At 40.9% G+C, this 113,147-nt stretch carries 133 protein-coding genes and 1 pseudogene; 96 read left to right on the top strand and 38 right to left on the bottom strand.

What is annotated here, in order from left to right:
- Positions 1-64 precede the first annotated feature (64 nt).
- Together FTU03_RS02300 and FTU03_RS02295 are read left to right on the top strand one after the other, a co-directional pair.
- Complete coding sequence (locus tag FTU03_RS02300; RefSeq protein WP_034702487.1) at positions 65-295, top strand: hypothetical protein; 231 nt, start codon at positions 65-67, stop codon at positions 293-295.
- A gap of 625 nt (positions 296-920) precedes the next feature.
- Positions 921-1,130, top strand: coding sequence for a hypothetical protein (locus FTU03_RS02295; protein ID WP_179992343.1), 210 nt, complete (start codon positions 921-923; stop codon positions 1,128-1,130).
- A 93-nt stretch (positions 1,131-1,223) separates the two neighbouring features.
- Here FTU03_RS02295 and FTU03_RS02290 read toward each other — a convergent pair whose 3' ends face one another.
- A complete protein-coding gene (locus FTU03_RS02290; RefSeq protein ID WP_179992344.1) occupies positions 1,224-1,565 on the bottom strand; it encodes a hypothetical protein in 342 nt (113 codons plus the stop codon).
- A gap of 581 nt (positions 1,566-2,146) precedes the next feature.
- Between FTU03_RS02290 and FTU03_RS02285 the strand changes: the two genes are divergently transcribed.
- The 4 genes from FTU03_RS02285 (at position 2,147) to FTU03_RS02270 (ending at position 3,908) form a co-directional block, all read left to right on the top strand.
- Positions 2,147-2,293 (top strand): hypothetical protein, encoded by a 147-nt coding sequence (locus FTU03_RS02285; RefSeq protein WP_179992345.1) that lies wholly within the window; start codon positions 2,147-2,149, stop codon positions 2,291-2,293.
- 556 nt (positions 2,294-2,849) lie between these two features.
- Positions 2,850-3,140, top strand: coding sequence for a type II toxin-antitoxin system HigB family toxin (locus FTU03_RS02280; RefSeq protein ID WP_034706646.1), 291 nt, complete (start codon positions 2,850-2,852; stop codon positions 3,138-3,140).
- Position 3,141: 1 nt separating this feature from the next.
- Complete coding sequence (locus FTU03_RS02275) at positions 3,142-3,543, top strand: type II toxin-antitoxin system HigA family antitoxin (RefSeq protein ID WP_004785978.1); 402 nt, start codon at positions 3,142-3,144, stop codon at positions 3,541-3,543.
- 212 nt (positions 3,544-3,755) lie between these two features.
- Positions 3,756-3,908: a hypothetical protein gene (locus FTU03_RS02270; protein WP_179992346.1), complete on the top strand. Its 153-nt coding sequence runs from the start codon at positions 3,756-3,758 to the stop codon at positions 3,906-3,908.
- A 41-nt stretch (positions 3,909-3,949) separates the two neighbouring features.
- Here FTU03_RS02270 and FTU03_RS02265 read toward each other — a convergent pair whose 3' ends face one another.
- The 4 genes from FTU03_RS02265 to FTU03_RS02250 form a co-directional block, all read right to left on the bottom strand.
- Positions 3,950-4,585, bottom strand: a complete 636-nt coding sequence (locus tag FTU03_RS02265; RefSeq protein WP_179992347.1) for an SOS response-associated peptidase — start codon at positions 4,583-4,585, stop codon at positions 3,950-3,952.
- Positions 4,586-4,943: 358 nt separating this feature from the next.
- Positions 4,944-6,173 (bottom strand): alpha/beta hydrolase family protein, encoded by a 1,230-nt coding sequence (locus FTU03_RS02260; RefSeq protein WP_373684485.1) that lies wholly within the window; start codon positions 6,171-6,173, stop codon positions 4,944-4,946.
- A gap of 182 nt (positions 6,174-6,355) precedes the next feature.
- Positions 6,356-7,498, bottom strand: coding sequence for a catalase family protein (locus FTU03_RS02255; RefSeq protein ID WP_179992349.1), 1,143 nt, complete (start codon positions 7,496-7,498; stop codon positions 6,356-6,358).
- A gap of 155 nt (positions 7,499-7,653) precedes the next feature.
- Positions 7,654-7,869 (bottom strand): hypothetical protein, encoded by a 216-nt coding sequence (locus tag FTU03_RS02250; RefSeq protein WP_064096117.1) that lies wholly within the window; start codon positions 7,867-7,869, stop codon positions 7,654-7,656.
- Positions 7,870-7,991: 122 nt separating this feature from the next.
- Here FTU03_RS02250 and FTU03_RS02245 point away from each other — a divergent pair, with 122 nt between their 5' ends.
- From FTU03_RS02245 to FTU03_RS02235, 3 genes are all read left to right on the top strand, one after another.
- Positions 7,992-8,387, top strand: a complete 396-nt coding sequence (locus FTU03_RS02245) for a transposase family protein (RefSeq protein ID WP_008306679.1) — start codon at positions 7,992-7,994, stop codon at positions 8,385-8,387.
- A complete protein-coding gene (locus FTU03_RS02240) occupies positions 8,335-8,805 on the top strand; it encodes a transposase family protein (RefSeq protein WP_179992471.1) in 471 nt (156 codons plus the stop codon). The genes FTU03_RS02245 and FTU03_RS02240 overlap by 53 nt, the downstream gene beginning before the upstream one ends.
- 136 nt (positions 8,806-8,941) lie before the next feature.
- Positions 8,942-9,082 (top strand): hypothetical protein, encoded by a 141-nt coding sequence (locus FTU03_RS02235; protein ID WP_179992472.1) that lies wholly within the window; start codon positions 8,942-8,944, stop codon positions 9,080-9,082.
- A gap of 113 nt (positions 9,083-9,195) precedes the next feature.
- Here FTU03_RS02235 and FTU03_RS02230 read toward each other — a convergent pair whose 3' ends face one another.
- Positions 9,196-10,053, bottom strand: coding sequence for an IS982 family transposase (locus tag FTU03_RS02230; protein WP_179992473.1), 858 nt, complete (start codon positions 10,051-10,053; stop codon positions 9,196-9,198).
- A 279-nt stretch (positions 10,054-10,332) separates the two neighbouring features.
- Between FTU03_RS02230 and FTU03_RS02225 the strand changes: the two genes are divergently transcribed.
- Both FTU03_RS02225 and FTU03_RS02220 read left to right on the top strand, forming a co-directional pair.
- Positions 10,333-10,674: a hypothetical protein gene (locus FTU03_RS02225; protein ID WP_034170370.1), complete on the top strand. Its 342-nt coding sequence runs from the start codon at positions 10,333-10,335 to the stop codon at positions 10,672-10,674.
- Positions 10,675-13,883: 3,209 nt separating this feature from the next.
- Positions 13,884-15,050, top strand: coding sequence for an MFS transporter (locus FTU03_RS02220; protein WP_179992474.1), 1,167 nt, complete (start codon positions 13,884-13,886; stop codon positions 15,048-15,050).
- A gap of 15 nt (positions 15,051-15,065) precedes the next feature.
- Here FTU03_RS02220 and FTU03_RS02215 read toward each other — a convergent pair whose 3' ends face one another.
- Entirely contained in the window at positions 15,066-16,556 is a 1,491-nt protein-coding gene (locus FTU03_RS02215; RefSeq protein ID WP_179992475.1) for an amidase, read from the bottom strand.
- Between the two features lie 49 nt (positions 16,557-16,605).
- Entirely contained in the window at positions 16,606-18,036 is a 1,431-nt protein-coding gene (locus FTU03_RS02210; protein ID WP_179992476.1) for a diguanylate cyclase, read from the bottom strand.
- Between the two features lie 325 nt (positions 18,037-18,361).
- Here FTU03_RS02210 and FTU03_RS02205 point away from each other — a divergent pair, with 325 nt between their 5' ends.
- Entirely contained in the window at positions 18,362-18,808 is a 447-nt protein-coding gene (locus FTU03_RS02205) for a hypothetical protein (protein WP_034171190.1), read from the top strand.
- Between the two features lie 62 nt (positions 18,809-18,870).
- Here the strand turns inward: FTU03_RS02205 and accC are convergent, their stop codons facing one another.
- Genes accC through aroQ form a run of 3 tightly spaced genes read right to left on the bottom strand, consistent with a single transcriptional unit; the run spans position 18,871 to position 21,148 of the window.
- Positions 18,871-20,241 (bottom strand): acetyl-CoA carboxylase biotin carboxylase subunit, encoded by a 1,371-nt coding sequence (gene accC / locus FTU03_RS02200; protein ID WP_175967543.1) that lies wholly within the window; start codon positions 20,239-20,241, stop codon positions 18,871-18,873.
- Positions 20,242-20,259: 18 nt separating this feature from the next.
- Positions 20,260-20,676 carry an acetyl-CoA carboxylase biotin carboxyl carrier protein gene (accB, locus tag FTU03_RS02195; RefSeq protein WP_004785952.1) on the bottom strand — a complete coding sequence of 139 codons (417 nt, stop codon included), beginning with the start codon at positions 20,674-20,676 and terminating at the stop codon, positions 20,260-20,262.
- A 16-nt stretch (positions 20,677-20,692) separates the two neighbouring features.
- Positions 20,693-21,148, bottom strand: coding sequence for a type II 3-dehydroquinate dehydratase (gene aroQ, locus FTU03_RS02190; protein WP_004785950.1), 456 nt, complete (start codon positions 21,146-21,148; stop codon positions 20,693-20,695).
- Between the two features lie 1,033 nt (positions 21,149-22,181).
- Between aroQ and ybaK the strand changes: the two genes are divergently transcribed.
- The 3 genes from ybaK to FTU03_RS02175 all read left to right on the top strand — a co-directional run bounded on the left by ybaK (position 22,182) and on the right by FTU03_RS02175 (position 24,659).
- The gene (ybaK, locus tag FTU03_RS02185) at positions 22,182-22,649 is read left to right on the top strand and encodes a Cys-tRNA(Pro) deacylase (RefSeq protein WP_159122961.1); all 468 of its coding nucleotides are present in this window, start codon (positions 22,182-22,184) and stop codon (positions 22,647-22,649) included.
- A 209-nt stretch (positions 22,650-22,858) separates the two neighbouring features.
- Entirely contained in the window at positions 22,859-24,112 is a 1,254-nt protein-coding gene (locus FTU03_RS02180) for a YncE family protein (RefSeq protein ID WP_034705621.1), read from the top strand.
- A 64-nt stretch (positions 24,113-24,176) separates the two neighbouring features.
- Positions 24,177-24,659: a hypothetical protein gene (locus tag FTU03_RS02175; protein WP_179992477.1), complete on the top strand. Its 483-nt coding sequence runs from the start codon at positions 24,177-24,179 to the stop codon at positions 24,657-24,659.
- A 109-nt stretch (positions 24,660-24,768) separates the two neighbouring features.
- Here FTU03_RS02175 and FTU03_RS02170 read toward each other — a convergent pair whose 3' ends face one another.
- From FTU03_RS02170 to tusD, 4 genes are read right to left on the bottom strand one after another with little or no spacing between them, the layout of a single operon-like run.
- A complete protein-coding gene (locus FTU03_RS02170; RefSeq protein WP_034705617.1) occupies positions 24,769-25,080 on the bottom strand; it encodes a TusE/DsrC/DsvC family sulfur relay protein in 312 nt (103 codons plus the stop codon).
- A gap of 14 nt (positions 25,081-25,094) precedes the next feature.
- Positions 25,095-25,379, bottom strand: coding sequence for a DsrH/TusB family sulfur metabolism protein (locus FTU03_RS02165; protein ID WP_125279645.1), 285 nt, complete (start codon positions 25,377-25,379; stop codon positions 25,095-25,097).
- A gap of 17 nt (positions 25,380-25,396) precedes the next feature.
- On the bottom strand, positions 25,397-25,747 hold the full coding sequence (locus tag FTU03_RS02160) for a hypothetical protein (RefSeq protein WP_005235449.1): 351 nt from the start codon (positions 25,745-25,747) through the stop codon (positions 25,397-25,399).
- Between the two features lie 44 nt (positions 25,748-25,791).
- Entirely contained in the window at positions 25,792-26,160 is a 369-nt protein-coding gene (gene tusD, locus FTU03_RS02155) for a sulfurtransferase complex subunit TusD (RefSeq protein WP_166135495.1), read from the bottom strand.
- A 280-nt stretch (positions 26,161-26,440) separates the two neighbouring features.
- Here tusD and FTU03_RS02150 point away from each other — a divergent pair, with 280 nt between their 5' ends.
- Complete coding sequence (locus FTU03_RS02150; RefSeq protein WP_179992478.1) at positions 26,441-27,460, top strand: site-specific integrase; 1,020 nt, start codon at positions 26,441-26,443, stop codon at positions 27,458-27,460.
- Here the strand turns inward: FTU03_RS02150 and FTU03_RS02145 are convergent.
- The 16 genes from FTU03_RS02145 to FTU03_RS02070 all read right to left on the bottom strand — a co-directional run bounded on the left by FTU03_RS02145 (position 27,457) and on the right by FTU03_RS02070 (position 38,700).
- A complete protein-coding gene (locus FTU03_RS02145; protein WP_034171181.1) occupies positions 27,457-27,735 on the bottom strand; it encodes a hypothetical protein in 279 nt (92 codons plus the stop codon). The genes FTU03_RS02150 and FTU03_RS02145 overlap by 4 nt on opposite strands.
- Positions 27,735-27,887: a hypothetical protein gene (locus FTU03_RS02140; RefSeq protein WP_179992479.1), complete on the bottom strand. Its 153-nt coding sequence runs from the start codon at positions 27,885-27,887 to the stop codon at positions 27,735-27,737. The genes FTU03_RS02145 and FTU03_RS02140 overlap by 1 nt, the downstream gene beginning before the upstream one ends.
- Complete coding sequence (locus tag FTU03_RS02135) at positions 27,880-28,038, bottom strand: hypothetical protein (protein WP_179992480.1); 159 nt, start codon at positions 28,036-28,038, stop codon at positions 27,880-27,882. The genes FTU03_RS02140 and FTU03_RS02135 overlap by 8 nt, the downstream gene beginning before the upstream one ends.
- On the bottom strand, positions 28,038-29,483 hold the full coding sequence (locus FTU03_RS02130; protein ID WP_179992481.1) for a DNA cytosine methyltransferase: 1,446 nt from the start codon (positions 29,481-29,483) through the stop codon (positions 28,038-28,040). Before FTU03_RS02130 ends, FTU03_RS02135 begins: the two co-directional genes overlap by 1 nt.
- Positions 29,483-29,755: a hypothetical protein gene (locus FTU03_RS02125; protein WP_179992482.1), complete on the bottom strand. Its 273-nt coding sequence runs from the start codon at positions 29,753-29,755 to the stop codon at positions 29,483-29,485. The genes FTU03_RS02130 and FTU03_RS02125 overlap by 1 nt, the downstream gene beginning before the upstream one ends.
- Positions 29,755-30,039 carry a hypothetical protein gene (locus FTU03_RS02120; protein ID WP_257225587.1) on the bottom strand — a complete coding sequence of 95 codons (285 nt, stop codon included), beginning with the start codon at positions 30,037-30,039 and terminating at the stop codon, positions 29,755-29,757. Before FTU03_RS02120 ends, FTU03_RS02125 begins: the two co-directional genes overlap by 1 nt.
- Positions 30,036-30,716, bottom strand: a complete 681-nt coding sequence (locus FTU03_RS02115; RefSeq protein ID WP_179992483.1) for a putative quorum-sensing-regulated virulence factor — start codon at positions 30,714-30,716, stop codon at positions 30,036-30,038. The genes FTU03_RS02120 and FTU03_RS02115 overlap by 4 nt, the downstream gene beginning before the upstream one ends.
- Entirely contained in the window at positions 30,713-31,834 is a 1,122-nt protein-coding gene (locus FTU03_RS02110) for an ATP-binding protein (protein WP_179992484.1), read from the bottom strand. Before FTU03_RS02110 ends, FTU03_RS02115 begins: the two co-directional genes overlap by 4 nt.
- 1 nt (position 31,835) lies before the next feature.
- Entirely contained in the window at positions 31,836-32,390 is a 555-nt protein-coding gene (locus tag FTU03_RS02105; protein WP_179992485.1) for a hypothetical protein, read from the bottom strand.
- Positions 32,387-32,560 (bottom strand): hypothetical protein, encoded by a 174-nt coding sequence (locus tag FTU03_RS02100; protein WP_179992486.1) that lies wholly within the window; start codon positions 32,558-32,560, stop codon positions 32,387-32,389. The genes FTU03_RS02105 and FTU03_RS02100 overlap by 4 nt, the downstream gene beginning before the upstream one ends.
- Entirely contained in the window at positions 32,560-33,024 is a 465-nt protein-coding gene (locus FTU03_RS02095; RefSeq protein WP_373684484.1) for a hypothetical protein, read from the bottom strand. Before FTU03_RS02095 ends, FTU03_RS02100 begins: the two co-directional genes overlap by 1 nt.
- A 187-nt stretch (positions 33,025-33,211) precedes the next feature.
- Positions 33,212-33,565, bottom strand: a complete 354-nt coding sequence (locus FTU03_RS02090; RefSeq protein WP_005104451.1) for a hypothetical protein — start codon at positions 33,563-33,565, stop codon at positions 33,212-33,214.
- A 206-nt stretch (positions 33,566-33,771) separates the two neighbouring features.
- On the bottom strand, positions 33,772-34,107 hold the full coding sequence (locus tag FTU03_RS02085) for a hypothetical protein (RefSeq protein WP_179992487.1): 336 nt from the start codon (positions 34,105-34,107) through the stop codon (positions 33,772-33,774).
- 99 nt (positions 34,108-34,206) lie between these two features.
- A complete protein-coding gene (locus FTU03_RS02080; protein WP_179992488.1) occupies positions 34,207-36,756 on the bottom strand; it encodes a S8 family peptidase in 2,550 nt (849 codons plus the stop codon).
- 31 nt (positions 36,757-36,787) lie between these two features.
- Positions 36,788-37,750 carry an AAA family ATPase gene (locus tag FTU03_RS02075; protein ID WP_179992489.1) on the bottom strand — a complete coding sequence of 321 codons (963 nt, stop codon included), beginning with the start codon at positions 37,748-37,750 and terminating at the stop codon, positions 36,788-36,790.
- 239 nt (positions 37,751-37,989) lie between these two features.
- Complete coding sequence (locus FTU03_RS02070) at positions 37,990-38,700, bottom strand: LexA family transcriptional regulator (RefSeq protein WP_179992490.1); 711 nt, start codon at positions 38,698-38,700, stop codon at positions 37,990-37,992.
- A 92-nt stretch (positions 38,701-38,792) separates the two neighbouring features.
- On the opposite strand from FTU03_RS02070, the gene FTU03_RS02065 reads away from it, so the two are divergent.
- The 31 genes from FTU03_RS02065 to FTU03_RS01920 all read left to right on the top strand — a co-directional run bounded on the left by FTU03_RS02065 (position 38,793) and on the right by FTU03_RS01920 (position 57,590).
- On the top strand, positions 38,793-38,981 hold the full coding sequence (locus FTU03_RS02065; protein WP_179992491.1) for a hypothetical protein: 189 nt from the start codon (positions 38,793-38,795) through the stop codon (positions 38,979-38,981).
- A 57-nt stretch (positions 38,982-39,038) separates the two neighbouring features.
- Entirely contained in the window at positions 39,039-39,530 is a 492-nt protein-coding gene (locus tag FTU03_RS02060) for a phage regulatory CII family protein (protein WP_179992492.1), read from the top strand.
- A gap of 49 nt (positions 39,531-39,579) precedes the next feature.
- Positions 39,580-40,344, top strand: coding sequence for a phage antirepressor KilAC domain-containing protein (locus FTU03_RS02055; protein WP_005236615.1), 765 nt, complete (start codon positions 39,580-39,582; stop codon positions 40,342-40,344).
- Complete coding sequence (locus FTU03_RS02050) at positions 40,341-40,634, top strand: hypothetical protein (RefSeq protein ID WP_218948171.1); 294 nt, start codon at positions 40,341-40,343, stop codon at positions 40,632-40,634. Before FTU03_RS02055 ends, FTU03_RS02050 begins: the two co-directional genes overlap by 4 nt.
- Positions 40,631-41,620 (top strand): YdaU family protein, encoded by a 990-nt coding sequence (locus FTU03_RS02045; protein WP_179992493.1) that lies wholly within the window; start codon positions 40,631-40,633, stop codon positions 41,618-41,620. The genes FTU03_RS02050 and FTU03_RS02045 overlap by 4 nt, the downstream gene beginning before the upstream one ends.
- Positions 41,613-42,389: a hypothetical protein gene (locus FTU03_RS02040; RefSeq protein ID WP_179992494.1), complete on the top strand. Its 777-nt coding sequence runs from the start codon at positions 41,613-41,615 to the stop codon at positions 42,387-42,389. Before FTU03_RS02045 ends, FTU03_RS02040 begins: the two co-directional genes overlap by 8 nt.
- Before the next feature lie 71 nt (positions 42,390-42,460).
- Positions 42,461-42,673: a hypothetical protein gene (locus FTU03_RS02035; RefSeq protein WP_179992495.1), complete on the top strand. Its 213-nt coding sequence runs from the start codon at positions 42,461-42,463 to the stop codon at positions 42,671-42,673.
- Positions 42,670-43,080: a DUF559 domain-containing protein gene (locus FTU03_RS02030; protein WP_179992496.1), complete on the top strand. Its 411-nt coding sequence runs from the start codon at positions 42,670-42,672 to the stop codon at positions 43,078-43,080. Before FTU03_RS02035 ends, FTU03_RS02030 begins: the two co-directional genes overlap by 4 nt.
- Entirely contained in the window at positions 43,077-43,565 is a 489-nt protein-coding gene (locus FTU03_RS02025; RefSeq protein WP_179992497.1) for an antiterminator Q family protein, read from the top strand. Before FTU03_RS02030 ends, FTU03_RS02025 begins: the two co-directional genes overlap by 4 nt.
- Before the next feature lie 158 nt (positions 43,566-43,723).
- On the top strand, positions 43,724-43,960 hold the full coding sequence (locus FTU03_RS02020; RefSeq protein ID WP_005262234.1) for a hypothetical protein: 237 nt from the start codon (positions 43,724-43,726) through the stop codon (positions 43,958-43,960).
- A gap of 230 nt (positions 43,961-44,190) precedes the next feature.
- On the top strand, positions 44,191-44,313 hold the full coding sequence (locus FTU03_RS16145; RefSeq protein ID WP_257225590.1) for a hypothetical protein: 123 nt from the start codon (positions 44,191-44,193) through the stop codon (positions 44,311-44,313).
- A gap of 79 nt (positions 44,314-44,392) precedes the next feature.
- Complete coding sequence (locus FTU03_RS02015) at positions 44,393-44,797, top strand: hypothetical protein (protein ID WP_179992498.1); 405 nt, start codon at positions 44,393-44,395, stop codon at positions 44,795-44,797.
- Positions 44,798-45,062: 265 nt separating this feature from the next.
- The gene (locus FTU03_RS02010) at positions 45,063-45,236 is read left to right on the top strand and encodes a hypothetical protein (RefSeq protein WP_179992499.1); all 174 of its coding nucleotides are present in this window, start codon (positions 45,063-45,065) and stop codon (positions 45,234-45,236) included.
- Between the two features lie 98 nt (positions 45,237-45,334).
- Positions 45,335-45,565 carry a hypothetical protein gene (locus FTU03_RS02005; protein WP_179992500.1) on the top strand — a complete coding sequence of 77 codons (231 nt, stop codon included), beginning with the start codon at positions 45,335-45,337 and terminating at the stop codon, positions 45,563-45,565.
- Between the two features lie 50 nt (positions 45,566-45,615).
- Complete coding sequence (locus FTU03_RS02000) at positions 45,616-46,056, top strand: hypothetical protein (RefSeq protein WP_179992501.1); 441 nt, start codon at positions 45,616-45,618, stop codon at positions 46,054-46,056.
- The gene (locus FTU03_RS01995; protein WP_179992502.1) at positions 46,016-46,657 is read left to right on the top strand and encodes a putative metallopeptidase; all 642 of its coding nucleotides are present in this window, start codon (positions 46,016-46,018) and stop codon (positions 46,655-46,657) included. Before FTU03_RS02000 ends, FTU03_RS01995 begins: the two co-directional genes overlap by 41 nt.
- A gap of 47 nt (positions 46,658-46,704) precedes the next feature.
- Positions 46,705-47,169, top strand: coding sequence for a DUF2280 domain-containing protein (locus tag FTU03_RS01990; RefSeq protein WP_005236588.1), 465 nt, complete (start codon positions 46,705-46,707; stop codon positions 47,167-47,169).
- Positions 47,170-48,705: a phage terminase large subunit gene (gene terL, locus FTU03_RS01985; RefSeq protein ID WP_179992503.1), complete on the top strand. Its 1,536-nt coding sequence runs from the start codon at positions 47,170-47,172 to the stop codon at positions 48,703-48,705.
- A 9-nt stretch (positions 48,706-48,714) separates the two neighbouring features.
- A complete protein-coding gene (locus tag FTU03_RS01980; RefSeq protein ID WP_179992504.1) occupies positions 48,715-50,199 on the top strand; it encodes a DUF935 family protein in 1,485 nt (494 codons plus the stop codon).
- Between the two features lie 3 nt (positions 50,200-50,202).
- Entirely contained in the window at positions 50,203-51,408 is a 1,206-nt protein-coding gene (locus FTU03_RS01975) for a phage minor head protein (RefSeq protein WP_179992505.1), read from the top strand.
- Between the two features lie 55 nt (positions 51,409-51,463).
- Positions 51,464-52,438 carry a hypothetical protein gene (locus FTU03_RS01970; RefSeq protein WP_179992506.1) on the top strand — a complete coding sequence of 325 codons (975 nt, stop codon included), beginning with the start codon at positions 51,464-51,466 and terminating at the stop codon, positions 52,436-52,438.
- A complete protein-coding gene (locus FTU03_RS01965; RefSeq protein WP_179992507.1) occupies positions 52,435-52,821 on the top strand; it encodes a hypothetical protein in 387 nt (128 codons plus the stop codon). The genes FTU03_RS01970 and FTU03_RS01965 overlap by 4 nt, the downstream gene beginning before the upstream one ends.
- 3 nt (positions 52,822-52,824) lie before the next feature.
- Positions 52,825-53,898 carry a major capsid protein gene (locus tag FTU03_RS01960; RefSeq protein ID WP_005236581.1) on the top strand — a complete coding sequence of 358 codons (1,074 nt, stop codon included), beginning with the start codon at positions 52,825-52,827 and terminating at the stop codon, positions 53,896-53,898.
- Positions 53,899-53,908: 10 nt separating this feature from the next.
- Positions 53,909-54,268 carry a hypothetical protein gene (locus FTU03_RS01955; protein WP_179992508.1) on the top strand — a complete coding sequence of 120 codons (360 nt, stop codon included), beginning with the start codon at positions 53,909-53,911 and terminating at the stop codon, positions 54,266-54,268.
- 7 nt (positions 54,269-54,275) lie between these two features.
- Positions 54,276-54,719, top strand: a complete 444-nt coding sequence (locus tag FTU03_RS01950; protein WP_179992556.1) for a gp436 family protein — start codon at positions 54,276-54,278, stop codon at positions 54,717-54,719.
- A gap of 7 nt (positions 54,720-54,726) precedes the next feature.
- A complete protein-coding gene (locus FTU03_RS01945; RefSeq protein ID WP_179992509.1) occupies positions 54,727-55,242 on the top strand; it encodes a phage virion morphogenesis protein in 516 nt (171 codons plus the stop codon).
- Complete coding sequence (locus tag FTU03_RS01940) at positions 55,217-55,639, top strand: hypothetical protein (protein ID WP_034171151.1); 423 nt, start codon at positions 55,217-55,219, stop codon at positions 55,637-55,639. The genes FTU03_RS01945 and FTU03_RS01940 overlap by 26 nt, the downstream gene beginning before the upstream one ends.
- 9 nt (positions 55,640-55,648) lie before the next feature.
- Positions 55,649-55,819 (top strand): hypothetical protein, encoded by a 171-nt coding sequence (locus FTU03_RS01935; RefSeq protein ID WP_179992510.1) that lies wholly within the window; start codon positions 55,649-55,651, stop codon positions 55,817-55,819.
- Entirely contained in the window at positions 55,819-56,571 is a 753-nt protein-coding gene (locus FTU03_RS01930; RefSeq protein ID WP_179992511.1) for a hypothetical protein, read from the top strand. Before FTU03_RS01935 ends, FTU03_RS01930 begins: the two co-directional genes overlap by 1 nt.
- Positions 56,572-56,680: 109 nt before the next feature.
- Positions 56,681-56,857 (top strand): hypothetical protein, encoded by a 177-nt coding sequence (locus FTU03_RS01925; RefSeq protein WP_179992512.1) that lies wholly within the window; start codon positions 56,681-56,683, stop codon positions 56,855-56,857.
- A gap of 394 nt (positions 56,858-57,251) precedes the next feature.
- Entirely contained in the window at positions 57,252-57,590 is a 339-nt protein-coding gene (locus FTU03_RS01920) for a hypothetical protein (protein ID WP_179992513.1), read from the top strand.
- Between the two features lie 30 nt (positions 57,591-57,620).
- Here FTU03_RS01920 and FTU03_RS01915 read toward each other — a convergent pair whose 3' ends face one another.
- On the bottom strand, positions 57,621-57,791 hold the full coding sequence (locus FTU03_RS01915) for a hypothetical protein (protein WP_179992514.1): 171 nt from the start codon (positions 57,789-57,791) through the stop codon (positions 57,621-57,623).
- Between the two features lie 499 nt (positions 57,792-58,290).
- On the opposite strand from FTU03_RS01915, the gene FTU03_RS01910 reads away from it, so the two are divergent.
- The 21 genes from FTU03_RS01910 to FTU03_RS01810 all read left to right on the top strand — a co-directional run bounded on the left by FTU03_RS01910 (position 58,291) and on the right by FTU03_RS01810 (position 78,704).
- Positions 58,291-58,851 (top strand): hypothetical protein, encoded by a 561-nt coding sequence (locus tag FTU03_RS01910; protein WP_179992515.1) that lies wholly within the window; start codon positions 58,291-58,293, stop codon positions 58,849-58,851.
- Between the two features lie 55 nt (positions 58,852-58,906).
- Positions 58,907-59,326, top strand: a complete 420-nt coding sequence (locus tag FTU03_RS01905; RefSeq protein WP_179992516.1) for a Pmp3 family protein — start codon at positions 58,907-58,909, stop codon at positions 59,324-59,326.
- Positions 59,327-59,397: 71 nt separating this feature from the next.
- Positions 59,398-62,913, top strand: coding sequence for a tape measure protein (locus FTU03_RS01900; protein ID WP_179992517.1), 3,516 nt, complete (start codon positions 59,398-59,400; stop codon positions 62,911-62,913).
- Positions 62,910-63,329: a hypothetical protein gene (locus FTU03_RS01895; RefSeq protein ID WP_179992518.1), complete on the top strand. Its 420-nt coding sequence runs from the start codon at positions 62,910-62,912 to the stop codon at positions 63,327-63,329. Before FTU03_RS01900 ends, FTU03_RS01895 begins: the two co-directional genes overlap by 4 nt.
- Positions 63,319-65,292: a hypothetical protein gene (locus FTU03_RS01890; RefSeq protein WP_179992519.1), complete on the top strand. Its 1,974-nt coding sequence runs from the start codon at positions 63,319-63,321 to the stop codon at positions 65,290-65,292. Before FTU03_RS01895 ends, FTU03_RS01890 begins: the two co-directional genes overlap by 11 nt.
- A 9-nt stretch (positions 65,293-65,301) precedes the next feature.
- Complete coding sequence (locus FTU03_RS01885) at positions 65,302-66,921, top strand: hypothetical protein (protein WP_179992520.1); 1,620 nt, start codon at positions 65,302-65,304, stop codon at positions 66,919-66,921.
- Between the two features lie 58 nt (positions 66,922-66,979).
- Positions 66,980-68,191 (top strand): hypothetical protein, encoded by a 1,212-nt coding sequence (locus FTU03_RS01880; protein WP_179992521.1) that lies wholly within the window; start codon positions 66,980-66,982, stop codon positions 68,189-68,191.
- Between the two features lie 35 nt (positions 68,192-68,226).
- The gene (locus FTU03_RS01875) at positions 68,227-68,490 is read left to right on the top strand and encodes a carboxypeptidase regulatory-like domain-containing protein (protein WP_179992522.1); all 264 of its coding nucleotides are present in this window, start codon (positions 68,227-68,229) and stop codon (positions 68,488-68,490) included.
- Entirely contained in the window at positions 68,487-68,879 is a 393-nt protein-coding gene (locus FTU03_RS01870) for a hypothetical protein (protein WP_179992523.1), read from the top strand. The genes FTU03_RS01875 and FTU03_RS01870 overlap by 4 nt, the downstream gene beginning before the upstream one ends.
- Positions 68,880-68,892: 13 nt before the next feature.
- Positions 68,893-70,911 carry a hypothetical protein gene (locus FTU03_RS01865; protein ID WP_179992524.1) on the top strand — a complete coding sequence of 673 codons (2,019 nt, stop codon included), beginning with the start codon at positions 68,893-68,895 and terminating at the stop codon, positions 70,909-70,911.
- Positions 70,904-71,137, top strand: a complete 234-nt coding sequence (locus tag FTU03_RS01860; RefSeq protein WP_179992525.1) for a hypothetical protein — start codon at positions 70,904-70,906, stop codon at positions 71,135-71,137. Before FTU03_RS01865 ends, FTU03_RS01860 begins: the two co-directional genes overlap by 8 nt.
- A gap of 61 nt (positions 71,138-71,198) precedes the next feature.
- Positions 71,199-71,768: a hypothetical protein gene (locus FTU03_RS01855; protein ID WP_179992526.1), complete on the top strand. Its 570-nt coding sequence runs from the start codon at positions 71,199-71,201 to the stop codon at positions 71,766-71,768.
- Positions 71,755-72,510, top strand: a complete 756-nt coding sequence (locus tag FTU03_RS01850; RefSeq protein ID WP_179992527.1) for a TIGR02594 family protein — start codon at positions 71,755-71,757, stop codon at positions 72,508-72,510. The genes FTU03_RS01855 and FTU03_RS01850 overlap by 14 nt, the downstream gene beginning before the upstream one ends.
- Positions 72,507-72,785 (top strand): hypothetical protein, encoded by a 279-nt coding sequence (locus FTU03_RS01845; RefSeq protein ID WP_179992528.1) that lies wholly within the window; start codon positions 72,507-72,509, stop codon positions 72,783-72,785. The genes FTU03_RS01850 and FTU03_RS01845 overlap by 4 nt, the downstream gene beginning before the upstream one ends.
- Before the next feature lie 234 nt (positions 72,786-73,019).
- A complete protein-coding gene (locus tag FTU03_RS01840; RefSeq protein WP_179992529.1) occupies positions 73,020-74,030 on the top strand; it encodes an NAD-dependent epimerase/dehydratase family protein in 1,011 nt (336 codons plus the stop codon).
- Positions 74,031-74,165: 135 nt separating this feature from the next.
- Complete coding sequence (fumC, locus tag FTU03_RS01835; RefSeq protein WP_179992530.1) at positions 74,166-75,560, top strand: class II fumarate hydratase; 1,395 nt, start codon at positions 74,166-74,168, stop codon at positions 75,558-75,560.
- Positions 75,561-75,796: 236 nt separating this feature from the next.
- Positions 75,797-75,970 carry a hypothetical protein gene (locus FTU03_RS01830; RefSeq protein WP_166135486.1) on the top strand — a complete coding sequence of 58 codons (174 nt, stop codon included), beginning with the start codon at positions 75,797-75,799 and terminating at the stop codon, positions 75,968-75,970.
- A 339-nt stretch (positions 75,971-76,309) separates the two neighbouring features.
- Entirely contained in the window at positions 76,310-76,801 is a 492-nt protein-coding gene (locus tag FTU03_RS01825; RefSeq protein WP_005235543.1) for a hypothetical protein, read from the top strand.
- 419 nt (positions 76,802-77,220) lie between these two features.
- A complete protein-coding gene (locus tag FTU03_RS01820; RefSeq protein ID WP_034706681.1) occupies positions 77,221-77,823 on the top strand; it encodes a nitroreductase family protein in 603 nt (200 codons plus the stop codon).
- A gap of 131 nt (positions 77,824-77,954) precedes the next feature.
- Positions 77,955-78,320 (top strand): hypothetical protein, encoded by a 366-nt coding sequence (locus FTU03_RS01815; RefSeq protein WP_034706678.1) that lies wholly within the window; start codon positions 77,955-77,957, stop codon positions 78,318-78,320.
- Positions 78,321-78,335: 15 nt separating this feature from the next.
- Positions 78,336-78,704, top strand: coding sequence for a hypothetical protein (locus tag FTU03_RS01810; RefSeq protein ID WP_166135483.1), 369 nt, complete (start codon positions 78,336-78,338; stop codon positions 78,702-78,704).
- 34 nt (positions 78,705-78,738) lie between these two features.
- Here FTU03_RS01810 and FTU03_RS01805 read toward each other — a convergent pair whose 3' ends face one another.
- Positions 78,739-79,020, bottom strand: a complete 282-nt coding sequence (locus tag FTU03_RS01805) for a damage-inducible protein J (protein ID WP_159123011.1) — start codon at positions 79,018-79,020, stop codon at positions 78,739-78,741.
- A 684-nt stretch (positions 79,021-79,704) separates the two neighbouring features.
- On the opposite strand from FTU03_RS01805, the gene FTU03_RS01800 reads away from it, so the two are divergent.
- From FTU03_RS01800 to FTU03_RS01705, 20 genes are all read left to right on the top strand, one after another.
- Positions 79,705-80,472, top strand: coding sequence for an alpha/beta fold hydrolase (locus tag FTU03_RS01800; RefSeq protein ID WP_179992531.1), 768 nt, complete (start codon positions 79,705-79,707; stop codon positions 80,470-80,472).
- A gap of 365 nt (positions 80,473-80,837) precedes the next feature.
- Positions 80,838-82,076, top strand: coding sequence for an urea ABC transporter substrate-binding protein (gene urtA / locus FTU03_RS01795; RefSeq protein ID WP_373684487.1), 1,239 nt, complete (start codon positions 80,838-80,840; stop codon positions 82,074-82,076).
- A gap of 94 nt (positions 82,077-82,170) precedes the next feature.
- Positions 82,171-83,808, top strand: coding sequence for an urea ABC transporter permease subunit UrtB (gene urtB, locus FTU03_RS01790; protein WP_005235555.1), 1,638 nt, complete (start codon positions 82,171-82,173; stop codon positions 83,806-83,808).
- A 4-nt stretch (positions 83,809-83,812) separates the two neighbouring features.
- Entirely contained in the window at positions 83,813-84,886 is a 1,074-nt protein-coding gene (gene urtC, locus FTU03_RS01785) for an urea ABC transporter permease subunit UrtC (RefSeq protein WP_179992533.1), read from the top strand.
- Positions 84,883-85,701, top strand: a complete 819-nt coding sequence (gene urtD, locus FTU03_RS01780) for an urea ABC transporter ATP-binding protein UrtD (RefSeq protein ID WP_179992534.1) — start codon at positions 84,883-84,885, stop codon at positions 85,699-85,701. The genes urtC and urtD overlap by 4 nt, the downstream gene beginning before the upstream one ends.
- Before the next feature lie 11 nt (positions 85,702-85,712).
- Complete coding sequence (gene urtE, locus FTU03_RS01775) at positions 85,713-86,411, top strand: urea ABC transporter ATP-binding subunit UrtE (protein ID WP_034705325.1); 699 nt, start codon at positions 85,713-85,715, stop codon at positions 86,409-86,411.
- Positions 86,412-86,648: 237 nt separating this feature from the next.
- Complete coding sequence (gene ureE / locus FTU03_RS01770; protein ID WP_179992535.1) at positions 86,649-87,131, top strand: urease accessory protein UreE; 483 nt, start codon at positions 86,649-86,651, stop codon at positions 87,129-87,131.
- Positions 87,118-87,783 carry an urease accessory protein UreF gene (locus tag FTU03_RS01765; protein ID WP_179992536.1) on the top strand — a complete coding sequence of 222 codons (666 nt, stop codon included), beginning with the start codon at positions 87,118-87,120 and terminating at the stop codon, positions 87,781-87,783. The genes ureE and FTU03_RS01765 overlap by 14 nt, the downstream gene beginning before the upstream one ends.
- An 81-nt stretch (positions 87,784-87,864) precedes the next feature.
- Complete coding sequence (ureG, locus tag FTU03_RS01760; RefSeq protein ID WP_004785864.1) at positions 87,865-88,479, top strand: urease accessory protein UreG; 615 nt, start codon at positions 87,865-87,867, stop codon at positions 88,477-88,479.
- A 13-nt stretch (positions 88,480-88,492) separates the two neighbouring features.
- Positions 88,493-89,059: a HupE/UreJ family protein gene (locus FTU03_RS01755; RefSeq protein WP_179992537.1), complete on the top strand. Its 567-nt coding sequence runs from the start codon at positions 88,493-88,495 to the stop codon at positions 89,057-89,059.
- Positions 89,060-89,098: 39 nt separating this feature from the next.
- Positions 89,099-89,974, top strand: coding sequence for an urease accessory protein UreD (locus FTU03_RS01750; RefSeq protein WP_179992538.1), 876 nt, complete (start codon positions 89,099-89,101; stop codon positions 89,972-89,974).
- 160 nt (positions 89,975-90,134) lie between these two features.
- Positions 90,135-90,437, top strand: coding sequence for an urease subunit gamma (gene ureA / locus FTU03_RS01745; protein WP_179992539.1), 303 nt, complete (start codon positions 90,135-90,137; stop codon positions 90,435-90,437).
- 9 nt (positions 90,438-90,446) lie between these two features.
- Positions 90,447-90,758 carry an urease subunit beta gene (locus FTU03_RS01740; protein WP_179992540.1) on the top strand — a complete coding sequence of 104 codons (312 nt, stop codon included), beginning with the start codon at positions 90,447-90,449 and terminating at the stop codon, positions 90,756-90,758.
- 33 nt (positions 90,759-90,791) lie between these two features.
- On the top strand, positions 90,792-92,492 hold the full coding sequence (ureC, locus tag FTU03_RS01735; RefSeq protein WP_179992541.1) for an urease subunit alpha: 1,701 nt from the start codon (positions 90,792-90,794) through the stop codon (positions 92,490-92,492).
- Between the two features lie 52 nt (positions 92,493-92,544).
- Positions 92,545-93,666, top strand: a complete 1,122-nt coding sequence (locus FTU03_RS16140) for a hypothetical protein (RefSeq protein WP_179992542.1) — start codon at positions 92,545-92,547, stop codon at positions 93,664-93,666.
- Positions 93,667-93,744: 78 nt separating this feature from the next.
- Complete coding sequence (puuE, locus tag FTU03_RS01725) at positions 93,745-94,710, top strand: allantoinase PuuE (protein ID WP_179992543.1); 966 nt, start codon at positions 93,745-93,747, stop codon at positions 94,708-94,710.
- Positions 94,711-94,851: 141 nt separating this feature from the next.
- Positions 94,852-95,355 (top strand): 2-oxo-4-hydroxy-4-carboxy-5-ureidoimidazoline decarboxylase, encoded by a 504-nt coding sequence (gene uraD, locus FTU03_RS01720; protein WP_179992544.1) that lies wholly within the window; start codon positions 94,852-94,854, stop codon positions 95,353-95,355.
- Positions 95,352-95,672: a hydroxyisourate hydrolase gene (gene uraH / locus FTU03_RS01715; protein WP_005235589.1), complete on the top strand. Its 321-nt coding sequence runs from the start codon at positions 95,352-95,354 to the stop codon at positions 95,670-95,672. The genes uraD and uraH overlap by 4 nt, the downstream gene beginning before the upstream one ends.
- Before the next feature lie 34 nt (positions 95,673-95,706).
- Complete coding sequence (locus FTU03_RS01710; protein WP_179992545.1) at positions 95,707-97,062, top strand: nucleobase:cation symporter-2 family protein; 1,356 nt, start codon at positions 95,707-95,709, stop codon at positions 97,060-97,062.
- 121 nt (positions 97,063-97,183) lie between these two features.
- A complete protein-coding gene (locus FTU03_RS01705; protein WP_179992546.1) occupies positions 97,184-97,897 on the top strand; it encodes an outer membrane protein OmpK in 714 nt (237 codons plus the stop codon).
- A 55-nt stretch (positions 97,898-97,952) separates the two neighbouring features.
- On the opposite strand, the gene FTU03_RS01700 is transcribed toward FTU03_RS01705, so the two are convergent.
- Both FTU03_RS01700 and alc read right to left on the bottom strand, forming a co-directional pair.
- Positions 97,953-98,450, bottom strand: coding sequence for an ureidoglycolate lyase (locus FTU03_RS01700; protein ID WP_175967571.1), 498 nt, complete (start codon positions 98,448-98,450; stop codon positions 97,953-97,955).
- Between the two features lie 12 nt (positions 98,451-98,462).
- Positions 98,463-99,467: an allantoicase gene (gene alc / locus FTU03_RS01695; RefSeq protein WP_179992547.1), complete on the bottom strand. Its 1,005-nt coding sequence runs from the start codon at positions 99,465-99,467 to the stop codon at positions 98,463-98,465.
- Between the two features lie 213 nt (positions 99,468-99,680).
- On the opposite strand from alc, the gene hpxO reads away from it, so the two are divergent.
- A complete protein-coding gene (gene hpxO / locus FTU03_RS01690) occupies positions 99,681-100,838 on the top strand; it encodes an FAD-dependent urate hydroxylase HpxO (protein ID WP_179992548.1) in 1,158 nt (385 codons plus the stop codon).
- An 84-nt stretch (positions 100,839-100,922) separates the two neighbouring features.
- On the opposite strand, the pseudogene FTU03_RS01685 reads toward hpxO, so the two are convergent.
- Positions 100,923-102,275, bottom strand: a pseudogene (locus tag FTU03_RS01685) (8-oxoguanine deaminase).
- 39 nt (positions 102,276-102,314) lie between these two features.
- Positions 102,315-103,256: a LysR family transcriptional regulator gene (locus FTU03_RS01680; RefSeq protein WP_179992549.1), complete on the bottom strand. Its 942-nt coding sequence runs from the start codon at positions 103,254-103,256 to the stop codon at positions 102,315-102,317.
- Positions 103,257-103,537: 281 nt separating this feature from the next.
- On the opposite strand from FTU03_RS01680, the gene FTU03_RS01675 reads away from it, so the two are divergent.
- The 7 genes from FTU03_RS01675 to FTU03_RS01645 all read left to right on the top strand — a co-directional run bounded on the left by FTU03_RS01675 (position 103,538) and on the right by FTU03_RS01645 (position 112,080).
- Positions 103,538-104,593: an aromatic ring-hydroxylating dioxygenase subunit alpha gene (locus FTU03_RS01675; protein WP_179992550.1), complete on the top strand. Its 1,056-nt coding sequence runs from the start codon at positions 103,538-103,540 to the stop codon at positions 104,591-104,593.
- 118 nt (positions 104,594-104,711) lie between these two features.
- The gene (locus tag FTU03_RS01670) at positions 104,712-105,197 is read left to right on the top strand and encodes a nucleoside deaminase (protein WP_159123033.1); all 486 of its coding nucleotides are present in this window, start codon (positions 104,712-104,714) and stop codon (positions 105,195-105,197) included.
- A gap of 690 nt (positions 105,198-105,887) precedes the next feature.
- A complete protein-coding gene (locus FTU03_RS01665; RefSeq protein ID WP_249365091.1) occupies positions 105,888-106,919 on the top strand; it encodes a BMP family ABC transporter substrate-binding protein in 1,032 nt (343 codons plus the stop codon).
- A gap of 111 nt (positions 106,920-107,030) precedes the next feature.
- Positions 107,031-108,632, top strand: coding sequence for an ABC transporter ATP-binding protein (locus tag FTU03_RS01660; protein WP_179992551.1), 1,602 nt, complete (start codon positions 107,031-107,033; stop codon positions 108,630-108,632).
- Between the two features lie 15 nt (positions 108,633-108,647).
- Positions 108,648-109,742, top strand: a complete 1,095-nt coding sequence (locus tag FTU03_RS01655) for an ABC transporter permease (protein ID WP_125278683.1) — start codon at positions 108,648-108,650, stop codon at positions 109,740-109,742.
- A gap of 24 nt (positions 109,743-109,766) precedes the next feature.
- Complete coding sequence (locus FTU03_RS01650) at positions 109,767-110,687, top strand: ABC transporter permease (RefSeq protein WP_159123035.1); 921 nt, start codon at positions 109,767-109,769, stop codon at positions 110,685-110,687.
- Positions 110,688-110,712: 25 nt separating this feature from the next.
- A complete protein-coding gene (locus FTU03_RS01645; protein WP_179992552.1) occupies positions 110,713-112,080 on the top strand; it encodes an amidohydrolase family protein in 1,368 nt (455 codons plus the stop codon).
- Between the two features lie 36 nt (positions 112,081-112,116).
- Here the strand turns inward: FTU03_RS01645 and FTU03_RS01640 are convergent, their stop codons facing one another.
- Positions 112,117-112,716: a hypothetical protein gene (locus tag FTU03_RS01640; protein WP_180057384.1), complete on the bottom strand. Its 600-nt coding sequence runs from the start codon at positions 112,714-112,716 to the stop codon at positions 112,117-112,119.
- Positions 112,717-113,147: the final 431 nt, after the last annotated feature.

Genomic DNA, 113,147 nt, shown 5'->3' with positions numbered 1-113,147 from the left:
TTTAACTTGCTCTGATCAGTGGTAAAAATAAAAATAAAGTGCGTAAGGAAAGTAGGTTGTAAGAATGAAAACCACAGTAAAGTATTCCGTATTAAAAAGTCTAGATTATCAACTGGGTACTCCTTTATTTCAGGAAGAAATTGAGGCAGATGGTCAATATTTTGATCAGATCCCAAGCATCATTCATTACCAGAATTTAAAGTTTAAAGTCAAAAGCAAAGAATTAAAGCGTTTATATCTGGCCGAAGAGCAAGAAGAAAGCCAAACCATTATTGTAAAAGTGGTCGCAATCTAAAAATAACTTATTAAAAATAAGCCTCTTAAAATAAGAGGCTTATTTATTGGATAAAGATCGTTAAAATAAAATTTGATTAGATTTAATAAAAAAATCTAATAATAATTTTAAAAATATAAAGTCAAGGTAAATTGGCAACTGAAAAGGCCTTATTTGTGATTCTATGTAATATATTCTGCTATTTAAAAATGGTTTTTTTCGTTTTTATATTTAATGATCTAATTTTTAGAAAATTAGGTTAAACATGTATAAGAAATTATAATTTTAAATAATTAATAAAATTCAATATCTTATAAATATAATCATATTTTATATAAGTAGCAAAATGTATTTCTAAATTTTATTTTAAATTTAAGTTTATATACAATTTTTTGATTAAGTTATGACTTTAATTGAAAAATAAAATTTATAAAAGATAGAAAGCTTTCAATATGTGTTCATTCTATTATTAAAAGTAATTTATGTTTCTTATAAATCCAGACTTCAATTACTTAACTTACCTTTTTTTACATTGAATTAATATGTAACAGGTAATAACTTGGCGAATTTTTAAAAATAGGTAGAGTAAATATTAAGTCGAATCCTAATCATCGGCGATTTAAAGCAAATAGTAAGGAGTTACACCATGGCTAATAATCAACAGCAAAATCAGCAAGACCAACAGAACCAACAACAACAGCAAGACCAACAACGTCAGCAAAACCAGAATCAAAATCAGCAACAGCCGAACCAGCAGCAACAACAGCCGCAGGGCCAACAGGACCAGCAACGCAATCAGCAACAACAGCAACAGCCACAACAAGATAACCAGCAGCAAAATTTGCGTAATCAATAAGATTAGTCAAAGCTGCAGCGTTCATATCTAAGCTGTGTAATCTCTACAAAAAACCGCCTTCTTTAAGGCGGTTTTTTTATTGTTCAGAATAAATCAGCATTGAATATTGGATTTTACTTTATAAAAGTCGAGCGCATTTTTCAGATCTTTCAGTAATTCCTGCTCCTCATATTCTTGTGGCATTAGTTTTATTAGGGCCGGCATATAATAAGTTTTATATTCTTTAGGATAATCCTCACATAAAATATGTGTTCTTTCCTCAAGGCTAATAGTAGAAGAATCTAATTTATCTAAATAAGCACTCAATCGGGCATCGGATTGTTCAAACTGAGCTTTCACTGCCGGATCAGGTTCAGCTGATACATCTGCCTGTTGTTTTTGGCAGCCTGTGATGGCCAATGCCAATAGGGCAATTATGAATAATGATATTTTCATGGCAACAATATATTGTTATCAGTCGTTGGAAAAATTATAAAGAGAAATGAGTGAAAGAGCACCTGCCTTTAAACTCATTGACAGCTGAGAAAATAGAAAATTAAAAGGACTTTGATAAAATAAATAAAATATCTACCAATATGTATAAGTTGCATCTCTGCTTTTATGACTCACTTGATTGAATGAAAACTGAATGAATCAAAGTTTTTTGTATTTAATTGCATCTAAGTTGATGAAAAATAGCCAATAAAATATAAAACATAACCTATATTCAACATTTGGTAAAATAGCCTCTATATTTCATATACATATTAGATGCATGACAAGTGGTACTTTATCACCACTATAACAACTCAGATAAAATAATTTAAAATCAGCAAGTTAAAAAGCCTTGTTTAATCTAGACAGTTAAACAGGGCCCATTTTTTAGATCATAAATATGTCTAAAACAGATGATTCTCCGATATTTATCCTTCACATAAGTTTTCATATACAACATAAAACCTGAAAATACGTTCAAGTGTGAAACATGAATAGATGTTATTTATATATCTCTTTTCATGAAAAGACAGGGTAGAGCTATGATGAGATGTATCTGTGCATTTGGTATGGGTGTCATGGTGGGATGTTGCTTTAAATCTTGCAAAGAAAAAATGTGCCGGATGATGAGCAAGGATCAGGGTACCAAAGACCAAGCGCCAAAACATGAAGAGAGTGTACAAATTTAGAGGCTATAGCTTGCCTGTGCGATCGCAGTACAGGTGAGTGATTCAATCGTTTCAAGGTAAATAAATCGTGGAGCTGTAAGCCATTATCTTTAAAGCAACTAAGCTCGATCCATGATCGAGCTGTTCACAGTCAGGAGAAACACATGTTCCAATTTATATGTTGTTTATTTGGTCTTCATGGTGCGACTGAAATTGATTACACAGTCGATGATTTTGAAGTCAAAAAGTGTCGTGATTGCTTGAAAGATTTAAATTAACTCTCTAGACCTTCGCGGTATAGATGGATGTTGAACCCCCGTTTGATATAGATCGACGGGGTTTTCATTTTTTATTATTGATATTTGATATTTGAAAATAGAACTAATATATCAAAGCGATATTTTTATAAGTTATTGATAGTTAATTAATAAAATTACTAAAAATAAGGGTTTATTTAATTTTAACTTGTGATTTGACCATAACAATACTCATCTCAACTAAATTCATCCTTTAAGCGTTATTGCAATATGCGATATTTAGGTTATACTCTGAATATAGCAAAATGCGATAAATAATTATGCATGTGATCACTCACGCTCGGATTCTGGAAGCAATGCAAAAGTGGCCACACGCTGAAACTGCATTGGATGGTTGGTATCGAATTATCAAGGCCAATGATCCTAAGGATTTTGCCGACATGAAGCGATTATTTCCCGCAGTCGATAAAGTCGGGAAATTTCATGTCTTTGATATTGGTGGCAACAAGATCAGGTTGATCGCAGTTGTGATGTATCAAGCAAAACGTGTCTATATTCGCCATGTCTTATCCCATCAGGAATATGACAAAGGTCATTGGAAGGAGGCTTAATATGAATGCAATGATTAAACAGGCCGTTGATCACTGGCGTTATGTTGCACCTTTGCTCAGCAAGCCAGAAACTGAAGAAGACTTTAATACGCTCACTGAAGCTTTAGATGAACTTCTGGATATTGTAGGTGATGATGAGTCGCATCCCTTAATGGGGCTGATTCTTCAACTGGGTGATTTAGTCTCAGCTTATGAACATGAGCATTTGCCGATGCCAGAAGGCGATGGTCGTACTGCACTGGCTTTCCTGATGGAACAGCATGGTCTCAGCCAATCAGATCTATCTGACATAGCTACCCAGTCGGTCATTTCTGAAATCCTGAATGGTAAACGTCAGCTCAATATCCGTCATATTAAAGCTTTGTCTGAACGTTTTAATGTTTCTGCAGATACTTTCTTTTAAGTAATAAGAAACCAAATTTTAAGATCGATGAGCTGTGTTTCCTGAAAGCAGGTTGCACAGCCAAATAGATTTAGATTCGAACCAGAAGTCTATATAAGCTCTGATTAGAAGAATGTATGTTTATTAAAATGTATGGAAAACATAAATATTATTGATGTTTAACCTTATATGTCCTAATAATTTTCTAAGCATCTAGAGGAAAGGGAATATATATGACAACTCATGCAGAACACCAAACAGAGCAAGAAGATAATCCGCAAAAAGAATCTAATGATGATAAAGGCAATCAAGCAACCTATAAGGGCGTAAAGCCTAAGAAAAAGCCTAATGCCGAGCCAGAGCATCCGCTGAGGGAGCAGAAATAAGTATTTTATATGAATAAAGCCCTAGCTTGGTTTAGGGCTTTTCAGTTGGTCCACAAACCTTGCTCTTTAGGCCTTGCTATAAATTCATCTTTCATTTCAAAGAAAAAATTATGAGCTTGTTCATGGTCGCAGTTGAGCCAGTCGTGTCGTAATTCTTCAGGAATCACAATAATCGAACGTTTTTCATCATTCGGCTTGTGAAACCGTTTCATAAATGGGTGCTGATCCGAATTTATGGTAAGCATCGAAAAGGATCTGATTTTCTCACCTTCAATCAATGCATCCTCATAAATTGCTGCAACCGTGAAAGGATGACCATCTTCACGTGAAATACCAAACCAGTGTGGTTTATCGTCTATATATTTAGGCTCAAAGAATGTATCGACTGGGACTAAAGTAAACTGGTTATTTTTCCAGGCATGTCGAAAACTTGGTTTGGATGCCACTGTTTCACTCCGGGCATTGTAGGTATGTCTGCCATATTTCAACTCTTTTGCCCAAGATGGAACTAGTCCGAAACGTGCAATATCCAGCTCAAACTTGTCCGCACCACGCATAATGATTGGGGCGGGTGCTAATGGATAAACATGTATTTTTATTCCGAGTTCCAGTTGTTCTTCATGAATATCTAGTAAGGAAAGACGTTTTTTTGAAGGGAATTCATAGTTCGAGCACATAAAGAACCTCTTTCATTCTCATTGTTGTTTGCTAAAGAATTAAGGAATCAAAATGGGGAACTCAAAAATCAAAATTATGAGTTTCAGCAAAAGCTCTAATACTTGCTTTAGCTACACGTTTGCGAAGGAATAAAATTTGGATTAATTAAAGTTAGTTGGCCTGTAGCAGGCCCGGATTAATCTCAAATAAATGAAATATTACGTTTCGATATTCGTTACTGCTTAACTGCGATAAGCGTGTTAAGGACATACTAAGGTCATAAGAGCTAAACTTTTAATGCTATGCAGTCTAGTAACAGACTGCATATTTCATAGACTTACCATGATCATAAATATCTAATCGACAAAAATATGAACATTAATTTGTCTCACAAGTACTCATAAATTTTCCTTGTTCAACTGAGTTGATAAAGTCTTCGACCATAAATTGACTTTGTCTTAAAGAGCCATGATGATCTGCACCTTCAACAGTTTTAAATGCAATCGGCTTTTGTTTGGTACACATTAGCTGATAATAGGCATGAGTACCTTGATAATCTACAATCTGGTCTTTATTACCCTGAACTATCATTACAGGGACAGTAGGTATCATATTTTCGATGGATTGTTTTTTTGAATATTCTATTAAGGGATTAAGATCTGCATCAGTTTTGAAAACTGTTTGAGGTGCTTCTTTCACATCAGCTTGTAATTCCGATAAGCCATGATTACGCGCATAATTGACAATCTGGGCCATTTCAGGACTCAATAAATTCATAATATTGAGGCTAGGATCCGCGGCTTCAGCACCTAAAAGAACGATAGGAAGAAATGCAACCACACTTTTTTCGATTTGAGGATGCGAGGCTGCGTATTGAGCAATTCCCTCATATTGATATCCTCCTGGGGCGACGACCAGTGCTCCACGTAACTTTAACTCAGGTGCATCTTTTTGCCCATGTGCAGCTACCATTAGGGCAGCAGCGCCTCCCTGACTGTGACCCATGACATACCATTTCCTGTTAAAATGATAAGGCTTTAAAAAATGAAGTGCTCTTACAGAGTCAACCACAGTATGCAGTTGGCTCTGTGCATTCATGTAGGGGTGTTTGCCGGGTGTACCTAAGCCCTGATAATCGGTGGCAACTACTGCATAGCCTTGGGCAAGCCAGGCATCAAGTGGTTTGGAAGCCAGCTCTTGATAGGCATGCACGGGTCCACCGACATAATCACCAGAAGGGGCACAGGTATCTGCCACTCCGGTGGTGCCATGTGCCCAGGCTAAAACGGGCCAGCCACCTCTAGGTGGTTTGCCTTGTGGCAATAAAACAAATCCGGAGACAACAATGGGTTCTGAATGTATACCACGGCTGCGATAGGTAATTAAAAATCGTTGGGCGGCATGGGGAAATAAATCAGTACTTTGTTCTTCGATAGCGAGTAGAGTTCCGGGGGTCTTTGCAGCAATATCACAATTATGATGATTGCATTTCTGGGAATCCTGATTCTTGCATTTCCGGGAAATAGCAGGAGAGGCGAGCAAATAAGCAGAGCCTAAGCCCGCACAGCCCACTATAATTTTCAGGAGAGGACTTTTTGTTTTCATCACAGATACCATTTCAATTTTTATAATTTCATTTATAATGTAGCAGTCTTAGCCATGTTTCTAAATTAACTATTAACAAACTTTGTAAACTAAAATTATTAAGCTAAATTAAATAAATGATACAATAATCGCTCTAATTTTAGTTTAAGTTATAATTTAATTAATAATTCATATATATTTAGTTCTCAGTGTGGTTCTAATCTTTTAGTAGCATTCATCTCATGTCTAAGCTGACTGATACGCTCATAAATCACCTTTCGCATCCGGTTTACTCCTCCCAGAGGTTTGTGTTCCGGTACTGTATGCCATGGCGTAAAGGAGAGGTTTTCACAAAATTCGTTTTGTTCAGGTGTATCAAAAACCTGTTGAAGAATATGAATAGTCGCTAGCTTGTAAAAAGGTGCCTGGTTTTCTGGGCATTCGGTCATCGAATCTTCGACCGACATGCTGTTTGATGTTCGGGGTTGTACTAAAAACTCCATGCATGCCTTACTTTTTTGCAATTGATTCCGTAGATTTTCTCTTAGAAAATTATTGTGGGGATTATAGGGTATAGGATCTGTTCCTCTTGAACATGCTTGGGCTGAATACTTTACAGCTTGACGACCACTGCCTGTTCCTAATTGATAGGGCACCATGGACCAATATCGGGTTTGCAGAGGATTAGATATTGTATTTCTCGTATTTAAGGCAATCCAGGTTCCTTTAGCCCCTAATGCAAAAGGGGTATGCAATTTTTTGAGAAAGCTTTCACTATTTATATCCTGCATAAATGCCATATAACGAGCTGGATCATTCACAAAAAAAACCGGATGATTAATCATGATGAAATCTTGAGTAGACATTTCATCATGATTTAAAAGTCTTTCTCCCGGTACTGCCAAAAGCTTTATTGCCATGCCACGGGCATCTTTTTTAATATCTGCTTGTTGAGCATTACTAGATCCATTAGAAAAAAGTATCCAGGCTTGATAGGTTTTTCCGGGAAGAAAAATACCTTGTGCCAACTCTTTGGGAAGTGCTTCAGCTATCTTGAACTCTGCGCGTACACAACCGTGTGCCTTAGGGTGTGCATCACGTAGCGCGATACCGGTCGAATACTCTTTCCGAATAGATTTCTCAATAATGTCTGCGATCTTTTTAGCTGTGATTTCTTCATCAGGATAAAGGCTTTCATTTAAACCACGATCTATATTGGAATATGTGATAGCTTTGGGAGATTCAGGGGTTATAGGCGAGGTATCAGCATATATAGTGTTAAAGATATTGATGGTCATCAGCGGGAGGTAAAGTAGGCCCAAGCCTACAGCTCTTATAAAGTCAGGCATTGAGTATCTCCTTGATATACCGCTAAAGTTAGTTTTAACTTATGATCTGAAATTCTTTGAAGGCCCTTTAGACCAATAATAATGATCATATTTGTTTGATTATCATTCTTTATTAGATACTCTATTTCAAAGTAGGTTTTTACTTTTAATTCAACTTAATAATAAAAATAGGGATCCTGACTGTTTTTTGCCACTTTATTGCAGTTCTTGCACTTGATACTTTCAATAGAGTAGCGCCCATGAGTTTGCTTGCCTTCTGCAGCAGCAATAATAGAAAATTGCTGAGTATCATTAAAGCTATAGTCATCCTGTGCTTCACAAATAGAACACTTGATAATTTTTCTATCGCAGTAGATGTATGCTTCGTTCATTATGTATCTCCTGATTCTTGGTTTTATATTTTCACTAGATATCTTTCATAAATCAAAAAACGATCTTCTTTTTGGTTAATATTTGCACTCCGGATTTCTTAGCATTCGTGCATAATCTGCGGATGAAATACATCGATTCAAACAAGCTTTCTGATCCTCAGTTCAAGCGATACACAGGCATCTCATGGTCAACTTTCTATTTGATGGTTGAGCAATTGCAGAAGCATGTCTCTGCCAAAGGCAGACCGCCCAAGTTAAGCCTGGAGGATCAGGTTCTGCTCTGTCTGAGCTATTGGCGGGAATACCGAACCTTATTTCACGTTGCGACGAGTTACGGGGTTTCAGAGCCCACAGCCTCAAGAATTGTCCGTCATGTTGAAGACTGCCTGATTCGGTCCAATCTGTTTAATTTACCCAAAGATTTACCCGAGGGCGAAGGCATCGACTGGAATGTTGTAATCGTGGATGCCACGGAAATTCCAATCCAAAGGCCTAAAAAAACAGAAGAAAAGCTATAGCGGCAAGAAAAAGACCCATACCTTTAAAGTACAGGCCATCATTCATTATCAAACTCAAAAAATCCTGAGTTTATGTACCAGTCGCGGTGCAGTGCATGATTTCGAGTTGTTCAAACGCAATTTAAACCAGATTCCTTTTGGGGCTTTTATCCTTGCAGATAAAGGCTATCAGGGGATTTATGTGTTGTATCCGAATAGCCTGTTGCCATTAAAAGCCAAAAGACACTGTAAATTGGATCCTGAATTGAAAATCTATAATCAAGAAATCAATAAAAGAAGAATCGGAATTGAGCATGTATTTGGCAGCCTGAAAACCTTCAAAATTCTTGCTGAGCGTTATCGAAATAGAGGTAAAAGGCTTGGTTTGAGATTCAATTTAATCGCTGGAATCTACAACTTGGAACTGAGCAAAAAATGATTTATGAAAGAGGTCTAATCTATACAGATATACATAATTTAACTTTTTATTTAAAAAAACACTCTAAATGGCTTTGGAAAGCTACAAATATAGATGTTAGTTATATAGGCTTGCATTTATGAGCATGAGGTGAAAGATGAAGTTGTTAACGTTAATTGGTGCAGGTGTACTTGCAGGTTATTGTTATAAGAAAATGAAATACAAAAAGGACGGTTCAAACAATCCTACTCCTCAGAATGAACAGGTAGACAGTCAAGCAGCAAACCCTGTTGAATAATGCCTTTAAAGGGCCTCACAACTAGCAAGAAAAGGTTGTGAGGTCTCCCATTCTTTCAGTAGAGTCATCTCTGACAAGTCTTATATAAACCCCAATCATGGATAAGCCTAGTTTTACATCGTTGTAAATTGAGGCTTATTGTGATGACAGATTTGATAAGCACACAAGGATGCATAAATCCCAGCCAAATAACCTGAAATGGAACGATGGCGACTGCTTACCAAGTTATATTGTTGCTTCAGTAAGCTAAAGATGGTCTCTATTTTATTGCGTTGTCTTAGCATCATTTCATCTTCTGATGATAGCTTCACTGGTCGCATATTCTTGCGATGATAGGTAATTAATTCAATATCCTGCTTTACCAATTTTTCTTTTAAAGTTTCACTGATGTAGCCACGATCACCAAAGATTTTACCGATGTAGCCTTGAGCTAGCTTCGGCAGAATTTTTATATCTGAAGTATGGCCATTTGACAGTTGGGTCTGAATAAATTGACCCTGAGCATCTACTAATACATGTAATTTACATCCATAGAACCACCCCATTGAGCTTTTAGCTCGTGTGGCAATCTTTTTTAAAGATTTATGACGTTGGATACGCTGATTCTTACATACGGGTAAAGTTGTAGAATCAACCCAGGCACAAGCTGTTTGAGCGCTAGAAGTTAGAGAAATATGCAATGCTTGAAGTGCGAGTTGATGTTGATTGATTAAATGAACCATCCGCTGATAGGATGGGAGGGCCTTGAAAAGCTTATAATAAAAGCGCTGTATCATGCCATAAAAGGCTTTGAAATGATGAAGTTGAGAGTTCTTATACCAGACCGCGATAAAAATGATTTCAGATAAACAAAGAACCCCTGATCTCTGCCTGACCTTCGGATTTTCTTGTTTTAAATATTGCCAATAGATGGCTTCATTTTTCTGAAAAAAATCGTCAATCGTACAGAATAAAGTTGTAAACTCGAACATAGGATGGCTGGTTAAATAGTTTGTGTGGTAACTCACTTATCAACTTAGCCATCTTTTTTTTCAACTGAATTTCTTATCCATGATTCGGGTTATATAATATTCAGAACTTTGATATTTTCAGAGAAACAGCAAGCTCTTTTTAGCTATTATACCTTTTCATCTGTTCTAAATTTTCCTGATTAAATTTATTGATAAAGTTGAATGGTTTACAAAACTATTCATTTTAATAATAGCCATACTTTAAAAATAATGTGATCCTCTTTCTCAGGAGGACAGCTTATGAAAAAACTAATTATCTTGCCTCTTGTAGCTTTAATACTTCTGGGGTGTAGTCAACCAAATACACAGCAAGAAGCTGACTCTAAGATCCTACAGGATGAGGATTTAAAAAAATTTAGGGAGATGGTAAGGAATGCTTTACCGAATTCAGACCTGGTTCAATTTCATCAACAAGAGGGAGAATGTGGTGAGGTTAGTTTCAGAGATAAATCTACGAATGAAATGAAGCATCGGAGGTTTATTGTAGTGAATAAAAATATTGTGCTGATTGAAAGACGGCAGGTCGATCAGGAATATTTTGACCTTTCATGGAGGAATGCATGTCGTGATTATTTCGGGTAAAGAAAGAATATTTATTAAAATTCTTATTTGAAAATAGTGACCGCTATAATTGAATATCAATAAAAACATTTGATCATTGAGCCACTTTTTAGAGTGGCTTTTTAATGTCTGGATTTCTGAATTTTGTTCGAAATATGGTTACTGAATAGATCTGTATTTCATATTCTGGCTTCGTACTAATAGATAGAATGTTGATCAATTTATATAGATAATAAATATAAAAATTATTTAAAAAAGGAACAAATATTGCTTCTTGAAAGTATAGTTTTTGCTTTAGGTTCTGGATATGTATCTCTTTAAAATATGCGGCATTATTTTCCTTGTCATCCTTGCTGTTTCTCTCATGGTTTTAGGTCTTATTTATCAGGATCCTTTATTTGCTTTGATAGGGCTCTTGTTTGCTGTTTGCGCAGTATTATTATTTTCCATGATGAAGGAAAGTCTTGCTGACTTTTAGATCACTCATTTCGTTTAAAAGCTTAAAGATTTGGACTAGAGATCAAGGTGAATAGCAGGATGATAGTCATCAATATTATGCACCGAGATGGAATCAACAATTTAGAAAAATAATTGTGTTGAAAAGTCTTTGGATTAATCAGTGTAATAAGGAAGACTTATACGGGCAACCAGTCATGTGGATTAGATTGATCAGATGATCTGATAATACACTCATTGCTGGGTGCTATTTTGCAGAAGTTCATCGAAAGATGGGCTTTTTTGTTACCTAAAATAAAGCTTTATCAAGTTCATACTAGAAATTATTGACTCCAAAGATCACAATTTAGACTTTTTATATATGGATAGATATTTAATTTCTATATATATTTATATTTGTCATGAATTGGCTATTGTTTGACCGTTGTACATTTCGTCAACAATCCTGAATCAGCGCAAAATGATAAAGGGGAAGAGCCCACAGCAATGTGGGCTTTTTTATTGCCTAAAGAAAAGTTTGGCTTAATTTCTTACTAGGTATCTGGCTTGAATAGCTTAGCTAAGTAATAGATCTGGTCAAAGAGACTGAGATTAACTAGAAATTTGAATAAGTGACTTATTTCTATTTTATCGGTCAATATGATTGTTAATCATCGACTTAATATCAAAGTGTGATTGACTGCATACAATATTTTCATTATATTTTACCATATGTTCAAAAATCTCCACGTTTTGAATTTAGAGTTCTGCCCACATCGTCCCCAATGATGTGGTTTTTTTTTGACTAGAATAGCTAAGTGATATTTTCATTAACCTATAATTAAAGAAGAGGGTAGCACCTAGTTCTGTGAAGAGGCTATTTTTACATCAATAGGTATGATAGATTAGGGTTCTGGCGGTAACTGCCTATACGGATCAGTCCAGCAAGTTCATCTTGTGACACTCCCGTCGTTTGAAGTGTTACTATGAAGAAGCTCATCGAAAGATGGGCTTTTTTGTTGGTTTATTAAACAAAAGGGTTCATACTAAGGCTCATGCTTAAATTAAGTTGAATCTTTTGAAAAACAAAAGAGTTGTAATTTTAGGCGGAGTATTTTTGGCATTTATATTCTTTCTGTGTTTCCATTTATATAATCTTTCTAGCGAACAAGAAAGAGCAAAGAGTTTAGAAAAATTGTCTGATGAGCTTAAAGCTTCTGAATAGATAAGTTTAAAAGATAAAACGAAAGCCCATCATAAGTGGGTTTTTTTTACAGGTATATACATTTTTATTTCTTAAAAATAATATTTATTTAATTAAATGAAATGTTATAAAGAATCTTCACAGTCTTTTAAATAGATTGATGCACCTTATGAATAAGTATAAAGCGATAGATCTAAGTTTTCTTAATTGGGTATATGATGAAATTTTAGCGACTTTCGAGCCCACAAAATCTAGAACAATAAATAAATCACGATTTCTATCAGAAAATCTAAAGTTAATTGCTGAACATCTCGGTGAAGATGCGTCAGTGACAACTAAGGTATCAGCAGTAAGATTTAAATATAGATCACAAACTAAAACTTTATGGGTATTTGACGTACCCGATATTAATGACAGGTTCACATTCATTAAATATTTATTCGATTTCTTTCCGAGTTTTTAAAGTCCATAGAAATAAGAGCTTTTTTGTTGCCTGATAAACTTTATACGGCGACCAGAACACAAAAATAATTAAATAGTGTAATTCCTGTCTAACAAATAACCAAATTTAACCCAAAGCCAACCAGCACCCACCATTCAGTAATGCTTCTTATACTATTGCTGCACTATATAAGTGCTACTTTAAAGGTGCTCCATGAATAATGATGAACTAGCTAAAAACTATAACGACGTGTTAAAGAAGCCTACCCGCTTAACTTCCCCAGGTTAAGCGGGTTATTTTTTGTCTGGAAAAAAGTATGCTCCGATTACTATTCTGCTTATTCTGCCTACATGGTGCGACTGAGATTAGCGACGGCAAGAAAGAATGCCGGGATTGTTTGAAAAAAGTTTAATTTAGAATGATAAATTTTTTTTATTATCAATGAGTTAAGTATTCTGTGCTATTTTATTTTTCAATAATAATAGGCTAATAATTGGTTTGAATTTTGACTTAACGGGCTGGTTATGAGCACACATACAATGTATTCACACAACTGATTACTTAATATCAGTTATCAATTCTAATGTTATTAATTTTAATAACCCATATTTTGAATTCAAAGAGGCTCGAAAGGAGATGAGCGCTAAAACTCTTGTTGAGGTGGAGCGCTACTATCAATACTCAGCTATCGACCTAACTATCACCCAAGTCAATGGATGGGTTGAGTTTAAAGCAAAGTTAAAATCATAGCCGAACGTATTACGGCAAACTAAACCTCTTACATTCTAAATGTTGAGGGGTTTTTCTTTTCTTATTGGTGAGCCCCATGATAGACAAAGTACAAGCTAAATAAGGCTCAGATTTTGTAACGTTAAGCTGTCTAAATGTCAGAACCTCAGTCATTTTAATTCTTAGAACCATCAAATGATTACGATTGATAAGCTCATGATTGAACTAAAAGAATAAATTAAGAATTTAGGTAATGTATTAAGTTAAAATCTAACTTTTCTAAAATTAGTTAAAGAGCTTTGAAGAATCTATAGATGATTAGCTTATAGATTAACTAGACTCAACCGAGACCCATTCAATGCAACTAAGTGCAACTTATATTTATTTTAAGTTATCAAAAATGAAAGAGTATCTAGTTTGATGCAATCTCTAGCTATTCATTACAGACTCAGTTTTTTCTACTTTTTTTATTATGCGATTGTGGGCGCATTCATGCCTTTCTGGAGTCTGTATCTAGAGGATCAAGGCTTTAATTATCAGGAAATTGGGATTTTATCTTCGATTGCGATTGTCACCCGATTTTTTGCGCCATTTATTTGGGGATGGATTGCAGACAAATCCGGGAAACGCATGTTGCTGGTGCGTATAGCTACTTGGATGGAAGCCTGTATCTGGTTCATGATTTTTATCATTCCCAATAGCTTCCAGTCAGTTGCTTTGCTCATGCTGATTTTCAGTTTCTTTCAAAATGCAATTTTGGCTCAGTTTGAAGGCGTGACTTTATTCTGGTTAGGTGAGAAAAGGGCAGAGCTCTATGGCAAAGTCCGTAAGTGGGGATCTATTGGATTTATTATTGGCGTATTTGGTTTAGGGGCAATTTTTGAAATTATCAGCATCAGTATGCTACCAATCTTATTGCTCTGTATTTCATTTCTGGCTTTTCTCTGGTCATTTACCATCAAAGAACCTACAGCAGCACCGACAGCTCAGAAAAAACTTGAAGCCTTATGGCCGATCTTCAAGCGTCCAGTGGTATACAGTTTTTTCCTGATTGAATTGATCATGCTGTTTTCGCATGCACCGTTTTATAGTTTTTATAGTAACTATCTCAGCCAGAATGGATTCAGTACCAGTCAGATCGGATTGCTTTGGTCGGTTGGAGTCATTGCTGAAATCATTATGTTTGCCTACGCTACATTCTTTCTGACACGCTGGTCATGGCGTCATCTGGCAATGCTATGCCTGTTAATGACTGGTTTAAGATGGTTGACTGTCGGCATATTTCCATCGTCATTTCTGGCACAGTTTTTTGCCCAGACCATTCATGCCCTGAGTTTTGGTTTATTCCATATGATTGCCATGCGGGTTATTTTTCAGAACTTCTCGGCTGGACAGCAAGGCCGTGGACAGGCACTGTATAGCACCATGTGGGGCTTAGGCGTGGCGAGTGGCAGCATTCTAGCCGGTCGTTATTGGGATCAGGTCGGTGGAACATCAATCTTTATTGCTGCTGCGCTGTCGACCTTGCTGGGCCTGTTGCTGGTATTTGGCTTACCCAGCAAAGTCGAATTGCAAAAGCAGGTTTAAGATACGATTGAATGATTAAATGCGGATTTTGGAATATTGATTAAACCAGGGCTGAGCCTGTTCTAATTGAGCGGCCAGTTGTAACAGCAAATCTTCACGGGCAAATGGTGCAATAAACTGTGAGCCCAAAGGCAGGTTATCTTCATTCCAGTATAGCGGTACAGACATTGCAGGAAGGCCGGTAATATTGGCTAACTGGGTGAATGGCACCCATTTTAGGTTTTCTTTCACAATCTGGTCGACCAGCTTACCTTGTGCCAATAAATGTGCCTTATTCATTTTTAATAAAGCTTTAAGAATCGGCTTCTGCCAGTTTGGTGTCTTGACTTCGCCATTTTTGGGTGCAACAGTGGCCGTGGCTGGTGTCAGGTAGAGATCATAATCATCAAAGAAATGATTCATCTGGGTCACATATTGTCCCCAGTTGGTCAGATTTTGGATATATTCAATTGCCGTCGTTTTGGCACCAAAAGCAGCTAGCGCCAGAGAATCCAGTTCAAAATCGCCTGATCTGGATGGATAGCCTTTCTGGATTTCGTCCAGCATATAAGAAAACTGGCTAAACCACGTCGTAATAAAATCTTTAGCCAGTTGCATGCCATCAATCTGCGGTTGATCCTCAACGACTTCATGACCTAAAGATTCCAGTAAACGGGCAGTTTGTTCTACCGCTTTAATAGCATCTTGAGAAACAGGCGTATCAATGCTGGAACGCGTATTAAATGCGATTTTTAATTTTTTTGGTGGTTGCTGAATCACTTCCAGATAATGTGTATGCGGACGTTGAATCGTAAACAGTGAACTGCGATCTTCACCATGGGTGGCATCCAGCATTGCCGCACTATCCCGAACAGTTTTGGTGAGTACATGTTGAATGGCAGCACCGTGCATTGCCTCACTCATTTGCGGTCCCCACGGCGTACGTCCACGGCTTGGTTTTAAACCAAACAGACCACAGTAGGAAGCCGGAATACGAATTGAGCCACCACCATCACCTGCACCGGCAATTGGCACAATGCCGGCTGCCACAGCAGAAGCAGAGCCGCCTGACGAGCCACCACTGTTATGTCTTAAATTCCACGGGTTTTTACAGCTTCCCCAGGCATCTGGCTCTGTAATGCCTTTAATTCCGAATTCAGGGGTGTTGGTACGGCCAAAGGTCACAATACCTACCTGTTCCCAACGATTAACAATCTCGGCATTGGTTTCAGCGATATACCCGATACGCTTTAAACCCTGACATCCATAAGACGTCGGATAACCTGCATATTCCTGAAACAGGTCTTTGACCAGAAATGGAACTCCAGCAAAGGGGCCAGACAGTTTTTGCTGGGTACGCTGCAAGGCATGCTCATGCATGGGAATAATAATGGCATTGATTTCAGGATTAATATTTGCACTGCGTTCTAAGGCAACTGATAAAAGTTCACTTGAATGCACCTGTTTATTTTTAACCAGTTCAGCCAGTCCTAATCCATCGTATTGTAAGTATTCTTCAAATTTCATCTGCATTCCCTAGCGTTGATATTGTTATAAGGTTGTAGAGGGTTTCAGTTCAGGATGCAAGCACCACCTGATTACGTCCCAAGTGTTTGGCTTGATATAAGGCCTGATCCGCGGTATTGATCAGTTGCTGTAAATCCTGAGAAAGCGGGGCATGTTGATGCGTAATCCCGAGACTCACAGTAATCGATAACGGTGATCCATCAGGTTGATACATTGGCGTTTTAGCTACCAGTTCACGAATACGCTCGGCAATAAACTGGGCCTTAGATGGTTTGGTATCCCAAAGCAAAATCACAAATTCCTCACCACCAATACGCGCAAACAGATCCTGAGAACGTAAATTGGAACGGATGATTTCAGCAAAGTGTTGCAGTACTTTATCGCCCACATGATGGCCAAAATGATCGTTTAAACGTTTGAAATGATCAATATCCAGCATAATCAGGGAAAACTGCACACTCTTGGAATGTTGCAGTAAATATTCACCTTTCTGAAAGAAAAAATGCCGGTTCATGGTACGCGTCAGACTGTCATGATTGGCCAAATACAATACCCGTTTAAACAGATCATTGCGGTTCTGACTGATGATACACAGGATCAGCGGTGATAATGCCAGCATAAATAGTCCGATCCTTAATGAGATATAAATGGTCGAGTCTGCCAACGTATCATGTGTAGTGGCATAGAACTGGGTCAGGCTGTAATACATCAAAATGATTACAAAGGCATTAATAATTGCAATCGTAAAGATGCGATAGGTCAGTGCTGCCCAGATTAAAGCTGCCAACGGATAAAGCAGGGCACCTGGACCGACAAAAATATTACTCAGGATAATACACAGGATTACCGTACCTGCTGGCAGCAGATAACTAAAAGAGTTCTGCTTCTTTCTGCGGTTTTTAAATAAATACTTGAGATCTTTGGTTCTAGGAAAGGCTAGAAAAAGCGGCAGGACAATAATGTAATTTACCATTTCGCCTGTCCACCACAGCCCGAAATCAATCCATAAATTTTCCTTGGTCATAAAGGAATGGGGAAGATTGGGTAAGGTCGCAACGGCAAACACTGCACTGGCCAGGCATCCTGCGAATGCACAGATGCCGAACATATGCACGAAAGTGAAACCAGTATTGTAGTACTTATAGTTGATCTGGAAATATCGGATAAAAAACAGCGATACAATCGTACTAATCAGGTTGGCAAGTGTTAGAAACAGGCTTTGTAATAGATTATTACCTGTTGCCAAATCGGCAAACATGAACGCACAGAAAGCACCTAGCCACCCGCCCATATTGTTTAAATGGGGGAAGCGTAAAAACATGGCCAGTAAGGCAGCATTGGCAGGCCAGAGTATGGCTAAGTAATCCTGTGTTCTGGTCATAATGCCAATCAAACAAGTCACTAAAATAATGAAAAGAATGACCAAGTAGGCATATGTTTCAGGATTCAAGTTCTGGTCTGTGATTCGAGGTATTCGCAAATCTAAGTCCTGTATCTAATTTTTATTTGTGAAATATCACTTTGTTTGGGAAATGCTTTTTACCCAAAAGTACAACTTTATTCTTGGAATAATCTGTTTTTACTTACGTTATCAATATACGTTTGTATACGAAATATATACAAAAAAATTAAAAAAGGAAATCCATGTTTTTAAACTATAATGATAAAAATTTGTTTTATTTCGGTATTTAAACTGATGCAGAGCAGAATATGATCCCGAAAAATATGATAAGTTAAAATTAATTATTAGGATTGAAACGAAGCCTGTGAATATGAAAAAAACCTGTCTTAGCCTTGTCTTGCTCATGAGCTCATCTTGGCTAATGGCAACAGAAAACAATAATCAAACTGCAAATAGTATTGCGAAACCTATCGAAGTTCCGAATACCTTTACCATTAATACCCGTCCTGAAATTGTCGGGCTATGGGGAATGGAAATTCCAGATAATAAGAAATGTGTTGAATACTATAATTTTAAAGGCAATAACAACGTAGTGATTAAAAGCGGTTCAGAATGGACCACAGGGCTGTATGACTATCAGCCTTCACAAGATCCTGCTGCACAGATTCCAGCGCTGATTATGCAGGTTAAATACGACAATAATGAAAAAGACTGTTCCGGTAATCAGGTGGATCAGTCAGGCGAGATTTCGCAGTATTTTGTGAAGTGGCAGAACTCAAATACCATTAATTTCTGTGCCAATGAAAAAGCAGAACAATGTTTTGCTGTGCTTCGACGCATTTTGCCTTGATTGAAGGCTAGATATAAAAAACCGCTGAATTCAGCGGTTTTTTTATTAGATCAATTACTGGATCAAGCTTTTTCTTTGTCTTCAGCACCTTCAAGCTGCTTCAACAAATGTTTTTCCAGATAGTGAATATCCATTGCCTGTTCACAGAAATTTTCATCCTGAAGAATCAGATCTTTGTGTAATGGAATATTGGTTTTCACACCTGTCAGAATCATTTCATCCAAGGCCTGCTTCATGCGTGCTATTGCAGTTTTACGGTCTTTACCATGGGCAATTAGCTTGGCAATCATAGAATCATAATATGGCGGGATGCTGTAACCTGGATAGATATGAGAGTCTAAACGGATACCTGCACCACCTGGCGCATAAAAAGTCTCGATTTTGCCAGGAGATGGCATAAAGTTCGATGGATCTTCAGCGTTGATACGGCATTCGATCGCATGACCTTGAACACGTACATCTTCTTGCTGGATATCCAGACCTAAACCAGCCGCAATACGTAACTGCTGTTCAATGATGTCGATACCGGTGACCATTTCAGTCACAGGGTGTTCTACCTGAACACGGGTGTTCATTTCGATAAAGAAGAATTCGCCTTCTTCAAACAGGAACTCGAATGTACCGGCACCACGATATTGCATCAATTTACAAGCATTGACACAGGCCTCAAGAATGTCAGCACGAGCCTGTTCTGGCAGGTTAGGCGCTGGCGCTTCTTCAAGTACTTTCTGGTGACGACGCTGTAAAGAACAGTCACGGTCATATAAATGGATCGCATGACCATTACCATCGCCTAGAACCTGTACTTCGACGTGACGCGGTTTTTGCAGGAAACGTTCCATATAAACCGTGTCATCGCCAAACCACATTTCAGCATCACGCTGCGCAGCTTGTACTGATTCAAGCAGGGTATCCACACGTTCTACGATACGCATACCACGACCACCACCACCGGAAGCCGCTTTCACGATGAGCGGGAAACCAATTTCTTTGGCTTCAGCAAGCGCATTGTGAATCGTCACCGCATGATCACAGCCAGGTACAGTTGGTACACCCGCTTTTTTCATGGCAATAATCGCAGAAACCTTGTTCCCCATCAGGCGAATATGTTCTGGACGTGGACCAATGAAGATAAAACCAGAGCTTTCTACGATTTCAGCAAATTCAGCATTTTCAGACAGGAAGCCATAACCAGGGTGGATGGCATCTGCGCTGGTGATTTCAGCAGCTGTAATCAGGGCTGGAATATTCAGGTAACTGTCGCTACTTGCGCCAGGACCAATACACACGGCTTCGTCACAGAAGCGTAAGTGCATCAGGTCTTTGTCAGCGTCTGAATAGACACCGACTGTTTTAATTCCTAAAGTTTTGCAAGCTCGGGCGATGCGCAAGGCGATCTCACCTCGGTTTGCAATTAAAACTTTTTGCAACATTATGAATCCCCGAAGTGATTAGGCGCGGTAACGGAAAAGTGGCTGACCAAACTGAATCACTTCACCATTTTTCACCAGAATTTCTTCAATCACGCCGCTTTGAGTTGCTTCAATCGGGTTCATGATTTTCATTGCTTCAATGATACCCAGTGTTTCGCCAGCAGAAACAGTTTGGCCAATTTTTACAAAAGGTGCTTCGCCTGGGCTTGGAGCCGCATAGAACACGCCAACCATTGGAGATTTTTCAACTGCACCACGAGGAGATTTAGCTGCAGGGACGTCAGCTGCAGGTGCAGGCATTGCAGGAACAGCTGCTGCAACTACTGGATTACGACGAGTCAGAGCAATCGACTGATCACCTTCCTTAACTTCAATCGCCTGTAAGTCAGATTCAATCATCAAATCGATGAGCTTCTTGATTTTACGGATATCCATGAGACAGTATTCCTAATTAAGATTGTTTAGAAGATTGTATTTTTTCAATGACATAGTCGAGTGCGGCAGCATAGCCTTTTGCACCTAGACCACAGATCACGCCAATAGCTTTATCGGATAGATATGAATGATGTCGGAATGCCTCACGTGCATGGACGTTAGACAGGTGGACTTCAATAAACGGGATTGCCACGCCAAGAAGTGCATCACGAACTGCAACTGAGGTATGTGTCAGGGCAGCAGGATTAATAATGATATATTGCACGCCGTCTTGTTGGGCTTGATGAATTCGGTCAACAATTGCGCCTTCCCAGTTGCTCTGGAAAGTGTCAAGTTGTAAAGTAGCTTTTTCAGCCTGAGCAGTGAGCTGCTGATTAATATCTTCTAGAGTTAAATAACCATAAACTTCGGGTTCGCGCTTTCCTAGCAAATTTAAATTCGGTCCATGAATAACCAAAATGGTCGAAGTCATCTATGGTGCTCCAGTTAAAAAGTTTCAGGATAGGTTTGCAAGATGTCTACAAACTTCGCCTATTATGGCATGAATTCCTACATTATTTTTATAATTTCTTTGAATTGACATAGAAAAGCATGTACCACGCAGTGGCCATATAATGAAAACTTTGCAAGCATTTAGCAATGTTCAAAACTACCAAATCTTCGTCTTTTACATCATTTTTATATTTTAGATGAATTGGCTGAATTGTTACATTTATGCTGTGTAAGTTAGACCTCAATGTTTATTCATAATTCTTTTAAATTGAGTGTTTATTCGGCAATGGCTGGTCAAAAATAAAAATTATTACTCGAAGTCTCTGCTCATATCAAAAATTGTGGTGATCGGTAAAAGACCGGATTTTCATTAGATTTTTGAATGAATCAAATGTTTATTCTATTCATTATTCTGTAAACTAAAATATCAAACTTGGAATAAAAATCAAAAAGTTATTTGATAAATGGTATGAAGTGAAGTTTAGTATTAAATGGGTTTTATGTCGCTAGTAAAGCAAGTCACACATTATTTTTCTGCAAAAAGAGATAGGCTCATTGCTACTGAACATTGGCTAAATGATACTGGCCGTAAAAGTAAAATTAAAAACTTATGATTCTTCATTAATCTTTTACTGGCCTCATCTAATATTGACGAATGTGCTCAATTTTCTAAAGCTTACCTTTATTTGTCATTCTTTATGTTCACTCAATAACATTGGCAAAATGGCACTTCATGTATAGGCGTTGTTATTCATCTGAATGTTGCCTATGTTTTTAAATGATGAATTTTTAAGCTTAAGAACAAGATGGTATGCGGAATTACAATGATAAATGGGATAGTTAAGTTCAGTTAAAGTGCAATATGAATAGATATTCTGGATTAAAAGCTAATGGTATCTGATTGTATTTTGAACACATATTGATTATATAAGCTATTCAGAATCACAGAATAAAACCCAAGCAGACTTGATAAGCTATAATGAAGATCCCGTCAAAATACTATCGAAGCTGTTATGACACCTGCATGCAAATTATTAAAATCTCAAAAAATTGAATATAGCATTCACGAATATGAACATGATGCCAATGCCAAAAGCTTTGGTTTGGAAGCAGCAGAAAAGTTAGGGTTGGCAGTAGAAGAAGTATTTAAAACCTTATTGGTCACAGATGAGAAGCAGTATTTTGTAGCAGTTCTTCCAGTCAACCATCAGTTAAACCTGAAAAAAGTAGCATCAGCCTTTGGTTGTAAAAAGCTACAAATGGCTGATCCCAAACAGGCAGAACGTCTAACCGGTTATCTTGTCGGTGGGATTAGTCCGGTTGGGCAGAAAAAACGCCTGAAAACTGTCATTGATGCATCTGCAGAACAGCTGAATAAAATCTATGTCAGTGGGGGTAAACGCGGTCTGGATATTGGTTTAAAACCTGCGGACCTAGCTAAGGTTCTAGATGCTCAATTCGTTGATGTATTGGATGTCTAAAGTTCAAAGCATTTTTCAATAAAACTATCTTACTTAGAAGCGTTCATATCAATGGACGCTTCAACTTTTCTGGATTCTTATCTTTCTATTCTGTCGGAAAATTCAGCATGGTTTTTTCTTCATTGTATAGTGGATGATTGAGATCCACGGCCTGACTGTGGATTGAACAAAGATAAAAACAATAAAATAGAAAATATGGAGAATACCGCATGGAAATCCAGAAAAAACGATTATCACGGTTCTGTATGAGCTTGTCCGCGATGGCCATGCTCTCAGTCTTTTCAACTGCACAGGCAGACTCATCTACCTTGCCTCAGCCACCCAATTCCCAGCAAGTTTTCTTTGTAGGTAATAACTGGGATGGAACAGTTACAGTGATTCGATCTTCAGGTGACTTTGGCAAGGTTGGTGTGATCAACATGATTCCTGATCGTAAGGAGCGCCTGAAAGAGATTCACCTCAATCCCATTAAACTGATTGCCTATACCTATATTCAAGCTACTGCGGGTGAAGGTAATGATCAGCTGGTCGACGATATGTACTCCACGCCAGATGGACAGTCAGTGGTCGCATCCCGTCCAAGTTTTGCCGATGTGGTCTCTATCAACATCAAGACAGGCAAAATTAACTGGCGTACTCCAGTTGAAGGCTTCCGCGCGGATCATATGGCAGTTTCACCAGATGGCCAGCGTGTCGCGGTTTCCGCATCTTCCGGAAATGTGGTGCATGTACTGGATATTCATACTGGTAAGGAACTTGGTCGATTTGCGACGGGTGATAAACCGCATGAAAATATCTACTTTGATAATGGCAGAAAAATTCTGAACTCGGCCATTGGTAATGTAGAAACCTCTCTTGATGCGCAGTGGCAGGATTTCACCAAGGGTAAACGCTATATCACCATTGCAGATGCCAATACCCATCAGGTGCTTAAGAAAATTGACTTTAGACCGGCATTGGATGCGTTTGGTCGAAAAGATTTATCTAATTCAGTGCGGCCGATGGTCTTTAGCAAGGATGAAAGTAAACTCTATGCTCAGGTATCATTTTTTAATGGTTTGATTGAGTATGACTTAAACCAGAATAAAGTGACCCGTATTGGGCAGTTGCCAGGTAGCGATAGCATTCCCAAAGATCGTACCAAATGGGTGAATGATTCCCGCCATCATGGTTTATCGATCAGTGCTGATGGTGAGAAGCTCTGTGTTGCGGGCACGATGGATAATTACGCCACCATTGTCGACCGTCAGAGTCTGACTGCCGGAAAATTGATTCCTGCAGGTAAGCCATACTGGGCTACCCGAAGTCCGGATGGCCGTAGCTGTATCATTTCAGAAAGTGAAACGGATGTGGTGACCGTAATTGATTTCGCGACAGGCAATAAAGTGACCAGTGTACCTGTAGGCAATCATCCACAGCGTGTCCGGATCGGTTATGCCCCAGCAGACTGGTCTACACCGTAGCAAATAATGGCTTAAAAAGAGCAATGTGTTATGAACGTTGCTCTAAGCATTGTAGGTGGCATATATGAGGAACAAAACACTTACTTTATATCTGCTGGCGGGAATGTTATTGACCGGTATTCTGGTTGGGATTGCTTATCAGGTTCATAAGGATATCTATAAGGCAGAGTTCAATATACTGAAACCTGATGATCAGATGACTTTTCCAGCAAAGTCACTGATTACTTCGAATTTAAATCCTAAAACAGCTGTACCGGCAAGAACGGCTAGACACTCGGAAGTGGATTCTGAACAGCAGGTCTTATTACAACAGAGAGACCAGCTTTATCTGGATTTTACCCAAATGATGAATGGCTTAAGTCAAGGTGAAAAGCCAGACTATCGCCAGCTAGATCATTTGCTGTTACAACAGCAGAATCTGGTGAATGCTCGGGTCGTTGCTCCGGAAGAGGCGAGAGCTCAAATAGAATTTTTGCAGAAAGTTCTGCCTGAAATCTCTCCACAGCTTGATCAAGCCTTAAATGCATTGGATCAGAAAAGTTTTTAATCTTCCGGTTTAAAGCTTTATTTAGTTGTGAATACAGATCATAGATAAGCTTAATAAGAAAAAGCCCGTAGAAACGGACTTCTTCTTCATTCATTTTTTAGATTAAAACTTATAAGCAGTTCGCCGGTTTCGGGATACCAGCCAGTCGGCTTAAATGGCGTGCCACCAGACCTGTATTAAACTTTTCCTGTAATAAGGCATTGTTAATTTCCGGGTTGACTGTCTTCATCAAAAACTTAATCAACGGACGGGTTGCAGGAGAATGCCCAAACTGCTGATAAAATTGACGGACTGCCTGTAGCACTTCAAAATGCCAAGGAGTAAGTTGAAGTTCCAGTGTATCTGCCAGTACTTGGGCAACGTCTTCATTCCAGATGGTGTAATCGACTAAATGACCATCTTGGTCCAGTTCTAGATTCATATTTGACTCATGGATTATTTCATTGAGATGCAACGACTAAATTTCAGACATAGATCTGCAAATTCGGAGTAGTCGAGTAAAGCAACATTTTCCGATAAAGGTGAGATCAGAATTTCTGCATCATTTCTTAGGATATAAACTTGCGGCAGTTGCTGTACGAAAGCATGGTCCAGATACAGCACAGATTCTCCCATCAGGACCACCTGATCATCTGAAGCATGGAGCTGTGCTAATTGATCAAGGACTGACGCCGTCGCTGCATAATCTGGCTGGATCAGGTAAAGGGTTTGATCTGACATTTATTTATCCTTTGTCCTTACCAATACAATACGTGATCAAATTTTTGAACGAATTCTGAATTGAGTTCAATCAACTCAATCTCCTGCTCGCTTTGCTTTACAAAAGGAGAGTCCTGATTTTTCTGCTCAACCAGAATTGGGGTCAGGTCATAAAATTCGAAACTATCCACCAGATTTGAAGCCAGTTTAAAGGCATGTTTAAGCTGGTCAAACTGGAGCTCAGAACGTAAAAGACTCAAGGCCGCGCCTTGGAGTAATACTTTAACTTCAGCGCCGAAGGTCGCCAGTACCATCGTGGCAGACAGGCTTTCATGCACCTGTAAGCTGTTTAGGTTGGCTTGGGTTAATATAACAAGTACAGATTTCACACAAGATTCCTTTTAAAAGCAACACATCCTGAAAAATGAAGCATCTAGAATTGAATTAGACGTTGTGAGGACTGAACAGCATCAGCAAGCTCGCCTAGACCGACCAATTCAAAACCATCAGCAAGATTATGTTGCTGAATATTGTGACGTTGAGCATTTTCCTGATCTGTAATCCCACGCGCTAAGGCTGCACTGACACAAACAGGTAAGCGGATCTTCAGATCCTGCCAGGAACGTGTGAGATGACGCTGGTCGTCGGGCACCCATTGCAATGCATTTGCGACCGACACGCCATCTTGATAGAAAAATACACGGAAAGCTTCCTGTTTATGTTGTAAAGCTTGGGCGAGTCCAAGCGCATGCCAGGCATAAATAGAAGTCGGTGCGGAGGTAACAAGAATTAAGGTGCTCATCGAAATTCACTACAGGCTTGATCAACGCGGGATGATGATCTTGGCTACAAAGAAAGTAGGTAGTATACAATGATTTTAGATGATCTTTTCTGATAAAAAGACAAAAAATAAAATATAAAAAGATTTAATTTTAATAAAAACAATAATTTAAAACAGTCTATTAATCCTATCCCGTCACTAAACCATACCCAAAACTGCACAAAATCCCTTCTATATCCTTTCATTTTTTTACTTTACCGATAAAATGCAAAGTAATCTGCACCAAATCTGCACCAATAAAATGAAAATACCCAAACCCATCCAGCGAGGGTCCAGCTGGCGCATCATTGTCACTTTCGACAAGCAAAGATATTCAGCCACCCGAGACACAGCGAAGGAATGTGAACAGTGGGCCTATAATAAATTGCTTGAACTTCGATCTGGTAAAAAGGCAATAGAACAAGGCGAAAAGCCGAATTATCCATTTAGGGAACTTTGTGCTAGATACTATCAAGAGCATGGTCGTCACATGCGATCTGCACGGACTATTAATTTTAAAATTAAAAACCTTGACCGGATTGCACCAAATTTAGCTGACAAGTCTATTTATGATTTCAAGCCTGCTGACATTGCAGAATGGCGAAATAACCGTAAAAAAGAAGTGAAGATAGCAACACTCAGGAATGAACACGCCATTTATTCAGCCGTGTTTACCTATGCCATGAAAGAACTGTTTTTGATTGATTCTAACGTCTGGCATGCGGTCACCATGCCGAGCAAGGAAAAATCCAGAAGCCAGCGTATTACAGAAGAAGATCAAGAATTGTTGCTAAAGGCGTTAAGCTGGGATGGATCTACAACACCAGAAACGTCACGTCACTATGTAGCATGGGCATTTCGATTTGCTCTGGAAACTGCTATGCGTCAGGGTGAAATACTGGCAATGCGTAGGAAGGATATTAAAGAAGGCTTTGTGCATTTACCGATGACAAAAAATGGTGAATCCAGAAACGTGCCTTTATCTGGTGAAGCCAAAAGACTGCTTTCTTTATTACCTAAAGGAACAGATAAACTTCTGCCCATTGATAAACAGATATGCTGTGCTACATGGATGAGAGCAAAGAAAAGAGCAGGGCTTTCACATATTAACTTCCATGATTCACGACATGAAGCCATTACAAGAATGGTGAAGGTGAGAAAATTACCGGTTGAAGTGCTAGCCAAAATTACTGGCCACAAAACTATCTCAATGCTGGTGAATACTTATTACAATCCAGATGCTCAGGATCTGGTAGAAATGTTTAACGACAGTGAGAGCTAATTAGCTCTCGGTCTGCCTACTTTAACTTTGGTTGTCAGCAGGTCATGGGCCAACTTTGGATTGTATAGCGCCTTGCCTTGTGTGCCTTGATTGATCGAAACTAATTTTTCTCGAATCGTGGTCACTGACAGATTGTATTTTTGAGCCAGATAAGAAGCTGAAACCAGTTCGACTTCAACCTCTTTAAGCTCCTTCACCGTTGCACCACCGATAGTCTGACCCAGCATAATTTGAGGCGGTCTTTCGGCTTCAACGGTGATGGTGTATCGAGCCATTAAGTTACCTCTTTTAAACTTTGTTGTACTGATTCCGGTAAACCAAACACATCCTTAAAAGCCTGATCAAAACCACCGTCAGCAATAAATCTATCAATAACGTTTTCTTCCTGACCTTTGGATACAGCAATGTTTTCTTGAACTTCAGTCACTGTTTTTCTCCTGCAGTTTTAAATATTCAAATTTCGCATCAGCCCAGTTTTTAGCATCGTATGGGCTTAAACCTTTTTCTTCACACCATTTGGTGCACCAGAACCACTGAGCGTCATCAAAAGGAACTGGTTTAACTATTTGTGTTGGCATTAAGCAGCTCCTTTATAAATATTTTCGTGTTTAAAGTTGGCTTCAACTAAGGCACGGGATAGTTGAGGGCATACAGAATTACCCACCATTCTTGTTTGCTCAGTTTTGGTTAACTTAATTTCTGTTCCACTTTCATTGAGGCCGCGATCAAATATGTAGCTCTTTGGAAAGCCTTGGGCTCTGAAAAGCTCAACAGGTTGAAGCATACGAAAACCAATATCAGTAATCTGATATTCCTGTTGATTGATAGTCACTAAACCAAATCGGTCCTTGGTCGGAATTGTGCGTAGAGGACCATCAATACTATTTCCATCTCTTTCACTGCCATAAAATGCAGTCAAGAATGCTCGCACCTCTGCAAATTGATTTACAGTTGTCATTGCATGCAGCGGTGAATCAATAGTCTGGCCAGTGCAATTTTTCTTCATTTTAGAAAGGTGGCTTACAACTAAAGAGTTATGATCTTTTGCAGTGATGGTATGTACTGGCTCAACCAAAGAGCTTCCAACCACACCAGTATAATTTTTGGCTAGATGTGCCGAGATTAATGCATGATGACCTCCTTTAGTTTGGGCGCAAATTGTGCGTAGAGGTTCATTAGATGGCATTGATCTTTTATTTGATGCATTTGCACATTCAGTAAGCACTGGCGCTTTATTGCCAACAATAAATGGATTCGAGTTTTTAACTACAAACTTATCTAAGCCAGCTGCTATACGATCCATAGTAGCTTTAGCTAAAGGTCGTTTTCGATTAAAAATACTAGGACATTCAATAGACCAATCAATACATTCTGCAGCGGTACGCCATGGCTTTAATATTCCTTTTTTTACTTGGATAGAATCTGGATGCCCATGAGTTGGTTCTGGCCACTGAATATTTAAACCATCTCGACGAGCAATCAAAAAGAAACGCTTACGAATGGTAGGAGATCCGTAATCACATGCACGCAACTCACGCCAATCAACTGTATAACCCTGACGCTTTAGAGCATTAACAAAGCTTTTGAAAGTACGTCCTTTATTTTTAGGACATGGACGACCATCCGGACCCAATGTTCCCCATGTTTTGAATTCTTCAACATTCTCAAGCATGATTACTCGAGGACGTGTTTTAGCTGCCCAGCGCAATGCTACCCATGCAAGACCGCGTATTTTTTTCTCAACAGGTTTGCCGCCTTTTGCTTTACTGAAATGTTTGCAGTCAGGAGACAACCACACCAATCCAACAGGCTGATTTCCTGTTGCTTCAATAGGATCAACATCCCAAACACTTTCACAAAAATGTTTTGTATCTGGGTGGTTGATGCGATGCATAGCAAGGGCTTTAGGATCGTGATTGATAGCCACATCTACCGGACGGCCAAATGCCTGTTCCAGACCCGTACTGGTTCCGCCACCACCAGCAAAATTATCAATTATCAACTCATGAGGTAATAAATCCATCACGCCACCTCACCATCTAAAAAGGTAGTTTCATCCCACCAATTAGGGTTTTCTTCCAAGTATTTAGAATGCTCATCAGCGGAAAGATCCCATTCCTCAAGAGTGACCGCTTCAGCAATGCATTCACCAACCGCTTCAAATGCTTCAATAGCCTCTTTACGCAAACGCTGAACAACTTGCTCACCCAATTCTTTTGATGGAACAGGGTATAAAATTTCTTCTGAATCGGGCTCTTCGGGAATATTGACTGCCCACAATTTGTTATCTTCCATCACGCCGCCTTCATAATCCGATTAGCCACAATCTTTGCTAAGTTTTCGCTGGTTTCACTCGAAACATTTGGGCAGCGCAGATGCATTTCATATTCACCAAATAGCATCTGGCATGCTGCATTGCCTGTTAAATCGTTATTTAAAAACACATAGCTCAGTGCTTTACGTGTGCCTTTGCCTGAAAAAGTAGAGCTACCATCTGCAAGTTCTTTCTTCGTATAACCCAGCTTTTCTAGCCAAAGCTTGAAACCGACTTCATGTTTCTTTTTGATTTTGAAAATCATGCCGCTGCCTCCAATGCTTTACGCAGATAAGGATCAATATCAGTGGTCAGCATCCATTTCACATAGTCCTTTGGAACCTCTTTTAATGGAGTACCTTTATGTTTGCCATAAGGCATTACATTTGGAGTGCGTACCTGTTCAGATAGGACATGCAATGAATTCATGTCTTTGATACCCAGTTTTAAACAGATGTTTTTCAGGATGATGTATGTGAACCAGATGTCATACTTCGCACTGTGAGCATTACGCAGGTAATTGCGTGCTTTTTCCTTGTCTGAACTTACGTAGTAGAACAAAGCGCTCAGCGTATGAGTTTCTAGTTCAGGCCATGTGAAGCGAGCTAGAGCTAAAGTACAGATAGACTTTTCAGGAACATCCGTACCACATTTACGGATCGCTTCAATGTCGTAATTGATGTTATGGCCAATCAAGCAATCCACATCTTTAGGCAAGCGGAAAGTATCAAAGCTTGGCTTGCCTTCGATGTCAGATTCCAGAATGTGGTGAGTTGCCATTGCACCGTATGCGATTGGCTCAGAACATGAGTAGAACTCATCAAATATCTGGCTTTGATCAAACCCCAAGTTACCTTGCTCAAAAGAGCAAGGTGCGTATGCGATTTCAATAGGGAAACCATTAATCGTATGAGTTTCCGTGTCCAAAATTATTGCTTTCATGCGTTAATAGTTTCCTTTGCTAATTGTTCAATTTCTTGTTGTACAGCTGCCAGTTTACTGGCTTCAATTTGATTAAGTGCATCAATACCGAGATGCTCACATACGGTTTTTGCATCTAGGCCACGTTCATCGATAAAGGCCTGGAGGTCAGCCAGTTGCTGGTCATTAATGCCAAAGAACTCAACAGGATCTACCCAGACCTTGCGTTCTTTATGGAATTCGCACTTCATTTCCTTGGCACGTTTGACCAGTTCAGCCCGCATGTTTTTGTAATAAATATGCTGGTCATCAATTGACTCAGTAAGCTGGTTTAGATCGCTGGCATACTGAGCCTCAGCACAGCTCTGGATCCAGTTATCTAAATCTTCCTGAGCCTTCATTGATGCCAGTTGTTCAGGTGTCATGGTATTGATGTGGTCCTTGGCCTGCTTGATGAGATCTGCCAGGAAAGACGGATTCGCTTTTAAGTCTGGAACCCATACTTCACCAGTTTCACCGCCTAAACCACCTGCATTTTTGGCATGGTGAGTAGGGCAAGGTCTAAAGCTGATCACACGTTCATGTTTGCCTTCACCTGTTTGCACAGTGGTGAGATAACCCATTACATCTGCAATGCGGTACAGCTCATTACGGTTCTTACCACCCAGATCTGGTCGGTAAATTACCTGGTCACCGTTCTGATCTTCTGATGCATGGGCAATGAAAACGACGTCTTTACCTGAAGCAATTAATGTGTTCACGTATTGCTTGAAGATGTTATTGGCCAAGCCTTGGGCTTTAAGTTTTAAAGAGCCATCTTTTTGCTTGTTCGTGCTGTTTAGCAATAGATGGGTTTTAATGCTTTCAAGCATTGCGCCAACGGTATCAATCACAATCGTTTTAAATGGTTCTAGATCCTGCATGGTCAGGTTAGCAACATCAGCCCATTGATTGACCTGGACTACAGCACCGCGACGTAGTTCACCGGTACGGTGAGAACCTTTATCAAAGTCGAATGAAATTGCTTTTTCACCAGTGAAGCCAATTGATGTTTTACCCAAGCCCGGATCTGCGTACAGATAAACGATAATGGCTTGTACCAATAGCGGTTGATCCGCTGGAATAATATTAATCGCCATCTCAACGTACTCCCGGCTGACGGTTTTTGCGCTTAAAGTCACTGTATGCTTCAGTAGCAAAATGACCGGTGCTTTCTAATACCTGGTTGTATTGAGCATTGCGTTTCACAGAACGGGCACGTTCAATCCCGCTCTTAATCGAGGCGTGTAACGTCAACTTATCAACGCTTTGCAAAACACCGCTGGTATTGCCAATACGGAAAATATCCAGATTGGCAAAGTAGTCACGTGTAGAAGGGCGGTTACCATTAACCCGGACGGCGTAGTAACTGAATCGGTTTTCCTTGCCAACGCGGTACACCTCAAAACCATGCAGGTGATGTACGAACTCAACAAAGTATCGAGCCTGTTTTGCATAGACTGCAGACTCAATCGGTAGCTTGAAAATAGGCAGCTCTTCAGTTTTGAACTGCAGAAAGCCTGAGTACAGATCAGAAAAATTAACTTGTGCCTGGCTGTTTAAGGGTGACCAGTTTTGGCTACCTTCTTCACACCACATCACCGGCTGGCCTTTGCTCAGTGCAGCAAAGATTTGTTCAGGAGAATTTAAGATCATGACTTGCCTCCCACCGCATACACCACAACGATTTGATTTTCAGTGGTGTGCTTAATAAGTTCTTGAAAGCCATTAAGAGCATCTTTCAGGGTTTCAGCGGTAGCATTGCCTGGACGAACACACAGAGTTTCAATAGCTATCATCAGGTCGCGTTTCTTTGAAATATCCATTAGATAGCCTCCACCAGACGGTGTTTCATGATATAGCCAGCGATCATTGCATTGATTTCGCGGTGATCCTGATAATCAGTGAAGTCGTTATAAGAATTGCCATTTGCATCGAATACTTTGATCTCACCAAGTTCTACAACTTCCACATTGGTGAACTCGGAACCTGGTACACCGTAATCGTCTGGATGTGCAGCAACTTCAAACGAAGTGATTTCCAAACGAAAGCCATCAAGATTCAGGATTGCTTCACCGCGTACGTCATCAAGCATTTTTAAAGATACGATGCCGTATTCAGATTGAATGTTTTGAGCTGGAGCTGCTTGACTAGCACCAAAGTCAGCACGCCATCCAAACGCCAATGCGCTTACAGTTAAGGCAGTAGCAACAAGAGTCACCTTGAAGCTATTGTGTGGAGTTAATTTTGCATTCATAATAATTTCACTCACAGTAAGGTTGTGGGTCACGCTCCAGGTAGTTGTCGTAGGCTACGCTGGGGCTTTTTGTTGTCTACGGAATTTAGTTTACCAAAGGAAACTTTATAGTCAAGAGAAAAGTTTATTAAAAGAAACTTTTTTATTCTTTATGGAAACTTTTATGTTTTAATAGACAAAAGAAAACCCACACAAGGTGGGTTCTCTTAAAGCGTAAATCTTATTTTTTGTATTCAGTAATACTGATAGGTTTGTCTTTCATAAACTCTACAATACCTTCACCAGCTTTGAAGTGAATTGAAACGCCGTCATCATTGGCCAAACGCATACCACTTCCTGAAATAGCTCGTTTAAGGTGATAAACCTTGCCAGAATTATCTGTCATTTCTGCAGTTTCAAAATTATCTGAAGATTTCAATTCAACTGTAAGATCCATTGGACCAGTAAAGTTAATTACCTGAGTTTCAGCCGGAGTATTGCTCACAACTTTTTCTTGTACCACTTCGTTTTTTGGATTTGAAGTACAGCCAGTAATCGCCAATCCTAACAATGCTGCGCCTAACAGATATTTCATTGAGACTTACCTTTCTATTTCTGAATCATAGGTATCTTTATACTAATTATTATAATGTAACATTTAAAGACAAGGTTACACTTACCTTACATAAAGAAAAACCCGCGGATAGCGGGTTAGTGATGCTTTACTTAGTTATTACAGACCTGGTCATGAGAGGTCTTAAGTCCAATATAAAGATTTAATATTTCAGAAGTAAGAAAGCTTTAGCACTGAATAGCATCTTTCTCTTTGTAGTGATCCAAAACCAAATCCATATCAGCCAAAAGCACTGTCTCACTGTATTCACCTGGTGATAGCTTAAGTAAATTAGGCATATAGTTGTTTTTATATTCATGCGGATAGTCTCTGCATATAATTTTAATCCGCACATCTTGTGTCGTGAATTCTGAATTTAGTTTTTCAATATATGCACCGAGAATGTTGTCTGACTTTTCCAGGGCAGTGGTCACTGCATCCAGATCGACATCAGCAGCTTGTTGCTTTTGGCAGCCGGTAAAGGCTAAAGATAAGAGTAGGGTGATAAACGTGATGTGCTTCATAGTTATAGTTTTATTGTTATTGGACTTTGAATTATAAGCGAGTTTGGGAAAAAGAAAACCCACCGCTGGGGTGGGCGAAGCAGATCTTAAATTTACTGATTAAATATTTATTGTTACTTTTGATTGATTCTCAACAATGTTTAGGTTTTCTATTTTGTTGATAATGGCCGAATAAATATCAATATCTTCTTTACAATCTATACTGATAATTAATGAATACCGAATTTTATTTTTCCATCTTTCTTTAGCTTTTGCGCTTTTCCACCATCCTGACACAGGGTAAATTGCAATGGTATTCATTGTCATTAGCTCAGCAGCTGTGCCTTTCCAAATGTCTGAGTGAATAGAACCTTTGGTTCTTAAATTAGCACCCATTAGCCAACCTTTAGACTCTGAATCAGAATTTTTATATTCATCATATACGTCTTCTTTGTTAATACTAGCTTTGAAATTTTCTAAAGTTTGGTTTGGACTGATAAACTTGAATCGTAGACCATGGGATTGATAGGAAAATCTGCTTTTATATCCCTTATTCTGTGGGTTAGGTTCAATGAAGTATGAAAGTGTAATTTTCAATTCAACATTTGAACTCGCTATATTACGAAGAGCCTCGATTGGCCAAGGTAGTTGTATTAAATGCCATTCATTAAGTGAAATATGTGACCCTTTCCCTTTTTTAAAGGGTTTTAAGGTATTTTGAAGTACAACATGAGCATGGTTTTCGTAACTATTTAAAGCCTTGTCAATATTCGGAACACCATAGCCTACTGTTCGTAGGATAGTATCTAAAGCGACGCTTTTCGGTAAATTATCGTTTTCTCTATATTTTTTATAAACATCACGAATAGCTCGAGTATACCTACACGAATGAATTAAAAGTCCTCTAATAGTTTCTGGCCAATAGGCTGGGTATTTATCAGCTATTAAGGCTGCATAATTTGAACCTAGAGCAGTAGCAGCACTACTGTCCAAATGACTATCAAAAGGGAAGTTCATATCACCAGAAGTTGTCAAAACAGATACATCATCATGATTTGTAATATCTGGTGGAATGATAGGTGACAAAATTCTATTGCCGCCCTCTAGAACAAACTCAGGCTTTAAGGGAGCTTGCTTTCTCCACTCCCAATTTACAGATGTTCTAGTTGAAGGTGAAATATCACCTTTTTCGCTCCATGGTTGCCAATTATTATAATTTGGATCTTTAATAGTACTTAAGGCTGTTATAGAGCCAACGGTAATGGCATTCCAACTTTGTGCAGGATCTTCAATTTTGGCCAAATGAGCTTGATCCCAAAGTCCAACTGTAGGATCTAAATCAATATTGTTGCCGGTTGAAATTATAAAAAGACGCTTAGGTGATTGGCTATATTCACCAAATGAAAATCTATCAATCTCTGATGACCATGACGAAGGGGTACCTGTGTTATTAGGATTGGCAGAAATAGCTAAGGAATAGATACGGTTCTTAATATGAGTATTATTAATTTCAATTTTATAAGAAGTTTCGGTTGTTATAGCACCGTACAGCTCAGGCTTATTAAAGCCTTGAGGTGGAAGTATCCGTGCAGACTCGATGACATGATTAATTTTGATAACATCATTGCTTTCCAAAAGTTCTTGAAGAGATCCTAGTCCAGCAATACCTGCTTGCATTGAACCATGTGGCGCGTACGGCTTTCTTTCGTATATTTTTGGTTTTATATCATATTTAGGCCACGATGGATTATATGATATAGATAGCTGATCTGAACAAATTAGCTTAAGTAGAGGGTGATTATAATTGACACCGGTATCTAGAATACATACTGAAGTTGTTGGCTCGTTTTTTGTTGATATTCGTGAGACTAAGTCATTTACCCAATCATTCTGATCAATACTATTTAGATTTACAAAAAAACTAGGTGTTTCTGGAACATATCTTAATTCTAGCAAATTGGTCATTAGAAAGAGTGATTTTTCTAATTGAGCAATATTAGATTTGATTAAGAAAACCATATTGTTAAAAAAATTTAAATAATTGTTCCCTAAATCCGCATTAATTGATTCAGCGAAGGATTTTACCTGTTCAAAGGTATACTCTGGATTGTCATCAATTTTTTTGATCCAAACTTCCCACCAAATAGTTTGTTGTTTATCTTTAGGAAAATATTCAATTGAATCAGTCCAAAAATCTTTGATACTAGATAATTTAATATGATCAATACTATTCAATAAAGGTTTATTTCTTGGATTTACATCTGGATCATCACTAATGGTTTTAATATATTCATTTATTTTTTTTAAAAAAGCTGTTCTTTTATTATCAGGAATGAAAATGGTAGCTTCTTCAATTTTAGTTAAATCATTGAATTGAACATTCGCTAAATGTATATCTCTAGTGTCTATTGAATCTAAAGGAAGATTAAAGTTAGGTGAGCTACTAATCGTCAAGTAAATGCCATTATGTTGAATATCTCCAATATCTTGAAAAATTTCAAATTTCTTTTGATTAAACTCGTGTTCAGCTTCAGAAAACTCTATTAGTAAATTATTGGCATGCAGAGCGTAGTTACGAGTCGGGATAGGGGGCTTGGGTACATTGTTTTTAGATGTATAACTGAAATTATGGTTTTCACTATTAAAAATAATATGACGCTTCTTACCCATTATATTCCCACTTAAGTTCTATATTATGTATTTATTTCATCCTTCTACTTAATGAAGAAAGAAATATTTTGTTTGTAAAGTAACCATTATTATAAAGAATAGATTCTTTAGCCGCATCATCAAATGCTTTAGAAATATCGCCTAAACTTAGATTTAGTGAAGATTTATCTATTTCATCCCAATTTAAGGTTTCGTGTTTCAAAAAGCTGATTTTAGAATCTATGAAACGCTTAACCTCATCGTGACTTGGTTTTTTAAAAATAATTATGTCATCAAACCGTCTATTAAGGGCAGCATCTAACAACTCTGGATGGTTGGTAGCTGCAATAATAATACTTTCAGTATTCGTTTGCTCTAAAAGAATCAAGAAAGAATTTAATATTCTCCGAATTTCGCCAACATCATTTGTCAGGTTACGTTGAGAGCCTATAGCATCAAACTCATCGAATAAATAAACACCAATATTGTTGCTCATAAACTCAAAAATATTTCTCAGTTTACTAGCAGTTTCACCCATGAACTTAGTTATTAGTGACTCTAATACAACACGATACAAAGGAATTTTAAGCTCAGAAGCTAGAATATTAGCTGTTAGTGTTTTTCCTGTACCAGGCGCACCTACAAACAAAATTTTATTTCTAGGTTTTAGTTCAAATTTTTTAAGTAAATTCTTTTGTTTTTGCTCTGTTATGATCATATTAATTCGTTCTAAAGTTTCACTCTCAAGTACCAAACTTAGTTTATTAACATGCGGCATTGAAAAGTCAAATAACCCATCTAATTCTTTTTTAGTTTCATAATTAGTGTATAAATCTTGATTTGATGTTGTTTTAAACTGATATGTCTCAATTAAATTTTTTATGTCATTTGCAAGTTTATTGTGACCTAATCTAGCTTCGCGTGCAGCAATTTGGAGTGCTGTAGCATAAAACCTTTGGTTGTCATTTTCACCATGGCTTTTAATAAGCATTTTAATTTGATCTGCTGTAGCCATTAGTGTAACTCCATAAAGAAAAAAGCATGTAAATGCAAGAGGGAGAATATCATACTGTTGGTACAACTTTATAATTAAACATCCCCACACAACTCAACAATGTTATCCAAGTCGCCTATAGCGACTTTTAGTCACCGGTGACTTACTTTTTAAACATCCTTATACAACCCAATAACCTTATCCAAGCCGCATATAGCGGCTTTTTATTTCCACAAAGTCACCGGTGACTTACTTTTTGATTAATACTTAAAATCTTTATGATGTTGAACAACAACACCAATGATTGAAATTTCGATCTGAGATGAATTGTAAGTAGGGAAGTCTGGGTTTAAGGGAACCAGCTCAATAATATCCACCCCATGCTCATTGACCCCAACAACACGGTATTTTTTAAATGTAGTCATTGCTACACCATGCTGAATTTCCTGAGCAACGACTAATGAACCAGGTTTTGGATCTAAGGCTGCATCTACAACAATTTCATCACCTGGCATAAACTCAGGTGCCATGCTCAGGCCATCAATTTCTAACGAAAAAACGGCGTTTGGATCTTTGCCTTCATAACTTGTATATGTTTCATCTTTTGGATGAACGCCGTCGTATACAACTTCCCGCCATATACCAGCTTGGACAAAATCTAATACCGGAATCCTTGTAAGTTTCTTTCCATTAAAACGAACGTTATTAAATCCTTTATCGTTCTCTTCTTTTACAGGGCCACCTAAATTTTTAAGGCCCTCACCATCTAAAATCCACTCTGGTGTTGTTTTTAGGGCTTTTGCAAGAGATGTAATGCTTTTGCCACTAGGTACATTAACCCCTGAAATCCACTTTGAAACCGTACCTTTACTTAGGCCGGTAGCTTCAATTAGATCAACTTGCTGAAGGTTAAGTTCCTTCATTCTTATCAAGATACGTTCAGAAACGCTGCTCATTGCAAAAATACCCATAACGATTGTTTCCAATGGTAAACATTATTATTGACCTAAAAAGAAACTTATGGTTTACTTAGGGAAACTTTAAGTTTATCAAGGTAAACATTATGACTGTCGATGACGTAAAGGAGCATTACGGAGCTGAAAGTGACGCAGACCTAGCGCGAATCTTAAAAAAGACACGCGGAGCTATTAGCAAATGGCGCTCATATGGAATTCCAGCTTCAACCCAGGCAATTCTCCAAATTCAAAGTAAAGGCAAGTTAAAGGCAAATTTAGAAACCTTAATTGCTTAAACCAATTATCAACAACTTAGCGTTTTTAATAAACGTGAAAGTAAACAAGGTGTTCACATGGATATATCGAAAGAGACCAAAACCGCACTACACAAGATGATTCACCAATCAAACGGGATTACACCTAAAGAGATTGCTGATGTTGTTGGTGTGTCTCACAACACGATTTTGAACTATGCCAATCCAAACATGGAAAACCATTTGCCGAGTCTAAAGGCATTTGAAGCGATGCTGACCTACACACAGAATCCAGCTCCATTAAAAGTATGGGCGCACAAATTAGGTTTTGTATTGGTTCCAGTAGATCAAGCTCAAGGCAAGGATCACGAACTAGGTGTTCTTGAATCACTGCTTGGTATGAACGTCGGTAATGGTGCAGCGAATAAGCAGGTTTTATCTGCTCTGGAAGATGGTGTGGTGACACCTGCTGAAATGGATGAGACAGATCGCATCCTGGAAGAAATTGAACACAAAATTCAGTCTTTGCGTAAAGCCATGAAAGGCGAGTGTGCAAAGTATTTATCAGCTCTACAAACAGAAAAAGCCTGAGTTCAGACCTCAGGCTTTTTCGGTGTTCAAATCATCGGAGACTTAAACTATGAACATGTTAACACAAGGAAATTTTAACATAAACGAAGTAACAATGTCATCACTTGAGATTGTTGATTTCATTAATGAATATCGCGCAAAAAGTGAAACCAATCCCGTGCAACTTCGCCATGATCACTTTATGGCAAAAGTGCCGAAGGTTTTGGGTTTAGAGGGTCTCCCAAAATTTAGGGATACCTACATTAACCAACAAAATGGACAAACCTATCCATGCTATCGCTTCCCAAAACGCGAAGCCTGCCTTATGGCGATGTCATACAGCTATGAGTTACAAGCTCAAGTCTTTGATCGTATGACTGCAATGGAAGAAGCGCTTAAGGCTAAAAATAGCTTTGACATCACAAATCCAGCACACCTGCTTCAAGCAATCGAAATTCAAGCCAAGCTCAATATTGAGTTAAGTGAAAAAGTAGCAGTACTCGCACCTAAGGCTGAGGCACTGGAGACCATTGCTGATACTTCTAACACTTATTGCTTACGTGAATGTGCCAAAACAATCGGCATTAAAGAATCTGAATTAATCCAGCTACTGATTAATAAGAAATGGATCTACCGTGATTCAGATCGCAAGCTCCAGCCACATGCCCAATATGTCTTAAACAAGGTTTTCACCAATCGTACGTCACCAGTAATTGTTAATCGCAATGATGGTAAGGAACGTGTGTTCCTGCATATGCGTGTCACTGCATTTGGTCTGACTCGTATCACTGGATTAGTAAACAAAGTACGTAATACAAAGCAGGTGGCGGCATGAGATTTTTCAGAAAGACAGTCACTGTAAGTAAAAACGTTGATGTGGATATTGAGATCGATCTTGATGATATTCGCGAGTTTATTAATGAAGCTGAAAAAGAAGAGCTTGATGAGATCGCTAAAGCATTGGCTGAACATGATATTCACGCTCATTTAACAAAGCTGCATGGTCCAACTATTCAATATTTGATTAATCGTGCCAATCAATTTGGTTTGGATGACATGTTCGAAGAGCTTAAACGTGAAGGCCAGAGCATTGGCGCATACCTCAAAGTGGAAGAAAAGTTATGAATTATTACCAACATCATATTGGGGATTTCAACAATGCGACTCGCCACTTGAGCTTGGTTGAGCGTGCAATCTACCGTGATCTCCTGGATATGTATTACGACACTGAAAAGCCAATTGATGCTTCCAATTTAGAGCGTTTGGCCCGTCGTCTACAATGTGCAACTGAAGATCAGACAGCGGCTTTGAAATATGTTCTTGAGGAGTTTTTTACTCTTCAGGATGGAGCTTATATCAATAATCGTTGTGAACGTGAAATTGCTGAATTTCATGGTAAGCGTAAGCAAGCCAGTGAGGCTGGAAAAGCATCTGCAAAAAAACGTGCAGAGAAAAAGCGACAAGACCCGAATGGTGGTTCATCAAATGCTAAACAATCGAATGACAATAGTTCAACGGACGTTGAAGATCAGTCAAACGAAAATTCAACGACCGTTGAAGCCGCGTTGAACGAGAATTTAACGGACGAGCAACCAACCATAAACCATAAACCATTAACCATAAACCAAGAACCAGTAACCAATAATTATAGTGGTAGTAGTAATACGCGTGAGCAAGATTTTCCTTTACCACCAATTCAGTTTTCTCAATATCAACCTGAGGATCACAAACGGTATTCAATTCTTGAATGCGTGAACGTGTATCCAATTCATTACGATTTCATTGAACTTGGAAAACAACGCAATCCTGAACTACCAGAACAGGATCTGATTTCTATGTTTACTAACTTCGGTGATTTCTTCTCAGCGAAGGCCGATAGCAAAAACACTCCAAGCCTATGGCTGGTGAAATGGTTTACCTGGATTCAAAACAACAAAGACGAAGTACGCCGTCAGCGTGAAGCTAAGTCTCAACCTCAAAAACCAAAATCTTTTTCAGGTGCAGCAAGCCGTACTCAAAACGAAGTCAGCGACTGGATGTCTGAAATTGGCAGCAATGATCAGCCAGCAATGCGTGATGTGCATGAAGTGGAGGGTGTGAAATATGCGTAATGAATTATCTCAACAACAAACCACTCACGCTGTACAGCAATTCAGTGAAACGGATGCACGTAAGCTGGTTGAAGACATGCTTCTGATGTATGGCAAGAAGTTCACGGATCAGTGGTCAGGTTTGAAAAAAAGCCAGGTGATTGAGAAGTTTGTCGAAAAGCTTTCTGAGCTGACTTATGAGCAGTTCCTACGTGGATTGAAACGCCTAGATACAGCTGAATGGCCACCATCGATTCCTGAGTTCAAAAACTGGTGCAAAGGTGTTTATGAATATCAGACTCCGGATGAAGCATGGCTGCAAGCTCTGAACTATGAGAAATCAAACCGTGTTTGTCGCATCAATCGCATTGCCCGGGAAGCATTCTATGCAGTGGTTGGTCCATATGGCAGCTTAAAGCCTACCGATACTGTGCATAACGTGTATTGCAGTGTGTATAAGCGACTGATCGCAGAAGCCAAAGAGCGTGGTGAGCCTGATGAGAAGCTGAAAGCGGTTAAACAGCTGTCTGAACCAAAGCAGCCTGATGAGATAGATCATCAACCTGTTCCAAACGAAGTAGCTCAGCAAGCGCTTGAAGAACTTAAAAAGCGCATGAATGTAAAAAACCGTCATGTGCCAGTACCACAGCGTCTACAGGTGAAGCCAACTCCAATAGCTGATCCATGGCCAGATCCTTTTGAAAATCCTGAGTCGTACTTGGAGAAGTGTGAAGTGGATGGGGTGAAGGTACCTAGGGTTATTCGTGAGCAGTTGGGAGGTGGGGTGTGAAAGACCAAAACGATAATAAAACCGTGGATTGGGTGAGCGTAAGCCGGTCTAGATCATGTTTTGAAAAGAGAATGGATATCCTGGTCTATTCAGCTTATGCAACCAAGGATGTGACTGTAAGCAACATTATTGAGAATGTACTGAACAGCACAAGGGACACCATTCGGGCTTGCTTAAAAGACTTGGTAGATAGTGGTTATTTGGAAAAGACATCGGTCTGGACTTATAGACCAACTGAAAGGACCAAACAGTTATTTGGGGTGCATGGTAAGGGTAATACATGACCAGCTACTCAATCGCTGAATACAAAAAAATGGTGAAAGCCACCAGACCAAAAGGGCGCTCCACACGCCCTAAGGTCAAAGGCGAAAAAGTACCGAATGAGTTTGAAGCGAAGCTGGCTAGAGAACTAAAGACATTAAAAATTAAGTTTGAGCAGGAGTTTTATTTTCATCCTGATCGTCAGTGGAGAGCAGATTTTCACTTAATAGATAAAAAGATTTTGGTAGAGGTTGAAGGCGGGATCTGGAGCGGAGGAAGGCACACAAGGGGTAAAGGCTACCTTGGGGATATGGAAAAGTATAACGCAGCAACAATGATGGGTTTTCAGGTAATACGGTTTAGTACAGATCAAGTGAAGTCAGGTCACGCGATCCAGCAGATAGAGAAGATGGTAGGGGAAATACGATGAATGCAGCAGTAACGATTATGCAGGCAATGGATTGGACTAAGTTTAGTGCTGAGGATTGGTTTCGTCAGTTTGGGGCTTGGATGAATGGGGATACTGAAACCATGGTGGTCATGGTGAAAACTATGCCTACTCGACGAATTACCCAGGAACAGCGTGAACGTCTTCTAGCAATGTACATGAGTGATAAAACGCTTAAGGATCGCTTATGCACTCAGCGCCGTGGCATTCGCTGTCAGATTGATGACAATGAAGCGCGTGCAATTCAGCGAGTAATTATTGAATTAAAAACTATTGAAGATGAAATTGTTCAGGAATGGGTATCTGCACTTTGGTCACATTACGTGATGGGCAATTCATTACGTGATATCGCTGAAAGCAACGATACCTCTGTACTCCAGATCCGCCAAGACCTGAAGTGTGGACTGGCATTTGTGAAGTGTCGCTATCCTCACTTAACTTTTGATATGTTTAAAAAAACCGTTTGACTGTGCGCACGGGGTATGCGATATTCGTGATATAGTGATCGAAGTGTACGTTAAAGCACTAGATTGATTTAAAAGCTCGCCAAATGGTGGGCTTTTTTGACATTATTTATTCATAAAATTAAGTGATAATGTCTTTTTGTTTTTGAGCTCTAATTGAAATGGCGATTTTAACTGTTAAAAAACTAGAAGATACTCTCGGTAAATTAGTGGCTGAAGGTAAAAAGCCTGAAAAGATTTTATTAGGCTATAAAGCGTATGGCGAGCTAATGAATGATCGTAGCTTTTTTGAGGAAGTGGCTGGCTCGGCAATGGATCCAAACAAACGAAAATATAAAAATATTAAAATTAAGGTCACTCAAGACGAATACCAGTTTAACGTGAAATGTCAAAAATAGGTTTAAGCATCCAGGAAAGCTCGCCAAATGGTGGGCTTTTTTATTGCCCTGAGAAATATTAGTGTAATCATACCAAATTAAAATGCTTGATTAACCAGGAAGGAATCTTGCTTAGTTCGACAAAGTTAATGACATTATTTCAGCAATTAATATTATAAATTCATGTTTTATAAGTGAAAATAACTGACATTTCTTGCGACATGATTGCTTGATTGTCCAGGAGTAAAATCATGCTTAGATTACTGATGTGTTTATTTGGCTTCCACGGTGCGACTAAGATTGACTACACGATTGATGATGAAGAAATCAAAGTGTGTCAGGATTGTTTGAAAGAAGTTGAGAAAACAAATTAAAAATAAGAGATTTTATTAACTTACTGATGAATTATTGATTATGATATATTCTCTAAAAATATAAAATGAGAAAGTAATCATGGGTGAGTGGTCGGAATATTTTGAGCAGTTTCCTGGGGAAAATCCTGCAAATTTTAATAAACACCCAGATTCTGAGGTGAGGTCTTTAATTCGTCCGAATTTAAGGGGTGGCAATCTGACAAAAGCAGAATTGGCTGAGGAAAATGCAAAACTAGAAGAACTAAATGCGGAAGCAGAGAGACTGGATAAAGAAAAGGCAGACTTTATTGAGAATGCTAAATCCAAGCCGATTTATCGTGAGGATGGTTGCCCTATTTGCCGAATTAAGGCAATGAATATATATAAGGTCTCTGATACTTCTTTTTATTGCGAATGCCAGAATTGCAATGTATCAGGTGATGGATCTGATATACCTGAAATCTTTGAAAAAATTGAAAATGACATTTGGAACTCTGAGATATAGTCATCTGTCTTAAATCGCCGAACGTATTGCGGCAATCAAAGCCCCTCGCATTCTAGATGTTGAGGGGTTTTCTTTTCTTATTGGTGGTGAATGTGTGGCAATTCTTACTTGGTTTTATCGTGGCTTGGATTATTTGCAGCTGGTATACACATATCTACGTAGCAAATGAATGTGAGCGACTTGGTGGATTTTTCGTTGGTGAAAAAACTTATAAATGCATTGAAGTAAAGAAGCTCGATAAAGAAGAACAAGACTGGTGATGTTTATGACAGACAAAGTACAAGCTAAACAGGACTTAGAATTTTGCAGTGCTGAGCTGTCTAAGTATCAGAATCTCAGTCGATCAGGATTGACGCGTAATGAGCTGCTGGCAATTGACGGCATCATGATTAAGCTGAAAGAGCGTATTAAGAATTTGCGTACGGCGCTTTATTCGTGATGTTAGATAATTTGAAGTGGACATGGGAATCCAATTAAATAAAAGCAATCCAAAATGCTTATACTGTGTGCTTATTAATTAAAAAGGTTTAGAGCCTAATGAGTGCACCGAACGATTTATATTGGAATAATCAGAATAAACAGATGTTGGCGGCAAAGTATAAAGAGCACCTGCAAAAGAGTGGTCTCGAAAATACATTCGATAATTGTTATGACTTTATTTGTCGAAATTACGGATCAACAGTTCCCAAGAAAGAATTTGGTGTTTCTACAAGTATGGCTCTAGCAAAGGCAATATCAGGGCAACAGCCGAATGATTATAGTTTTTAAGATTATGAGACTAAAACCTCCTCTGGGAGGTTTTTTGTTGGGTGCAGATCATGGATCCAAAACACTATAAAAAATTAACCGATAAAGGCCCAATCAAAAATAAACCTCGCAACAGACCATTACCTAAAGCCAGTGAGAAATACTTAGAAGCATTCGATCGACTCAAAGAAATTCTTGATCGGATGGAAATCAAGTACGAAGAATATTTTCATTTTAAAAGCACTAAGCACTGGCGTTTCGATTTGCACCTGGTTGGTTATCTCACATTGATTGAAATAGCGGGTGGTCCGTGGTCTGGTGGCCGTAAGGGTAAGCTGGCTACTAAAGCATGGAGCATTGATCGTTATGACCATGCTGAAGAAATGGGATATCGGTATATACGCTTTGAAGTATCTGATATCTCATCATCCAACAGGGCTATACAGTGGCTTAGAAATTTAAAGGCATCTTATGGAACAGTTCAGACCATTCCCACCGACAGATCTGATTGATCAGGCCGAGGCAGAGGAAGCTATTCGCTTGGCACCTGCACCAGAGCTTAAAGAATGGGTCGTAAAGAATTGGCTTACTTTAGGTGGTGAATTACATAACCCGGATCATGATCATATTGCCGAGCTGCTACACGACAATGAAGAGTTCCTTGCATTCGCCTGGGCTTCATCTGCCGCTCTAGCGAAAAAACGTATGGTATTGGGTCAATGTGAAAAGGTCATGTTTAACGTGGGTGGCTGGAAGAAAGCACGCCAGGAACAACAGATGCGTGACTGGTTTGGATTCGTACCTCAATATCTCATTACTGTAGATGCTACTTATTGTGAACAGGCTACAGATCGCGATTTCTGCCGGCTAATAGAACATGAGTTGTATCACATCGGTGTAGAGCGCGATGAAGATGGTGAAATCATTTATAGCGATATGACCGGACTACCTAAACATTACTTAGCTGGCCATGACGTTGAAGTGTTCTTTGGTGAGACTAAACGATGGGGAGCTGATGACTCGGTGAAACGTCTCGTTGAAATTGCCAAGAATGCGCCGTTTGTATCTGAAACAAGTATTGCTGCGTGTTGTGGGAACTGTGTCATCGGTTAAATTTTTTTGCCTACTTTGCATGACGTAGCATGACAAAAGGGGGATTTATGGCAGCACTTAAAGAGCCTGTAAAAATATTTATTGTTCAAGCTCTTGCATGCCGTGATACCCCTCAAGAAGTTGCGGAGTTGGTCAAGCAAGAGTTCAACATCGAAATCGATCGTCGTCAGTGTGAAAACTATGACCCGACTAAATATGCAGGTCGCAATCTCGGGAAAAAACTTGCAGATCTATTCAATCAGACTCGTAAGAAATTTGATGAAGGTTTGATAGATATTCCAATTGCCAGTAAGTATTACCGGCTTAAGCAATATCAGAAGCAACTTGAAAAAACCAAGAATGCAAAATTAGCTCTTAAGATTCTTGAACAGGCTGCTAAGGATGTAGGTGGTCAATTCACTAACCGACAAGAAATTACTGGTAAAGATGGTGAAGCATTACAGACAACAGTTGTTCATGCCACTCAAGAACAAGTTGAAGCTGCAGTGAAGAAGGCCCAAGAGGAATATTAAATGGATCTGCAAACACAGGTTGAAAAAAAGCTGTGTGAAGATGAGCATTTATATTTCACCCGGCGATTCTTTAAGCCCCGTATGGGTTTTAAATTCACGGTGAATTGGCACCATGTTTATATCTCATGGATTATTGATCAGGTAATTGCGGGTGAGATAGCAAACGTCGTCATTAATGTTCCACCAGGTGCTGGTAAGACTGAACTGACAACCAACCTAATTCCACGTGGACTGGCTTTAAATGCACGATCTCGATTCTTGTATCTATCTTTTTCTCAGTCACTGGTCGAAGGCGTATCAGATACAGCGCGTGACATTGTGAAGTCGAAAGACTATCGATTGATGTGGGATTTAACGGTCTCCAATAGTACTGACTCCAAGAAAGAATGGAAGATTACGGTTGAGGACTATGATGTTGGCCATGTGTATGTTGCCTCCATGGGTGGACAGGTAACAGGACGGCGCGCAGGGACACTGGCTGATGATGGCTTTACAGGTTGTATCATCATTGATGACCCATTAAAGCCAGAAGATGCTTTCAGTAAGATCAAACGAGATGCCGCCAATCGCAAGTTACTTAATACGGTGAACTCACGTAAGGCCAAGTCTGATACGCCGATCATCATGATCATGCAGCGTCTTCACACTGAGGATCCAACCAACTTTGTCATGACAGGTAATCTACCTGGTGAATGGACTCAAATATCCATCCCAGCACTGATTGATGATAAGTACATTGCAACCTTGCCAAAGCATATTCAAAAGCTGGTACCGCGAGATGCTGAGCGTGATGAGCAAGGCCGCCAAAGTTACTGGCCAAAGAAAGAATCGCTTCAATCCTTATTACAACTTGAAAAGGGTGGCAAGGATAAAGAAGGTGCCACGGTATCCCGTTATACATTCTCTAGTCAGTACATGCAGCAGCCTAAGAAATTAGGCGGTGACTTAATCAAGTCTGAATGGTTTGGATTCTATAAAGACATTCCAGAGCTTCAGTGGCGCGCCGTCCTTGTCGATACCGCTCAAAAGACCAAAGAGCACAATGACTATTCCGTATTCCTACTTGTAGGCATGGGGATCGATGGAAAGCTGTACTTGCTAGATCTCTTGCGCGGTAAGTGGGAAGCACCAGAACTGAATCGTCAGGCTAAAGCCTTTCTGGATAAGCACAAGGAATACACCTGGCATACCAAACCTATCCGCTACATGAAAGTAGAAGATAAAGCGTCTGGTACTCAGTTGATCCAAACACTCGGCACTTACTCTGGTGTCGCTGTGATTCCAGTCCAACGTAATACAGACAAGCTATCCCGTTTCATGGATGTGCAGGTCCATCTCGAAGCAAACTATAAGGATAAACCGGAAGATCGTTTTGTGATGGTACCTAAAGATGCTCATTGGGTCGGTGAATTCTTTGAAGAATGTGAAGCATTCAATGCGGCATTTACCCATGATCATGATGACCAAGTAGATACGCTGATTGATGCGATTGAAGATGCAGTAATTGCGATTAATTACAGCCCTCCGGCTGCATAAGGTTAAGTTATGTCTAAGAAAAGGAAAAAACCTGAGAATGCAAAACCTGAAGCTGGTGCACTGTATTCTCATGAAGCTGAACAGGCTTTAATCAGTTATCTGACCAAGATGCCAGACGGCGATGAAGTGCTGCGAAAAGCTGGCGTTACCCGCCCACGTTTAAAAGTCATGATGTATGACGATGAGATTTATCAGGCCATTGAAAAACGCCAGGATAAACTTGAGAGCGCATCATGGCGTGTAGAGCCGATGGACCGACCGGAATCTAAAATCATTATGGAGCATTTACGTGAGTGGTGGTCTGAGATTCTCTTGGGTGCGCAGAATGCTCGCTGGTACGGATATTCTGTATTAGAGGCAATCTATACCAAGCCTGAGGAACCGAGCCTACATATTGATGGCAATACCATTACGCCGTTTATTGGTTTTAAGTGGATTGGTGAAAAGCCAATGCAATGGTATGAGCCTAAGAATGATGGTCGTCTGATGCTGCTGGCTAACTACAACACGACTCGACAGCATCAGGAAGTAGACCAGCGCTTCAAACACTTTTTGACACGTTGTAAATCTACTTATGAGAATCCATTAGGTGAGGCTCTTTTAAGTCGACTGTACTGGGTCTGGTTCTTCAAAACGTCTGGCTTTAAGTTCTGGGCTAAGTTTGTTGAAAAGTTTGGCTTGCCAATGCTGGTTGGTAAAACTGCCGGCAAGACGACAGATATGCGTGATGCGCTACTTAGAGCGCATGCAAGCTCAGTGATTGCTTTAAGTGGAACAGATTCGGTAGAAATCCAAACAGCCAATACCAATGGCAACGCATCACAGACTTTCGAAGCCTTCGACAAGAACCTTGAGCGCCGTATTCAAAAGGTGATTCTGGGTCAAACTCTAACCAGTGGTACCGATGGCGCAGGTTCGCGAGCTTTAGGTGATGTGCATCTTGAAGTGCAAAACTCAAAGTATAAAGCTGATGTACGAATGATCATGCCAACGATTCAAGCCATTATTAACGCGTTATGTGATCTCAATGGCTGGGAACGTCATCGGGTCATCATTGGTGAAGAGAAATCACTGGAAGAGCCTAAAGCGGATCGTGATGTGAAGCTTAAAAATGCTGGTGCAGTCTTAACGCCACAATACTTTAAGCGTGAATATGGTCTGGAAGATGGTGATGTGATTGAACAGCCTCAAACTGGCTTCAATCAATTCACTGCATTACCTCGCCAGGCATTCAACTTCAAGGCGACAGCAAATAAGCTCTCACCGGAACAGCAAGAAGTTGAAGAACTGACTGATGGCCAAGATGAATTTCAGTTACTGAAACCAGATCAGGTCAAGGAATTAATATTCAAGTCTGATAGCCCTGAAAGTCTGGCTTATAACCTGATGCAATTAATACCTGGTGCAACTCAGACCCAGTTCAAAGCTAATCTGGATCAGGCTTTATATGCTGCAGATGTGTTGGGGTATGTGACGGCTCAAAACGGGAAGTAAGCTATGCAACCAGTCACGTTTCTTGAGGCGCTTCGGTACGCTCACAGTAAAAAGATCGTGCTACCTGATGAGTTCTATTCAATGGACCTTAAGACCCGACAGATGGCGACTACGGTTAGCTTTCTATCGAGTCTTGAGCAGATTGAAACGGTCATCAAGGCAGTGAATAAATCCATTGCCGACGGCGGTACCTTTAAGGATTTTCAGAAGCTAATTGAAGAATCTGAAATCATTCTGCCAAAGCACTACCTGGACAATGTGTTCCGTACCAATATCCAAAGTGCTTATGGACATGGACGATGGCAACAACAGCAAAGGAATAAGGCTAAACGACCTTACCTGATGTACTCAGCTATCGATGATAGTCGGGTGCGTCCTAGTCATTTAGCTTTGAACCGGATTGTTCGTCACATTGATGATCCATTCTGGCTGACACATTACCCTCCCACAGGTTTCCGCTGTCGGTGCACATGCATAGCATTAACTGAGAAACAGGCGCTGAAATACGGTATTACGCCAGATGATCAGTTGCCAGAAGTAGCTGAGGCTTTGGATTGGTCATCACATCCATTGCAGTTTGGTGAACTTGAATCACTGGTGGATAAAAAGATCAGTACTTCAAGTCTAGATAAGGAATATCTCCTTGAGCAGAAAGAAGTCATTAAGGCTGAATGGACGGCGAGTAAAAAGCTCACCAGTCTGTTTGCTCCAATGGATGATAAGACTCGGGAGCTATTCGACACAGTGGCCAATACCGTTATTCCTCTTGATCCCAGCATTCGACCAAGTGCGATTCGTACTTTTCTGGATTATGTGCAGGGCAATGATGCTCCACTGACTGGCTATTTAAACTCTGCCACAAGCTCTCTGGCCGATGATGTACTTAAGCGCTGGCTGAGTACCGACATGGCAGCGATTCAAACTGTGGCAAGCAATACGGCTTCTACCGTAGTAGGTGCTGTAACTCTTAATCAAGTAGCGGCTTATCAAGTCGGGCAAACAGTTCAATTTAATGCGCCGTTGCTTATGGCTGAAAGTGCAGGTGATATCGTGATCAAGATTGAAAATGCGAAAGGTCTTGGTATCGATCTGGATATGCTAAATGCTGGAAATGGCGTGCTGATGCCGATGGGATTATCTTTTGAAGTAGTTTCGATTGAAACGGTTGAAGGGCGGGTGGTTTATACGCTAAGGCCATTATTAAACTAAAACGATTTTTGTAATTGACCGTCCGAAAGGGCGGTTTTTTTATGGAGCATGAAAAATGCCAAAAGAAGAGGAACATAAGCCGAATCAGTATTGCTTCCAGGTCGGTAACTTAAATGTCGATCAAGCTGAAGATGGCAAGAAGAAGCGGACTTTCTCCGGTGTTGCATACAGTGGTGAAGTTATTACCGATCATTGGTATTGGGATCGAATCATCTTTGATCTTGATTCTATGCAAATTAAAGGCCGAATCCCTGCGTTACTGGATCACTCAACCCGGCAACGTGCTGGAGCCATCAATAGCCACAGCATTGATCACCAGAACGGCCTAACAGTTTCAGGCGATCTAATGAGTAATGAATTTGGTACTCAGGTTGCTCAGGACTCTGACGATGGCTTTCCATGGCAGATGTCAGTGCGAATTGAACCCTCTGCAGTCGAAGAAATCCAAGCGGGTGCATCAGTCACTGTAAATGGAAAAGTGCATCAAGGGCCTATCACGGTTTTCCGTGGTGGTCGTATTCGTGAGGTGTCTTTCTGTGCTTTGGGTGCGGATGACAATACAAACGCAGTGGCAGCAAGTCACTCTCCAAAACAATTTAATCAACCAGAGGACACAGACGTGACCGAATTAGAAAAGGCTCAGGCCAAAATTACCGAATTGGAAGGTCAGGTGAATACTCTGACTGAACAAAACAAACAATTCGCAGCAGCAAAACGTGAAGCTGAAATCACTGCATTAGGTAAAGACCTGGGCAAAGAATTCAGCGCTGAAGATATTGAAGAAATGAAAAAGCTTGATGATGGTGCATTTGCATTCTCAGCTAAGCAACTTCGCCAATTTTCTGCAGGTAGCCAGCAGCCACCAGCTACACCACAAACACAACAAACACCAAGTGTGAATCCGGCATTTGCTCACTTGTTCACTCATCAAGCCAATCCGGGGCAAGGTGGTCAAGCTCCACAAGGCTCGGCTTTAGATCAGGCATTTAATCAGTTTGTAGCAGCACAGCAACAAGGAGCTAAATCATGAGCCAAGTCGTAACAGGAACTATTGAAAATAAACAGCTTGTAGTCGGTGACGGTGTACGTACAGAAAATGCCAAAGTAAAAACTGCTACAGCATATAAGCGCGGCGATTTACTTAACGTGGATGCCAATAACGTTGCTGGTCATCCTGTTGTCACTGAAGGTGTAGTAGGTGAATGGAATGCAATTGCTGTTTCGGATTTCACTGCAGCGCAATCTACTTACCATGCGGCTAATAATCTTGAAATGCCGATCTACGTGCAAGGCCCATTTGATATTGCAGTAGTTACAGTGAATGGAACACCTCTGACTACTGCTCAATATGATGCAGTACGTGCACAAGCATTAAAAAACAAAATCGAACTTCGTAAAGTTGTGGGGAACTAAGACATGAGTCAAACTTTTACATTTCAAAATGCACCAGTGGAATTGCTGGATGTGCCACAGCTGGTATTACTGACTGATACCACTCAAAAGGTAGATACCTGGCTGATGGACCGCTTTTTCCCTCAGCGTGTTTCATACACTAAAAAAGAAGTTCCAGTAGGTGAGCTAAATACAGCGACTCCACTTGCGCCGTTTGTTACTCCGACTGCAGCTGGACGTCAGATTAAAGTAGGTGAATCTGGTAACGTGAAATTCGTTAAGCCAGCTTATCTGAAACCAATGATGACAGTCATGCCAAGTGAAGTGCAAAACACTGCTCTGATCGCACGCTTACGTCAGTTTGGTGTGATTGCGACTGGCTCAAATCGCTTGTCTGATGCAGATCTACTACTGATTGATCAGGCTCAAAAAGCATTGTATCTGCGTCAGTCTATCGAAAACCGAAAGCTATTAATTGCTCGTGATGTGCTTCTCTACGGTAAAACCACTTTTGCTTCTGCAGACTTCCCGATGTATGAAGTAGATTATGAACGTAATGCAGCATGTAACTTTACGCCGTTGATCAAATGGGGCCAAGCAGGTGCTACTCCAGTCAAAGATATTCAAGCGATGATTGATCTTTCTGTTGAGCATGCTGGTACATCACCAATCATGGCCTTAACTACGTCAAAAGTGTATAACACGCTGATTAAAGATCCTGAGTTTAAGGAAAAGTTCATTGCTCCATATGCGGGTGTGAGTGTTCCACTTACTCCAACCTTTGATCAATCCGATAAACCCCAATTCCGCGGTACCATCGATAACCTAGAAATCTGGACCTATGATGCTAAACACAGCATGAATGGAAGTGTTGAGCGTTTCATTCCAGAAGATTTCTTTGGGCTGGTTTCTGATGCTAATGGTTGGATTGCTCACTGTGCATTGCAAAACGTTGAGGCATTTGGCCAAGCTCTAGAATTCTATTTAAGCCAATGGCAGGAAAAGAACCCTTCAAGCATTCAACTACTAGCTGAATCATCTCCACTTGCTGTTCCTAATAACAAGAACGGTTTAGTCGGTGGACGTGGATTTGTATAAGGAGATCAAAATGCCAAAGTACATTGCAAAACAATCGATCGGACACTTCCGTCCAGGTCAGGAAATTGAGGGGCTTGAAGCTAAACAACTTCAGGCCCTTTTAGCATCTGGGGCTATTGAAGAATATCAAGAGCTGGAAGAACCTAAGGCAGATGGTACCGCTGCACGCTTGGCTGAGCTTGAAAAGGCCAATACTGAGCTGACAGCAGCCAATGAAGCCTTAACTAAAGCTAATCAGACAGCAACTGTCGAAAAGGCTAAAGCTGAGCAAGAAATTGCTGAGCTCAAAGCCAAGGTGGCTGAGCTTGAAAAGGTGAAACCTGCTGCTAAACCTAAAGCCGGTGATAAGCCAGCGGATGAAACCAAGTAGGTGGTCTATGTATGCGACTAAAGCTGATTTAGTCGCTCGATTTGGTGAAAATGTACTTAACCTTGCACTCATGTTTCCTGCTGATGCTCCAGATCCATTAGAGACGGCATTGCAAGATGCTTGTGAGGAAGTGGACGGATATCTAGCAGTACGCTACCCATTACCCTTGCCAAATGTGCCGAACAATTTAAAGCGAATAGTGTGTGAAATTGCTCGCTATAAACTTTATTTTGAAGAGGCACCTGAAGCTACCGAAGTCCGCTACAGGATGGCGATAGATTTCTTGAAAGGGGTACGGGATGGCAAAAACTCACTGGCAATTCTAGATACCAGCAACCAAATCAGCGACGACCAACCTAAAGGACGACCTTCAACGGCGCCAGTGGGTACTTCATATACCGGTGGTGTATTTGGAGATTCTATCTTGGACCAGATGCCCAGCTTGAAGTGAGGTGCTTATGGCTTTTGCGATAACCATTCAAGCTGATAGTTCACCGATTGAAGCAATACTTAATCAATTAGGTAACTTTGAATCATTAAAGAACCAGCTGTTTGATGAGATTGGTGCTGGACTTGTGGATAGTGTGCAGCATCGTTTCTTAACAGGTACTGATGTAGATGGGAACCCGTGGAAGATTTCATGGCGTGCCAGCATGCAAGGCAGGGATGGTGTCGGGGTCGGTGAAACGCTTCGAAACACTGGCCGCCTAATGAATTCTTACACACACAATGTTCTTTCAAGCGGTGTGGAGGTGGGTACAGATGTTGCGTATGCACCCCATCTGCATTACGGCGCAACAATCCTACCCAAGAATGGGCAATACATTACATTCGCAGTCGGTGGCCAATATCGAAAGGTTAAGCAATCAGTTCTACCGCCACGGACCCAGCTCGGTATTAATGCTGAAGATGAGGTAATGATTTTGGATATTGTCGGGAGTTTTATAGATGAGCACCTTCTTCGCGGTGCGTGATGAGATTGCAGAAAAGCTGAAAGAAATTCCAGAACTTCTAAAGATCTATACGCCGTTAAACTCAGTCAGCGTAACCGAGATGTCGCAGGTTACGCCGTCAGCACACGTCAATTTCGTTCGTATTGACAAGAAAGCCAGTGCAGGTCGTGGAAGTATCAATCAGATCGGTCAGCAATGGGCAGTTACGGTTGCATGTCGTAATGCTCAATCTCAGATGACTGATGGCCGAGCGGTGAGTGATGAAGCTGGGTTGTTAACCGAAAAGGTCATTCAATTACTTTCCGGCTGGCAGCCTCAAGCATCACGTACGGCACTAGAAATGATTTCGGTTCGGGATGGGTATAGTCCAGGCTTTGCATACATCACGATTATTTTTGAATCACAAAAATTCATTTAGGAGCCATTCATGGCAAAACAATACAAAGCATTGCAGCCTGTAGGTCGCTTTCAAAAGGGTGATGTGGTCGGTGGGCTGAGTGATGCACAAATCAAAAAATTACTAGCAGATGGTGCAATTCAGGAACTACCTGAACCTAAAGCTGCTCCAGCCAAGAAAACTACAGGGGATGAAAAGTAATGGCTAAAGAATATATTTCGCTGCAAGGTAAGTTTTACCTGTCAGAACTTGTGAATGGTGTTGCTAGTGCAATGCGCCATTTGGGCAACGTGCCAGACTTTGAGTTAGAAATTGGTGCTGATGTTGTTGAGCATAAAGAATCAACATCTGGTCAGCGTACTACTGACTTCACCATGATCAACGCAACATCAGTGAATTTTACGGGAACGCTGGAAGAAACTGATCCAGAAAACCTTCAATACATCCTGTCTGGTATGAATCACGCCGTAGCGACCAGTACAGCGACAGATGTATCACTGGGTACTGTGGTGGCCGGTAAAGAAATCAAACTGGATGGTTATAACCTGAAAACGGTTTCATTCAAGGATTCAACCACTGGTACAGCTAAGACTGTTGATCCAGAGAATTACACACTGGATGCTGTATTTGGTACTGTGGTTTTCCATGATGTATCAGATCTGACCATGCCGATCTTAGCCACCTACACCACTGGTGCAGTGACTAATACCACTCTGGCATCCGACTTTGAAAAAGAGTATGAGCTTTTCTTCAAGGGCATCAATACCGCAAATGGTAAACACATGGCTGTACGTTTATGGCGTACCAAGAAGTCGCCAGAAACCACTTTCCCACTGATTCATGAAGAACTTGGTCAGTATGAAATCTCTGGTCAGGCTTTATCTGATGTAACGAAGCAAGCAGATCCGGCATTAGGCTTATATGGCCATGTTGTGACGATTCCGGCAGCGTAATAACCTCATGCAGGCACAAAGAACTCCACGGCGCTATGCGTCTTTTTTTGTGCCTGTACTTTTTATCAATGTTATAATTTAGGCAGAATTATAAGCATTGGTGAGAAGAATGAATAAACTAAATTTCGACAACATTGACCAGATACCCGTTGTACACGTAAGTGTGAAAAGTGCAGGTGACGAGACACTTATAAAATATGAATCAAATGATGAAAAGCTTCTTGAAGAAGTTGTAAGTAGGATTGATAAGAAAGTTTTTATTGTTGATGACCTTCTGCGCCACTGATAAAAGTACAAGTAGATAACCACTCTCCGGAGTGGTTTTTTAATACCTCATGTTTTGTAATATTTTGTTAGTTTAATTAGCGCTCAATAGGGCTATAAAAGATATTCAGTTAACGTTGAGAATAAAACTGCTATGACTAAAATAGAAATATTTGTCTCCATCCTAGCCGTAATAATTATTTCTACTTTTATTTATCTTGTATGTCAGTAAGTTAGTAAGCTAAGAACCGCCTTTAGGGCGGTTTTTTGATAAGTGGAAGTTCCACTTGGCTATATAGGGTCAATTTTAAAAAGACTTAAAATAGTAAAACATAACTTTACAAATCCACTCTCCCTAGGCTTTAGATAAGATTGAAAATTAATGTAAAGTGCTGCCCTTAATACATGGGGATATTATGAAAAATTTAAGCTTATTCTTTTTTATTGTGATTTTAGCTGGGTGTGGACACAAGGAATCTAACGGTCAGCATCTTGATTTAGAAACAAGCAAAAAGGAACAGCTTGAATTTGCAAAAGAAGCTACAAAAAAATTCATTCCCAACCCTGATTCGGCAAAGTTCCGCAATCAAATAAGCGAGTGTGGAGAGGTAAGCTATAAAGAAGCAGATAGTGATTATGTTCCCTTCCAGCGTTTTATTGTGCTTTCAAAGGATATAGTACTTGTAGAAAATCAGACGGATCAAAAGCAATTTGAGTTGTCATGGAAGAATGGTTGTACGCCAAGCTGGAAGTAATTAAAAAGCCCTTTAATTAAGGGCTTTCTTTTATTCACCAGATGATTCAGATTTTTGATCTTTTTTATTTCGATACTCTAAAGCAACCTGTTGTGCTTCAGCTGCGGCAGTGGCTTCTATTGGAATCGAGTCAGCTGCGATAGCCACGGTACCAGTAAATCCCATTAAAGCTAAGATTAGAATTTTCGAATACTTTTTCAATTGAATTTCCTCTACGTTTCTAAGACTTAATTTCAGTGTAGAGAATGATTTAAATCACGGATGTATCAGCTATGTCGGGATATGTAAGATATTCAGGTCTAAAGTTATAGGTTTCTAGGTTTGCGTAAGAATGCTTTTCGGTTGAAACTTTTTGTTGAGTTGCTTAACGAAATGTTTGAATGCTTCAGTAGGTAGTTACACTCTAAAGAAACTTCCCTAACTTCTAAATCTTTGTAACATCCAATAATTTTTTTGTAATCTTTATGTTATTAATTGTATGCTTTGCTTATCATATGAATGATGAAAAGTGGAGCTCCGAAAATGCTGACCAAAGCCGAAATCGTTGTTGTCGTTCTAATGATAGTAGCCTTAATTCTCATCGTTTATGAGATGGGGCAAGGTCGTAATTGGGCTTTATAGAATTCAGCCTTTATTAAAGTTAAAAGAAAAGCACCTCCGGGTGCTTTTTTAATGCCTAAAATTATCTCGAGACCCCATCATGAATGATTTTTTCTTAGCAACAAATCGCAGCATCCGGATTAATGATATCGAAGTCCGCCAGATCCAGATAAAAGACTTTGACACCTGGGCAATGCATGCTGAAGTATTGAAGAATTTCATCAAAGACCAAAATCATTCAGATGAGATTTTGACAGGATTATTTAAGGCTCATGGGGTGCAAGTCATTTCGACCATGGCATGTGTAACTGATCTGGACAATGAATCACTGGTAGAACTGGCTGCTGATGAGAAGAGTTTTAAGGAGTTGCTAAAAGCGGTACTTCTGATCAACCAGGCTTACTTCAAATACGAAAAGCCAAAACGCGGCATTAAAAAGAAAGATGACTCTACCTGGTTTGATTCATTCCAGTTTCTGGTATCAATGGGCCATCAGCATAGTGAAATCATGGAAATGACCTACGGCGCATTCCAGGGGTATGTTAAGGCAGCAAATAAGCTGTATAAGCAGGGAATTTTTAACTCTGCTATTGCTGCACGTGTAGCCCAATCCGACAAAAAAGGCTTTGAATCATTCAAGAAAGAAATGGTTTCTGATTGATCATGCATTACCCTAAAGTTATGATAGGAAAATAATAATTTAGGGAATAGGGAAAATGGCTAAAGTGGAATGTCTTGTTTGTGGACGTGTAGGCTCTGCAAAAACTAAAGGTAGTTTTGTTATAACTATCGTTTTGCTTTTTATTGGCTTGCTTCCAGGGATAATATATGAAATCTGGCGTAGATCAGGCGGTAAGGTCTGTGATTCTTGCGGCAGTCAAAATATAAGACTTTATTCACCTTTGCCTAAACAAATACAGCAATCAATCCAACAAGAAGCACAGCCAGAAGTTTTTAAAATACCAAGCAAAACCAAATTAGTCGCAAATGATATATTTTCAAATAATGCAGGTAATTTTGTAAAATTGGACGAAAATGGAGTCGAGCAAAAGAATTGCCCTGATTGTCGCGAACTAATTAGATTTGATGCGAGAAAATGTAAGCACTGCGGCTCAATCTTAGAGGAAACATCTTAAACACTTATATTTATACCCAGTGTTATACCCGCTTCGGCGGGTTTTTTATTGCCTAAAATTTAGAGGTCAGCATGTCTGGTAAAAATTTAACATTCAAATTAATCATGGATGCCGACACTAAAGGTTTTGTTGGCAATGTTAAACAGTCAGAAGATACAGTTAAATCAGTATTCAACACAATTAAGCACGAATCTGAACGATTAAAACAAGCAACTGCCGATGCTTCGAAAGAAATGGGAAATATTATCCCTAAAGGCACCAGTGAATTAGCAGACAAGCTTTCTCAGTCTCTAAATGCTGCTACTGGAATCATCAAAGATGCTGGTGATAACGCAAAATCTACAGCAGGAAACTTTGCAGATTTTGGCAATAAGGCTGAAAAAGCATTAGGCCAACTTAAGAGTGATTTAGTTCAAGCCAAACGAAACCTTGAGTCATTTTCCAAAACCAGTGCTTCACCTGCAGATATTGAAAAAGCACAGGTTCAAGTCGATCAGTTAGAAAAAGAAGTACAGCAGACTGATCAGGCATTTAATAATTTTCAAGCTGAAGTAGGTAAAGCCAACAACAGCTTAAGAGAAACAGACATAGCAGCTCAGACAGCGCAAAAAGGTATTGATGGCGCTAAATTTGCTGTTAACACACTTGTGGGCGCATTAACTGCTCTTGGTATAGGTTTGGGTATTCGTGAGCTTGCGGAAGCCGCCGACTCATACACTAACCTCTCTGTTCGTATTCAGATTGCCACTCGTGAAGGCGGTGATTTTACATCGGCCATGGCTGGCGTTCATCAGGTCGCATTAGCAACAAACTCAAGTTTGGATGCTACAGCAGGCTTATTTGCCCGATTGAATACAGTCGGTAAAGAAATGGGGATGACGCAGCAACAAGCGTTAGACCTTACTAAAACAGTGACCCAAGCGATTCAGATTGGTGGTGGATCAGCACAAGCAAGTGAAGCAGCAATCACTCAGTTTATTCAAGCAATGCAAGGCGGTGTTCTTCGCGGTGAAGAATTCAACTCCATTATGGAAAATGGCTATGGTCTTGCTGAAGCATTAGCTAAAGGGTTGGGAGTCACTACCGGCGAACTTCGCAAGATGGCTGAAAATGGGGAGCTTACCTCTGAAAGAGTTGTTAAAGCTGTTCAAAGCCAAGCCACACAGATCCAAGAAACTTACAACCAATTTCCCACCACTATCAGCAATGCCTTGCAGAAGATATCAACGCAGTGGCAAATCCTGATTGGTGAGATGGATCAAGCCAATGGATCAAGCGCGACGGTAGCAAATGCTCTATCAATTATTGCTGATAATCTTGGAATTTTAAAAGTATTCTTTGATGATGTGGCTGAAGGTGTTGGATGGTTTCAAGACAAGCTCTCTGAAATCGATCCATCTACAATTGAGGCTATTAGAAGCACTTTATCTGCTGTATATGACACGATTAAAACTGTCATTTCAGGCATGGCAGGAATCGCTGAAACCGCCTGGAGTGCCTTCACATCTACCTTGGATGCAATCGCCCCGCTATTTAACGCAATTATGGGTGGTAAGGAAGAGGTTAGCGGCTTAACAACCTTATTTAACGTTTTTAAAATTGCACTTGGTGTAGTTTCTGATGCTGCCACGGGATTAAATATTGGTCTTAAATTACTACTTGCAGGTATTCAATTTATCGCTGGTGGTATTTACTCTTTAAGTGCTGCAGTGCTCGATTTTCTGGGTTTTGATGACCTAGCTGCTCAAGCTCAAAATGCCTCAGATGCGCTTTTTAGACAGGCGGAAAAAAATGGACGAGAAGCCAATAGACTGGCACTTGAGAGCAAATCAGCTACACAAGAAGCAATCAATGATATACGGCAGACTGAAGAAGAGGCCAATAAAGAACGTATTGCCGAAGCACAAAAAACTCTTACTGAATTAAAAGCTCAGGAGGAAAAGCACAAAGCTGATTACAAGGCTATCAGTGATGAGCGTATCAAATTAGAGCAGCAACTTTTTGAGGCACGTAAGACCGGTAATCAAGCTTCGATTGATTTGGCTACTAAGGGATTGGCCGAGCTTGATGCTAAGGAAAAAGCTTATCAGGCTGAAAGTCAAAAAATTACAGATGCCAAAATCCAAGCCGCTCAAGACTGGGTAAATGCACAGCTAACAGCAATTGATGGTACGCAAAAAGCAGCCGATGCAGCGACTCAAAAAACATTACAAACAACTCTGGCTGCTCAAGGTTTAAAACTTGAGTTTGATAGCACTGGCAAGGCAATTGTTAAGGCTATGGATGACGGTGCTAAGGCTACTGAGGGCACAGCTAACGCAGCTGACAAAGCGCGAAAAGCTGCAACAGCCTTAGGCATGGATCTGGACGTTTCCTTAAATCGTGTCTCTGAAAAGTTCGCTGAAAATGGCAAAAATGTTACTACCTTTGCGGCCGGCCTTGAGGAGCTTGGGGTTAAGGGCAAGCAAGCTGGTAATGTTACCTATGAAGCCTGGTTGACATGGCTGCAAACGGCCAAAAGCCAGGCCGAAATTGATATGGCCAAAGCCAAGCTTCAGGAGTTCGGTACTCAAGGACAAATTTCAACATCTCAGGTAGAGCAAGGCCTCATTGCTATCAAAATGCAGGCTCAAGGATTACCAGATGATATTGATCCGGTTACTGAAGCATTTAAGCGATTAGGCATTCAAACCAAAGAGCAATTAAAGCTGGCCGCCCAGCAAGCTTTGATGGACTACATCACAATTCGGGATAGCGGTAAGGCTACCGCTGAAGGAATTGAAAAAGCATATCAAAAAGCTGCTCAGTCTGCGGCAGCTTCAGGGGATGCTGGAAGAATTGCTGCAGTAAATGCAATGAATGCCGGACGTAATCTTGAAGTGCAGATTGATGACACTGGTAAAGCCGTTGTTAAAACCATGGATGATTGGTCTAAATCCAATGACCGTGTTAAAGACTCTGCACGTGGAATTGCTGATGGATATCGCCATGCTGGCCAGATTGCACGTGAGGAGGCTAAGTCTTCAACTGAAGCCTGGGCAGAAGCGGTTGATGCTGCCTCGGCTGAATTTGATAAGGCAATGAAGCAGCAAAGCAAGGCGCTGGGTAGCTTGGATGACTATGACTCCTACAGTAAATCCGATGTTGTCTCTATGCTGAAATCCAAGGGCTATGATGATAAGCAGGCTCAAAAACTGGCTGGTAATATCTGGTCTAAGGCGATGGCAGCGGATCGTGATGCCAAGATGGAAAGCTACGGTCGCGGCGGTGGAGCAATGAGTACTTTAGTCAGAGGTATGTTTGACCAGGCGGCAGCTAAAGGGGTTACCACCCAACACGGAACCAACAAGATCAATGAATTGCTCCGCAGTATCAATGTGGCTTCAACTGGCTCCAATAGTCTGAATGACTATGCGCCGTCGATTCCTTCTACTCCGTCTGTCAGAGACACCAATCAGCCTACCAAGGAAGTTACATACAACTTTGACTTCAATGGTAAGCAGATGAAATTTAGCGGGCCTGCTGGACAGGAATCCTTAATGAATGAACTTGTTAATCAATTAAAAATACAGGCGAAATCAACATGAAATTAATTCGCTTAGCAACATCAGAAACCGTCCCATTAGAGGACGGTTTTTTATGGCCTGATGAATTCTCATGGAAGGCCATTGAGCAGACCCAAGACTACGCCATGGATGGGACTTTAATCATTCAGGAAGGCAAAAAGAAGTCTGGTCGGCCTATTACTTTACAGCCAGCAGATCAGGAAATGGGCTGGATCAAGCTGCGTGAACTGCGGACTGTTTTGGAATGGTCCAAGCTGCAAGGTGAAAATTTCAGACTGCAGTTTGAACAACCACATGACAACCGAGAATTCATAGTCAAATTCAACCATCAGGATGGGGCTTTAGAGGCTGCACCGGTAAAAGGAATTCCAGCGGTATCACTGGATGATTATTTTAATGTGAGCTTACGCTTTACGGAGTTAGACGATGGCGATTGAAACCAAGGATTTAGTGATTTACAAGTCTGAACGCTTGACAGATAACTCTGATGGTGGTGGCAAGTATTCCGGTGTGGTGGTTCAGGATGGTATCAGCAATAACCTGTTCAATGACGTATCGGAAATGGATCGCACTATGGGCGATGTATCCATGCGCAAGATCTTTCCTGCTGTCACCACTGAAGACACTGATCTATTAATGGGTGCAACGGTTTTTGTATCTGAGCTACCAGAAGATCCAAACGTATCGGCACTGCTATTTAGTACCAAAAACTGGACTGATGAACGCCAGTCTGCCCAGAACCGCGTAGAAAACTATCTGGCAAAAGGTGGTCAAATTGCTGGTACACCACTTGATACACACTGGCAGGGTATGTCATCACTACAGGTGGCTATGTTCCCACAAGAGGTTGAATCATCCGTTGGGGATACGATTGTCCTGATCAGTGATGAAGGTAAAGCTTTAGAGCGTGAACAGTATGTTCGCATCACAAAAGTTGAGACTCGCACTGCCATTATGGTAGTGGATGGCAAAAACGTGGAATACAAGATTGCTACTTACTCACTCAATGATGCTTTAGAGGTTGACTTTGTTGGCTTATCAGCACGCCAGTGGTATCAAGGAGCAGCATCGAAGACTATCATCCGAGATTCCATTGTGGCCGATACCGGTCTTTATTACTCATCCACTGAATTGGTTTCTGATGCAAATGTGGGTGAATTCACAGTAAATGCCAAAAGTATATTTGCGCAATTGATTCCATCAGCACAGACAGAAACACCCATCATTGATGTAAACGCTGCGGGTGAGAGTGTAGTGCTGGCTGCAGGTAATGAAGGCACCATTACAGCCAGTTATCCAAATATGGTAATTGGTGTCAGTCAGAACCTATATATCGGCTCAGCTGTGATTCCTTCCAGTATTTCTTTCACGATGCAAGGTCAGCAGATTACCGATCAGGGTGGTTTACTCAAGAATACGCAAGGCACACAAGTTGGCACGATTGATTATCAACGTGGATTAATTCAGTGGACTGCGGCAGCACCGGCTGGAACCGCAAGTCTGAATATTACATTTAAACCAGCAGCTGCACCGAATCAGTATTACCAAAGCCATGCCATTCCGGTAACTCAAAATAATCAAAGTACTAACTGGACTGGAGTGTTAATTCCTATTCCGGCACCTGGTGCACTGTCCATTTCCTACATGTCGCAAGGCAAGTTCTATGAACTTAAAGATGATGGCTCGGGGCAGTTAAAAGCTTCGAGCCCATCTTTTGGTTCGGGCATGATCAACTATGAGACCGGTTCGTGGTTATTGACCACAGGTGCTTTGCCAGATGTAGATACGCCGATCCTGCTGAACTGGGGTACACCAATTGTCACTTTCGTACGCTCCAATTTAAGTGTGGAAAAAGCTGCATTTGATTTTGATTTAGGTCGACCAGGTGTTTTGCCGGGTATCACGATTAACTGGGCCCTAGAAGGTGAAGAGAAAACAGCAACCTCCAATGCCCAGGGCAAATTTACCGGTGATGCAACTGGTGAAATTAATTATGCAACCGGTATCGGCAAGATCATTCCAAATAAGTTGCCACAAAAAGGGACAGTTTTTAATGTCACCTATAACTATGGGACTGCATTGGTTCAAGCCAAAAATGGGATTTCACCTGATGCAAATCAAAAGCTGACATTCACTATTGGTACCGGATCATCTATTCAACCCAACAGTGTGGAATTAAGAATCCCGGTTAAAAGCAGTGATGGGGGGGTGGCAGGCTTTGTTATGCTGACAGATGTGCCTGTGAGTGCATCGATTGGAAATCTAGTCAATGAGCGTGGTCAAGTACAAGGTTCAATTACATACGCTACCGGTGCGGTTGAAGTTACACCTCAGGGCGTGGGTCATCGTTTCAAATCCACGTTTACACCTTATGAGATGGCCACTTATGCCGCAGCATAGAGAGGAAATATGTCTTTTTATTCTCCACAAACATCCAGTATTCAAGAAGAGCAGGTTGAACTAAAGGTCTTTGATATCGTTGATGTACAAGTTAAATACCGCGATACATCCGGTTCTAACTCGGCAACACACACCGTGACTGCAAACAAGCTCAAGCTGGATTTATCTTCCGGCTTTGATGAACAGATTCTAACAGGTTCAGCCCGATTTAAAGTGGGCGCTGATACCTTCTTGGACCGTACTGGCTTGCTGTATCGCAATGTGAATCCAACCAATAATAGTGGGATTCAGTCTGGTGTCATTCAATATGGCACAGGGATTGTTGAAATCGATTCCTGGACACCGAATGCAGATAACACAATTACTCTGGAATCATTAACCACAACTACCGACCTGTTACCGGTCAACAAGATTAGCTTCAGAACACCAATCATGCCTATCCGGCCACAGTCTTTGACTGTGGTTGTAGGTACCATTGAATTCGGCCAGCTCACACTAACCGCCGATGAAAATGGTGTGATTGAAACCAGTCGGGCGCATGGTCAGGTGAACTGGGATAATGGTTTTGTCACGATTTACTTCTACACCAAAACCAAGATTACTGAAGCCAACCGGGCTGAGATTGAAGCGAATGACTGGTATGACCCATTACTTGAATATCAGGAAGGCTTGGACACTTATATAAATGTTCCGGTCTGGGTTGATGCTTCATCGGTGCGTTATAACGCTGTGGCTTATACCTATATTCCGCTAGATTCTGAAATTCTAGGTCTATCTGCAACACGTTTGCCAATTGATGGTCGGGTACCGATTTTCAGGGTGGGTGGTATTGGTATTGTCAGCTCAAGCAAGGCACAACAGCTACCTGATGCGATTGCAGGAGCCACATATGATCTCAATGATCAGCGGATTTCATGGGCCGAGCTTGAAGACAGCAACGGTACGAAAGTGGCTTTCGATCTGTACACGGTTGATTATGACTATGGTCGCGTGACGCTCGGTGGTGATTTTGTGCTGGGTAATCTGGTTGCACCACTGACAGTCAAATACCGCTATCAGGACATGGGCTTGATTCGTGACGTACAGATTAATGGTCAACTCACATTCACTAAGCCGCTGACGCATAACTATGATGCAGTGGACACGATTGTAGGTTCCGCTTTAGTGATTGGCGATATGCAAGCGCGTTATACACGTAAGTTTGTACAACAGGCTTGGAGTAGTGTTTGGGCGGATGAGGCTACTGGTGGGGCTATTTCTGCCAACTACAACGATTCACTATATCCACTTCAAACTACAAATAAGGGTGCTATTCAGGAACGTTGGGCGATTGTGTTTACTAACGCCGAGAACTTCTACTGTGTTGGTGAGTACACAGGGCGCCTAACACTAACCGGGTCGATTAGTGCTGACTATCTACCACTAAATCCAGTGACTGGTGTGCCGTACTTCACCATTAAAAAAGAAGGTTGGGGTACAGGTTGGGCCAATGGCAATGTCTTGCGCTTTAATACAGTTGCTGCAAACTTCCCGGTATGGGTGATTCGTACAGTGAAACAGTCAGAGCCAGCGGTGCTGTCAGATCAATTCCAGATCATGCTACGCGGTGATATTGACCGCGTTGTTTAAAATTCAAATCAAAATCAATGTGACCGCTGTTTGCGGTCTTTTTTGTGGGTGAATAAAAATGGCAATGAAGCAGACGCAAACTAAATTATTTGCTTTCTCAGATGTCGGTATCGATATATCTACAGGGTCACGCGCACTTTTCCCGGATCGTTTCAAGCGTATGTTTGTGCAAGGCTATAATGTACAGACCGTTTCTAATGTCACAGTATCTGGCAATCAAGTCACACTGACTTATGGTGGTTCGCATGGCTATGTTGCAGATCGTGTTTTAAAAATTGATAGTGGTAATCTGGCAGCAATTAACAATGGTGAGTTTCACATTGATTCTGTCACAACCAATACCGTGACAATGACTATTGATGATGCACCACTATCAATTGCAGGCGGTTTTGCCACACGTGTTGCACCCTTAGGATGGGAATTGGTGTATGAGGTGGCGAACCACATCCACCTGTATAAACTAAAGCACAAAGATAATAGTGATTTGTACCTGCGCCTAGTGTTTCAAACGCTCACAAATGCACGACACGGTATTGCTGTCTGTGTAGGTAAGACTGCTAATGAAGCCACAGGTGTTATCACTGATCCATTTGCATATACTGCAAACGCTGCTCGTGCTGATGCCAATAGTGACTTGGTATGGGATTTTAGATCAAATACTAACGATAGTCACGCCAACTGGACATATTCGCAGGGCGCATCAACCTATGGTGAAGGGTATGTAATCGGCAGTCTTTATCACGTTGGTTTTACTTATAATATGGCGGTTGGTTCAGCTAGAGGGAATTTTTGCGGTGTATTCCCGGTGAGCGTTCTATCTTATGATCAACTTGATTATCCGCTTGTAATAGGCGGGTATTTCGGTAGTTCCCATACAACGAGTGTTTCATCCCCGATGTATTTAAATTCCCAACGCGGCTTTATTGGCCAAGTTGAGGTGGTTGATGGTTCTTCAACCAGTAATTTTTCATGGTATGGCGATGCTGCGGAGAATAGTTTATCTAGTTTTCTCGAGGGTACAGACACGTTGGTTGCCCAACCATTACCTTTATATGAGAAATCTACACGGCAGTTTCTTGGTTCAGCAAAAGGCATCTATAACCTGAACCTTAAGGCCGGTGTGAATTTAGTTGGTACGGGAACTGCGGATATGCCGCGCATACTAGATGAAGCGGACTACAGCAATAAGATTCTTCATGCGTATGTAGCCTATTCTACACCTGCTGGTGCTCAGGCGCATGTAATTATGCCAATGGAGCCAGTGTTATGAGAATTAAACTGTTCAGAGGGCAAGAGGTTAGGCGATTGCGCTTATCTCCCCCGACGCTACCTGTTCATGGTTTTGGAAAAATAAAGGGTTCAACCAAAAAAGTTGGAAATACTTTCCCGCGAGTTCAGGTCACTGCTTATCAGCGTGAAACCGGCAATAAAATCTGGCACACCCACTCGGATAAAAACGGTCAATATGTGATTCGGAATCTAGCGGTAGGGCTTGAGTGCTTTGTAGTTGCACTTGATCCAAATCGTAAATATAACGCAGTAATCAGTGATGGGGTAGTGGCAAAATGATTCAAACCTCTTTAGCTGCCGGACTGGCTCAACTTCAGGCGCTGGCAAACTTTCTAGATCAAGGTAGCGCAAATGCTACCTTTGTTTTTTATGACGATGAAAAGCCTGCTGATGTAGCTGTAGCAGCAAACAACAGCGCCAGACTGGTCACATTGACGCTGCCTAAGCCCTCAATCAAACAGGTAAATACTGATCATATAGAACTAAATCAGACAGACGCTGCGACAGTTATAAAATCAGGTACCGCAGCTTGGGCACGTTTACTTAACGGGGAAGGAAAAGCAGTTGCTGACTTTGCGGTTGGGTCTGATATCACGCTGGCCAACCCTGATCTGGTGCTTGGTAGCACGCTTATGATGAACTCATTGATTCTACGACCATCAACATAAATGAGGTGGACATGTGTCGAACTATCTTCCACCCGATGGCCACCAGGTAAATCTTAACTTTAAAGATCCCGTCACAGGCTCTACCGATCTTAACTTCGGTGGTGATGTCCAAAATCTTGCTTCTCTCGATTCTGTAATCAGCACAATAGTCATTGCTGAGTTTAATGCAGTTAGCTACAGCAATGATGTATTGGATGCACGGATCAATACCGGGTTTAATGCGGAGTTCAGTGCGGCTACAGGTCAGTTTGCTCAGCTAGATGTACAACTGCAAACCGGCTTTATAGCTGAATTAGCTGCAGTCCGAATTGATCAGTATTGTGCAGTGGATGCGGTAATTCAAACTGGATTTAATGCCCAATTCCAAGCGCTATTCGATATTAATCATCTGGTGGGTGTCTCTTACAGTTTTGATATGCGATATCAGAAAGCGATAGCCGCCTTAAGTACCACAGAAATACCGTGGGCTAAACCAGTATTAAGAGTCTCAAATGAGGCTCTTTTTTATGATCAGGGCTTGATAATTTCTAATCAGGCAAATATCCGGTATAAGCAAGCAGGTTTATTAACCCGGGCAATTAGATGCTTACATGAGCAGACAACCGGATTAAGCTCTGATGCTTATTTGACTTGGGAAGAAAGTGAGAAACGCTTTATTCATCAGCGCTACTTGCATGAAGAAACTATTAAGCTGCGTCATAACCGGGAAACGATCTGGCAAGAAATGATTCGCCGACGCAAGACGTTTACCTATTCTCATGAAGTCGCCGATGTCTTTGAAAAGCGATTCTCATTTGAGTGGGATAAAGGCCTTGAGATTATTACCAAGTCAGATTTGCCATGGGATAAAGCCAAAGCGATCCATTACCGCAAGCATCCGGTTCAACCTTGGCCAAAGCCCGAATTACCTAAATATGAGGGCAGCACAGATCTAAATTTCATCTGTCTATGTCATGACGTTGATTCACACAATGTTGTTTTAAATTTTGGTGCAGATGACTGCATTCCAGCACTGCCTAAACGGAACTGGTGGTATATCGTGAATACATTAATAGCCGAGCGATTAGATACCGGCGAGAAGATTAAAGTCATGGATGGCACCTATAGCACCAGTCGATCTCAATGGTGCTGGACCTATTCCATTACTGTGGCTCACACTGAAAAAGATAAGCTGCAGCCGATTAATGGCCAGCCGGTGATTCTTAAGATCATGATCAATGGATTTGAGCACCATATTCTGCTCGAAGATCCAGAGGAGACCCGACGCTTTGCCAGTGTTCTTTACACTTACCCGGGGAGAAGTATCACATCCTTGAACTCGGGTAAATACGCAGCCTCACGTTCATTTATTCAGGATAACGAACGCACTTCTGTGCAGCTGGTTCAATCAGAATTGGATCGAGCAAATAGCGGTACCAGTCTGGACTGGAAACTGATTGATGATCTGGGTTGGATTATTCCGATTGAAAGCCTGAGTTATGCGGAACTTGCACCGATCGATGCAATCAAGCAGGTGGTTGATGCAGGTGGTGGCTTTATCTATAGCCAGAAAGCAGGCAATACACTGACCATTTTGCCCCGATACCAAAAAGGCTATTGGGATACGATGACAGTCGATGACTATGATATTTTGCTATCAGAAAGCTTGGTCATGCAGCAGAACATCAAGCAGAATGATGAATATGTCGCGGATTTTAATGCCATTACCGTGGTGAATAGTCGCAGCGGTGAGAGCTTGAAAGTACAGCAGCGGGGCACTTCTGGTGATGTGCCTTTAGAAACAGTCACGGGGCCATTATTTAATGTGGTATCGGGTGCCAGCTATGGCAAAAATGCATTGGTGAAAGCCAATATCCAGGAACTGCACACTTTCTCGGATATTCCTGTCAATCAGGAAATTGGCGAGATGCTACCTGGTAAAACCATTGCTTTTAATGGCCAGTGGTGGGGTGTAATTGATTCAGTTTCAGGCAGCTTTTCACATGAAAAGGTCAATGAAACTATTACCGTGGAGCGTATCAGCCGTGAGTAATCCATTATTTGAATTGCGAAAGCTCTTGAATCCGACCCATGCTGAATACATCGGTACCATCACCTCGGTCAATCATCCTGAGTATCGGGTACAGATCGATGGGGGATCTGGTCCAGTGCTGTGCACATCAGGCACAGCTTATAACTTGGGTGTCCGAGTATTCATCTCAAACCAGGTGATTTTAAGGCCAGCACCACCTGGCCAACATTCAGAAATAGAAGTCTAAGCTTAACCAAATGACAGCACCTTTTTAGGTGCTTTTTTATTGCCAAAAAATAGGGGGCACAATGTCCAATGACTATTCAACTGATCCGCCACCAATAACACCAAGTCAACTTTACGCAATTTCAGACAACATCAATCAGTTGCGGCAAAGCATGGAAAAATTGGCTGATGTGCCTCAAAAGATCGACCGAATGAGCATGCAGTTTGATCAACTTCAAGAAAAGCAAAAACACCTCGATAACAACCTGCAACAGGCAAAAGGGGATTTTGAAGCAGATCTAGACCGAACAAAATCAAGTATTCGAGCTGATATAAAGCAGCTGCGAATGGATGCCGAGGTCAGACATAAGGAAGTTGATATGCAGATCCGGGTATTGAATGAAAGCAAAACCAGAATTGATAGTGTAACTAATCTGGTTCGCTGGGGTGGTATTGCCATCATTGGTGTATTTGCAGCTGCTTGGAACAATCAAACCGCTAAAACTGACACAGTGAATACACAAGCAATGGCGAATAATCAAAAAATCCAAGTCCTTGAAAAACAATCTGATCAAACCCTTCGAACTTTGGAAGAAATCCGTAACAAACTTTATGAACGCAGTAATGTGAGAGGAAACAATGAAATTAATTAATGAAAGTGTATGGAAGTTTGACTCAGTAAAATATGGCGCCTATATGGCGCTTTTTTTATCCTGTGTACATTTAGTTTTGCAGGAAGTCTATAACGCCAATGTCTTGCCTGAACCGTATCAAAGCATTGTGTCTATTGTATTGGTATTCTTGGCTACATATGTAGGACGCAAAAAAGCTCAGCCAGAACTACATGAGCCAAGCCTATCTGGGGTAAATAGCCTTTTAACAGTACAACAGCCAACCAATGATCTGGCATGGATGATTGAAGCTAAAAAGCATATTGGACTACGTGAGGACACCAGTAAGACTAAGCATAATCCAACTATCCTGAAGTGGCTTAAATCACTTGGCGCATGGTGGTCAGAGGATGAAACAGCCTGGTGTGGAACCTTTATTGCTCACTGCTTAAAAGTAGCCGGTGTGAAATATCCGAAGCATTGGTACCGGGCATTAGATTATGTGAATTACGGTGCAAAGTTATCTAAGCCAGCTTATGGTTGTGTAGCTATTAAATCACGTAAGGGTGGTGGTCATGTCTGCTTTGTAGTGGGTCGTGATAGTAAAACAGGTAAGCTGGTTTGCTTGGGTGGTAATCAGTCAAATATGGTGTGTTATGCCTTATATGCTGAGTCTGAATTTCAGGAGTTCCGTTGGTATGGCATGACTAATCGGCCAGCCGATCACCGTTATAACCTTCCAGTTATGTCTGGCGTAACTGCTACAGGAGTGACTGAAGCATGACAGCATTAACAATTGAACAAGTATCAAAATCAACATTAGAAGTAGCTGAATCAGGCGGCCCAATTTTAAGCCAGATCGCAAAGTATATGGATGCTGCTGAAAAGCTGAAAAACAGCACTTTATCTGGTGAAGAAAAACGGAACTGGGTAATTGGGTATGCGAAGAAGGAAATTGTAGAAATATTCACAAACCTTGATTACTGGATACCGATTATCATCCGATTTATTAATGCGGCTAAAGCTGCATTTAATCTACTTAAAAAAGCTATCGTTTGATTAAGTAAGCCCTCGAAGTGAGGGCTTAATTCATTGTCATGAATTCCATACATTACATAACAATCAACTTTTGTTCGACCTGTAAAATAAAATATACTTATTGAGCAGATTAGCCGGCTCAAAAGAAATTTGGGTCGGTTTTTGCGTTTTTGATCCTGTGGATAAGTTGGAGAAAGCACCAAATAAACACCATATCAATTTAAGATACTGATTCTAAAGCGGAGTTAATAAACAATGATTTTAGTGACGGGTGGTTTAGGCTTTTTAGGCTCACATATTGCTTTAAGTCTGATGGCACAAGGACTAGAGGTCATTGTGGTCGATAATCTGGCCAATGCCAGTCTCCAGACCTTAGAACGCCTTGAATTTATTTCCGGCCGCTATGTGCCTTTTGTCAAAATTGATATCCGTAACACTCCAGCATTAAATAAAGTTTTTGAACAGAATTCGGTACAGGCTGTCATTCATACTGCCAGCTTTAAATCATTGGAAGAATCAGTTTTAAAACCACTTGAATATTATAATGATAATGTCAGTTGTATCATGAGCTTGATGCGTGCCATGCAGCGTACTGGAGTACGCAATCTGGTGTATTTGTCTTCATTGGCTGTATATGGCCATTCCGGAACGGATTTAAAAGAAGATCAGGCTTTCAATTACACTTATCCAAACCCTTATATTAAATCACAGCAGATGGTGGAAGAAATCATTCGGGATACTGCCAAGACGGATAATGAATGGCGTATTGCGATGTTACGTCTTTCTAATGTCGCGGGTGCTTTTGAAAATGGCATTTTAGGTGAATGGGTACCACCTCTACCAAAGAATATTGTGCCTCTGGCCATGCAGGTGGGTGCGAAGCAGCGTGAATATCTGGAATTGCGCCGTCAGGCCAAGACCGAAGACTATACGGTAGAACGCAGCTTTTTGCATGTGATGGATGTCTGTGATGCGGTATTCAAATCACTACATTGGCTTTCTCAACAGCAACAATGGACTTGCGAAGCCTTTAATATTGCTGGAGAGCTAATTTCAATGCAGACTTTGCTGGATCAGGTTGCAGAAGTCACCCAATCTGCTGTTCCTACAGTAGATGCTTTGCCATATCCACATGCCGAAATGGATCAACTGGGTGCTAATACGGATAAAGCCCAACAGTTGTTACATTGGCAGCCACGCTATACCTTAAGGAAAATGTTAGAGGATGAATGGTTGTTCTATCAGAATACGTTAAGAGGGCAGTGATTAAGAATCCTATAAGTTAATTATTGATAATAATTATCATTTGCAAAATTAATCAAACTCATTAAGATGAATAGAGTACAGCATTGAAGCTGCTGTCTAAATGAGTAAAACATGGAATAACAATTGAGGTTGAGCATGCAAACACGTATTGAACATGACACGATGGGAGAAGTCGCTGTACCGAGTGAAGCACTTTGGGGCGCACAAACTCAGCGTAGTCTACAGAACTTCAAGATTGGCAATGAGCATTTGCCACGCGCCATGATTCGTGCCATGGGCTTGGTCAAGAAAGCAGCTGCGATCACCAATGCCGAGTTAAACCAGATTCCTCATGAGTTATCGACCTATATCATCGGTGCTGCGGATGAAGTGATCAGCGGTCAATGGGATAGCCAGTTCCCCTTAGTCGTATGGCAAACCGGTTCGGGCACGCAAAGTAACATGAACTGTAATGAAGTGATTGCCAATATTGCTAACCAGAAACTGGGCAATCCTTTAGGTGCACAAAAGCCTGTGCATCCAAATGACCATGTCAATCGTGCTCAATCGACCAATGACTCTTTTCCGACCGCGATTCATGTGGCAGCTAGCTTACAGATCAATGAACTGTTAATACCGGCAGTAACACGTTTACGTGATACCTTGCATACTAAATCTCAGGAATTTGCTGAGATTGTAAAAATCGGTCGTACCCATCTTCAGGATGCCACACCTTTAACTTTAGGTCAGGAATTCAGTGGATATGTCTCTCAACTGGATCATGCTTTAATTCGACTGTATCAGGCTTTGCAAGGGTTATATGAACTGCCATTAGGCGGAACCGCCGTCGGTACAGGCTTGAATGCCCATCCAGATTACGCCATTAAAGCCGCGGATACTCTAGCGGAATTAACAGGTTTACCTTTTGTCACCGCTCCTAATAAATTTGAAGCTTTGGCCGGCCGTGATGCAGCAGTATTTGCTTCAGGTGCTTTAAAGACTTTAGCGGTTAGCCTGAATAAAATCGCCAACGATATTCGCTGGTTGGCAAGTGGACCACGTTGTGGTTTTGGTGAATTACGTATTCCTGAAAATGAACCGGGTTCAAGTATCATGCCGGGTAAGGTGAATCCGACTCAAAGTGAAGCCATGACCATGGTCGTTGCCCAAGTCTTAGGGAATGACACGACAATTAATGTGGCCGGTGCATCAGGGAATTTTGAGCTGAATGTCTTTATGCCAGTGATTGCTTATAACTTGTTGCAATCCATCCAACTGCTTGGCGATGCATGTAACAGCTTTAACGATAACTGTGCAGTCGGAATCGAGCCTAACCGTGACAAGATTGAGCACTTCCTGCATGATTCATTAATGCTGGTCACTGCATTGAATCCAGTCATTGGTTATGAGAATGCAGCTAAAGTGGCCAAGACTGCCTATAAAGAAGGTAAAACCTTAAAACAGGTCGCAGTAGAACTCGGATTGGTAACTGCAGAACAGTTCGATCAGGTGGTTCGCCCTGAAAATATGGTGGCTCCAAACGTAAAATAAGTCTTCTAATTATGGTTAAATAATAAAGCCCTCTAAATGAGGGCTTTATAATATCTAAGGATTATTCATACAAATTTTAATAAAATCAATTGCACATGTTTTTTCTGGAAAATTCTCATTCAATTAAGCTTGCTTATTAAATGCTATGAACCATCTATCGTTCAGGTTTTGACAGATATGCAATGAAGGATTACTAATAGAAATTCCCTGATAACTAGAAAAATGAGGTAAGGGTGATGACTGACTTTGATGATGATTTTGATTTGGACGAATCCTATCCAGATGAGGATTTATATCCAGATTATACAAAAAAGAAGTGTAGCAGCTGTAGCGGTACCGGCTATAACGTTGTGGAAGCTAAACAGTGTATCGAATGTATGGGAACCGGCAAAACTGGTGAGATAGATTAACTCAAAATTATAAATATTTATTAAGCCTGCTCTATGAGTGGGCTTTTTTATTCTCCTCATCAGAAGTTCTTAATTTTATAGATTCATGAGCAAATAAAAGAAAGAATCTAAAATTACGGGTGAAATCGTATTAGAAGGATGGTTAGAGATAACTATTGAAGTTTTTTTAGTGCTAAAGCCTATCCTCATGGCTTCTCATACCGAATTAACATTGAATAAGCGTATATAGCTGCTAAAATGCAGTTCGTTTTTACTGCTGTTTTGTCGTTTATTCCGCATGAGTTTCTATAGCATATGAATAAACATCCATAAAATGGCAGGTTGTTTAAGGAAAATTTAATGCTTGATATTTATTTAACAGATGTTCAAAAAAAGGTTCAATTCAAGGATTATCCAGGTGAGCATCCTGTTAAATTTATTCTGAATTTTAAAAAGATTTTTCCAAGTGTAATGGAACTTCTTTTACCTGTTCTCCCGGAAAATGAAAATCTTGATGAAATGACCTGGGAATCAACCACTCAGGACTTTGAGACATTTCAGATGTTATTAACAGGGTGGGGCATTATTGAATTGCGTTTAAATGCGATCACCCAGTATAAAGATAAGACATTTGCAGATCAGTTGGTGAAAGAGGCGCAGCAAAAACGCAGAGAATATCAGAAGAAACATCTTAAGCTTTCTAGTGTGGATCTGGATTATCTATTTATGCATGATGTGCATGGCTTGATTGATGCTGAACTGGTAGAACTGGGTGAAAAATTCTATTTACCAACCTTACGTGATCTTTGGAAAAATAAAGTCTCTGCTCAAGTGCTTAATGCTAAATTCTAAGAAAATTTAAGCTGATTCATTCAATTTCATCCTCCAAATTGGGGGATGATTTTTTTATAGCGATTTCTAAGGATTGACATTTCCCTTATGACAATAAATAGCCTAAGCAAATTTCTATATTTATCATCAAAACAACTTTCTGCTACATCATTGAACATGGTGACTTATTTTAAAACAGAAATTGGCTCAGAAAAGGGCATTTATTTTATCGTTTGATAAAAAATAAATTAAAAAACTATTCTTTATCAAAAGAATATATAAAGATATTACTTTAATAATATAGCTATTCCAGTCATATTTTTTTAAGCTATCAGTACTTGTGAGTAAATGAATCACAGAATTCTTATTCATTAGAATTCCTTCATAAAAATAAGTGAAGGTTCCAGTTTTCCCGAAGATATATCCAAGGATTTAACCGAATGTCGAATCAGTTTTTAGATTTAATTACAAAACGCCGTACTATTTATGCCATTGGTAAAAATGTAGAACAGTCTCCTGAATATTTAACTGATTTGATTCAAAATGCGATTAAGCAAAGTCCGTCATCTTTTAACTCGCAATCATCTCGCGCCGTTATTTTATTCAATGGCGAACATGAAAAATTCTGGGGCTTTGTCGCTGATAAATTAAAAAGCTATGCCAAAGATGAAGAAAGTGCTGCAAAAACGACTGCAAAAATGGCAACCTTTGCTGCAGGTACGGGTACAGTTTTATTCTTTGAAGATCAAAATGTAGTAAAAGGCTTGCAAGAGCAATTCCCATCTTATGCCGAGAATTTCCCAATCTGGGCAGAACATTCAACTGCTATTGCTCAGTTCTCTACCTGGACAGCATTGCATACTGAAGGCTTGGGTGCATCTTTACAACACTATAATCCGATAGTAGATGAGCAGGTTCATGCAGAGTGGGATATTCCAGAAAACTGGAAACTTCGTGCTCAACTGGTATTTGGTTCAGTTGAAGGTGAAGCACGTGCGAAAGATTATCTGGAAGATGATCAACGCTTCAAAGTTTTCCAATAAGCTTAATTTCCGATCTGTCTTTAATCATTTTTAAGGACAGATCTCCAGGTTATTTATAAAAATACGCATTAGATTTTTTAAAACTAGGCTAAACTAAAGCGGTATTTGAAGAATTTAATGAGTCAAACCGAATGTCGAAAAACACGCAGAAATTATCACCATTACAGGAACTGATTGCAGAGCAGAAATTGCTGTGTGAAGAGGTCGGTTCTGCTTATGTAGAAGTAAGTGGTGATGATGTCGTTGCAGTGGCTGTACATACCCTGAAGCAGGATCCAATTGTCGGAATCCGTAGAAAGCCTGAGACAGAAGAAAATATTAGCTGGTATATTTATGGTGGTGAACTGGCTTCAAATGAAGATGCTTTTGAAACCATGACTGTGCGTGAGTTACAGGATATCGCCCCTGAAGTTTTACCTTATCTGGCTTTAGAGCAGGGCTACCGCTTCATGATTGATGCAGATGATTATGAAGATGTCTGGAAAGAAGAAAACTAAAAGAAGACCTTCGAAATGATCAAATCCTCATCTTTAATATGTACTTTCTTTATTTGCATGCAATTGAACAATATGGCTTTTGCCGAAAAGCTTTCACAAGCGGATTATGATCAGTTTATTGCTATGCAAACAAAAATAGTCAATGAAACCAAACATATTTTAGATGATCCAGATCAGAATGCTGATGCACAAAGTCAACGTCAGGCATTCTGCCAGCGTTTAACGGCTTATGAAGAGATTCAAAAAGTTTCTGAAGAAAATCATGAACTCAATATGGCGTCCACAATGGCGATGATTGCTAAAAGCTTTCTGGATCGACAAGCACAGAGCATGAATAATTCAGGTATGACCACCGCAGTATTTTGTAAGAGTAGGGAAGTGTAATTAAGCTATAAAAGCAAGAGCATCGTCTTGAGTTTTAATAGCCACCATCATCATTTAAAAATGCATCTTTCTGTTCCGGAGTGGAAACTTTGACAGTTGGAATAAAGGAACTCGCTGCTGTTAATCGAGCTATATTGAAATCCTTAGTTCCTACTTGAGGAATAATAGGTATTTGACTTGTTCGAACAATTTCACCATAAACTATCGTGATCAATTCTGCTGGAGTTAAACCCGCTTCTGCTATTACACATTCTGCTGATTCAACAACGTCTTGTTCCACTAAGAATTCAATGCTTTTTTTAACTAAATTGTTCATAAGATAGCCTTAGAATACATTTTATACACTACTTTAAACTATCAGATATGAAGCATATAGAAGCTAATGAAATTAAATATTCATATCTTATTTAGGAATGTTGATCTTGATAAAGGTATAGACGGATAAAAAAGGGTAGGGCCAAAAAATTAGCCCCTTTTTTCGACTTTCAGCTTGTTTATAAAATGCATAAATACTCTGATACGTAGCATATGGATTTCAGTGCTTTTTAAATTATTCATTAAATAAACTTTATAAAAATCTATTTATATACAAATTTTACCGGGTAAATATCAGCTACTTTTGAAATTTATTAAGAAATATTAAATATTTATATGTCTCTTTTTTACTCAAACGAAGGGCGGTAAAATCATTGCACGCTAAAATAGCCTAAGCAATTTTCTACTTTATATTTATTCTCGCAAAATCCATATCCCATAACTAAAACTTAATACCAAATAAACCTCTAAAACTCGTATATTTCCTAAAAATTTTAAAATATTTTTTTTATTAATGATCTAGTGTGACACTCAATTATGAGCAGATATTGCAATTTAGCCTAAGCATATTTTATTTCCATAAAAATAGCCTAAGCAAAATTTTAAATTATGTCATTGGCAATTGATTAACTTCCAATATAACTCCACTATTAACACCTAACATAGGAAATCACGGAATTCTCAAATGATCCTGAATTATCAAATACAAACCCATGAAACATCAACTTTAGCCCCAATGGTATTTATTCACGGTTTATTTGGTAGTTTAAGTAATTTAGGTATGTTAGCCCGACATTTTTCAGAGCAGGCAACTACGATTCAAATTGATGTCAGAAATCATGGTTTATCTGGCCATTCTGATGAAGTGAATTATCAAATCATGGCCGAAGATATTTTAGAAACTTTAGCCAGTTTAAATATTAAAAAATTTATTGCAGTCGGGCATTCAATGGGCGGAAAAATTGCCATGAAGCTGGCAGACCTGGCGTCTGATCTGATTGAAAAACTGGTTGTATTAGATATCACGCCAATTCAATATCAAGAAAATCACCATTCTGAAATATTTAAAGCCTTGTTTGCAGTCCAACAGGCGCAAGTCGCTTCACGAAATGAAGCAGCAAAAATTATGCGTGAATATATTCAAGAGGAAATGGTCATCCAGTTTCTTTTAAAATCATTTAATAAAGGGCAGTGGTTGTTTAATGTGCAAGCACTGTTTGATCATTATGAAGATATTACTGCTTGGAATAAGATAGAAAAAAATGAACTTCCAGCGTTATTCTTAAGAGGTGGAAATTCATCATATATCTCTAAATCTGAACATTTTGAAGCCATCAATCAGCAGTTTATTCATGCACAGATTGCAGTGATTGAAAATGCAGGGCACTGGCTACATGGTGAAAAGACGGCGGAAGTTTTGCAGCATATGCAAAATTTTATTGATGAAAAATAAATTATATTGATGAGCAGATGTATTTTCTGCTCATTTTATTTATGCATCATTAGTAAGCATTTTAATATTTTGATTTAAAAGCCTGCGCTATTTTGATGTGTTTTTAGGATAATTAATTGATTTTTCGCCTCAGAATTTATTTTCTATTTTAGGGCAACATGTATTTATTGGTGCAAAATTTAATCTCTATTTTTATTTTAAATAGATAATCATAATGAAATTCAGTGGGTTAAAATTATAAACTAAAAGTGGCACAGTATTTGAATAGCTTCTCTTAAATTTTCTAAAAAAGCCTAACTAGGGTTGGAGAGAAGTACATGAAAGTCGAACAAAAAAAGTTTTCTAAAAATTTAATTGTTGCTGCAATGTTGGGGACACTAACTTTAACAGGTTGTTCAAAGTCGCCTGAAGATAAAACGGCCGCTACCTCTGAGCCGAAAGCAGCTGCAACTAGTGGGGAAACGATTAAAGTTGGTATTTTGCATTCTTTATCTGGCACGATGGCCATTTCTGAAACTTCATTAAAAGACACCGCATTGATGGCGATTAATGAAATCAATGCCAATGGGGGGGTCTTAGGTAAAAAGCTTGAACCGGTTATCGTTGATCCAGCATCTGACTGGCCACTATTTGCTGAAAAAGCACGTCAGCTCATCACTCAGGATAAAGTTGCGGTCATCTTTGGTTGCTGGACTTCGGTATCACGTAAATCGGTATTGCCAGTGGTTGAAGAGTTAAATGGCTTATTGTTTTATCCAGTCCAATACGAAGGTCAGGAACAGTCTAAAAATATTTTCTATACCGGTGCTGCACCTAACCAGCAAGCGATTCCGGCTGTTGAATATTTGATGAGTGAAGAAGGCGGTAAAGCAGAACGCTTTGTCTTATTAGGTACAGACTATGTTTACCCACGTACGACTAACAAAATTCTCCGTGCTTTCCTGAAATCTAAAGGCGTCGCTGATGCTGACATCATGGAAGAGTACACACCATTTGGTCATAGTAATTATCAAACCATTGTCGGCAATGTGAAAAAATTTGCTGCAGGCAAAAAGACTGCGGTGATCTCAACCATCAACGGCGATTCAAACGTACCGTTCTATCGTGAATTGGGTAACCAGGGCATTAAAGCTTCTGATATTCCAGTTATGGCATTCTCTGTAGGTGAAGAAGAGCTTCGTGGTATTGATACAAAACCATTGGTTGGTCATTTAGCGGCATGGAACTACTTCATGTCCGTGAAAAATCCGAAAAATACCGAATTCAGCGGCAAGATGAAACAGTATGCTGTGGAATACAAATTGCCTAATGCAGACAAGTTTGTGACCAATGACCCGATGGAAGCGACTTATGTGGGTATCAATATGTGGAAACAGGCGGTAGAAAAAGCCGGTTCTACTGAGGTGGATAAAGTTCGTGAAGCGATGGCAGGTCAGACCTTTGATGCACCATCTGGCTATCAGTTACAAATGGATGCTAATAACCATCATTTACATAAGCCGGTGATGATTGGTCAGATTCGTGGTGATGGTCAGTTTGATGTGGTTTATAAGACACCGAAAACCATCGCTGCTGAGCCATGGAGCCCATACATTCCTAAATAATTTCCTCCAAAGCCTGCTGCTCCGGCAGTAGGCCTTTCTGGTTTTTCATCTCCCGGACGGGACAGCGTTAAATATATAAATAGGGAGGGCACTCATGTCCACTCGCCTAAATCTCGCGGCCATTTTTTTAATTTTGAGTCAGTGTTTGTGTCTCAATATGGTGCATGCGGAAACTCAATCTAGCGAAACAACCGTATCGCAATCATCTCAACAGTCACTTGATGCTATTCAGCAGTTTGTTCGTGGGGACTTTGCCACTCGTCGTGCTTTATTAAACCAGTGGCCTGCCAGTGTTGAACAACTTGATCAGCTGGCAGAGTTTGTTGAAAAAGATCAGCTTTATACTGACAGTTCAGGCAATACTTATATTCTGGAAGCAGAAGATAAACTGGTTAGCTATCCTGACGGAAAAACCGTGGAAACCTGGCCATCTGATTTATCGCAAATTACGCTGGTAAATACCTTAAATAAAGCACTGACCTTTGGTTTAGCAAAAAAGAAATTAAATTCAGAAGAAGCCTCTCAGCGACTTGAGGCGATTGATATTCTGGAAAATAACTTGTCCGAACTTGATGCTAAAGCCATCAATCAGATGTATTTAAATGAAAAAAACAATACGGTTAAATCACGTTTTGCCCAGTTAAAAGCACGTCTGGATTATCAATCTGAAAATGTCCTGACCAAAATAGAAGCGGCAAAAGTTTTAAAAGATTCCAACAGACCAGACGTTCTTGCACTGGTTCAAAATGAACTGGCTCAGCCAAATCTGCATCCTGATTTAAAAGCAGCGCTGGTCGATGCCAGAAGTAGTATCAAAACCCGAATTCAGGCCAGTGAATGGGCTGGACATGTATTTTCCGGTTTAAGTACTGCCAGTATTTTATTGCTTGCGGCTTTAGGATTAGCCATTACATATGGCTTGCTTGGTGTCATTAATATGGCGCATGGCGAGCTGATCATGATCGGGGCGTATACCACTTATGTAGTGCAAAGTTTCTTTAAATCGCATTTTAGTGGTTTGGTAGATTGGTATCTGATCGCAGCGATTCCTGCGGCATTTATTGTCAGTGCAGCGATTGGCATGCTGATCGAACGTACCGTGATTCGTCCTTTATATGGCCGTCAACTAGAAACCTTATTGGCAACCTTTGGGGTGAGCCTGATCCTGATGCAAGTGGTGCGGATGATCTTTGGGGCACAAAATGTCGAAGTTTCTAACATTTCATGGCTTTCAGGCGGGATCTCGATTACTCCAAGCCTGATGCTGCCTTATAACCGTATTGCAATTATTGTCTTTACTGTAGCTGTCTTGCTGCTACTTGTTTATCTACTGAATAAAACCCGTTTTGGTTTATTTGTCCGTGCCGTAACGCAAAACCGTCAAATGGCTCGTGCTGTCGGTATCCGATCCAGCCGGATTGACATGATGGCATTTGGTCTGGGTTCAGGTCTTGCCGGTCTTGCCGGCTGTGCCTTGGCTCAAGTGGGTAATGTTGGGCCAGATTTGGGCCAGAACTACATTATCGATGCTTTCCTTGTGGTTGTTGTCGGTGGTGTTGGTCAGGTATGGGGTGCAGTTCTTGCAGCTTTGGGACTGGGTGTCAGTGGTACCGTACTGGAAATTGGTATGGGTGCAGTATTGGCGAAAATTATTCTCTTGGTTCTTGTGATTTTGTTTATTCAGAAACGCCCACAAGGTTTGTTTGCCATTAAAGGACGCTTTGTGGAGTAAGCCTATGAAAATCACATCATTACTTTCAGATAAACCTTATAGCGCACTCGCAATTGCGATCTGTTTTGTTATTTTACTGGCCTTGCCATGGCTGCATTTATTGCCAGCGGATTCAAGCCTGCATCTGTCTGCTTATTGGGTAACGTTGATCGGCAAGATCATGTGCCTAGCATTAGTTGCTTTAGCACTTGATCTGGTTTGGGGCTATGCCGGTATTTTAAGTTTAGGTCATGGCCTGTACTTTGCCTTGGGTGGTTATGCATTCGGGATGTATCTAATGCGTCAATCAGCAGGTGATGGTTTGCCTGACTTTATGCGTTTTCTGAGCTGGACTGAATTACCCTGGTTTTGGGTGGGGACTAATCATTTCTGGTGGGCCATGATACTTGTGGTCTTGGTACCAGGACTAATTGCCTTTATTTTCGGCTTCTTTGCTTTCCGCTCAAAAATCAAAGGCGTTTACTTCTCGATTATTACTCAGGCGATGACTTTTGCGGCAGCACTTTTATTCTTCCGCAATGAAACAGGCTTTGGCGGGAATAACGGTTTTACCGGTTTCAAAACCATTTTAGGCATGGACATCACATCAGCACCGATGCGTGCCAGCCTATGTTTTATCACGGCTCTGGCGTTATTGCTGTGCTTTGTTGGTCTACGCCATTTAATGAATAAACCTTATGGTCGTGTGCTTGGCGCGATTCGTGATAGTGAAAACCGTCTGCAATATTTAGGTTACCGCACCTTATGGTACAAGCTTTCAGCCTGGGTATTATCTGCTGTGATTGCAGGTATCGCTGGTGCACTGTATGTACCACAAGCCGGGATTATTAATCCGAGCGAAATGAATCCGGTGAACTCGATTGAAATGGCAGTCTGGGTAGCGGCTGGCGGTCGCGGTACCTTGATCGGTCCGATCCTGGGTGCAGGCTTAATTAATGCAGTTAAAACTTACTTTACTGTCGCTTATCCAGAAGCCTGGTTATTAATTCTGGGGGCATTATTTATTGTGGTCACCATCTTCCTGCCTAAAGGCGTGATTGGATTATTTGACCGTTTTAAAAAGGAGCGTAGCGAATGAGTGAAATTTTACAACCTCATGGCGGCCATGCTTCTGAAGGCTATGGCCGACCAAAAGAGCAAGGGCCAGATTTTAGTCATGGGATCGCACTTTATCTGGAAAAAGTCAGTGTCTGGTTCGATGCTTTCCGGGCCTTAAATGATTTATCACTGTATATCGAAGAAGGTGAACTGCGCTGCATCATTGGGCCAAACGGCGCGGGTAAAACCACTCTGATGGATGTCATTACCGGCAAAACCCGGCCGACTGAAGGTTCTGCATTTTTTGGCCAAACCTATAATCTGGCGAAAATGAGTACTGAAGAAATTGCAGAAGCTGGCATCGGGCGTAAATTCCAGAAACCCACGGTGTTTGAAAATTTCACCGTGATGGAAAATCTGCTCTTGGCTGCACCTAAAGACAAACGGGTGAAAAAAAGCTTTTTCAGCAAGCTCGATCCGGATGCACAAAATGCCTTGGATGAATCGTTACAGCAAATCCGCTTGCAGGAATTTATTCACAAACCTGCAGGGCTTTTATCGCACGGTCAGAAGCAATGGCTGGAAATTGGTATGCTGCTGATGCAACGTCCAAAACTCATTTTACTGGATGAGCCAGTGGCAGGGATGACCGATGCCGAAACCGAACGGACTGCTGAACTTTGTCTGGAGCTGAAAAAAAATCATACGCTGGTGGTGGTCGAACACGATATGAGCTTCATCGATACTATTAGTGAAAAAGTAACGGTGCTGGCACAAGGGGCGATTTTAGCCGAAGGCACATTGGCAGAAGTACAGGCCAATGAAGAGGTCATTGAAAAGTATCTTGGACGTTAAGGGGCTGACTGATGCTAGAAGTTAAAGATGTAAATCAGTTTTATGGCGGTAGTCACATTTTACGTGATGTGTCTTTCAATGCGCCTGTCGGTGAGTGCTCAGTGGTTTTGGGTCGTAACGGTGTTGGTAAAACGACATTACTAAAATGTCTGATGGGGATATTGCCCATCAAATCAGGTCAGATCCTTTTAGATGGCAAAGATATTGCCAAACTGAGTCCTGAACAGCGAGTACGGGCAGGTTTGGCTTATGTGCCACAAGGACGAGATATCTTTTCAACCCTAACAGTAGAAGAAAATATTTTGATTGGCATGGCGAAATTTAAAGGAGCCAAAACCCGTAAAGTTCCAGAACATCTTTATGAGATTTTTCCGGTATTAGAAGAAATGAAGTATCGACGCGGTGGTGACTTATCCGGTGGCCAGCAACAACAACTGGCGATTGCTCGCGCATTGGCATCTGAACCGCGTGTGCTCATTTTGGATGAACCGACTGAGGGGATTCAGCCATCTATCATTAAAGATATTGGTCGGGTAATTCGTAAGCTGGCTGATGGCGGTGAAATGGCAATTGTTCTGGTGGAACAGTTCTATGACTTTGCTGAAGAACTGGCAGATGGTTATACCGTCATGGCACGTGGGCAAGTGATTGCTCAAGGTATTGGAAGCGAAATGCCAGAAAAAGGTATTCGGGATCTGGTGGCGATTTAATTTTACTATCCTTTTTTGAACCCAACTTCATTTAAAACCGTCATTAAAAAGTGGCGGTTTTTTAATGCGTGCTATTTATTCATGAGATAAATACGGATTATCTATTTAATATTAGAACATCTGATAAACCAAGTTGGCACGATAACTGCTTTATTTTGATGCAAATTTTAAATGCTAAAAATTATTTGGTTTCAATTTGGAACAAATACAGGATTTATCAGCATCAGTAGGGTAGTTATGAAAATTTATACGCAACGTTTGGAAAACCTTGCACCAGAAAGTGATTTTGAGTCTCTTGAACTCACATTCGATACACGACAAAAGAGCCGTTTTCGTGCAACTTTAAAAAATGGTGTCGATATTGGTGCAGATTTACCACGTACTGGAATCTTGCGTAGTGGTTCTTTTATAGCAACTGAACAGGGTGACATTCTTCGGGTCGATGCGAAGCCTGAAAAATTGATTCAGGTGACTACGGACAATAGCTTTGACTTATTGAAAGCAGCCTATCATCTGGGGAATCGTCATGTTCCTCTAATGCTCACACCTACTGCATTGTACTTTGAACCAGATCATGTACTGGCTGAAATGGTGCAAGGTTTAGGTCTTGAAGTTAATGAAGTCATGCACCCATTTGAACCTGAAAGTGGGGCTTATGCACAGCATCAGTATGACCACCGTTTAAGCCCAATCAAGGCGTTACATCATGTCCATCACTAATGCGTCTCAGCTGCTCAGCTTGCTGACTCTATCTTCAACGGCGTTGCCGATTGGAGCGTACTGTTATTCACAAGGGGTGGAAAGCGCTATCGAAAAAGGCATGGTGCATGATGAAGCCTCTTGTGTGAGCTATTTCCAAGAAGTATTGGAAATGCTGCTGGTGCGTTTTGAGCTTCCAGTACTCAAGCGTCTGGTAGAGACTTTTGATGATGCAGAACAGTTTCAGTATTGGGCAGAACTCTATCGGGCCAGCCGAGAATCCAAAGAATTACTGGCTGAATCTCAGCAGTTGGCATTTTCCTTGAATGCATGGATTAGGGATGTTTTAAAACAGCCGCCGAGCGTAAAAAAGCAATTAGGGTTTGTGCCGGTGTACGCACATTTATGTGGTGAGCTGGGTTTAGATCTTGCCGATGTATTAACTGCTTATAGCTTTACGGTTTTGGAAAATCAGGTGCTGGCAGCAGTAAAAACCATTCCACTCGGGCAAATGAGCGGGCAGCGGATTATCTGGCAATTACATCAGGAAATTCCTGAAGCTGTACAGGCTGCATTAGCTTTGAACGATTATGAAATCAGCAGCGCATTACCGCAATATGCCATGTTGAGCATGTCGCATGAAACCCAGTATTCACGCTTATTTCGGTCGTAATCTTCAGACCAGAGCAGCAGTAAAAAGATTGAAAAGCATCATTAAAACTGGTGCCAAGAAATTGTAAAAAAGGAAATCAACATGTCAGAACGTAGCCCATTACGCGTTGGAATTGGTGGTCCGGTTGGATCAGGTAAAACGGCTTTAACCCTGAATTTATGTCTTGCACTGCGTGAAAAATACAATATGGCAGTGGTGACCAATGACATCTACACCAAAGAAGACTCGAACTTTTTAACCCGTCATGAAGCGATGTCGCCAGACCGTATTGTCGGTGTAGAAACAGGTGGTTGCCCACATACTGCGATTCGTGAAGATGCGTCCATTAACCTAGCTGCGATTGATGATTTGTGTGAAAAGTTTGATGGGCTGGAGCTGATCATTATTGAAAGTGGTGGCGATAACCTTGCGGCAACCTTTAGTCCCGAATTGTCCGATCTAACTCTCTATGTGATCGATGTTGCCGGTGGCGAGAAGATTCCACGTAAAGGTGGTCCGGGAATTACCAAGTCGGATCTGCTGATTATCAATAAAACAGATTTAGCACCAATGGTGGGTGCCAGCCTAGAGGTGATGGATCAGGATGCGAAGCGCATGCGTGGCGATAAACCATTTTTATTTTCTAATATGAAAACACAAGATGGCTTGAACGAAATTATCAGCTTTATCGAAAAACAAGGTTTATTTAAGTCTTAAGGGGAAATTCATCATGCGTCTATTCAAACAGTTACTGGTTGCAAGCGTGGCAGCTTTACCGATGTTGGCATTTGCTCACGCGGGACATGACCATCACAGTGGATTCTGGTCTGGCTTTGTCCATCCTTTTACTGGTTTAGATCACCTGATGATGGCGATTGCCTTTGGTGTATTGATGTGGACTGCAAATCAACGCTGGAAAATTTCGGGTCTCATCGGTCTGGCAGTAGCGATGGTTGCAGGCTTTGTGTTCGGTAGCGAAGGTCTGCTTTCAACTTCAATGGCTGAGTCAGGCATCATCGCTTCACTGGTCATTTTAGCTGTTGCGCTGTGGACTAAATTGAATAAGGTTTTGCCTGTCGCTGCAATCTTATTGGCCAGCTTCCACGGCGTAGCGCATGGAAGTGAATTGGGTCAAGGTGGTCATGTATCGCTATTAATTGTTGGCATGGTTTCAGCAATGGCTTTGATTTATGGTGCAGGCTTGGCTCTGGGTGCATTCGTGAAAAAATATGTGCCTTATGGCAAGCAGATCGTTGGTGGTTTAGCTGCAGTTGTTGCTGTCATTGGCCTGGCTTAATGCTTAGTAAATCATTTGCAGATGAAATTGAGTTGATTGATGCACGAACTGGCAGAAAAAAGCACACAGCAGAACTTATGGTATGCACGTCTGGAAATGGGATTTCAGGCGCAGCAACAGACTGCACGAACCATTTTGCAACATCGCAGGCATCATGGTCCGGTACGCATCCAGAAAATGCTATGGCCTGAATCTAACGGAATCTGTCATGCCATTATCGTGCATCCGCCAGCAGGGATCGCCGGTGGGGATCATCTCACTTTTGATATGCAGGTGGATGCCAATGCTCATGCCTTGGTGACCACACCAGGCGCAGGTAAGTGGTACAGAACCAATGGCAAGCAGGCTTTTCAGCACATTCATATCCGTTTAAATGACAATGCGATTTTTGAATGGCTACCTCAAGAAACTATGCTATTTGATGGGGCTAATGCCAGTTCCGAAACAATCGTCCATTTGGATGCGGCAGCCAGTTTTATTGGTTGGGATATGCTGGTGATCGGCCGTCAGGCACGAGATGAGCAATTTGCACAGGGTGCGTATCGAAACCGATTTCAGCTTTGGCGTAAAGACAAGTTGCTGGTTGCCGATAGCTTGAATTTTAAAGGCAATGATCGCTGGCTGAGTTCATGCCTAGGCATGAATGGCCATGCGGTGATGGGCAACTTCTGGGCTGTACCGCCTGAAAAATATCGCGCGAGTTTTTATCTGGAACAGCATCTCGATTTGATTCGTGAGCTCATTATGCGGATGGATGTACCGATTACCTTGACTTTGCTCGGTGATGTAATAAGCGCGCGTTTTCTGGGGGATGATGTCCGTCAATGCCATGATGGTTTTGCAGCCATTCGTGCCCGGTTAAGACGTTACTGGTTTGATCTGGATGAAGCATTTCCGAGAATTTGGCGGACGTAATCCTTTAATTCCCTCTCCTTATAGGAGAGGGTTAGGGAGAGGTGATTAAACATTTATTAAAACCCTCCCTCTAACTCCCTCCCAAAGGGAGAGAACACCAAATATCGAATCTTGCACATATTTTGCTTAGAAATACATATATATCAATGAGGAACCGGTTATGGAACTCAATCCAACGGAAAAAGACAAAATGCTGATTTTTACCGCAGGTTTGGTCGCTGAACGACGTAAAGCCCGTGGTTTAAAGCTGAACTATCCGGAAGCCATTGCCTATATTTCTGCGGCGCTGCTTGAAGGTGCGCGTGATGGCATGACCGTCAGCGAATTGATGCATTACGGTACGACCTTATTGACACGTGATGATGTCATGGAAGGCATTCCGGAAATGATTGCAGAAGTGCAGGTCGAGGCAACCTTTCCAGATGGATCAAAGCTGGTCACTGTCCATCAACCGATCGTATAGGAGCAGCATATGATTCCAGGGGAAATTTTTACACCTGAGAGCGATATTGAAATGAATGTTGGTCGGGAAATTTTGAAGGTGACTGTTGCTAATATTGGTGATCGACCGATTCAGGTCGGATCACACTTTCACTTTGCTGAAGCCAATGATGCCTTGCAGTTTGATCGTGAGCTGGCAAAAGGCTTTCGCTTAAATATTGCTGCTGGTACGGCGATTCGTTTTGAGCCTGGGCAAAAACGTGATGTGGAACTGGTCGCACTGGCTGGGAAACGTGAAGTTTATGGTTTCGCCGGGCGGGTCATGGGCAAGCTCGATTCATAAAAATTGCAGCAGAATTATAAAGGTTTATAAATCATGAAAATGTCACATCGTGCTTATGCCGAAATGTTTGGACCAACAGTCGGGGATCGTGTTCGTCTAGCTGATACTGAATTATTCATTGAAGTCGAACAGGATTTCACCACTTATGGTGAAGAAGTTAAATTTGGTGGTGGCAAGGTCATTCGTGATGGTATGGGTCAATCACAACTTTTGTCATCTGAAGTGGCTGACACTGTCATTACAAATGCGCTGATTGTCGACTGGTGGGGCATTGTTAAAGCAGATATAGGCTTAAAAAATGGTCGAATCTGGAAAATCGGTAAAGCCGGTAATCCGGATATTCAGCCAAATATTACTATTCCACTTGGCGCGGCTACAGAAGTCATTGCTGGCGAAGGACAAATATTAACAGCTGGCGGAATTGATACCCATATTCACTGGATCTGTCCGCAGCAAGTTGAAACGGCACTGATGTCTGGCACAACCACGATGGTCGGCGGCGGTACAGGTCCGGCAGCTGGAACTTCTGCGACAACCGTGACTCCAGGGCCTTGGCATATTGCCACAATGCTACAAGCGATTGATGATTTACCAATGAATATTGGTTTATTGGGTAAAGGTAACTTGAGCCAGCCAGAGCCAATTGCAGAACAAATTAAAGCTGGTGTAGTGGGTTTAAAATTGCATGAAGATTGGGGCTCGACACCAGCAGCGATTGATAACTGTCTGACTGTGGCCGACCAGTACGATGTGCAGGTCGCGATTCACACTGACACACTAAACGAAAGTGGCTTTCTAGAAGAAACTTTGGCAGCTTTTAAAAATCGAACCATTCATACTTATCATACTGAAGGTGCAGGTGGCGGACATGCACCGGACATTCTAAAAGCCATTGGTCAACCGAATGTATTGCCATCTTCAACTAATCCAACTCGTCCATATACCGTCAATACCATCGATGAACATTTAGACATGTTGATGGTCTGTCACCATTTAGATCCAGCGATTGCAGAAGATGTGGCCTTTGCAGAAAGCCGTATCCGACGCGAAACCATTGCTGCAGAAGATATATTGCAGGATATGGGTGCGATTGCCATGATGTCATCAGACTCTCAGGCGATGGGTCGTGTGGGTGAAGTAATTTTACGGACTTGGCAAACGGCGCATAAAATGAAAGTGCAACGTGGGCCTTTGGAAGGTGATACAGCCTATAGGGACAATAACCGGGTCAAACGTTATATCGCCAAATATACGATTAATCCTGCAATTACTCACGGTTTAAGCCATGAAATCGGCTCTGTTGAAGAAGGTAAGTTAGCCGATCTGGTACTGTGGAAACCTGCATTCTTTGGGGTGAAACCCTCCATGATTATTAAGGGCGGGATGATTGCAGCAGCGCCGATGGGTGATATTAATGCGTCTATTCCAACGCCACAGCCTGTGCATTACCGTCCGATGTTTGGGGCTTATCCACGTGGAGTGCATAACACCTGTATTACATTCTTGTCGCAAGTCGCAATTGATAATGGCGTACATGAAAAATTAGGTCTGAAAAAGTTGATTTCACCATGTAAGGCGACACGCCAGGTAACTAAACAGGATATGAAACATAATAGTTACTGTCCTGTGATGGAAGTGCACCCAGAAACTTATGAAGTTCGTGCAGATGGTGTGCATCTGATCTGTGAACCTGCGGAAGTGCTGCCAATGGCTCAACGTTATTTCTTGTTTTAACTGAATAAATAGATCAAGATGTCATCTTTACTACTATATCATGAGGGTGAAGATGACTTTTAAATTCGAAAGTCAGGAATTTAAGTCCACCTTTGAACAGGTCGAATTAATTGCAAAGAAGATAATAGAAACTGAAAATAATTCTAATGAAATTGTAAATATAGCTATCCACTTTTTGTCTGCTGCGCAGGTATTAAATATAAATACTGATCTTAGTGAATTCGATAAAATAATTGAATATAGTAGAAAACAACCAGTATCAAATTTCGTATCAGAAATTGGTAAAGCACTTAAGGTTTATAAAGACACTAAGCAAGATAGCGATCTCCTTTATCTATTTGAACTGAGTTTGAATCTCATCAATATTTATTTTTCTGAGCTTACATTTATCTTAGGCGGAGTAAATGGTTCTATATCCATAGAAGTATCTAGCGTTAGCACCTTTGTAAGTGAAAAATATTTAAAACATCCCAAATTCGGTAGATATGTAAAATTTGCGGAAAGAGATTTACCATTTCAAATTTTTAAAGAGTTATTTCATTCAAGTAAAATTAAAAATTTAACTGAATTAAATAGCAATTTAAAACAAGCAAGTGAGTTGTTAGAAAAATGGGAAAAGTCATTTGAAATTAAGAAAAATACAGTTTTTCAATTGGAGCAAAAATTAGCAGAAACTAAATTAACATATGACTTTTTAGGTTTAAATAAAGGATTTCAGCAGCTTTACGAACAAAAAAAGGATGAATTAAAAGCAGCAAAAAATACATACGGATTCGTTGCAACAACAATGTTCACAATCCCTTTTGCTGAGTTTGTAGCCCTGGTTGCAGCTTTCTTCTATTTTGATGGAAAAATACCTTCTAATATGTGGTTAGTTTCAATTCCATTTATTACTCTGATTTTAATAACTTTATATTTACTAAAAATCTCTCTTCAGGATAAACGTGCTATTCAATCTCAAATGATGCAACTTGAACTCCGTATGGCGTTATGCCAGTTTATTCATAATTATGCTGAGGATTCAGAGACATTACATAAGAAAAATTCAGTAGGTTTTGAAAAATTTGAGAATATTATTTTTTCTCCACTTGTCTCATCTGACGATAAGATTCCAACTACATTTGATGGTATGGAACAGTTGGCAAAACTAATAGGTGAATTTAGAAGAAATTAAATGATCCTTTTTGGCGCATAAATTGCTTGTCACGCTTATTCAATTTTACTGTTTGATATAACACATCAGGGATTAAACGTGACCAGTACATATTTACGCGGACAAGAACTCATAGATCAAATTCGAAATCAGCCTTATTCACGTGACTTGATTGGCTATCATGGCAATGTACCAAAAGTAGAATGGCCCAATCAGGCCCGTGTCGCAGTTCAGTTTGTACTGAATTATGAAGAAGGTGGTGAAAACCACGTAGAACACGGTGATGCCGGTTCAGAACAATTTTTATCTGACATTATTGGTGCAGCCAGCTTTCCAGACAAACACATGTCGATGGATTCCATGTATGAATATGGCTCACGTGCTGGCTTCTGGCGCATTCATAACGAGTTTAAAAAGCGTAATCTGCCGATGACTATTTTTGGGGTTGGGATGGCTTTAATCCGCAACCCTTATATAGTCGAAGCGATTAAAGAAGCCAATTATGATGTAGTTTCACATGGTCAGCGCTGGGTACATTATCAGGACATGCCAATTGAGCTTGAACGCCAATATATGGATCAGGCGATTAGCGTACTGGAAACCCTGTTCGGCAAAGCACCGATTGGCTGGTATACGGGTCGGGATAGTCCAAATACCCGTCAATTACTGGCTGAATTTCCTCAGATTCAATATGATTGCGACAACTATGGAGATGACTTGCCATTTTGGAGTACATTGACCAATCAGGCAGGTGAAACACGCCCTCATTTGATCATCCCCTATACTTTAGAAAGCAACGATATGAAATTTAGTTCACCGGGCGGCTTTAATAGCGGGGAACAATTCTATCAATATTTAAAAGATGCCTTCGATGTGCTCTATGCTGAAGGTGAAACTGAACCAAAAATGCTATCGATCGGGATGCATTGTCGTATTTTAGGGCGGCCAGGACGCTTTAAAGCCCTACAAAAGTTCCTCGATTATGTGCAAGGTCATAAAAAAGTCTGGATTTGCCGACGGGGTGATATTGCAACGCATTGGTATAAATATCACGCACCAAAATGAGAAAAATATATTAAAAAAGAGAACCTTGAGTTCTCTTTTCTGCTTTATATATTATATAAAAATACAAGATCAAAAAGATTTGGCACTGTTATTGCAAAACCTGTACTGAACAAAAAATGAATATCATCAGGCGATTTAATAGTGCAACTCGTTGAATTTAATCAGGCATCTCCAGAAGAGGCCATTACGTTTTTAAAGCACTGTGTGCAAATACCGAGCTGGTCGACCCAGATTGAAGCAAAGCGTCCTTATGCATCTGTTGAAGATGTATTGAATATAGCCAGACAACAGGCTGCAACCTGGACCTGGGACGAAATCAAAGCAGCTTTGGATAATCATCCACGTATTGGTGAAAAAAAGGCACAGGCTGAATTAAGCGAAGTTGAAAAAAACTTTTCCAATCGTGAACAGGCTGCGATAACTCAGGACGAAGCAACTCAGCAAGCTTTGCTAGAAGGCAATATCGCTTATGAAAAAAAATACGGTTATATCTTTCTGATTAAAGCGGCTAGTCTAAATAGCCAAGAAGTGCTGAATGCCTTGAAAGATCGTTTAGCTAATGATCCGGAAACTGAAAAAGGTATTGTTCATACGCAACTGGCGGAAATCGCTTTATTAAGACTGTCACAGGAGCTGCAAGCATGATCAGCACTCATATCTTAGATACGCATCTCGGCAAACCTGCAGCACATGTTTTAATCAAACTCTTTGATGAAGAAGGTGAATTACTCGGAAAAGCATTTACCAATGCAGATGGTCGAGTCACAGATTTTGGTTTAACCGAATTTGAGGAAGGTAAATACAGTCTTGAATTTGCTACTTCTGATTATTTTGAAGGCTTAGGTCTAGAAACTTTCTTTCCTAAAGCAGTCATTCATTTTCAGGTGAAAGATGCCTCTCAGCACTTTCATATTCCTTTACTGATCAGCCCATTCGCGTACTCCACATATCGCGGAAGCTGATTTTTTTATTCAAGCTTTCAGGGAGAGAAAAAGAATGACAGAACAAAGCACCAACATTTCACCAGAACATGAATATCTGGGCGCAGGCAAAAGTGCAGCCTATGGCTTGCAACATGTATTGACCATGTACGGTGGTATTATCGCACCACCACTCATTGTGGGTACTGCCGCAGGTTTGGAAGCTACACAAATCGGTTTATTGATTGCGGCTGCATTGTTTGTTGGCGGTCTGGCTACGATTTTACAAACCATTGGAGTGAAATATATCGGGGCTAAATTGCCACTGGTACAAGGGGTTTCCTTTGCGGGTGTGGCGACGATGGTGGCGATTGTAACTACAGGTGGCGGCTTATCAGCTGTTTATGGTGCAGTCATCATAGCTTCATTAATTGGTTTCTTCCTTGCGCCTTATTTTTCTAGAATTATCCGTTTTTTCCCGCCAGTCGTGACCGGCTGTGTGATCACGATTATCGGTTTATCACTTTTACCCGTAGCCGTTCGCTGGATGATGGGGGGCAATAAAAATGCACCTGAATGGGGAAGTGTAGAAAATATCAGTTTGGCCGTGATGACCTTGGCCATTGTGATCTGTCTAAACTTGAGTAGAAATGCCTCGATTCGTCGCCTGTCTATTTTATTGGCGATCGTATTGGGTTCAATGCTGGCTTATCTGTTTGGTTTTGGCGACTTTAGTAAAGTCGGCAATGGTGCATGGGTACAATTTCCGAGTTTCTTTGCTTTCGGCATGCCAACTTTTGAACTCAGTGCAATCATTTCCATGCTGATCGTGACGCTGGTGGTTATGACTGAAACAACAGCTGATATTATTGCTGTGGGTGAAATTGTTGGAACCAAAGTAGATTCAGAACGTATTTCCAATGGTCTGCGTGCAGATATGTTCTCAAGTGCAGTTGCACCGATTTTTGGTTCATTCATGCAAAGTGCTTTTGCACAGAACGTCGGGCTGGTAGCCATTACCGGGATTAAAAGCCGTTTTGTGGTCGCTGCTGGCGGTATGATTTTAGTGGTTTTGGGATTACTTCCAATTATGGGCCGACTAATCGCCGCAATTCCGGTTCCGGTACTTGGTGGTGCAGGATTGGTGCTATTTGGTACAGTGGCTGCAAGCGGCATCCGAACTCTGGCAAAAATTGATTATAACGAGCAAAAGAATTTGATTATTGTTGCAACTTCAATTGCAGCCGGCATGATCCCGATTATTGACTATTCTTTCTATGCTAATTTTCCAAAATGGTTTCAAACCCTATTTCATTCTGGCATCAGTTCAACCTGTTTAATGGCGATCCTTTTAAACATTCTGTTTAATCATCTGCAAATGTTCAAGTCGAAAACAGAGGTTCCGGAAAAGATTGCAGAAACGCTGCATTAAAGTATGATTTCCTCCATATGCCCATGCCAGTCATGGGCTTTTTTATCAAAAATTAAAAAAGTTGGCTTTGTTCTTGCTTAATCCAGAATGAGATTTTTAATTCCATTGGGGAACCTTATTTATGAAATTTACTCAAGTTGCTGCTGCAACATTACTTGCATGGGGTGCAGCATCTGCACAGGCAAAACCAGTCTGGCAGGATTTTAGCGTTACTGGGCTTTATGGGGAAAACTATGAAGTTGTAGATGAAAAACAGGCAACCCTAACTGTTGAATACGCTGCAAAAGTTAAATATGCAGATGTCTTCTTTTTCATTGACCGTATGCGTGGTTCCGATGATATTAAATCAAGCTATTTTGAATTTTCACCACGTTTAAGTCTGGGTGAAGTTTCAGGTCAAAAGCTGGCATTCGGTCCAGTGAAAGATGTGCTGGTCGCAACGACTTGGGAAGGTGGTGAAGGTTTTGATAACTTCCTGTACGGTGTAGGTTTCGACCTGGCTATTCCAAAATTCAATTATGCCAGCGTGAATCTTTATCGTGTAAATAACGAAAATATGGAAGACGACTATCAGCTCACCTTGACCTATGGTGTGCCATTTAAATTGGGTACTGAAGAATTCCTGGTAGATGGCTTCCTGGACTGGTCAACTGCTGAAGATGATCATGCGAGTGAGATGAACTGGACGACTCAGTGGAAATGGAATGTCGGTAAGCATATTTCTCCTGATACCAATTTATATCTCGGTATTGAGCATTCGGTTTGGAATAACAAATACGGTATTGCGGATGCGGATGAAAATAACGTGAGTGCTTTAGTGAAATATCATTTCTAAATACAATAAATAAGAAATTTAAAAGCCCTTATTGATAAGGGCTTTTTTAATGGGCTTAATTTTCGATAAAGATCTTTTCAGGAAAAGTATAAACATCACAGTTTGGACCAGTACCGATCCGATCGATTACCACGAAATCACTTGGAGCTTCAAAGGTCAGCAAAGGATGATGCCAGGTACCGGCACGGTAATTTACACTTTGTGTACCATTACTGATAAAAGCCTGAATTTGACTGAGATCAGGCTTTTCATGATCCAGATTAGGCGCAACCACAATTAGAAATTTCTGGCCCTGCATCGGGATGAACGCTTGTGAACCGACAGGGTGACGTTCCAGCATTTCGATTGCAAAGGGAATGGCTGTAGTCTGAATATTTCTAAAAATACTTAGACCAACTTTAGCATCTGTTTCAGCAACCGCCAGAGCATGATAACGCTCGGTCTGCTGATCATTAATATGGAAAAAATCATTGCCTTCGCAGGCAATGACCTCGCCATAAGGCAAGAAACTTTCAGCAGTTAAGGGCTGTATTTTTATGGTTTGCATGCTCATAGATATAATTACTCAGGCAACTTTTCCCCACAGTCGAATCCGGCTAATGCCACCATCCGGAATCATGTTCACCCGAATATGAGAAATTTTTCCCTGTTTTAAGATTTCCTCAACAAAGCTATGAATATGATCCATCTGCATCTCTTGTGCTTCAAGCAGGAATGGCCAGAACATACTTTGCGGAATTAACTGCTGGTCAGTCGCATCTTCAATATAAATCGCTTGGATAGAGACTTGAGCAGGAAAGTTACCTTTAAAATGCGCGGTATCAATCTCAATTTTTTCAATCTGACCACTCTGACCCAGAGCCAAGATACACCAGTCAAAGCCGGGTGCACGACGGCGCTTGGTTTCCCAGCCATCACCCATATTGATGCCACGCCCCGGATTAATCAGATTACGTGGATGACCAAAGTGCGCATCACTATAGGCAATGACACGACCGCCATTTTCCAGAGCGACCAGATCAATCACCTGATTGCTGTCCTGAACCTGAATTTTTACTTCACCATAGACTTTAAAACGAGCTACCCCCCCGTCAGGGAAAATATTTAGGCGTACATGTGTAAAGACTTCGTCTGAATCAATATTAAAAATATGATGCTGGCTCGGACCTAATATACTGTTTGGTAAAATTGAGTGCCAGGTTGCGGTGCTTAAGTCACCATTTGGTGCATAGCAGGCTTCAACTGCAGCAGAAGCTGGATAGTTTCCGGTAAAGAATGTGGTATCAATATCTAGTGCTTTGGTGGTTCCAGCTACCCCCAGTTTGACAATCGCCCAGTCATAGCCGGCATGACGCTTGCGGCGGGTTTCCCAGCCGTCCATCCATTTGCCATGATTATCAAATTTATCTTCAACAAAAATTGGTGCATCAAATTGCAACATTCGTTTTGCTTCAGCAAAAAAATCATCTGAACATTCAAGAATTTCTGCGCCAATCCGGCTATCAGCCAAGTTGGTAAGCTGCCGGATATGGGCAGGGATCTCGAAAATGGGTGCAAATAATGTTGCCATAACTATCTTCCATTCAAATTATGTTTAACGTGAATCTAATTTTTTATAAAAGTCTGTAATTCTGCTGAAAGACCTTATAAAAACAGGTTTTTAATGAATAGATGAATGCACGGCTTGTGCCAACTTTTGAGAAAAATCAGTGCATTATTTTCGAAATGGCACGCTTTTAGCTACACAGGGAGGAAGAAACACAATTTTGAGAGGAGCATATAGATGGAGATTACAATTATTGGTGCAGGGATGGGGGGATTGACCACAGGAATTGCACTAAAAAAGTTTGGGCATAAAGTCACCATCTATGAACAGGCAGAAAAGATTTTACCGGTGGGCGCGGCAATTTCACTTTGGTCAAATGGGGTAAAATGTTTGAATTATCTGGGCTTAACTGAGCAGGTGGCCAAGCTCGGTGGTCAGATGGATCAGCTGGCCTATATTGATGGTTTGACGGGCGACACCATGACCCAGTTCAGTTTATTGCCTTTGATTGAAGAAGTGGGACAACGTCCATATCCGGTGACACGTGCTGATTTACAGAACATGTTGATGGACGAGTTTGGCCGTGAAGATATTCAGCTGGGCAAGAAGATGGTTGAGCTGCAAGAACAGAAAGACGGTGTTCTGGTTAAATTTGCGGATGGTACAGAAATTAAAACAGACCTACTGATTGGCGCAGATGGAACCCATTCCATTACCCGTGCCTATGTACTGGGCGAACAGGTTTCTCGTCGCTATGCCGGTTATGTCAACTGGAATGGTCTGGTAGAAATTTCAGAAAAGCTTACTCCAGCAGATCAATGGACCACATTTGTCGGACAAGGTAAGCGCGTTTCGCTGATGCCTGTGGCAGACGGAAAATTCTATTTCTTCTTTGATGTACCGTTGCCGGTCGGTTTAGAGAATAATCGGGCAGAATATAAAACCTTATTGAAACAGTATTTTGAAGGTTGGTGTGCGCCGGTTCAGCATCTGATTGACGCGCTGGATGAACAGAAAACCAATCGGGTTGAAATTCATGATATTGAACCGTTTGCCCAGTTCTATAAAGGTCGTGTTGTAATTGTTGGTGATGCCGCACATAGCACCACACCGGATATTGGTCAGGGTGGTTGCCAGGCCATGGAAGATGCAATCTATCTGGCTCGTTCTTTACAGATTAATACGCTGGGTCTGGAAGATGCCTTGAAACGCTATCAGAACAAACGCAATGAGCGTGCCAATGAGCTGGTCTTGCGTGCACGTAAACGCTGTGATGTGACACATATGAAAGATGAAGCCGTGACCAAAGAATGGTATGAGGAACTGCGTAAAGAGCAGGGACCGCATATCATGAAAGGGATTATCAGCAATATTATTGGCAATCCTTTAGATTAATTCTGCGTTTAATCTCTTGGCAAAAAGCCCTTCATATCGAAGGGCTTTTTATATTTAAATAACAGCAATTCGCTAATAGATTTTTTAGGCCGCAAGTAAAGCTTTCGCTGCCTGACGATGTGCAGCCTGAACCGCTTCAAGATCCAGATTCAGGATTTCCCGGTCTTTAACGACCCATTGTCCATTCACCATGACATGTTCGGCACGGTCTGCACCGCACAGTAACAGGCCGGCAATCGGATCATGAATCCCTGAAAAACGCACATCATCCAGACTATAAAAAGCTAAATCTGCCTGAAAATCTGCTGCGATTTGTCCTAGGTGCTTTTCACGTCCCAGTACCTGTGCCGAGCCTTGTGTGGCCCAGGTTAAAGCACGTTCAGGCGTAATCACTTCTGCACCATATTTTAAACGTTGTAAATACATCGCCTGCCGAGCTTCCAGAATCAGGTTAGACGCATCACCCGAAGCAGAGCCATCCACACCTAGACCAATGACTGCTCCTGCTTCCAGTAGATCCATGGTTGGACAAATCCCTGAAGCCAGACGCATATTGGAATGCGGACAATGACAGATACCGACTTGAGCCCGCCCTAAGCGTTGGATCTCATCGGCATCAAAATGAATGCCATGCGCCAGTCAGGTTCTGGAATTAAGCCAGCCTACACTTTCCAGATAATCGACGGTGCGCATGCCAAATTTAAACAGACAAAATTCTTCTTCATCCAGTGTTTCGGCCAGATGGGTATGCAGACGTACATCCAGTTTTTCTGCCAGTGCAGCACTTTCTCGCATAATTTCTTGGGTGACTGAAAATGGTGAACATGGTGCAAGCGCAATATTGACCATCGCATCAGCACTACGCTGGTGATATTTCTGCACCAACCGTTCTGAGTCCAGCAGAATGGTGTCCATATCCTGTACGGTATGCTGCGGTGGCAAGCCACCAGAATCTTCACCCAGACTCATGGAACCTCGGGTCAGCATGACCCGAATCCCTAATTGTTCTGATGCTTCAACCTGAACATCAATGGCATCGGACAGCTGCTGTGGAAACAGATAATGGTGATCCGCAGCAAAGGTACAACCGGAAAGCAGTAATTCAGACAATGCAATTTGAGTGGCTAGATAATGCTGTTCAGTATTCAATTTGGCCCAGACCGGATATAAGGTTTTTAGCCATGGAAATAGCGGCGCATTGACCACGGGAGCCCAAGCACGGGTCAAGGTCTGATAAAAATGATGATGGCTATTAATCAGTCCCGGTGTAATCACCAAATTCTGGGCATCAAAGAACTGGTCATAAGGCGATGCTGGGGTTTGTCCCAAAGCCACCAGTTCAATAATTTTGCCATCGCGGATGACCAAGCCACCACGGGCATCCAGATCATTTGCGGTAAATACAGCAAGAGGATTTTTAATCCATAAGGTTGTCATATCTTTTTTCCAATAAGTTTTATTTGTGCTGCACATGAATCAGGCAGCACATGAGGCATTGAGCTGTTGTAATTTGATTTTCAAATCTTCCATCTGGTCGATCAGATGGTTCATCATGATTTGTGAGATACGGGAAATTTGCCGTTTCGGTGCCACACAAAGGGCAAGGGTCAGTGGATGCATACCTTTTTCAATGATCGGTTTAAACACCAGTTCATCACGTTCTAAATAAGGCAAAGCATCGATATAGGACAGTACCCCAATCCCTAAGTTGCGCTCTGCCAGAGAGGTAATCATGCGAATGTCATTACACTCCAGCTTTTGCTGTGGCATAAATTGGTGATGTTTATACAGGCTATAGACATAGTCATGAATGATTAAAGGGGCACAGGGAATGAGATGCTTAAAGTATAAAGTGTCGGAAAAATAGATTTTTTCTGCCTGAGCTAAAGGATGAGATTTGGCCATCACAAATCCAACCGGGATTTCCACAAAAGACATGACTTCGAGCTGATTATGACTTTTAGGATTGAGCAGAATGCCAAAATCAACTTCAGCATCCATAATCATTTTAGAGACGGTATCACTTTCCTGAATCTGGATATTGAAATTGATCCAGGGATAGTTTTCATACATATATTGTAGAGAATCTAAAACGAAACCGTCACTGAGTGCCGCAATGAGTCCGAGTTCAATGCTGCCGCGTGATAAACCCTGAATTTCATCAAAACGTACACAGGTCTGATGGAATTCTTTTTGCCATTTGAGTAAATCTGCATACAGCAATTCACCCGCTAATGTCAGCTTCAGGCCACTCGGCAACCGTTCAAAAAGCACGATGCCAAATTCTTCTTCTGCCAGAGTGATCTGACGATGAATCGCGGAGACAGAAATATAAAGCTGATCAGCTGCTTTTCTGAGGCTGCCTGTTTTGGCTACGGCAATAAAATATTCTGAAAATCTTGAAAAAGTAATATTCATAAAATCACGTCAATCCACCTGCACATCGTTTTAATCACATAATTTTCAGCTAGAAACTAAGTGATTCTGGTTCTATGTAAGTGGATAAGCGATTTCTGTGCCAATTTTCAAAGAAATGGAACAGTAAAAGTTTTGTGTTCTATTTTTTGGAACACGGGCTACGAAACATTCTAATAGACAGTAGAACAGGCATTTGGCTAATTTTATAAAAGAACAACAAGGCAGCTTAATGAAATAAAAATTTAAGCCGTTGTCATGCAATAAATATTTGTGAGTGAACTATGAATGCGATCCCGGTGCTTAATTTATTCAGTCAACCGCACTGTAGCGGCTTTGACCCATCAGACTGGAATATCCTGGCTCAGCATTGGTATCCAGTTGCCCGTATTCAGGATGTGAGTACTACGCCACAGCAGGTACAACTTCTGGATGTGAAGATGGCCCTATATCAAACTGAGAGTGGCAGCATTCATCTGGTTCGTGATATCTGTCCGCATCGTGGTGTGCCATTAACCAAAGGCTGGGTAAAGGGTGAAGAAATCATTTGTCCTTATCATGGCTTGCATTACAACACTCAAGGAAAATGCACCAAAATACCGGCTCAACCAGAACTGACGAACATATCGGATCGTTTTACCTTAACCAAATTTCCAGTGGTCTTGAAATATGGTCTGGTCTGGACCAGTCTGTTTAGCCGGGATGAATCAGAAGCTAATTTCCCTGATCTGGATACCTGGGACAGTGAAGAGCACCAATCCATCTTACCGCCATTTGTTGATATCGGTGGTTCAAGTGGCCGGCAGCTGGAAGGCTTTATTGATGTGGCGCATTTTGCCTGGGTGCATCATGAATCTTTCGCTTCACGTGATAATCCGATCGTGCAAAAGTATTCCACTTTGCGCACTCCTTATGGCTTGCATACAGAATATGTTAGCGATGTCAGCAACTATCCACATGGCTTGCAGCATCTGGCACCCGAAGGATTTTTGTGGAAACGTGTGTTTGATGTTTATCCACCATTTTCAGCGATTTTAACGGTGCATTTTCCGGAAAATGGCATCCTGAAAATTCTAAATGCCTGCTGTCCGGTATCTCATAATCAAACCCGTTTATTTGTGCCATTGACCCGTAATTTTGATACGACTGGTGATCTGCAAGCGGTTTACGATTTTAACGCACAAATTTTTGCTGAAGATCAGGACATGGTCGAAAGCCAGAAACCAGAAGAATTACCTTTGGATATCACTATGGAAGCACATTTTGAAGCTGACCGTTCTTCGACAACTTATCGCCGCATTCTGGGGGAATGGGGCCTAAGCAAACGCTATATTGTTTAAATTAAATTTCCTCCTTTATGCACCCTGGTCTGTTGGGGTGCTTTTTTATTCCATATATGTCGAAAATCCTCTTTTTAGAGGAGCTATGACCATTGAACTACTAATTTTAGAGTAATTTATGCCACAGCCTAGCCATGAGCAAATGCTATCTTTTTTAAGATTATCCAATAAGGTTGCCAAGCGGGCAATGTCTTTAGGCCATCATCCTTTTGGTGCGGTGCTGGTTGCACCTGATCATGAAACGGTTTTACTGACCCAATGTAATATTGATACGGTCAACCATGCAGAAAGTACTTTAGCCCGGATCGCAGCCAGCAATTTTACGCCGGATTATCTGGCTGAATGCACCTTATATACGGCAGTTGAACCTTGCTGCATGTGTTCTGGAACGATTTATTGGGCCAATATCGGGCGGGTGGTCTATGCCATGACCGAAGAAAAATTATTGCAATGTACTGGAAACCACAATGAGAATCCGACTATGAGTGTTTCTGCTGAGTATGTTTTTGCTCATGGTCAGAAGAATATTGAGCTGATTGGACCAATCATGGAACTTGAACAGGAAACGGTTCAATTGCAAAAAGACTTCTGGTCATCTCGGTGAAGATTTGAAATTATTCTTTTTATAATTCTACTTCATTTTATTTATATTATTTATAAGACCATAAAAACAGATTTTCTGGATTGTAGGCTCAATTTAAAACCCTGCAATCCAGTCTCTATTTTCTAAAAATACTTTCCTTAATTTTCTATTTTTAAAAATCCATTTTATTCATTCAGTGCATTGCCAATTATAAGCCATTTATTGGCGCACACGATTTAGAGCTGACGCACTTATCTAGCGCAGATCAAAAGAAAATCACAAGAATTTTTAAATTTTCAACTTTATTAATTTCTCAACCTTGAGCTGAGCTTGGTTTTCTAGCAACTTTACTCATTGTCTTAGATTGATATCTATATTTCTCGGCTTATATTCTTAACTGTTCAACTTTTTTATACTCAATACTTGGTAGTAAATAATTGTAATTTATAAAAATAAATAAAAGAACAGATCATTCTAAAAATTATAAGTGTCTTGCAATCCACCTGTTCTATTTTTTGAACTGAATTGGAATAGAAGTTGCTAATTAATAGAAATATAGCAATCAGTAAAATTTTTGATGTCGATTCAGATCTTTTAAAGCCGCTATTTATAAAACTCAAATGGCATTCACGGAGGCAATTTATGCTGAATATGTCCAAACATAAAAAGATAATGAAAAAATTTTCACTGCCTGTAATTGCGGCTGCAATTATGGGTTTGGGGATCAGTAGTCAGAGCTTTGCAGTCGATAAAGCTGCATTTGTCTATATTGGACCAACCAGTGACCATGGCTGGACGTATTCTCATGATCAGGGGCGTATTAAAGCTGAAAAAGCTTTGGGCGGAAAATTTAAAACGACTTATATCGAAAATGTACCTGAAACGGCCGATGCTGAACGTGTGATTCGTAATCTGGCACAGCAGGGCAATAAAGTAATTTTTGCGACCTCTTTTGGTTATATGAACCAGATGGAAAAAGTCGCGAAGCAGTTCCCCAATACCGTATTCATGCATGCGACCGGTTATAAGCAGGGGAAAAACCTAGGCATCTATGATGTACGTACCTATGAAGGTGCTTACATGCTGGGTGTAGTGGCAGGGCAAACCACCAAAACTAATACCTTGGGTGTCGTAGCCTCATTCCCGATCCCGGAAGTGGTTCGTAATATTAATGCCTATACCTTGGGTGCACAAAGCGTCAATCCTAAAGTCAAAACCAAAGTCATCTGGGTGAACTCATGGTTTAACCCGGGTAAAGAACGTGATGCGGCTTTGGCGCTGATTTCTCAAAAAGCTGATGTGCTGATGCAAAACACAGATTCGCCAGCAGTTGTGCAAGCTGCCCAGCAAAAAGGCGTTTATGCCTTTGGTTGGGATTCAGACATGAGCAAATTTGGTCCTAAAGCGCATCTGGCTGCTTCAGTACTGCACTGGGAAAAAATTTATACGCCAGCAATGCAGCAAGTGGCTAATAAAACCTGGAAACCTGCCGCTCTCTGGTATGGCGTAAAACAGGATGCAGTGAAAATTGAAAACTTCGGACCTGCTGTTCCTGCCAAGGTGAAACAGTCTGCTTTAAATGCACAAAGTGCGATTCATAAAGGCACATTACATCCATTCCAGGGCCCAATCTATAAACAGGATGGAACTTTGGTGATTGCCAAAGGCGGCAAAATGACAGATGAAGCGCTTGGAAAAATGAACTTCTATGTGAAAGGAGTTGAAGGTTCATTACCTAAATAATCCTTTCACTATGTGTATGACTTAAAAATAAAAGAAAGTAAATCCTGAAAAATCATCCCCCAGTCCATGAATCACTTTATGGACTGGGCCAAAATGAGTGGAGACTGAGTTATGAGCGATCTGCCTCACATGTCAAATGACATCGAAACGTCATCGCTCAATGAGCAGCAAATTCCACGACTGGAGCTGATCAATATCAGCAAAAGCTATAACTCATTGAAAGCAAATGACAGTATTAATTTAAAAGTCCAACCTGGGCAAATTCATGCCATCCTGGGTGAAAACGGTGCTGGTAAAAGTACCTTGATGAAACTCATCTACGGCGCGACCAAAGCAGATAGCGGTCATATCGTCTGGAATGGCAAAGAAGTACAGATAGAAAGTCCATCGATGGCCAGGAAACTGGGGATTGGCATGGTGTACCAGCATTTCTCCCTATTTGAAACCATGACCGTAGCTGAAAACATTTTATTAGGTCTGGATGAGAAAATAGACCTGAAAAGCTTAGCGGCTAAAATCACCGAAGTATCAGAACAATATGGCTTACCGGTAGATCCACGGCGTGAAGTTTTTTCTTTATCGATTGGTGAGCGACAACGGGTCGAAATTATCCGCTGTCTACTCCAAAATCCTTCCTTACTCATTTTAGATGAACCGACCTCCGTATTAACCCCACAAGCGGTACGTCAGTTATTTAAAACTTTGCGACTGGTGGCTTCGCAAGGTGTTTCAATTCTTTATATCAGCCATAAATTACATGAAATCAAAGAACTCTGTGATGAAGCGACGATTCTGCGTAATGGCAAAGTCACCGGCTATGTATTGCCTTCTGAAAATAGTACCAGTGAACTGGCCAAATTAATGATTGGCCGGGAATTGCCGACGTATGCGCATGTTGAATATACAGGCGAACATCGCACGCTGTTTCAGGTGAAAAACCTGAATTACGAAACTGATGATCCTTTTGGCGTGTCCTTATCCAATATTCAACTTAACCTGAATTCGGGTGAAATTCTAGGCATTGCCGGTATTTCGGGTAATGGTCAATCTGAATTACTAGCACTGCTTTCCGGTGAGCAAACGGCGAAAAGAGGTCAGGTTTTTCTACTAGATCATGACATTTCTGAACTCAGTGCAGGCCAGCGGCGTGATCTAGGCTTGGGTTTTGTCCCGGAAGAGCGTTTAGGTCGCGGTGCTGTGCCGAATATGACGCTGGCACAAAACACCCTGTTAACTGCCTTTCGTCAGGGTTTAAACAAATGGGGCTTTATCCAGTTTGAGAAAACTGTCACTTTTGCCCAGCAATGTATCGAAAAATTCGGGGTAAAAGCTGCAGGACCACAAGCGGAAGCGCGCAGCCTTTCGGGCGGGAATCTGCAAAAATTTATTGTGGGGCGTGAAATCCTGCAACAGCCCAAAGTATTAATTATTTCCCAGCCAACCTGGGGTGTTGATGTCGGTGCATCGATGTTTATCCGTCAAACCCTGATTGATCTTTCCCGTCAAGGTGTTGCGATTTTAGTGATTTCAGAAGAGCTGGAAGAGCTGTTTGAAATTAGCGACCAGATTTGTGTTCTGGCTGGTGGAAAGCTGTCGGCACCTGTCCCGGCTAAAAATACCAATGCAGAACAGATTGGCCTGCTCATGTCAGGTATTCAGGCAGATCCAGCAATATTGGCTGAATCCGAGCCTGTCCATGAAGCGCATGCGTAGAGAAGAGGTGTAAATATGCATTTATTAGAACCTAGAGAACATCCTTCTCAATTAATGAAATGGCTCTCACCTGTGCTTGCATTACTCGCCATGCTGGCGGTAGGTAGCCTATTGTTTTTAATGCTTGGAGTGAATCCTGCTCAGGCTTTATATATCTTTTTTATTGAGCCGCTAAGCTCAGTCTATAACCTGAGTGAACTGATAATTAAAGCCAGTCCGCTGATTTTAATTGCCTTGGGTCTGGCTGTTGGGTTTCGTGCCCGTCTGTTTAATATTGGTGCTGAGGGGCAGTTGGCTATGGGGGCCATCTTTGGCGGTGGTATTGCCATCCTGTTTCATGAGCAGATCGGCTGGTGGATTTTACCTTTAATGGTGATTATGGGTGCGATTGGTGGTGCAATTTGGGGCCTGATTCCAGCGCTGCTAAAAACCCATTTTAATGCGCAAGAAACCTTGACCACCTTAATGATGAACTATGTGGCATTTTTCCTGCTGATGTATCTGGTCAATGGTCCATGGCGTGATCCAGATGGCATGAACTTTCCACAATCCTTAATGTTCTCGGAAAGCGCGACCCTGCCGCTGATTATGGAAGGCACACGGATTAACGCCTCAATTTTTATCACGATCATCGCAGTGGTGCTGTTCTGGGTTTTTATCCGTAAGAGTCTGATGGCTTATAAACTGGAAGTCAGTGGTCAGGCACCTTTGGCAGCTCAATATGCAGGATTTTCAGCAAAAAAAGCCATCTGGTTAAGTTTGGGAATTTCAGGTCTGATGGCGGGGATTGCCGGAATCTGTGAAGTTGCAGGTCCAATCGGCCAGCTCAATCCGAATATTTCACCAGGTTATGGTTATGCAGCCATTATTGTGGCTTATCTGGGCCGACTAAATCCAATTGGAATCGTACTTTCAGGTTTCCTGATGGCGCTGATCTATTTAGGTGGTGAACTGGCACAAATGCAGTTGCAACTCCCAGTCGCGATTACCGGAATTTTCCAGGGCCTGCTTTTATTTTTCCTGTTGGCTTCAGATGCCCTGATTGAAAACCGCTACCGTTTTACCAAAAAGAAAATCAAAAAAACCATGACCACTGCGCAAGCAGCCTGATCCAGACAGAAGAAGGATAACAACATGAGTATTGAATTAACCGCAATTGTTGCCGGAACTGTCGCTGCGGCAACGCCATTGATCTTTGCCGGGCTGGGTGAGCTGGTAGCAGAGCGTACCGGTGTCATCAATCTTGGGGTAGAAGGCATGATGCTGGTCGGTGCCATTGCTGGATTTGCTTTCGCTAGCCAGTATGAAGCCAGTGTCGCCAGTGCCTTATTTATGGGCGGATTGGCAGGCACATTGATGGCACTGATTTTTGCATTTTTTACCTTATCTTTAAGCACCAACCAATCCGCCTGTGGTCTGGCACTCACTATTTTTGGGATTGGGATTTCAGCCTTTCTGGGACAGAATTATGTCAGTACTGCCTTACCGGGTCTGGAAAACCTAAAAATTCCGGGACTCGCAGATATTCCATTCATAGGGCCAGTCCTGTTCCAGCAAAACTATGTGGTGTATCTGTCCATACTTGCTTTTGTGCTGGTGTGGTGGGTACTGAGTAAAACCCGTTTAGGCCTGTTACTGAAAGCAGTAGGGGAATCTCCGGAAAGCGCACATGCCATGGGCTATAACGTGCTGGCGATTCGCTATGGTGCAGTCATGTTTGGCGGTGCAATGGCTGGTATTGGTGGTGCATTCTTGTCGACGGTTTATACGCCGATGTGGATTGAAAATATGGTTGCAGGACGTGGCTGGATTGCAATTGCATTAGTGGTTTTTGCTGCATGGAAACCGACGCGTTTGATGTTGGGTGCCTATCTGTTTGGTGGTGTAACGATTTTGCAGTTTCATGCCCAGGCTCTGGGTCTAGAAGTACCGAATGAACTGTTATCGGCATTGCCATATATCGCAACCATTGTCGTCTTAGTCCTCATTTCACGCGACAAGAAGTTATTGAAACTCAATTTACCAGCATCACTCGGTAAAACCTTTAGCCCTTAACCGGACAAATCTCAGGAATTACTTTATGAAAATTATGAGCGCAGATTATGTCCTGACCATGAATTCAAACCTGGACTGTATTAAAGATGGTGCCATCCTGATTGATGGCGCTCTTATTAAACAAGTAGGAACATTACAGGAATTAACTCAGCAATATCCTGAAGCTGCAGTTGACCAGTATCCCAAAAGTTTATTGATGCCGGGCTTGATTAATACCCACTGCCACTCAGGCCTGCTACGCGGTACAGCTGAGGGTTTGCCAGTCTGGGACTGGTTGCAACAGTTTATTGACCCGATGCATCGGGTATTAACGCCAGAAGATGCCAAAATTGCCTCTTATCTCTGCTATGCCGAAGCGCTGCTATCCGGCACGACTACTATTGTGGATATGTGGCGTTATATGGAGGGTAGTGCCGAGGCTGCACAGCAATTAGGCATCCGTGCAGTACTGGTGCCCTATGTGGCTGAACATCCAGATCACAACTATTTTGAAACCCTCAACAGCAATGAAGCTTTAATTCAAAAATGGCATCAAGCCGCAAATGGGCGAATTCAGGTCTGGGTTGGCTTGGAACATCTGTTTTATGCTGAAGAAAAGGCCTTGGCACGTATCCAGAAAATGTGTCATGAATATCAGACTGGTTTTCACACGCATAGCAATGAAAGCAAGTTTGATGTCGAAGAAAACCTACGACGTTATGGCGTGCGCCCGATCCAGACGCTGGAGCAAATGGGTATGTTGGATGGGCCTCAATGCCTATTAGCGCATTGTGTCTGGGCCGATTCAACAGAGATCGAAATCTTAAAACACTATAATGTGGGTGTCGCACATAATCCGATCTCAAATATGAAACTCGCCTCGGGGGCTGCACCCATTACGGAAATGCTTAAACATGGCATTGCTGTAGGATTAGGTACTGACGGCGAGAAAGAAAATAATAATCTGGATATGTTTGAAGAAATGAAAACTGCTTCATTATTGGCGAAGTTTTCCGGTTTGGATGCCGCAGCACTCGATTCATGGTCGGTCTGTCAGATGGCGACCCGTACAGGTGCCAAAGCCTTAGGTATGCAGGATCAGATTGGTTCTTTAGAAGTTGGGAAATTTGCTGATATTATTGCGGTAGATCTTGCGACATCGAGAATGACGCCTTTAATTAATCAGGGACCACTATTTAATTTACATACCAATCTGGTGCATGCAGTCCAAGGACAAGATGTGCATATGACCATGGTGAACGGCCAAGTGGTGGTAGAAAACCGAAAACTGGTACGTGCTGATCTACAAATCTTAATTGATCAGGTCAATCAGGCTGCTCCAGCCTTGTTCCAGCGACGCGCGAAATGGCTCGCAGAACAAGGAAGTGCGGTCAATGAATTACAGCGCCTGTAAATAAAGTTTAAAAACCAACCCTAACTTTAAACAGGCTTATCTATGCTCCAGAATGGATAAAAAGGCTTCGATAAAGTTAGGCAGTCTTTTATGATGGATCTGACCGACCTTGATCACTTCATAGGTTAGACCATCAGCCTGGAGGTTGTTACTTTCAGCTTTTAATTTTTGCAATGTCAACTGCAAGCCTTTTAACCATTCTTCAAGCGCCTTGATCGGAATATCATTTTTAAGATCTCCACCTTGCATGGCAGTTTTAAAATGACTCAAGGTCGTACTATCCTTAAAGCAGGCTTCCACCTGATGTTCAGTACTTTCAAATAGGTCATGCTTGATCACAAATAAAAATTTTCCAATCACTGGTTTAAGCGCGCTGAGATAAATATTTTTTTCATTCAGGGTATATCTTTTATTTCTGGTATTAATAAATTCTGAATTCCAGCCTTGGGACTCTAGAAAATGATCCATTTCAGCGAAGATGAGATCAGTGACTTGTTCCTCAATGCGTTCTGCGAGTTCCTTTAGTTCATGACTGAGCACGATCAGGTTATTTTCCAGCTTTGAGCGCTGGGATTTTTCTTCATCATGCTGCTTGGATTGGGCCAAAATGGCTTGGAAGCGTTGTTCAGGCGTCATGATTTTACTCACTTGATATACAGCCTTGATCACTTAATCATGTGACTGAAAAGCTTTAATTGCAAGCAGGAAAAGAGGGGGAATATTTGGGAAGATTTTAAAGTAAAATATATACTTTTACTGACATAAATTATTGTTTTTAAATTTAATAATTATTATTAAAATATTTTTTTATTTGGTTTTAAACTAGAATCGTTACATATTTTGTAGCGATTCAATTCAGTTAATGATCATTACTCGTTTTACTCAATATCACCCATTAAAAGATAAAACTTATATAAGGTGGTTAATAAGAATATTGATAACCCGAATCGCGGATAAAAAATTGACTTGAAAAATAAGAGGACTAGAGCCATCAGTTGAGTTACCACACAAAACTTAAAACTCTAGTCCCGATGTTTAATAGTACCGAATTATTTTGCGTAATTGAT

It is taken from the genome of Acinetobacter sp. YH12046 (assembly GCF_013419905.1).
Taxonomy (GTDB): domain Bacteria; phylum Pseudomonadota; class Gammaproteobacteria; order Pseudomonadales; family Moraxellaceae; genus Acinetobacter.
The sequence above is the reverse complement of the archived record's forward strand: the minus strand, read 5'-3'. Positions and strand labels throughout refer to the sequence as shown.

Excerpts from the sequence above, each read along its gene's own strand:
- FTU03_RS02035 (WP_179992495.1), top strand. The coding sequence starts at position 42,461 with ATGGATATCCTGGTCTATTCAGCTTATGCAACCAAGGATGTGACTGTA.
- FTU03_RS01665 (WP_249365091.1), top strand. The coding sequence starts at position 105,888 with ATGGGTTTGGGGATCAGTAGTCAGAGCTTTGCAGTCGATAAAGCTGCA.
- FTU03_RS01955 (WP_179992508.1), top strand. The coding sequence starts at position 53,909 with ATGCCAAAGTACATTGCAAAACAATCGATCGGACACTTCCGTCCAGGT.
- FTU03_RS02070 (WP_179992490.1), bottom strand. The coding sequence starts at position 38,700 with ATGGGTATTTTTGCAATGAGCAGCGTTTCTGAACGTATCTTGATAAGA.
- alc (WP_179992547.1), bottom strand. The coding sequence starts at position 99,467 with ATGGCAACATTATTTGCACCCATTTTCGAGATCCCTGCCCATATCCGG.
- FTU03_RS02015 (WP_179992498.1), top strand. The coding sequence starts at position 44,393 with ATGGGTGAGTGGTCGGAATATTTTGAGCAGTTTCCTGGGGAAAATCCT.
- FTU03_RS02080 (WP_179992488.1), bottom strand. The coding sequence starts at position 36,756 with ATGGGTAAGAAGCGTCATATTATTTTTAATAGTGAAAACCATAATTTC.
- FTU03_RS02300 (WP_034702487.1), top strand. The coding sequence starts at position 65 with ATGAAAACCACAGTAAAGTATTCCGTATTAAAAAGTCTAGATTATCAA.
- accB (WP_004785952.1), bottom strand. The coding sequence starts at position 20,676 with ATGGATATCCGTAAAATCAAGAAGCTCATCGATTTGATGATTGAATCT.
- FTU03_RS02230 (WP_179992473.1), bottom strand. The coding sequence starts at position 10,053 with ATGTTCGAGTTTACAACTTTATTCTGTACGATTGACGATTTTTTTCAG.
- tusD (WP_166135495.1), bottom strand. The coding sequence starts at position 26,160 with ATGAGCACCTTAATTCTTGTTACCTCCGCACCGACTTCTATTTATGCC.
- hpxO (WP_179992548.1), top strand. The coding sequence starts at position 99,681 with ATGGAGATTACAATTATTGGTGCAGGGATGGGGGGATTGACCACAGGA.
- FTU03_RS01755 (WP_179992537.1), top strand. The coding sequence starts at position 88,493 with ATGCGTCTATTCAAACAGTTACTGGTTGCAAGCGTGGCAGCTTTACCG.
- FTU03_RS02025 (WP_179992497.1), top strand. The coding sequence starts at position 43,077 with ATGAATGCAGCAGTAACGATTATGCAGGCAATGGATTGGACTAAGTTT.
- ybaK (WP_159122961.1), top strand. The coding sequence starts at position 22,182 with ATGACACCTGCATGCAAATTATTAAAATCTCAAAAAATTGAATATAGC.
- FTU03_RS01930 (WP_179992511.1), top strand. The coding sequence starts at position 55,819 with ATGGCTAAAGAATATATTTCGCTGCAAGGTAAGTTTTACCTGTCAGAA.
- FTU03_RS01980 (WP_179992504.1), top strand. The coding sequence starts at position 48,715 with ATGTCTAAGAAAAGGAAAAAACCTGAGAATGCAAAACCTGAAGCTGGT.
- FTU03_RS02240 (WP_179992471.1), top strand. The coding sequence starts at position 8,335 with ATGCCACGGAAATTCCAATCCAAAGGCCTAAAAAAACAGAAGAAAAGC.
- FTU03_RS02145 (WP_034171181.1), bottom strand. The coding sequence starts at position 27,735 with ATGGCTCGATACACCATCACCGTTGAAGCCGAAAGACCGCCTCAAATT.
- FTU03_RS01950 (WP_179992556.1), top strand. The coding sequence starts at position 54,276 with ATGTATGCGACTAAAGCTGATTTAGTCGCTCGATTTGGTGAAAATGTA.
- FTU03_RS01905 (WP_179992516.1), top strand. The coding sequence starts at position 58,907 with ATGGCTAAAGTGGAATGTCTTGTTTGTGGACGTGTAGGCTCTGCAAAA.
- FTU03_RS02100 (WP_179992486.1), bottom strand. The coding sequence starts at position 32,560 with ATGGATATTTCAAAGAAACGCGACCTGATGATAGCTATTGAAACTCTG.
- FTU03_RS02285 (WP_179992345.1), top strand. The coding sequence starts at position 2,147 with ATGATGAGATGTATCTGTGCATTTGGTATGGGTGTCATGGTGGGATGT.
- urtE (WP_034705325.1), top strand. The coding sequence starts at position 85,713 with ATGCTAGAAGTTAAAGATGTAAATCAGTTTTATGGCGGTAGTCACATT.
- FTU03_RS02115 (WP_179992483.1), bottom strand. The coding sequence starts at position 30,716 with ATGAAAGCAATAATTTTGGACACGGAAACTCATACGATTAATGGTTTC.
- FTU03_RS01705 (WP_179992546.1), top strand. The coding sequence starts at position 97,184 with ATGAAATTTACTCAAGTTGCTGCTGCAACATTACTTGCATGGGGTGCA.
- FTU03_RS02065 (WP_179992491.1), top strand. The coding sequence starts at position 38,793 with ATGACTGTCGATGACGTAAAGGAGCATTACGGAGCTGAAAGTGACGCA.
- FTU03_RS01960 (WP_005236581.1), top strand. The coding sequence starts at position 52,825 with ATGAGTCAAACTTTTACATTTCAAAATGCACCAGTGGAATTGCTGGAT.
- FTU03_RS01990 (WP_005236588.1), top strand. The coding sequence starts at position 46,705 with ATGGCAGCACTTAAAGAGCCTGTAAAAATATTTATTGTTCAAGCTCTT.
- FTU03_RS01870 (WP_179992523.1), top strand. The coding sequence starts at position 68,487 with ATGATTCAAACCTCTTTAGCTGCCGGACTGGCTCAACTTCAGGCGCTG.
- FTU03_RS01645 (WP_179992552.1), top strand. The coding sequence starts at position 110,713 with ATGAAAATTATGAGCGCAGATTATGTCCTGACCATGAATTCAAACCTG.
- FTU03_RS02280 (WP_034706646.1), top strand. The coding sequence starts at position 2,850 with ATGCATGTGATCACTCACGCTCGGATTCTGGAAGCAATGCAAAAGTGG.
- FTU03_RS01855 (WP_179992526.1), top strand. The coding sequence starts at position 71,199 with ATGTCCAATGACTATTCAACTGATCCGCCACCAATAACACCAAGTCAA.
- FTU03_RS02295 (WP_179992343.1), top strand. The coding sequence starts at position 921 with ATGGCTAATAATCAACAGCAAAATCAGCAAGACCAACAGAACCAACAA.
- FTU03_RS01765 (WP_179992536.1), top strand. The coding sequence starts at position 87,118 with ATGTCCATCACTAATGCGTCTCAGCTGCTCAGCTTGCTGACTCTATCT.
- FTU03_RS02175 (WP_179992477.1), top strand. The coding sequence starts at position 24,177 with ATGAGGAACAAAACACTTACTTTATATCTGCTGGCGGGAATGTTATTG.
- ureG (WP_004785864.1), top strand. The coding sequence starts at position 87,865 with ATGTCAGAACGTAGCCCATTACGCGTTGGAATTGGTGGTCCGGTTGGA.
- FTU03_RS01810 (WP_166135483.1), top strand. The coding sequence starts at position 78,336 with ATGATCAAATCCTCATCTTTAATATGTACTTTCTTTATTTGCATGCAA.
- FTU03_RS02130 (WP_179992481.1), bottom strand. The coding sequence starts at position 29,483 with ATGGATTTATTACCTCATGAGTTGATAATTGATAATTTTGCTGGTGGT.
- FTU03_RS01660 (WP_179992551.1), top strand. The coding sequence starts at position 107,031 with ATGAGCGATCTGCCTCACATGTCAAATGACATCGAAACGTCATCGCTC.
- FTU03_RS02290 (WP_179992344.1), bottom strand. The coding sequence starts at position 1,565 with ATGAAAATATCATTATTCATAATTGCCCTATTGGCATTGGCCATCACA.
- FTU03_RS02255 (WP_179992349.1), bottom strand. The coding sequence starts at position 7,498 with ATGCCTGACTTTATAAGAGCTGTAGGCTTGGGCCTACTTTACCTCCCG.
- FTU03_RS02085 (WP_179992487.1), bottom strand. The coding sequence starts at position 34,107 with ATGAAGCACATCACGTTTATCACCCTACTCTTATCTTTAGCCTTTACC.
- FTU03_RS02125 (WP_179992482.1), bottom strand. The coding sequence starts at position 29,755 with ATGGAAGATAACAAATTGTGGGCAGTCAATATTCCCGAAGAGCCCGAT.
- FTU03_RS02205 (WP_034171190.1), top strand. The coding sequence starts at position 18,362 with ATGAGCTCATCTTGGCTAATGGCAACAGAAAACAATAATCAAACTGCA.
- FTU03_RS01670 (WP_159123033.1), top strand. The coding sequence starts at position 104,712 with ATGCCACAGCCTAGCCATGAGCAAATGCTATCTTTTTTAAGATTATCC.
- FTU03_RS16140 (WP_179992542.1), top strand. The coding sequence starts at position 92,545 with ATGACTTTTAAATTCGAAAGTCAGGAATTTAAGTCCACCTTTGAACAG.
- terL (WP_179992503.1), top strand. The coding sequence starts at position 47,170 with ATGGATCTGCAAACACAGGTTGAAAAAAAGCTGTGTGAAGATGAGCAT.
- FTU03_RS01655 (WP_125278683.1), top strand. The coding sequence starts at position 108,648 with ATGCATTTATTAGAACCTAGAGAACATCCTTCTCAATTAATGAAATGG.
- FTU03_RS02225 (WP_034170370.1), top strand. The coding sequence starts at position 10,333 with ATGAAAAAACTAATTATCTTGCCTCTTGTAGCTTTAATACTTCTGGGG.
- FTU03_RS01935 (WP_179992510.1), top strand. The coding sequence starts at position 55,649 with ATGGCAAAACAATACAAAGCATTGCAGCCTGTAGGTCGCTTTCAAAAG.
- FTU03_RS01970 (WP_179992506.1), top strand. The coding sequence starts at position 51,464 with ATGCCAAAAGAAGAGGAACATAAGCCGAATCAGTATTGCTTCCAGGTC.
- FTU03_RS02135 (WP_179992480.1), bottom strand. The coding sequence starts at position 28,038 with ATGCCAACACAAATAGTTAAACCAGTTCCTTTTGATGACGCTCAGTGG.
- FTU03_RS02270 (WP_179992346.1), top strand. The coding sequence starts at position 3,756 with ATGACAACTCATGCAGAACACCAAACAGAGCAAGAAGATAATCCGCAA.
- FTU03_RS01845 (WP_179992528.1), top strand. The coding sequence starts at position 72,507 with ATGACAGCATTAACAATTGAACAAGTATCAAAATCAACATTAGAAGTA.
- FTU03_RS01640 (WP_180057384.1), bottom strand. The coding sequence starts at position 112,716 with ATGACGCCTGAACAACGCTTCCAAGCCATTTTGGCCCAATCCAAGCAG.
- accC (WP_175967543.1), bottom strand. The coding sequence starts at position 20,241 with ATGTTGCAAAAAGTTTTAATTGCAAACCGAGGTGAGATCGCCTTGCGC.
- urtA (WP_373684487.1), top strand. The coding sequence starts at position 80,838 with ATGTTGGGGACACTAACTTTAACAGGTTGTTCAAAGTCGCCTGAAGAT.
- FTU03_RS02005 (WP_179992500.1), top strand. The coding sequence starts at position 45,335 with ATGAGTGCACCGAACGATTTATATTGGAATAATCAGAATAAACAGATG.
- FTU03_RS02165 (WP_125279645.1), bottom strand. The coding sequence starts at position 25,379 with ATGTCAGATCAAACCCTTTACCTGATCCAGCCAGATTATGCAGCGACG.
- urtD (WP_179992534.1), top strand. The coding sequence starts at position 84,883 with ATGAGTGAAATTTTACAACCTCATGGCGGCCATGCTTCTGAAGGCTAT.
- FTU03_RS02010 (WP_179992499.1), top strand. The coding sequence starts at position 45,063 with ATGACAGACAAAGTACAAGCTAAACAGGACTTAGAATTTTGCAGTGCT.
- FTU03_RS02265 (WP_179992347.1), bottom strand. The coding sequence starts at position 4,585 with ATGTGCTCGAACTATGAATTCCCTTCAAAAAAACGTCTTTCCTTACTA.
- urtC (WP_179992533.1), top strand. The coding sequence starts at position 83,813 with ATGAAAATCACATCATTACTTTCAGATAAACCTTATAGCGCACTCGCA.
- FTU03_RS01885 (WP_179992520.1), top strand. The coding sequence starts at position 65,302 with ATGTCTTTTTATTCTCCACAAACATCCAGTATTCAAGAAGAGCAGGTT.
- uraH (WP_005235589.1), top strand. The coding sequence starts at position 95,352 with ATGATCAGCACTCATATCTTAGATACGCATCTCGGCAAACCTGCAGCA.
- FTU03_RS02180 (WP_034705621.1), top strand. The coding sequence starts at position 22,859 with ATGGAAATCCAGAAAAAACGATTATCACGGTTCTGTATGAGCTTGTCC.
- FTU03_RS02245 (WP_008306679.1), top strand. The coding sequence starts at position 7,992 with ATGAAATACATCGATTCAAACAAGCTTTCTGATCCTCAGTTCAAGCGA.
- FTU03_RS02075 (WP_179992489.1), bottom strand. The coding sequence starts at position 37,750 with ATGGCTACAGCAGATCAAATTAAAATGCTTATTAAAAGCCATGGTGAA.
- FTU03_RS02215 (WP_179992475.1), bottom strand. The coding sequence starts at position 16,556 with ATGAAATTTGAAGAATACTTACAATACGATGGATTAGGACTGGCTGAA.
- FTU03_RS02050 (WP_218948171.1), top strand. The coding sequence starts at position 40,341 with ATGAGATTTTTCAGAAAGACAGTCACTGTAAGTAAAAACGTTGATGTG.
- FTU03_RS02090 (WP_005104451.1), bottom strand. The coding sequence starts at position 33,565 with ATGAAATATCTGTTAGGCGCAGCATTGTTAGGATTGGCGATTACTGGC.
- FTU03_RS01880 (WP_179992521.1), top strand. The coding sequence starts at position 66,980 with ATGGCAATGAAGCAGACGCAAACTAAATTATTTGCTTTCTCAGATGTC.
- FTU03_RS02020 (WP_005262234.1), top strand. The coding sequence starts at position 43,724 with ATGGCGATTTTAACTGTTAAAAAACTAGAAGATACTCTCGGTAAATTA.
- FTU03_RS02235 (WP_179992472.1), top strand. The coding sequence starts at position 8,942 with ATGAAGTTGTTAACGTTAATTGGTGCAGGTGTACTTGCAGGTTATTGT.
- FTU03_RS02220 (WP_179992474.1), top strand. The coding sequence starts at position 13,884 with ATGCAATCTCTAGCTATTCATTACAGACTCAGTTTTTTCTACTTTTTT.
- fumC (WP_179992530.1), top strand. The coding sequence starts at position 74,166 with ATGCAAACACGTATTGAACATGACACGATGGGAGAAGTCGCTGTACCG.
- FTU03_RS01675 (WP_179992550.1), top strand. The coding sequence starts at position 103,538 with ATGAATGCGATCCCGGTGCTTAATTTATTCAGTCAACCGCACTGTAGC.
- FTU03_RS02000 (WP_179992501.1), top strand. The coding sequence starts at position 45,616 with ATGGATCCAAAACACTATAAAAAATTAACCGATAAAGGCCCAATCAAA.
- FTU03_RS01945 (WP_179992509.1), top strand. The coding sequence starts at position 54,727 with ATGGCTTTTGCGATAACCATTCAAGCTGATAGTTCACCGATTGAAGCA.
- ureA (WP_179992539.1), top strand. The coding sequence starts at position 90,135 with ATGGAACTCAATCCAACGGAAAAAGACAAAATGCTGATTTTTACCGCA.
- FTU03_RS01940 (WP_034171151.1), top strand. The coding sequence starts at position 55,217 with ATGAGCACCTTCTTCGCGGTGCGTGATGAGATTGCAGAAAAGCTGAAA.
- FTU03_RS01830 (WP_166135486.1), top strand. The coding sequence starts at position 75,797 with ATGACTGACTTTGATGATGATTTTGATTTGGACGAATCCTATCCAGAT.
- FTU03_RS02045 (WP_179992493.1), top strand. The coding sequence starts at position 40,631 with ATGAATTATTACCAACATCATATTGGGGATTTCAACAATGCGACTCGC.
- FTU03_RS01975 (WP_179992505.1), top strand. The coding sequence starts at position 50,203 with ATGCAACCAGTCACGTTTCTTGAGGCGCTTCGGTACGCTCACAGTAAA.
- FTU03_RS01700 (WP_175967571.1), bottom strand. The coding sequence starts at position 98,450 with ATGAGCATGCAAACCATAAAAATACAGCCCTTAACTGCTGAAAGTTTC.
- FTU03_RS01740 (WP_179992540.1), top strand. The coding sequence starts at position 90,447 with ATGATTCCAGGGGAAATTTTTACACCTGAGAGCGATATTGAAATGAAT.
- FTU03_RS02105 (WP_179992485.1), bottom strand. The coding sequence starts at position 32,390 with ATGATCTTAAATTCTCCTGAACAAATCTTTGCTGCACTGAGCAAAGGC.
- FTU03_RS16145 (WP_257225590.1), top strand. The coding sequence starts at position 44,191 with ATGCTTAGATTACTGATGTGTTTATTTGGCTTCCACGGTGCGACTAAG.
- FTU03_RS01900 (WP_179992517.1), top strand. The coding sequence starts at position 59,398 with ATGTCTGGTAAAAATTTAACATTCAAATTAATCATGGATGCCGACACT.
- FTU03_RS01820 (WP_034706681.1), top strand. The coding sequence starts at position 77,221 with ATGTCGAATCAGTTTTTAGATTTAATTACAAAACGCCGTACTATTTAT.
- FTU03_RS02250 (WP_064096117.1), bottom strand. The coding sequence starts at position 7,869 with ATGAACGAAGCATACATCTACTGCGATAGAAAAATTATCAAGTGTTCT.
- FTU03_RS02060 (WP_179992492.1), top strand. The coding sequence starts at position 39,039 with ATGGATATATCGAAAGAGACCAAAACCGCACTACACAAGATGATTCAC.
- FTU03_RS01890 (WP_179992519.1), top strand. The coding sequence starts at position 63,319 with ATGGCGATTGAAACCAAGGATTTAGTGATTTACAAGTCTGAACGCTTG.
- FTU03_RS01995 (WP_179992502.1), top strand. The coding sequence starts at position 46,016 with ATGGAACAGTTCAGACCATTCCCACCGACAGATCTGATTGATCAGGCC.
- FTU03_RS01805 (WP_159123011.1), bottom strand. The coding sequence starts at position 79,020 with ATGAACAATTTAGTTAAAAAAAGCATTGAATTCTTAGTGGAACAAGAC.
- FTU03_RS01680 (WP_179992549.1), bottom strand. The coding sequence starts at position 103,256 with ATGAATATTACTTTTTCAAGATTTTCAGAATATTTTATTGCCGTAGCC.
- FTU03_RS01925 (WP_179992512.1), top strand. The coding sequence starts at position 56,681 with ATGAATAAACTAAATTTCGACAACATTGACCAGATACCCGTTGTACAC.
- FTU03_RS01650 (WP_159123035.1), top strand. The coding sequence starts at position 109,767 with ATGAGTATTGAATTAACCGCAATTGTTGCCGGAACTGTCGCTGCGGCA.
- aroQ (WP_004785950.1), bottom strand. The coding sequence starts at position 21,148 with ATGACTTCGACCATTTTGGTTATTCATGGACCGAATTTAAATTTGCTA.
- FTU03_RS01850 (WP_179992527.1), top strand. The coding sequence starts at position 71,755 with ATGAAATTAATTAATGAAAGTGTATGGAAGTTTGACTCAGTAAAATAT.
- FTU03_RS02170 (WP_034705617.1), bottom strand. The coding sequence starts at position 25,080 with ATGAATCTAGAACTGGACCAAGATGGTCATTTAGTCGATTACACCATC.
- FTU03_RS01815 (WP_034706678.1), top strand. The coding sequence starts at position 77,955 with ATGTCGAAAAACACGCAGAAATTATCACCATTACAGGAACTGATTGCA.
- FTU03_RS02120 (WP_257225587.1), bottom strand. The coding sequence starts at position 30,039 with ATGATTTTCAAAATCAAAAAGAAACATGAAGTCGGTTTCAAGCTTTGG.
- FTU03_RS01800 (WP_179992531.1), top strand. The coding sequence starts at position 79,705 with ATGATCCTGAATTATCAAATACAAACCCATGAAACATCAACTTTAGCC.
- FTU03_RS01710 (WP_179992545.1), top strand. The coding sequence starts at position 95,707 with ATGACAGAACAAAGCACCAACATTTCACCAGAACATGAATATCTGGGC.
- FTU03_RS02150 (WP_179992478.1), top strand. The coding sequence starts at position 26,441 with ATGAAAATACCCAAACCCATCCAGCGAGGGTCCAGCTGGCGCATCATT.
- urtB (WP_005235555.1), top strand. The coding sequence starts at position 82,171 with ATGTCCACTCGCCTAAATCTCGCGGCCATTTTTTTAATTTTGAGTCAG.
- FTU03_RS01825 (WP_005235543.1), top strand. The coding sequence starts at position 76,310 with ATGCTTGATATTTATTTAACAGATGTTCAAAAAAAGGTTCAATTCAAG.
- FTU03_RS01965 (WP_179992507.1), top strand. The coding sequence starts at position 52,435 with ATGAGCCAAGTCGTAACAGGAACTATTGAAAATAAACAGCTTGTAGTC.
- FTU03_RS02275 (WP_004785978.1), top strand. The coding sequence starts at position 3,142 with ATGAATGCAATGATTAAACAGGCCGTTGATCACTGGCGTTATGTTGCA.
- ureC (WP_179992541.1), top strand. The coding sequence starts at position 90,792 with ATGAAAATGTCACATCGTGCTTATGCCGAAATGTTTGGACCAACAGTC.
- FTU03_RS01920 (WP_179992513.1), top strand. The coding sequence starts at position 57,252 with ATGAAAAATTTAAGCTTATTCTTTTTTATTGTGATTTTAGCTGGGTGT.
- FTU03_RS02110 (WP_179992484.1), bottom strand. The coding sequence starts at position 31,834 with ATGGCGATTAATATTATTCCAGCGGATCAACCGCTATTGGTACAAGCC.
- FTU03_RS02055 (WP_005236615.1), top strand. The coding sequence starts at position 39,580 with ATGAACATGTTAACACAAGGAAATTTTAACATAAACGAAGTAACAATG.
- FTU03_RS02030 (WP_179992496.1), top strand. The coding sequence starts at position 42,670 with ATGACCAGCTACTCAATCGCTGAATACAAAAAAATGGTGAAAGCCACC.
- FTU03_RS01750 (WP_179992538.1), top strand. The coding sequence starts at position 89,099 with ATGCACGAACTGGCAGAAAAAAGCACACAGCAGAACTTATGGTATGCA.
- ureE (WP_179992535.1), top strand. The coding sequence starts at position 86,649 with ATGAAAATTTATACGCAACGTTTGGAAAACCTTGCACCAGAAAGTGAT.
- FTU03_RS01910 (WP_179992515.1), top strand. The coding sequence starts at position 58,291 with ATGAATGATTTTTTCTTAGCAACAAATCGCAGCATCCGGATTAATGAT.
- FTU03_RS02040 (WP_179992494.1), top strand. The coding sequence starts at position 41,613 with ATGCGTAATGAATTATCTCAACAACAAACCACTCACGCTGTACAGCAA.
- FTU03_RS01840 (WP_179992529.1), top strand. The coding sequence starts at position 73,020 with ATGATTTTAGTGACGGGTGGTTTAGGCTTTTTAGGCTCACATATTGCT.
- FTU03_RS01895 (WP_179992518.1), top strand. The coding sequence starts at position 62,910 with ATGAAATTAATTCGCTTAGCAACATCAGAAACCGTCCCATTAGAGGAC.